Consider the following 114,183-nt stretch of genomic DNA (forward strand, 5'->3'; position numbering starts at 1 on the left):
GTGCGGGTACAGGAACAGCGCCAGCGCCGACCCGAGCGCGAGCGTCGCGTACTGGAGCTGGTTGTTGCCGTTGAGCAGGATGCCGTCGCCGGGCGCCGGGGTGGCCCTGAACTTCTCGTCGGCCGCGCCGAAGACCTCGCCCCAGCCGCCGAGCTTGATCGGCAGGTAGACCACCGCGACGATGATCACCACGTAGACCAGGATGTCCTTGACGAACGCGATCAGCGCGGGCGCGCGCAGGCCGGACTGGTAGGTGTAGACGGCCAGGATCACGAACGCGATCAGCAGCGGCAGGTGCCCGACGATGCCGGTGCCGTTGAGGCCGAGCGTGCGCAGCACCGCCTCCAGCCCGACGAGCTGCAACGCGATGTAGGGCATGGTGGCGACGATGCCGGTGATCGCGATGAGCAGCGCGAGCGTCGGCGACCCGTAGCGGCCGCGCACGAAGTCGGCCGGGGTGACGTACCCGTGCGCCCGCGACACCGACCACAGGCGCAGCAGCGGCAGGAACACGATCGGGTACAGGATCACGGTGTAGGGCAGCGCGAAGAAGCCAGCCGCTCCCGCGCTGAACATCAGCGCCGGGACCGCGACGAAGGTGTAGGCGGTGTAGACGTCGCCGCCGATGAGGAACCAGGTGATCCACGAGCCGAACTTGCGCCCGCCGAGGCCCCATTCGTCCAGATGCTCCAGGGTGCTGCCCGCCCGCCAGCGCGCCGCGACGAACCCCAGGACGGTCACCACGCCGAACAGCAGCGTGAACACGACCAGCTCGGTCCACTTCATCGTCCGGCCCCCTCGTCCAGGTCGTCCACGTCGAGTTCGGCGCGCGGGGGCGTTGTCGTCGGCTCGTCCCGGGTCTTGACGAACACGATCGTCGTGGCGGCCACGCCGACGGCGACGCCGAAGAACTGGAACCAGTAGAAGAACGGCATGCCGAGCAGCGCGGGCCCGGTCCGGTTGAAGATCGGGGTGATCAGCATGAACAGGGGAACCAATAACAGCAGGTTCCACGGGCTCCAGCGGATGCCGGAGGCCGACTTCCCGGGGGATGCCATCGGTGCCTCGCTCAGGTAGCGGGAGTGTTGCCGGGAAACACTAAAGCCCCGCGCCCGTCACGTCACGAGTCGACCAGGTCTGATCCTGTCCGGCGATTCGGCAACCAAGTGATCGCCTTCCACAGGCTGTGCACAACCCTGCCCACAACCTGTGGATAACTTGTGGACGCGCTGACCAGCGGAAAAGCGGTGAACTGGCCCGCACACCGCGACTTACGCACAGGCTCGCGCGAACTAGTCCACAGGGGGAGCGCCCGCGAGCTCGGCGAGCCGGTCGCCGACGATCAGCAGGCACGACAGGCACCGGGCGCCCGTGTGCGTGCGGACGACCCGGCCGAACGGGACGGTGTGCGCGCAGACCGCCTCCACGAAGCTCGCTGGCCGCTCACCGGCCGGGAACGCGTGCACCCGGTCGTCGTACCCCGACAGCCGCCAGTTCCAGCCATGCCCTGCGCGCATCGGACCAAACCTCCCGGGGTGAGCGTCCACTCCTGCCCGCACAACGCCGAAGGCCACCGTGCGCGGAGCACGGTGGCCTTCGCTGGCGCTGGCTACTGGCAAGTATGTCCAGCCGAGAGACTAGTCAAAGTCAGCCGAGTCGCTGCTTCAAAGCTTCGAGTTCGTCGCGAAGCGGCGTGGGCAGCTTGTCGCCGATCTTGTCGAACCACTCCTCGATCAGCGGGATCTCCGCGCGCCACTCGTCCACGTCGACCTTGAGCGCCGCCTCGATGTCGGCGCGGTCGCCGTCGATGCCGGACAGGTCGAGCTCGTCGGCGGTGGGCACCCACCCGATCGGGGTCTCGGTCGCGGCGGCCTTGCCCTCGATGCGCTCGATCGCCCACTTGAGGATGCGGCTGTTCTCGCCGAACCCGGGCCACAGGAAGCGCTTGTCATCGCCCCGACGGAACCAGTTGACGTAGAAGATCTTCGGCAGCTTGGCCGCGTCGGCGCGCTTGCCGGTCTCGATCCAGTGGTTGAAGTAGTCACCGGCGTTGTAGCCGATGAACGGCAGCATCGCCATCGGGTCGCGGCGCACGACGCCGACCGCGCCGACCGCGGCGGCGGTGGTCTCGCTGGACAGCGTGGCGCCCATGAAGGTGCCGTGCTGCCAGTCGCGGGACTCGGTCACCAGCGGGATCGTGGTGGCCCGGCGGCCGCCGAAGAAGATCGCCGAGATCGGCACGCCGTTGGGGTCGTCCCACTCGGGCGCCTTGGTGTCGCACTGCTCGATCGGGGTGCAGTAGCGCGAGTTCGGGTGCGCGGCCTTCTCTTCGGACTCCGGGGTCCAGTCGTTCTTCTTCCAAGAGGTCAGGTGGGCCGGGGGCTCGCCCATGCCCTCCCACCAGATGTCGCCGTCGTCGGTCAGCGCGACGTTGGTGAACAGCGAGTTGCCCTTGGCGATGGTGCGCATCGCGTTCGGGTTGGTGTGGAAGTCGGTGCCCGGCGCGACGCCGAAGAAGCCGTTCTCCGGGTTGACCGCGTACAGGCGACCGTCCGCGCCGAACCGCATCCACGCGATGTCGTCGCCAATGGTCTCGACCTTCCACCCCGGGATGGTCGGCTCCAGCATCGCGAGGTTGGTCTTGCCGCAGGCGCTGGGGAACGCGGCCGCGACGTAGTAGACCTTGTCCTCGGGCGAGGTCAGCTTGAGGATCAGCATGTGCTCGGCGAGCCAGCCCTCGTCCCGGCCGATCACCGAGGCGATGCGCAGCGAGTAGCACTTCTTGCCCAGCAGGGCGTTGCCGCCGTACCCGGAGCCGTAGCTCCAGATGAGACGCTCCTCCGGGAAGTGCACGATGTACTTCGTGTCGCTGCACGGCCACGGCGCGTCGGCCTGGCCCGGCTCAAGCGGCGCGCCGAGGGAGTGCAGCGCGGGGACGAAGTCGCGCTCGGTCCCGTCCGGGGCGATGAACTTGTCCAGCGCCTTGGTTCCCATGCGGGTCATGATGCGCATGGAGACGACCACGTACTCCGAGTCGGTGATCTCCACGCCGAGCATGGGCTTGTCCGCGTCGAGCGGTCCCATGCAGAACGGGATCACGTACATCGTGCGCCCGCGCATCGAGCCCCGGTAGAGCTCGGTCATGATGGCCTTCATCTCGGCCGGGTCCATCCAGTTGTTGGTGGGGCCCGCGTCCGACTCGTCGGTCGAACAGATGAAGGTGCGCTCCTCCACCCGCGCCACGTCGTTGGGGTCCGACGCCGCGTAGAAGGAGTTCGGCTTCTTGGCCAGCCGCGTGAACGTCCCCGCGTCGACCAGCTTGTCGGTCAGCCGGGTCCACTCCTCTTCGGAGCCGTCGACCCAGACCACCTGATCCGGAGCGGTCAGTTCGGCCACCTCGCGCACCCACGCCAGGAGTCGCTTGTGCGTCGTCGGTGCCTGGTCAACGCCAGGGATTGTCACTGCCGTCATCTCGCCTCGTCTCCTGACTGAACGCCGAAATGCCGATCAGGACGCCATGTTCCTGACCGGGACAGCGGCGTCCTAACCGAATGGCTGAGCCCCCGCCCGGAGGATCAAGCGGGTGCGTGCCGTGAAGGAATGGTTTGAGGCTAGCGAAGTGACCGCCAGGTAACCGAGACCTTGCCTGTCGGTTCTCTCACAAGAACGATAAGGGGATCGATTCAGTACCCGGATGCGGACGGTCGGATTCGGCCAGACGAGTGCCCCCCTCACTGGCTGGGCGGGCGGCAAGTGAATCTCCCCACGACCGGGCTTCCGACAAGAAAGATCCCGGCACGCGCGGGGCGTGCCGGGATCTCTTCCTGACTCAAGGGGGACTGCGGACAGTGATCAGCAGACCTGGATCAGCGGTCGATCAGCCCTGCCAGGCGGCGTCGGAGTCGGCGCCCGCACCGGTGCCCTCGGACTCGTAGGTGCCGTCAGAGTTGATGTGGCCGGTCTCGACGGTGGTCCACTCGTCCTCGCCGGTGTGCTCGGCGACGGTGACGTCACCGTCCGCCTCGATCACGACGGCCTGGTCGGCCTCGCCGTCGCCATCGGCGTCGGTGAAGGCGTAGGTGTTGCCCTCCTCGTCGGTGACGACCGCGGTGTCGTTGGTGCCGTCGCCGTCGGCGTCGTACTCGGCCTCGCCCGCGGTCACCTCGCCGTCCTTGGTGTCGACGGTGATGGTCTCGCCGCCCGTGCCCGAGGTGGTGTCGTCGCCCTCGTCCGTGCCCGCGGTCGTCGTGGTGTCGTCGGCGGAGCCAGAGTCGTCGGAGCCGGTGGACGCGGTGCCGGAGTCGGCGCCGTCGCCAGAGGGGTTCTCCACCGAGGTGGGGTCGGCCTCGGTCCACTCGCCGGACGCCTCGTCGTACTCGGCGGCTGCGGTGACGTTGCCCTCTTCGTCCAGCTCGACCATGGTGTCGGCGGTGCCGTCGCCATCGGTGTCGGTGAAGGCCATGTAGCCGTCTTCGGTCTGCACGACCGCCGAGTCGTTCTGGCCGTCCTGGTCGTAGTCGTAGTTCTCCTCGACCTCGTACTCCTCGCCGCCGACCTCGACGGTGAGCTCGTCGTGGCCCGCGTCGTCGGCGGTGGTGTCGGTGGTGTCGTCGGCGCCGGTCTCGTCCACGTACACGGGTGCCCCCTTACTGATCCCTCGCGGGATTTCGCACTTGCTTGTTGGCAGTACTTGCTTGTTATCGGTATGACTGACTGTGCGCCGATGTGGTTCCCGCTGCCGTGACGTTAGTTCTTGTCCCGAACAGACCGGATGCTGGCAAGCAGCTTCTCCGCGCGGTCCCGCCCGGCGACGACGTCGGTCAGGCGCTTGTTTACCACGGTGACCCGCTTCTGGCGCTCGCTCACGTCAAGTCGTAATGCCTTGTCGACCTCGCGGAGTTGTTCCTCGATGCCCGCGATCCGCTTGCCAAGCGCCTCGTCCAGCGCCAGCGAGAGCTGGGACTCGGCGTCGATGAGCTGTTCGGAGACCAGCTGATCCAAAGTGGACCGGGAGTCGGCGATCGAGTCGTTGAGCCAGAGCTTCATGTGCTGTTTGTCCGCGGTGTGCTTGCGGGTGCGCGCGATCCACCAGCCAGCGCCGAGGCCGATGACGATCGTGGGCACCAGCAGGATCGGCGCGGCGACCGCGCCCGCCAGCGGCAGCACGGCGAGCTTGCCCGCGCCGATGCCGCCGGAGACGCCCATGAACACCAGCAGCTTGTCCTCCGCGGTCGGCATCCGCTTCTCCGCGGCGCGGAGGATGACCTGCGCCTGCCCGGAGCGGGCGAACTGGGAACGGATGACGGCGAGTTCTTCCGCGGTGAACAGTTCGCTGAGCACGGTGTCGGCGACCTGGTTGAGCCGCACGCTGACCGAGTTGCTGACCCGCCCAGTGACCATCTGCAGCGCGGCGTCGACCTGGCCGGGCAGCTCCTTGAGCTTGTCCCGGTCCGCGGTGTCGATGGCCTGACGGAACCAGGATTGCAGGTCGCGCATCTCGCGGCTGACCTCGTGCGCGTTCTCCAGCCGGGCGCGCTGGATCTCGCTGCGCAGCTTCACCTGCCAGCTCCGGGTGGACGAGCGGCGCTCGGCGGTCAACTCGTCCTTGCGCGCGCGCAGCGCCTCGGCCTCGGCCTCGCCGGTGGTCAGCGCGCGGCGCTCGTTGTCGAGGGTGACTTTGAGTTCGCTGAGCGCGGAGGAAAGGGCACGCAGCGTGTTGGCTTCGGCGAGCATCGCCGCGCGGCCCACCAGCAGCGACTGCAACGCCTCGCGGAGCTGCGGGACCCCTGAGCGCTCCTTGAGCATGTCGGCGGCCTCGGGGTTGGGCGCCTTTGCGGCCATCTCGTGCATCCGCGAGGACACCGGGTGGAACACCGCGCCTGCGAACCGGGGGGCGTGCTCGGCGAGCAGCGCCTGGTTGGCCTCCATGACCTGCCGCCAGCCCCGGAACTGGTCCACTTTGGACAGCGCGAACACCACCGTCTCGACCCGGTCTCCCACGGTGGCGAGGAAGTTCAACTCGCCCAGGGTGAACGGCGCGGAGGCGTCGACAACGAACAGCAGCGCGGTGGCCGACGCGGCGGCCTCGATCGCCAGCTCCCCGTGCACAGAGTCGAGCCCGCCGACCCCCGGGGTGTCGACAACGGTGAGCTTCTCCAGCATTGGCACCGGCCCGTCGACCTCGACGTAGCGCGGCGGCAGCTCCCCGTCCGGCAACTCGTGCGCCGCGGACACCCAGTTGACCAGCTTGCCCAGGTCGACCGGCACCGGCGCGAGCTGCCCCGGGTAGCAGGCCCGCGCCTCCCAGTCCGGCGCGTGCCCGAAAATCAGGTAGGTGGCCGTCGCGACCTCAGCGTCCACAGGGGACAGTCCGGGCGACTCGATGAGAGCGTTGACCAACGAGCTCTTACCCCGGTTGGTCTCCCCGACCACCACCACTGACGGCTTCTTCTTGCGCCGCGCCCGGATTTCCTCCACCCACGCGGCGGCTTCCGGCGCGGCCTCGGACAGCAGCGCGAGCAGCTTCTCCCGGGCCTGCGCGACCTGCTTGGGCAGCGACAGCGGCTGCGCCTGGGTCATGCCTGCCCCGCCTTGCCGGTGTACACGGTGACGATCGGCGGGCGCAGCACCTGCCCGCGGTCGCTGAACCCGACCACCTCGGTCTCCGCGACCGTGCCGTCCAGCGACTCGTCGTCGGTCCCGACCGTGCCCCCCGCCTCGTGGAACGCCGGGTCGAACTTGTCCCCATCCGGCCGCAGCGCGGTGACCCCCACCGCCGCCAGCCCTTCCTCGATCCGCTCCGCGACCCCCGAGCTCCGCGCCCGGTCGTGGGCGTAGAGGCACAGCGCCACCAGCGCCCGCCGCTCATCGACGGCCTGGTCGTACACCTCCGGCGCGATGCTCACCAGCGCGGGCTCCACCCGGAAGTCGTCCACCAGCTCCACCTCGCCCGCCGGTTCACCGGCCTGCTCGCCCGCCCGCACCGCGTCCGCGATCACCTGCGCCCGCACCTCGATGGTGGACTCCTCCACGTCCCCGTCCTTGGGCTTGCCCTTGAACCAGGAAGCCACGCGCCTCACCCGGCCTTAAGTACGCCAACCACGATTGGCCTTGTTTGTCGCCCGCTCCACACCGGACCGCATCAGCCCCGGAGAGTACAGGCAGCACCCCCACGAGATCCGGCGTTCCAGCGATGCGGACCGGGCCAGGTTCACTGGGCGCGGAGTTGTTGCCAGATCAGGAAGTACGCCCGGTGCACGACGTGGGCCACGCGGCTTTGCGCCGGGGTCGCGCCGAAGGAGGCGAAGGAGCGCCACCAGCCCGCGCGTTCCAGCGCGTAGGCGGACAACTCGTTGTGCGGGCGGCCCTTCATGCCCAGCTGTTCCCCGATTTCCGCGCTGCTGCCGACCCTGAGGACTTCTTCGGCCAGGTCGTCCGGCATGGCCACGGCGCCGGAGGTGACCAGGGTGAGGGCTTCCAGCAGGCGCAGTTGGTGGGCTTCGGGCTTGGCCAGCAGGACTTCGATGGCGTCGTGGACCCGCTGCCGTTCGCCGGGGTCGCCGGAAGCGTGGGCGAGGGCGGTGACGGAGGCGAGGGCTGCGGCGGCCTTGATGCCGTCGGCGCGGGCGCGGAAGACGGCGTCGAGCCTGCTGCGGACCCCGGCGAGGCCGGAGGCGTCGAGGAGTTTGCGGCGCAGGGCGCCCGCGGTGAGGTCGGGGTCGGCTTTGAGGGCGTCGACGGCGCAGCGGATGCCGTAGAGGTCCAGTTTCTCCAGCAGGCGGGCGCGGGTGCCGGTGGCGACGTCGCAGTCCCAGGTGGTGAAGATGTCCGCGGAGATCAGCATCGTCTCCCAGGTGCCCTCGTCCAGTTGGGCGAGGGACCGGAGGGCGTCGGCGTCGGCGGAGGTGAACCCGCCCGACTCGGCGGATTCGGCGAGCAGGCCGATCACCGGGATCACGTCGGCGACGCGCGGTTTGAGGGTCGCGGCCTGCTTCTCGGCCAGGATTGTGGCGGCTTTCCAGACGTCGCCATCGCTGCCCGCGACCGATTCGGGGGTGATGGTGTCGGCCTTGTTGAGGACGGCGATCGCGTTGACCGGCCCGGCTTCGCGGCTTGCGGTGGCCGCGGTGAACGCGGCCAGCGCCTGCTGGTCGTCGGCCCGCACGCCCTGGGTCACCACGTACAGGACCGCTTCCGCGCCCGCGACGGCGTTGCGGGAAGTGTCATCGAGGTCGTCACTTTCCTCGTCCGCCTCGGGTTCGCCCTCGTCCTCGCCGGGCTTGCGGTGCTTGGCCGCGCCGAGAAGCTGCTCGGTGCGCTTGACCGAGGCCAGGTCGAGGGAGCCGAGGCCGGGGGTGTCGATGACGGTGAGGTCGCGCAGGACGGCGTTGGTCAGGTACGCCTCAAGGTGCGACACCTTGTCGAAGTCGACCTCAAGGTCGTTGGGGATCATGCCGCCCACGTCGAAGGGCAGCACCTGCTTGCGCCCGTCGAAGAACACCAGCTCGACCCGGTCGACCGTGCCGTACTGGAACCGGGTGACCAGCCGCGTGCACTCGCCCACGTCGGTCGGCGCGACGCGCCTGCCGATGAGCGCGTTGACCAGCGTCGACTTCCCCGACTTGATCCGCCCCGCCACCGCGACCTGCAACGGCGCGGACAGTCTGCGCAGCACCTCCCGGAATCCGGCCGCGGTCCGCGCGGACACCTGCGGTTGCAGGCGCTGGCACAGATTCGCCACCGCCGCGGACAGCGGGCCTGCGAGATGCTGCTGCTCGCTAGCGGATGTCAAGCCGATCCTCCCCTGGGGTTACGCCCCCGAATCGTGCCATGGCGGCCTGGGGCGCGGGTCCACTTGGTCGGAGATAGCCGTCCCGACCGAGGGGGAGCCCGGCCGCGCGTCGGCGACTTCGCGACGGAAGTGTCCGACCTCTTACTTTCCGTAGCGCGGGAACCAGATATTGTCAGCGGCCTCCGAAATCCTGGGGGCCGCTTGTCACGTCGGGCAGGGACTGCCAATCGGCGGGGCTTCGCGGCCTGGGCGAACTCTCCCGTGGGGGTTGTGGTGCGTCAGTCGTGGCCGAACCAGAACAGTGGGTCTTCGCCGTCCCGGAGGCCCACGGCCCACCCCAGGCACGCGGGCGCCCGCCGTGACCGGCGCGGGACCGGTCACGGCGGGCGGCGCTCGGATCAGCCCGACCGTTCGTCGGGGTTCGGCTGGCTTTCGCCGCCAGCAACAGGCTCCGATTCCAACGTCGTCGGGGTTCCGCCGGGCTGGCGCAACAGCAGTCGCAGCACCTCGATCGCGCTGGCGCGGCGCTGCGGGTCACGGGCGAACACCGCCGCGGCGACTAGGACACCGATCAGCGTGAATGTGCACGCGATGGCTAGCCCCGAAGTGGGGATGAACGGCATGCTCTCGTGGTCCTTCCTGGTGGAGGGGCGAGGGAGCGCCGGGCCGGTCTGCTGCAACCCAGCGGCCCGGCGCTCCCGACGGGTCGCCGACGTCGATCGGCGACCGGGATCAGCCGATCACGCGCCGGGGTTGTCCCGGAAACCGGACAACGCTGTGAGCTGCGCGGATAGACAATCTTGGGATTGTCCCGACCCGTGGTCGGGTTATGCGGGTTGTCACCGGCCGCGGAGGCGGACCGCGCGTGCCCGATAGCGACCACCCCACCGATTCCCCGCCCCGGGGCGACCAGCGGAACCGCCGCACGCCTGGCCGCAAGCTGCCCAGGCGCGTCGAGGACATCAACAGCACCAAAGTCACCCTGGACACCAAGCACCTGATCATCGCGCTGCTGGACCTGGTCAGCCACCGGTTCGGCACGGTGAGCGCGATGATCCGGCACGCGATGACCCACGCCGACCGGCCGTGGTGGGCGACGGGAACGCCGGACAACAACAAGCACCTGCGCGCGGCGAAGACCGCGGTGGGCAAGTTCCTCGGCTCGTCGGCGGAGAAGCCGCCCGCCTGGGAGTGCGTTGTCTGGATTGTCACCGCCTGCTGCGAGCCCGACGACCACGCCGCCGTGCTGGCGCGGATGGCGGGCCGCTGGTGCGCGGCCACCGGGGCATCTTGGCCGCCCGGGTACGCCGGTGTCGTGGTCAACGGTGACGACAACGCCCGGGAACTTGACCCAGCGCAGCTCCCCGACGACGCCACCCGCGCCGAGTACTACAAGCGCCAGTGGGAAGCCGCGCAGGCGGAACTGGCCCAGGAGCGCGCCGCCCGGCAAGAGCAGGCCGTCCAGTTGGCCACCAACGCGACCGCGTTGGCCCTGTTCGCCAAAGCCGCGCACGCCGCAGAAGTCACCATCAGGCAAGAACGCGCCCGGCTCGTGACCGCAGAGACCTCCCGCACCGAGGAAAACGACCGGCACACGCGGGAACTGTGGGCGGAACGGGAGCGCACCGGCAAACAGGCCCGCGCCGCCCACGAGCGGGCGAGCAAGCAGCTCCGCGAGGTTAAGGAGCGCGTCGAGGACGTTTGCCACCACCTCGCCGTCGTTGTCGCCCATGTGGTGACAACCAGCCCGAGCGGCACGCCGGTCGACTCCGCGGCCGTGCTACCCGTGCTCGGTCTCGCGCTCGACGCGGAGCTGCTGGAGCTGCTCGATCCCCCCGCGCGCAACACGCGGACCCCGATCGGCCGCTGGCTCGCGGTCTATCTGCGGACCATGGTGTTGCTCGCGCACGGCTCGCGCGTGGAGACGACCTTCATCCCGAGCCTGGCCGAGGGCATCCGCCGCGTTGTCACCCATGGCCACCTGCCCACCCAGGCGACTTTGCGGGCGCTGCTGAACGCCCACCCGATTCTGCGCGCCTACACACCGGCTCTGCTGCGCACGGCATATCTCGAACGCAGCGGCACCCAGGCGACGCTTGTCCCGGTGGACCTGCGCAGTCCCACCGTCCAGTGGCGGCAAGACCGCGCCACGTTCCCCGCTCTCCCGACACTGCACGACGACGGCGCCGTGCACCGGAGCAAGCAGGACAAACCCGGGCAGGTCACCGTCGCCGAGCTGATCGAGCGGGTGACATCCGAGCCCAACCGCCCCGCTCCGCGCCGCCACCGCCGGGCCGATCCGCAGGCCGACACCAGTGCCTGACCGCCTCACCCTGCGGGTGGACGGGCAATGCGACGACGGGAGGACGCGCCTGGCCGTCCACGCTGCCTAGGCTCGTCGGCGTGCGGCGGCTGAGCTTGTGGATGAGGGCGCACCCGATGGCGGGTGACTGCCTCATCGCGGTCGTGCTCGCCGGGTTGGAGTTGCTGGCGCTGCTCGACCCGCCCAAAGGCGTGCACCCGATCGCGTTCTGGCTGGTCGGAATCGGGTTGCTCGGCCCGCTCGTGGTCCGCCGCCGCGATCCGCTGCTGTCGGCGTATCTCATCCTCATCGCGGGTTTCGCGCAGTTGTTCACCCACGGCCCGTCGCCGACTGGCGGGGCCGACGCGCGGATTCGGCTTGCCGACGTGGCGTTGGGGATCGCGCTGTACACGGTGGTGGCCTACGTCGGCAGGCGGCAGGGCGCGCTGTACGTGCTGTGGCTGGCCATCGGCACGACGGTGTGGGCGTGGTGGCGGCTCGGGCCCGCCGAGGCGATCCTGCCGACGCTGATCATCGTGGTGATCTTCGCGTTGTGCTGGGTGCTGGGGGAGTTCGCTGGCGCGCGGCGGGCGTACCACGCGGAGGTCGAGCGGCGGCTGGACCTGTTGGAGACCGAGCGCGACCAGCAGGCCACGATCGCCGTGGGCGCGGAGCGGGCGCGGATCGCACGCGAGTTGCACGATGTTGTCGCGCACGCGGTAAGCGTGATCGTGGTGCAGGCCGATGGGGCGGCGTACGCGGTGCGGTCGCAGCCGGAGGTGGCGGAGAAGGCCATCAACACGATCTCCACGACCGGCCGGGAGGCGCTGACCGAGTTGCGCAGGCTCCTTGGTGTGCTGCGCAGCGACGACACCGAGTTGGACCGGGCGCCGCAGCCGGGCGCGCAGTCCATCGCCGACTTGGCCGAGCGGGTGCGGGCGATCGGGGTGCCGGTGCGGCTGGATTTGGCAGGTGATCTGGATGACCTGCCCGCGGGCGTCAGCCTGGGCATCTACCGGATAGTGCAAGAGGCGCTGACCAACACCATCAAGCACGCGGGTCCCGGCGCGTCCGCGTCGGTCCGGGTGGCGCGCGTGGGCGAGCGGGTGGAGTTGGACATCGCCGACCGGGGACCGGGCCGCCCGCACGGCATCACCGCCGAGGGCGGTGGGAACGGCCTGATCGGGATGCGGGAGCGGGCGAACGTGTTCGGCGGCACGCTGCAAGCGGGCCCGTCCGACGAGGGCGGGTGGCGCGTGCGGGCGGTGCTGCCCGTGTCCACGGCCTAGGCAGGACAGGGAGACTACGTTGGGCCAGGTGATCAGGGTTGTGCTGGTCGACGACCAGGAGCTGATGCGGGTCGGGTTCCGGATGGTGCTCGGCGCGCAGGAGGACATGGAGGTCGTGGGGGAGGCCGGGGACGGCCGCGCCGCCATCGAACTCGCCGAGAGGCTGCGGCCGGACGTGGTGCTGATGGACGTCCGGATGCCCGTCCTCGACGGCGTCGAGGCGACGAAGGTGATCACCGAGCGCGGCACGTCCAAGGTCTTGGTGATGACGACGTTCGACTTGGACGAGTACGCCCTCTCGGCGCTGCGCTGCGGCGCGAGCGGGTTCCTGCTCAAGGACACCCCGCCGAGTCACCTGGTCTCGGCGCTGCGGTCGGTGGCCAGCGGCGACGCGGTGGTCTCGCCCAGCGTCACCCGCAGGCTCTTGGACCGTTTCTTGGGCCCCGGTGGCGGTGAGCTTCGGGACGCGTCGGTCTTGGAGGTCCTGACCGAACGGGAGCGGGAAGTCTTAGTGCTGATGGCGCAGGGACTGTCCAACACGGAGATAGCGCGCAAACTGTTCCTTTCCGAGGCGACGGTAAAAACGCACGTTGGTCGTGTCTTGTCCAAGTTGGAGTTAAGAGACCGCGTGCAAGCTGTCGTCCTGGCTTACGAAACCGGTCTAGTCCGCCCCGGCGACGTCTGAACTGTCCACGATGGCTGAACTGTCCAGGATGGCGCAGTCACCGAGTTCCCGGACCAGGTTCGCGGCCAGTGTCCAGGGAATGTCCGGGTGGCCGAAGGTCAGCACCACATGGTCCATCGCCCGGGGAAACGGCTTTCCCGGCACGTAGTGCGCCCCGGCGATCCCGACGATCGGGCAATGCCGCGCCCTGATGACCGCGTGCCCTTTCCGCAGCGCCGGACAGGCGCGCACGGCTATGCGTAGACAGGTAAGACAGATCGGTGGTTCGGTGACGCCCATGCCGTTGGGCCACCCCGGCCAGTCCCCTCGGTGGTCCTTGAGGACCCAGAGCACACCGTCGTCGTCCTGGTCGGCTGGCCCGCCGCACACCTGACAGAGCAGCCTGCGCATGGCCCGCCGCTGCCGCAGGGAATTGACCTTGCCGAACTCGGCCTTACCGCGACCAGGACAAGATGGATTCCTAATCCAAAGAATCCCATCGCCGTCGCGGTCGCCCATGGTTTCGTCGGCGTACCCGATCCCCCGACCATCTTTTCGCGCAACCACCCGATTGGGCGGCATATTCTCCCCACTCCAAGCGGTGATATAAGGAACAATGACACCACCAACCTTGCGGCGTCCGTATTCGTCGGGGTTGACCATCCCGCCTGCTTGTGCAGAGTGCACGCCGATGCCTCCTTGCCAGCCTGATACCGTCCGCCTTTGCCACCTCGCAAAGTGTTGACGAAACCTGACAAGACGAACAACGGACTTGCGCTAGGCGCAACGGGTGAACCCTGTGGCATTCCGGTTAACGCTATGCTGTTACCGGCCGACAAAAATGGAGATCCCATGGCTCGAACCCCGAAGGCACGAGCACTCGGCGCGGCCCTGCGTGAGGCCCGCGAGAAGAAAGGCCTGGTCATGCGCGAGGTCGCGGCGGCCATCAACCGCGACATCGCGGTGCTCTCCCGCTGGGAGACAGGCGACCGGACTCCCCAGCCCGAGCAGGTCGCGCGGATTCTCACCAAGCTTGGTGTCAGCGGTGAGGACTACGACCAGATCATGACTCTCGCCTATGGCACGGACGAGTCGCAGTGGGTGGCGACCACCCTGCCGGAGCAGCGGCAGCAGATGGCCGCGTACGTCGACTGGGAGCAGAACGCCACCAGGATCGTCGAGGTGGCCCCGTTGCTGATCCCCGGCCTCCTGCAAACCAACGACTACATCCACGCGATCATGACCGCTGGTGGCGTGCCAGCGGGCGAGATCGCGTCGAGGATCACGTACCGGATCGGCCGCCGGGAGGCGATCACCAAGCACCGCCCCGCCAACCTCTTGGTGCTGCTAGGACAGAGCGCTCTCAACCAAGAGATCGGCGGTAAGCAGGCGATGATCGAGCAACTGCAACACCTGCTGGAGATGGCGAAACGCCCCAACATCGAGTTGCGCATCGTCCCCGACCAGCGTGGTTGGCACCCCGGCTTGGAAGGCGCGTTCGCACTCATCGAGTCAAACCACATCACGAAGAAAACGAGCACGTCCATCGTGTTCATGGAGACTCGCCGCTCGGTGCTCATGATGCACGAGGACTACGACGTGAACGCCTACCGACAAGCCATCGAGAAGATCATGGAAGTCTCCCTGGACCCCGCCGCGTCCGCCAAGTTCATCAAGGGTTTCCACAGTAGAATGGAGAAAAGTCAGTGACAACTGAGCACACCTGGCGCAAAGCGCGACGCAGCCAAAACGGCCCAAACTGCGTCGAACTACGCAACACCCTCGACCAGGTACGCGACTCCAAAAACACCACCGGCCCCACCCTGGCCGGCAACATCCCCGCCCTAGTCCAGGCCATCAAGGCAAACCGTCTCATCCCCTGACTGCCCCGGTGCCCCCTGCGCTGCGCGCAGGGGGCACCCCCTCACTTCGGCTGCACAGCGTCGTAAATCTGTTTCGCGGCCTCCCGCGCACCATCCCGACACCGCTCGCTTTTCGGGTCCTCGTCCTGAAAGCTCGTAACCATAAAAGCGTTATCGTCGATGACTTCCAACGTGCACATGTCGGCTCTTACCGAAGGCCTCCAGCGGGCTTCCGAACCGATGCGCACTGTGGTTTCTATTTCCGTTCCGGCAAAGACATCGCTTGTGTGCCTATATTCACTCACTTGACCGATGAAAGTGATAAACTGGTTATCGCCGTCCACCACGCCACCAAAAGTGCAATCTAGAAGTAGTCCCATTCGATCCGGGACCCCCTTCCTTTGCACCGGCGGCGGCAGGCCAGGCGCCTTCCGTTGAAGACCTGGGCAACCCGTGAAGGTGTCCAACGGATATTTGAATGACTCCCGAAATGTGGGCGTCGGATAATACTGGGGACCGGGAATGCCACAGCCACCGCCGAACATCACCACCGCGACCGCCATACCGGCGACCGGCCGTTTCCAGGTGCGCTGGGGATTTGCACTCATGACCATCCTCGTAATCTCAGACAACGACCGCCTGCGGCCATTTCCCCGTGTCGAACGCGGAGTCGGTCATCATGGCCTGGAGATCCCGCACCTTGCTGAGCGCTTCCGCGCACCTCTTCGCAATGCCCACCAGGTTATCCAGCGACTGGTGACGAGGTTCCCAACGGCTCCCGCGAGATCACTGACCGCAAAAGGAATGCCGATTACCGTCGCCGTTTCGGACCGCAGCAGTGGCGACTCAACATTGTGCGGCGAAATCCGAAACAGAGTAGCGTGCGCGGCTCAGCGGTATTTCGCCGCGTCCACCGTCGACGGATCGAGACCGGGCCGGACAACCTCGGCCGCCCACCGCCCCCAGTCCGGCTGGGTGCCGTCGACGTCGGTGAACCCGTACTCGCGCATGAGGGTCCAACTGGCCAGCGTGCGGCCCGCGAACCGGGACACGTCCGGGTCCGCGGCCAGGGCGGCGACCGCGCGGCCGAGGTAGCGCGGGGTCTCCGACATGACGTAGTTGGGGTCTTCCGCTTCGCGCCAGTTTTCTTCGGTGACCTTGAAGTGCTCCAGCATCATCTCCGACCGCAGAAACCCCGGTGTCACCGTCAACCCGGTTGCCCCGTGTTCTGCCAGGTCCTTGCCCAGCACCCGCCCGATCGCCCGAATGCCTGACTTGACCAGGAAATAGGGGATTCCCACTCCGTACTGGTACTCGTCGTCATCCCCGTCGGTCACCTCGATGACCAGCCCACCCGGCTTCGCCACCACCAACGGCAAGAGCCGGTGCAGCGCCAGCAGATGCGTCTCAAGCCCGTTGCGCACAACCCCAAGAGCCTTGTCCAAATCAGACTCCCAGAACGGCTTCTCGAACTCCACGAACTGATCGCCACCCCAGACATCATCGACCAGCACGTCGATCCGCCCATGCTCGCCAGCAACCTGATCCCGTAGCGAGTCCACATCGGACAGACTCATGAAGTCACACCGAACCGGAATCCCCGTCCCACCCGCCGCGTCAACCAACTCGGCGGTCTCCTCAATGGTCTCCTTCCGATTCATCGGAGACTTCCCCGCCCGCGTAGTGCGCCCGGTGACATACACCGTCGCCCCCGCCGCCCCCAACTCGACCGAGATCCCCCGCCCACAGCCCCGAGTCGCCCCCGTAACCACAGCCACCTTGCCCGCCAACGCCCCTGCCATGTCACTCCTTACGGTCCCAAGAACTCCACACAACCGCGTGCTCATCGCAGTGTGGCGGGTCGGGGTGACACTTGAACCGGAAGCCATGGCGCCGGAGGATCACTCCACCGCTAGACGCGCCTCCACAGGCTTGGATCAGGGAAGCTGGGCGGCCACGGCCTCGGCAACCTGGGTGCTGATCGGGCATCCCTGTTCGTGGCCGCTGTTGGCGATGGTGATCACGTCGACGCGGGCGGTGTCGGTGACCGAGACAGCGATGACACAAGCGTCGCCGCGTGCGCGCTGGAGCTTGGCGGGTCGGCTGCCGATGGTGGTGTCGGTAGCGGCGCCGAGTGAGGTGTCGAACTCACTGACGCCCTGGGTGTTCCGAATGGTGATGCCCACGCTGTAATCGGATTCGGCATGGCTCCATAGACAACCCCGCGCGCTGCTGGTGTCATCGTTTCGTTCTTTGACGAGTTTGAGTTGGGTCTTGAGCGTGTCAGGGATCAAGGTGCAGGGGTCGGTGTCGGTCAGGGGGCTGTCCGGCTTCGCCGGCTTGCTGGTGGTCCGGGGGCTGGTCCGGGCTGTGCTGCTGGTGGCCTGGGTGGTGGTGTCCTCGGGCAGGGGTGTGCCGGGGGTGTCGCTGGAGCACGCGGCCAGGGTGGCGGCGAGGGCGACGGTCACCGGTAGGGCGAGCAGCAGGCGGGGGGCCGGGGTGGGCAACGGTGTCCCTTTCTGGCGATGGCTGGTCAGGTGGTGAACTTGCCCTGGGCATCGTCGTCGGCGTTGCGGTAGTTCGCCATAGCGATCTTGATGCTCTCCTCGGCCTCGGTCAGAACGTCGTTGAACTTTTCCAGTTGGGTGAGGAAGCCCTGGTCGTCGGTGGCGACCTGCACCAGGTACGGCGCCATGATCTTGGCGTTGTTGCTGCTGCCCAGCTTGGGCTCCTGAGCAAGCTGATTGAGCTTGTGGGCAGAAGCTTGGTACCAGTCTTGCATCTCGCGGATGGCGGCCAGGATGGCGTCGCCGCCGTGTTGGTTGACGGTGAACTCGCCTGCTCTGGCGCTGGCGGAGAACTTGCTCATGTTCTTGGCCAGGCCGTCCATGTCTGCCCACTCCATCGTCGTGTCCCCCTGGTGGAATCCGTTGGTGCGGAATCCGATGGTAGCGACGGGGTGCGACAGCGGTGGGCGGTTTGCGTGGAGCCGGGTGCGGCACGTGTGGGTTGTGCTCGGGCTCACGAGGGTCGGCGTGGGGGACATGGGCCAGGGTGACCCTGGAGTTGGTCAAGCCGCTGGTCAGGGCTGGTCTCAGGGCAGGCCACCCGCTTGCCGTCCCCGACGGGACGGCGTCCCGGATCAGGGTCTTCCTCAGGGTGGTCACGGATTCCCCCACCCCGTCGGCTGATGGAGGCTACGTCTGCAAGGTGACCCGGGTAGCGACCACAGGACGACGCGCGACGGCGGCGTGGCGGAACAGGATGGCCGGGTCATGAGGGGAAGGCGCATGGGCGCGCGAAGACGATGAACTGGGAGCAACCATGATCGAGGCAGTCGGCCTCACCAAGCGATACGGGAAGACGCTCGCCGTCGACAACCTGTCGTTCACTGTCCCGGCCGGGCGGGTGACCGGCTTCCTCGGTCCCAACGGCGCCGGGAAGTCCACCACTATGCGGATGATTCTTGGCCTCGACGCGCCCAGCGGGGGTTCGGCGTTGATCGACGGTAAGCACTACCGCGACTTGCACCACCCTCTGCGGACGGTGGGCGCTCTGTTGGACGCGAAGTGGGTGCACCCGAACCGTTCGGCGCGGGCTCATTTGCAGTGGATGGCGAAGTCCAACAAGCTCCCGGCCAAGCGCGTGGACGAGGTGCTGGAGATCGTGGGGCTTACCAGTGTCGCGGGTAAGCGCGCGGGTGGGTTCTCTCTTGGTATGTCGCAGCGGTTGGGGATCGCGGCGGCGTTGCTGGGTGACCCGCAGGTCTTGCTGTTCGACGAGCCGGTGAACGGCTTGGACCCGGAGGGCATCCTCTGGATTCGCAAGTTCATGCACCGGCTGGCCGAAGAGGGCCGCACGGTCTTCGTGTCCAGCCACCTGCTTTCCGAGATGGCGTTGACCGCGCAGGAACTGGTGGTCATCGGCCGCGGCAAGCTGATCTCGCAGAGCACCACCGAGGACTTCGTCGCCCAGGCCACCGAGAACACCGTGCGTGTGCGCAGCCCGCAGCTCGCCGCGTTGCGCACCGCGCTCGGCCGCGCCGGAGTGTCCATTCGGGACGAAGGTGAGAGCCTGATCGTGTCCGGGATGGACTGCGCGGAGGTCGGTGAGCTGGCGGCGTCGACCGGTGCGGTGCTGCATGAGCTGAGCCCGCAGCGCGGGTCGCTTGAGGAGGCTTTCATGCAGCTCACCGGTGACTCCGTCGAGTACCACACCGAGATCGCCGACGGCCAGGTTCCGGCGACCCTTGTCCCGGCGGGGAAGTGACGACATGACTCTGCTCGCAGTCGAACGCATGAAGCTGTTCACCACCCGCTCGCCGTGGTGGTGCGCCGTGCTAGCCCTGGCGGTGACGGTCGGGTTCGCCGCGCTGATGGCGGGCACGGCCAACGCCGAGTCGCCGATCAACATCGCGGCCACCCAGTTCGGGTATGGCTTCGGCCTGATGGTGATCATGGTGATGGCCGCGCTGGCGATCACCACCGAATACCGCTTCTCCACCATCCGCGCCACCTTCCAGGCGATCCCCAATCGAACCGCCGCGCTGCTCGCCAAGACCACCGTGGTCGCGCTGCTCGCCGCGGTCATCGGTGAGATCGCCGCCTTCGGGTCGTGGGCGATCGCGACGGTGATCGAGCCGACCGCCGACCTGGCGATCAACACGCCGTTCGAGTGGCGGGCGATCGCGGGCATCGGCCTGGTCTACGGGCTCGCCGCGGTCATCGCGGTGTCCGTGGGGGTGCTGGTGCGGCACTCGGCTGGCGCGATCTCGGTGCTGCTGATCTGGACCTCGCTCCTGGAGAACCTGATCATGCTCATCCCCCGGGTCGGGCGCGACATCCACCAGTGGCTGCCGTTCAACGTCGCCCACCAGTTCGTGACCGGCGACCCGGACCCGAGCGAGCGGGCGATCCAGGACGGCCCCGGCCTGTCCGACGCGGTGCTGAGCCCGTGGCCCGCGCTGGCCTACTTCGCGGGTTTCGCGGCGGTGCTGCTGGTCATCGCGCTGGCCGTGGCGAACAAGCGGGACGCATGATGACCCTGCTCGCCACCGAACGCATCAAGCTGTTCACGACCCGGTCGCCGTGGTGGTCGACGGTGCTCGCGCTCGGCGTCACCGTCGGGCTCGCGGCGATGGTCGGCCTGTCCCACGACGGCCCCCGGCCGCTCACGCTGACCCAGACCCAGTTCGGCACGCAGTTCGGGCTGATGGTGATCCTGGTGATGGCCGCGCTGGCGATCACCACCGAGTACCGCTTCTCCACCATCCGCGCCACGTTCCAGGCGATCCCCAACCGGACCGCCGCGCTGCTGGCCAAGACCACCGTGGTCGCGCTCTTGGCCACGGTGCTCGGCGAGATCGCCGCGTTCGGCTCGTGCGCCGCCGCGAAGATCACCGCGACCAACACCGACCTGGCGCTGACCACGGCGGACGACTGGCGGCGGGTCGCGGGCGCCGGCCTGGTCTACGGCATCGCCGCCGTGCTGGCCGTCGCGGTCGGCATCCTCGTGCGGCAGTCGGCTGGCGCGATCTCCGTGCTGCTGATCTGGGTGATGCTGGTCGAGAACCTCGTCGGCCTCATCCCGCGGGTCGGCGCCGACATCCAGGAGTGGCTGCCGTTCATCGCCGTGCAGCGCTTCCTGGGCAACCCCGGCCCGGACCCGGTGCTGGGGCCATGGGCCTCGCTGGCCTATTTCGCAGGCGTCACCGCGGTCCTGCTCGTCGTCGCGTTGGGGAGCGCGGCGAAGCGGGACGCGTAGCCTGCCGGTCCCGCCCGCCTCGGGGGAGAGGGCGGGACCATCTCGGGGACGGGAACCCGGGCCACCAATCGGGGGATGGCCCGGGTTCCCGCACGTCCGGCAGGGTCCGGGCGGGCGTGCCAAGATCGGTCCCATGTTGGGGATCGGGGAATCGGCATGATCGAGGCCACCGGGCTGACCAAGCACTACGGCCGCACCGTCGCGGTCGACCACCTGTCGTTCACCGTCGAGGCCGGGCGGGTGACGGGCTTCCTCGGGCCGAACGGGGCCGGGAAGTCCACCACCATGCGGATGATCCTGGGGCTCGACCGGCCCACCTCGGGTGACGTCCGCATCGACGGCAAGCACTACCGCGACTTGAAGCTGCCTCTTACGACTGTCGGGGCGCTCTTGGACGCCAAGTGGGTCCATCCGAACCGGTCGGCGCGGGCGCACCTGCGCTGGCTGGCGAAGGCGACCAAGCTGCCCCGCACACGGGTGAACGAGGTCCTCGACCTGGTCGGGCTCGGCTCGGTGGCGAACAAGAACGCGGGCGGGTTCTCCCTGGGCATGTCGCAGCGCCTGGGCATCGCGGCGGCGCTGCTGGGCGATCCGAAGGTGCTGCTGTTCGACGAGCCGGTCAACGGGCTCGACCCGGAGGGCATCCTCTGGATTCGCCGGTTCATGCACCGCCTGGCCGCTGAGGGGCGCACGGTGTTCGTCTCCAGCCACCTGCTGTCCGAGATGGCGCAGACAGCGCAAGACCTCGTGGTGATCGGCCGCGGCAAGCTGATTTACCAGGGCACGGTAAGCGACTTCGTGGAGAACGCCACGGAGAACACCGTCCTGGTCCGCAGCCCCGAGCTGACCCGGCTCGCCGACCTGCTGCGCGCCGACGGCGTCCAGGTCGTGGAGGACGGCGACTCGATCCGCGTCACCAACCTCGCCAGCTCCGAGATCGGCGAACTGGCCGCGGCGCACCGGATCGTGCTGCACGAGCTGAACCCGCAACTCGGCTCGCTGGAAGAGGCGTTCATCCAGCTCACCGGCGAGTCCGTCGAGTACCACGCGCACGACAAGGAGCCCACGGCATGAGTCTTGTCGCCGCGGAGCGGATCAAGCTGTTCAGCACCCGCTCGCCGTGGTGGTGCGCGCTGGTGGCGATCGCGCTGCCCATCGGGTTCGCCGCGCTGCTGGCCAGCCAGGGCGGCGACGAGGTGCCGCTGACGGTCGGCACCACGCAGGCGGCCAACGGCCTCGGCCGGGCGGTGATCATGGTGATGGCCGCGCTGGCGATCACCACCGAGTACCGGTTCGGCACGATCCGCAGCACCTTCCAGGCCACGCCGAACCGGGTGTCGGCGCTGCTGGCGAAGACGGCCGTGGTGACGGCGCTGGCCGCGGTCATCGGCGAGTTGGTGGCGTTCGGGTCGTGGGCGGTGTGCCGGTGGATCAAGCCGGAGGCCGACCTCGCGCTCGACACCGCGGACGACTGGCGCTCGGTCGCCGGCGTCGGCCTGGTCTTCGCGTTGACCGCGGTGTTGGCGCTGGGCGTGGGCATCCTCGTGCGGCAGACCGCGGGCGCGGTGGCGCTGCTGCTGGTCTACTCACAGCTCGTCGAGGGGCTGGTCACGCTGATTCCGCGGATCGGCGACGACATCCACCAGTGGCTGCCGTTCTTCGCCGCGGACCAGTTCATCGGCAACGACGCGAGCGGCCAGCCGCCGCGCGATCTCCCGCTCGGCCCGTGGGGCTATCTGGCGTACTTCGCCGTGATCGCGATCGCCGTGCTCGCCGTAGCGATCATCACAGCCAACCGGCGGGACGCATGAGGTCTTCCGACTCTTGCGCCAAGAGGCGGAGTTTCCTACAACAAGCACAAGGATTAAGACCACGTTAAGAAGCTGTGAGGACCCCCACAGCTTACGGACGCGGCTTACCGTCCCGGGGTCAGATGGACACACGGACCCGTCTCGGAGCCCTTGGAGGTGGACCTTGACGGTGCTTGATTCCAGCGCGTCGAAGAAGCAGGCCCCGCCCGCGCAGCGCGGTCGGAACCGTGGCCTGCACGTGGAGCCAATGATCGGCCTCGAATGGTCGGAGGCTCTCGAACAACCCAATGGCACCCCAGCGGGGTCGCCAGCCGAAGCCCGCAGAGCCTGGGTGCACCGCGCGCCCGAGGCTCAGGTCCTCGCCCTCTACCGCGCGGCCTCGACCGCCGAACCCGAACTGCCCGCGCCCTGGTGGCTGCGCGCGGTCGCGTCCGGCGGCCTCGGCTCCCGCCGGGAGGGGTTCCTGATCGAGGACCGGGTCGCCAAGCTCCTCGACGCCCGGCCAGGGTGGGTTTTCGTGCCCTGGGGCGTCGATGGCGACTCCGGGTACTGGGAGTACATGCCCTCGGAACGCATGCTGGCCGAGCCGGGCATGCCGACCACCCTGGCGCACACGGACCGGCACGGCGGCTGGATCGACGTGGTGCGGGTGCACGCCGGTCCCGCGCCAGCGCCGATCGCCGTGGGCGGGCTGGCCGACCTGCGGTCCAACCTGTCGCGCCTGGAGTCCCTGAGACCCTGACGACGGCGGGGTGGCAGGCTGTCGCCGTGACACCCACCGACCAGGAGCCGCGCAAACGCAGTGTCGTGAGCTTCGTGCACCGCGGCGGCCGGATGACCGTCGGCCAGGCGAAGGCTTGGGAACGGCACTGGCCCGAGTTGGGCAGGCAGGTGCATGACCTGCCGGACGGCCCGCTCGACGCGGACTCCTGGTTCGGCCGGTCCGCGCCGCTGCTGCTGGAGATCGGGTCCGGCATGGGCGAGACCACCGCGCGGCTGGCCGAGGCCGCGCCGGAGGTCAACTACCTGGCCGTCGAGGTCTACCAGCCGGGGCTGGCGCAGCTGATGCTGCGCGCGGAGGCCCTGGGGCTGACCAACCTGCGGCTGCTGCGCGGTGACGCGGTCGTGCTCCTCACCGAGCACATCGCGCCCGGCTCGCTGTCCGCGGTGCGGATCTACTTCCCCGACCCGTGGCCGAAGAAGAAGCACCACAAGCGGCGGCTCGTGCAGCCGGAGTTCATCGCGCTCGTCGCGTCCCGGCTGGCCCCCGGCGGCACCGTGCACCTCGCCACGGACTGGGAGAACTACGCCGAGCAGATGCTCGACGTGCTCTCCGGGGAGCCGCTGCTGCGCAACCGGCACGCGGACTGGGCGCCGCGGCCGGACTGGCGCCCGGTGACGAAATTCGAGTCGCGGGCCCGCGAAGAGGGCCGCATCAGCCGAGACTTGATCTTCGAGCGGGTGTCGGGCTGACGTTGTGTGACGTTTAACGCGCGAGAAACACACGACCGAGTAGTCGAGTTCGGGATCTTCTGAACCGATACCCCTGATGTGACTGCTCTGCGCGATGACCTGATCACCCAGCCCGCGGGGCGGTCCGACCGCGACTCGCCGCACGGCTTGATCCACGCCGCGGAGCAGTTCCTGCGGATGTTCCACAACGCCCGGCCCAACGCGGGCTACATCAACAGCAGGCTCGCCAAGGTGCGCGCCGAGATCGCGGCCACCGGCACCTACCGGCACACCCCCGCGGAACTCGCCTTCGGCGCGCGCGTCGCGCTGCGCGAGAGCGGCTGGTGCCCGGAGGACGTGCCGTGGCGCGGCCTGCTGGTGCGCGACCTGCGCTCGGTCCGCGACGCGGCCGAGGTCGCCGACGAATGCGCCCGGCACCTGCGGATGGCCGGTGGCGACGGGGCGGTGCGGCCGATGGTGAGCGTCTTCGCACCCGACTCGCCCTGGCGGCCGGGGCCGCGCATCCGCAACGACCAACTCGTCCGCTACGCGGGCTACCGCGAGCCGGGAGACCAGGCCCGCGTCGTCGGCGACCGCCGCTACGTCGACTTCACCACCGGTGTGTGCAGGCTCGGTTGGCGCCCGCCCGCCGGGCGCGGCGCGTTCGACCGGCTCCCGCTCGTCGTGGAGACCGGCCACGAGGGCGTCTCGCTGCACACGATCCCGCGCGAGGTGGTGCTGGAGGTGCCGCTGGCGCACCCGGACCTGCCGTGGTTCGCCGAGCTGGGGCTGCGCTGGCACGCGGTGCCGGTCATCAGCAACATGCGCCTGCACATCGGCGGCATCGACTACCCGGCCGCGCCCTACAACGGGGTCTACATCTGCCGCGCCATCGGCGAGGACGTGCTGGCCGCGGACGACGCGTACGGCCTCGGCCCGGTGATCGCGGAGAAGCTGGGGCTGGACACGACCTCCGAGCGCACCCTGTGGCGCGACCGGGTCGCGGTGGAGCTGAACCGGGCCGTGCTGCACTCGTTCGACGCGGCCGGGGTCACCATCGAGCACTCCGCCGAGGTGTACGTGCCCGCGATGGAGGCCAACGGGCACCCGGCGTTCCTGCGGCAGGTCCCGGTGCGCGCTCACTGAGCACAGCGGCAGTGGCAGGATCGGGGTCATGAGCCTGCGCCTGCGCGCCCCCGTGGTGCTGCCCTGCGACCCGACCTGCTCGGTGCTGCGCGACGCCGTGGTGGACATCGACGACACCGGCCGAATCGTCCACTGTGGACCCTTCGCCGATGCCCCCGCGTTCGACGGCCCGGTCCGCGCGCTGACCGGAATCCTGCTGCCGGGCCTGGTCAACGCGCACGCGCACAGCCCCATGACGGTGCTGCGCGGCATGGGCGGCGACCTGCCGCTGATGCGCTGGCTCACCGAGGTCATCTGGCCCGCCGAGGCCCGGCTGACCCCGGAGGACATCCACGCGGGCATGGTCCTCGGCTCCGTCGAGATGCTCCGCGCGGGTGTCACCACCAGTGCCGAGATGTACTTCCACGGCGAGGAACTGGCCCGCGCCGTCCTCGACACCGGCGCCCGCATGGTGCTGGCCCCGGCGATCATCGACGCCCCCGGCTGGGACTGGCGGGCGCTGCTGGCCCAGGCCAGCGCCTGGATCGACGCCGACGGCCTGCGCTTCGGCCCCGGCGACCGCGTCGAGATCGGCTACGGCCCGCACTCGGCCTACACGCTGCCCCCGGAAGCCCTCGCCGAAGTCGGCGCCGCCGCCCGCGAGCGGGGCGCGCTCATCCAGATCCACGTCGCCGAGTCACTGGGCGAGGACACTGCCCAGCGGGAGCGCCACGGTTCCGTCCCCGCCCTGCTGGACGAGGTGAACCTCCTCGGCGGCCGAGTGCTCGCCGCGCACGCCGTGCACCTGTCCGACACCGACATCGCCCTGCTGGCCCACCACGGCACAGGCGTGGCCCACTGCCCGGCCTCGAACGGCAAACTGGCCTCCGGCATAGCCCGCGTCCCCGCCCTACGCGCAGCGGGCGTCCCGATCGGCCTCGGCACCGACGGCCCAGCCAGCAACGACGACCTGGACCTATGGGAGGAGCTACGCCTAGCCGCCATGCTCGCCCGACTGTCCACACTAGACTCAACGGCACTGAGCGCAGCCGACGTCCTTCTGATGTCCACCCGAGGCGGCGCCAAGTCCCTACACCGCGACGACATCGGCACCCTCACCCCCGGCACCTGGGCCGACCTCACCCACATCGACCCCGACCACCCAGCCTTCTCAGCGGGCTTGGACGTCCCCGACCCCCAACTCCTGTCAAACCTAGTCTGGGCAGCAGGCTCCCGAACCGTACGCGACGTATGGGTAGCCGGAGAACAGGTCCTCTCAGACGGCGAACCAACCCGCGTGGACCGAGCAGAGGCGCAAACGCTGGCAGGCAAGGTAACCAGCAGACTCCTGTCAGCCTGACCCCCCAACCTGCCCTGCTCTGAACCGCCGAAAACAGAACAACAAACACACGCTCCTGCCAACCGGCACCAACGCCCGCCAGGTGCTCGATGGGGTGGAGTGGTTTCTTCGGGGGAGAAGGAAGATCGCTAAGCTGGCTCCGCACGTGTGAGGCCGAAGGCATCCCACCCGTCTTTCACACGGCGATCTTCCTTCGTAGGGGCCCCGAAGAAACCACTCCACCCCATCGAGCAACCCCCCGAAGACGCCAACCATGGACTAAGACGTCCTTGCTCAAGCTCCCCTGCTTCACCTCGATGCGGGCGGTGACGCGGAAGATTAGCGGTTGGGCCGGGAGCGGATGACCAGTTCGGTGAGATGGGCGTCGTCAGCCGCGGTGACCGCCGTGTGAATGGCGGCGGCGACGCTCTCCGGGCGCAGATACTTGTCCGGCTCGTACTCGCCACCCTCGTCCGCACGGACGCCGCGCTGCATCGCGGTGTCGGTGCGCCCGGGAAAGACCGAGGTGACCCGAACACCGAAGGTTTCCTCTTCCGCGCGCAGGACGTCGGCGTACGCGCGCAGGGCGAATTTGCTCGCCGCGTATGGTCCCCAGCCCGCGTTGGCGGCTTGGCCCGCACCGGAGTTCACCAGCACGACCCGCCCGCGGGCGGCGCGGAGCGCGGGCAGCAGCAACCGGGTCAACTCGGCGACGGCGACCACGTTCACCTCGTAGGTCGACCGCCACAACTCCGCCGTCGCCTCGGTCAGCGGTCCGACGCGGGCGACGCCCGCGGAGTGCACCAGCACGTCAAGCCGGGACAGCCCCGCTGTCGCGGCCCGCAACGCGGTCGGGTCGGTCAACTCGACCGGCCACGGCCGCGCGTCCGGCAACTCCTCCGCCAACGACCGCAACGCCACCACGTCGCGCCCGCCCAACAACAGCGAATGCGTCTCGCCCAGCGCTCTGGCCACCGCAGCCCCGATACCGCGGGACGCACCGGTGATCAACGCCTGGGGCCGCTCGCTCATGGCGCCCAATCTAGGGCATCGCAACCGGCGCTACGCGCACGACAACCACGGGCGCCGATTCGCGACGAAACCCGTCTGCCGCCCCGGAACCGTCCGGGGCGGCAGACGGGTGGCAGGTCACTCGCCGATCTTGCAGCCGGGCTTCCAGATCACCGCGACGGCGGGGCGGGGCTGGGCGGAGCCACCCTCGGGCCAGTGGGCCAGCGGGTTGTCCGCGCTGGCGCCGTCGAGTTCGCCCGGGTGCTGGACCGAGACCAGGACGAACTTGTCCTCGATGACCGGGCCGCAGGTTTCCGCGCCGATCGGGACGGTGAGGAACTGCTTGACGTGGCCGCGTTCCGGGCCCTCGGTGGCCACCGCGAACAGGCCGTCGTTGGAGCCGAGCGCGTTGCCGTCGGTGGAGATCCACAGGTTGCCGTGCCGGTCGAACGCCAGGTTGTCCGGGCAGGAGATCGGGCTGACCTGCGACTTGTCGTAGCCACCGAAGTACGTGTCGGTCGCGGCCGGGTCGCCGCAGACCAGCAGCAGCCGCCAGGTGAAGGTGAGCGCGGTGTGGTCGCCGCCCTGCTCCTCCCACTCCAGCACGTGCCCGTGCCGGTTGCCGTTGCGCGGGTTGATCTCGGTGGGGCCTTCCTTGCCCGGCTTGCCGCGGTCGGTGTTGTTGGTCAACGCGGCGTACACGCGACCGGTGACCGGGTTGGGCTCCACGTCCTCGGGACGGTCCATCTTGGTCGCGCCGACCTTGTCCGCGGCGAGGCGGGTGAAGACGTAGACCTCTTCCGCGGTAAAGCCGTCCACATAGGACTTGTCGCCGGACGCCAGGGGAATCCACTCGCCGGCGCCGTCGAACGCGCCGTCGCTGGGCGGGGTCTGCGTGCCGATTTCCGCCGCCGGGCTGTCGCCGGTGAACCGCGCGACGTACAGGGTGCCCTCGGAGAGCAGCTTCTTGTTGTGCGCGCGGGCCCACCGGCTCTGGCCGGGGCGCATCCGCTCCTTGGAGACGAACTTGTAGATGTAGTCGAAGCGCTCGTCGTCGCCGAGGTACGCCACGACGCGGCCGTCGCGGGCGACCTGGATGTTCGCGCCCTCGTGCTTGAAACGGCCCAGCGCGGTGTGCTTGACCGGGGCCGACTCGGGCTCAAGCGGGTCGAGTTCGACAACCCAGCCGAACCGGTTGACCTCGTTGGGCTCCTTGGCCACGTCGAACCGCTCGTCGAAGCGCTCCCACTTGCGGGTGGTCGCGCCGCCGGAGAGGCCGTAGCGGGCCAGGCGGGCCTTGGTCACCGGGTCGGTGACCTGGTTGGCGTTGCCGAAGTACTGGTTGAAGTTCTCCTCGCCGGACAGGATCGTGCCCCACGGCGTGACGCCGCCCGCGCAGTTGTTCATCGTGCCCAGCACCGTGCGCCCGCTCGGGTCGGCCTTGGTGCGCAGCAGCGCGCTGCCCGCTGCCGGTCCGTCCACCTCGAACTCCGAGGTCATGGTGATCCGGCGGTTGTACTTGCGGTCGATCTTGGGCAGCAGCTTGCCGCTGCGCCCGTCGCGCTCGACCGCGACGACCGACAGCCCGTGCGCGGCCCAGCCGATCCGCACCTGCTCCTCGGTCGGGTTGGCCGGGTCGAACCCCTTGAACATGAAGGATTCGCTGGTGTACTCGTGGTTCGACACCATCAGGTAGCGGTCGCGCCACAGCGGGACCAGGCCGCAGAAGTCGTTGTTGAAGCCGAACTGCTTCGCCTGCGCCGCCGCGGTCTGCTTGTCGAAGTCGAACGCGGGCGCCCCCGGCAGCACCGGGTCGCCCCACTTGATCACGACCGCCGACTCGTACCCCTCGGCCGTGACGATCCGGTCCTCGGTGTTCGGCGCGACCGGCGCGAAGTCCAGTCCCCTCGTGGGCCGACGCCCGTCCTGCTCCTGCCCGTCCACGGGCGCGGCGGCGGCGGACCCGCCGACCACAGCGGCCCCCGCCCCGGCGACGGCGAGCACGGCGCCCGCCTTGAGCATCCCTCGTCTGCTGACGATCGAGCGGACAACGTCACCGAAGTACGCGTTGTCCGAGGTGTTGGGCGCCTCATGGGAACAGGCGTTGCCGCAGCGGTACTCACATGTCACCGCGGCCCGGCCGAGCGGGTGGGTCGATGGCAGCAGCGGCAGGGGAATCCGGCCGTCGGTGGTGGACACGGGAGCCTCCTCCGGTCCGCCCGGTGGCGCGGGCCGACCATGGTCAGTGGGAACTGAGCGCGACCGTAGGAGCCGCAAGCCAGGGCCAGCGGACATCGAAGTGAACGGCGAGCGAACAGATAACCGTCCGCCCAGCTCATAGCCCTCAGCGATCACGCCGACACGGCAAGTCAATCTTCGAGCAGGACCGCGGGGTCGAAACTCACCGGAAACGGAACCTGAGTCTCGAACTGGTGCCCACCCCACGCCTTGGCATGCAAGGCGTACGCGTCACCTTCCAACTCGAACAGCTCCGCGACGGCCGTGCAGTTCCGAACCTTCACCCGCATGAAGTACGGAATGCCCGCCGCCGCGCACAGTTTGGGCTTGTCGACCCGATCCCTGCGTCTACTCCACGGACCAGCCGCGTACGCCGTGGCTGTGTCCCCGCAAGGACTCATGGTGAGGTAGCCGTCCAAACACTCGTAGGACGTCCCCTCAGGAACCCACGGAATCGGGAGGTAGCGCTCAGCGAGTTCCGCGGTCCAGTTGCCGTAGAACTCCACCAGCGGATCGAACTCGTTCGCGGCCGTTTCGGTCAGCATCAATCACCCCTTTGTCGAACGTGTGTTCGATTGTGCTCCCGCTACGGCACGGAGGCCACCACCGGGCTGATGATTCCCCCGATAGTGGCCTCCGCGATGCGTGGGTCAGCGCTCGACGTCGCCTCGGATGAAGGCTTCGACTGCCTCGTAGGCGTCGTCGTCGGAGTACTGCTCGGGCGGGGACTTCATGAAGTAGCTCGACGCGGAGAGGATGGGGCCGCCGATGCCGCGGTCGAGGGCGATCTTGGCGGCGCGGACGGCGTCGATGATGACGCCAGCGGAGTTGGGGGAGTCCCAGACCTCCAGCTTGTACTCCAGGTTCAGCGGGGTGTCGCCGAAGGAGCGGCCCTCCAGGCGCACGTAGGCCCACTTGCGGTCGTCCAGCCACGGCACGTGGTCCGACGGGCCGATGTGGACGTCGGCCTTGGCCATCTCGTGCGGGATCTGGGAGGTGACCGACTGGGTCTTGGAGATCTTCTTCGACTGCAGGCGCTTGCGCTCCAGCATGTTCATGAAGTCCATGTTGCCGCCGAAGTTGAGCTGGTAGGTCCGCTGCAACTCCACGCCGCGGTCCTCGAACAGCTTCGCCATCACCCGGTGCGTGATGGTGGCGCCCACCTGGGACTTGATGTCGTCACCGACGATCGGGACGCCCGCCTCGGTGAACTTGGCCGCCCACTCGGGGTCGGAGGCGATGAAGACCGGCAGGGCGTTGACGAAGGCGACCCCGGCGTCGATGGCGCACTGGGCGTAGAAGCGGTCGGCGTCCTCCGAGCCGACCGGCAGGTACGACACCAGCACGTCGACCTTGGCCGCGCGCAGCGCCGAGACCACGTCGACCGGGTCCTCGTCGGACTCGGAGATGATCTCCCGGTAGTACTCGCCGAGGCCGTCGTAGGTGTGGCCGCGCTGCACCGGGACGTCCAGCGGCGGGACGTCGCAGATCTTGATCGTGTTGTTCTCGCTGGCGACGATGGCCTCGGACAGGTCGCGGCCGACCTTCTTCGCGTCGACGTCGAACGCGGCGACGAACTCGATGTCGCGCACGTGGTAGTCGCCGAACTGGACGTGCATCAGACCGGGCACCCGGGAGGCTGGGTCGGCGTCGCGGTAGTAGTGCACCCCCTGCACCAGCGACGCCGCGCAGTTGCCGACGCCGACGATGGCCACCCGCACGCTCTGGCGGTTCTCGCCCATGCCGGTTCTCCTTCTCGTTCTAGCCGCGCCTGGCGCGGTCCTCGTCACAGGCGCGTCGCCTGCCTGGCGGTCAATTCGTGGTGCCGCGCTGCTCGCGCTGCTCGTGCGCGATCAACTCGTTCAACCAGCGCACCTCGCGCTCGCTGGTTTCCAGTCCCAACCGGTGCAACTCCCGGGTGTAGCGGTCGATCTGCTCCCCGGCCCGCGCCATCGAGCTGCGCAGACCCTCCCGGCGCTCCTCGACCCGCCGCCGCCTGCCCTCCAGGATTCGCATCCTGACCTCGGCCGGTGTCCGGGAGAAGAACGCCATGTGGACGCCGAATCCCTCGTCGTCCCAGGTCTGCGGGCCAGCGTCGGCCAGCAGCTCCGCGAAACGTTCCTTACCCTCGGCGGTGAGCTTGTACACGCGCTTGCCGCGCCTGCCCCACGACCTGGGCTCCGGGTCCGGCGCCTCCTCGACGATCCACCCGGACCGCAGCAGCCGACGCAGGGTCGGATAGAGCGAGCCGTAGGAGAACGCGCGGAGCGTGCCGAGCAGATCGTGCAGCCGCTTACGCAGCTCGTAGCCGTGCATCGGCGCCTCGTGGAGCAGCCCGAGGATCGCGAATTCGAGCACGGGCACCTCCTGACGACAAGGCACGATACGAGTTGACCTAGTGGGCGACTATATCGTGCCGATACATCACGAGGGTGTCCAACTCGCGGGCGTGTGTCAATCGCCACGTAAACACCGCAGGTGAGGGAGTGTGTCCGCGCGGCGAACGCATCGTTGCCGGTCACCAGCGCCTAGATCACAAATGTGACGCACGGTGCATGTTCGTGACGCCGATCGGCCCACCGCCGTGGTAACAGCGCCGCGTAGGCTGTCCTCGTGCGAACGCAGCGACAGGTGGTCGACTACGCGTTGCAGCGTCGGTCGCTGCTCGCGGAGGTCTACTCGGGTCGGGTCGGCACCCATGAGGTGTGCGACGCGAACCCGTACCTGCTGCGCGCGGCGAAGTTCCATGGCCAGTCGACCGAGGTGACCTGCCCGGTCTGCCGCAAGGAACATCTGACGCACGTGAACTGGGTCTACGGCGACGAACTCAAGCACGCCTCCGGCTCGGCTCGCGCGCCGGAGGAGCTGGCGCGGATGGCGGCGATGTTCGAGGAGTTCACCGTTTATACGGTGGAGGTCTGCCGGACTTGCTCATGGAACCACCTGGTCCAGTCATACGTCCTGGGGACGGGGGGCGTTCGCACGCCCAAAACCCGCAGGAGGACGGCAGCGGAGTGAGGAGCTTGCGAGTGACCCAGTGCCATCGCAGGCTGATCGCCGTGCCCGCCGCGCTTGACCACCGAACGACGCCCCGTGCCGGGGCCTCGGTCTGGGAGGCTGTTTCGTGAACGACCACAGTGACCAGCGACGACGCGGGGAGCCCCAGTGGCCCACCGGAGAGGACCCGGACACCGGCGGCGCGCCAGCCGAGCAGTCGGTGGAAAGCACGGGCTTCTGGAGCCCGCTGTGGGATGACGACGACGCCGACCCCGACCAGGGCGGCGGCGGAAGCGGCGGCCCGGCGGACGGCCGAGGCGCGCAACCGACCCGGCGCGGCCCGGACGGCATCCCCGGCGGCAGGCCGGTCGCGGGTGTCCCGGGTGGGCGCGGCTCGGCTCCTGGCGGCGTCGGGGGTCGCGGCGTGGGCGGACCGGGCGCCGCGGGAGCGGTGGCGGCAGGCGCGGGACTCGGTCCCGGCGGTGGACGGGCAGGCGGGCCGGGTGGTCCGGGTGGTCCGGGTGGTCTCGGTGGTCTCGGTGGCGGTGGACGCGGCAACGGCGGGCCCCGACCGGGCGGCCCCGGCGAGCCAGGCGGACCCAGCGGATCAGGCGGACTGAACGGACCTGGCGGAGTCGCCGGGCCGGGCGGCCCCAACGGACATGGTGGGCCCGGCGGCCCCAACGGTCCTGGTGCGCCGAGCGGGCCTGGTGGCCTCGGCGGATCAGGCGGGGTTGGCGGACCGGGTGGTCGCGGCGGACTGGGCGGTCTTGACGGACCGAACGGACCTGGCGGCCTCAGCGGACCAGGCGGAGCCGGCGGGCCAGGTGGACGAGGCGGACCGAGTGGTCCTGACGGACCGAACGGGCCTGGCGGTCTCAACGGACCAGGCGGAGCCGCCGGGCCAGGTGGACGAGGCGGACCGGGTAGTCCTGACGGACTGAACGGACCTGGCGGCCTCGGCGGAGCTGGCGGACCGGGCGGTCGCGGCGGACCGGGCGGTCCTGACGGACCGAATGGGCCTGGCGGCCTCGGCGGACCAGGCGGAGCCGCCGGGCCGGGTGGACGCAGGTTAGGTGGGCCGGACGGCCCGGCCGGGCGCGGCGGGCCCAACGGGCTCGGTGGACCAGGCGGACCGGGTGGCCCCAACGGGCCAGGCGAACCCGACGGGTTCGGCGGACCCGGCAGGTCCCGTGGCCCCAACGGGCCTGGGCGTGGCGGGCCAGGTGGCCCCACTGGGCCAGAGGGTCCCGGAGGTCTCAACGGACCTGCTGGGGCCGGTGGGCCCGGTGGACTCAATCGGCCCGGCGCCCATGGGCCTGCCGGGCCGAACGGCCGCACCGGGGCAGGCGGCCCGATCGGGGCCGCGGGCGCGGCAGGGCTCGGAGCCGCTGGGGGGCCTGACGGGCCTCGTGGCCTTGGCGGGCCTAACGGACCCGGCGGTCCTGGCGGACCTAACGGGCCTGGTGGACCTAGCGGGTCTGGCGGTCCTAACGGGTCTGGTGGACCTGGCGGATCTGGTGGGCCCGGTGGGCCGGGGGGACCCGGTGGGCTCACTGGCCCCGATGGTTCGGCGGGGCCCGGTGGGCCTGGCGCGACCAGGGCTATTCCCGGGGCGGGCCGGACCCGGGGCGGGCCGACGACGCCGCCGCCTGGGTTGCGGAAGTTGAGTGGGCCGCCAGTGTCGGACGCGACCGTCGCGCTGGGCGCGTTCGGCCGTCCGGGGGACGACGCCGATCAGACCGTCTTCATGCGCAAGACGCCGGGGCAGTCGCGGTCGGAGCCGGAGTTGCTCACGCACCGGGAGCCGGAGCCCGATTACGGCGACCACGACGACTATGACGACTACGACGACGAGCCGGACGCCGCCGCGGCGGACGGCCCGCTGACCGATGAGCAGCGAGCGATGCGCCGGAAGAAGGTCTGGCGCCGGGTGCGCCGCACGATGTACGTCGGCACCGCGCTGATGATCGTCATTCCGATCCTCGCGTTCTTCATCACCTACCAGCTGGTCGAGGTCAAAAGCCCCAAGGACGTCGCCGCGGAGCAAAACAAGGTCGTCACGCTCTACTACGCCGACGGCAAGACCGAGATGACCAAGATCGCCGAGTCCGGCGCCAACCGGATCATGCTTGAGCACCACCAGATTCCCGAGCACGTGCTGAACGCCGTCTTCGCGGCCGAGGACGCCACGTTCCGGACGAACGCCGGGTTCGACCTGACCGGCATCATGCGCGCGGTCTGGAACAACGTGACCGGCGGCGGCGGTGGTGGCTCCACCATTTCCCAGCAGTACATCAAGAAGTCCAGCGGCCAAGAGGACAAGACGCTGTCGCGCAAGTGGGTCGAGCTCGTCAAGTCCTACAAGATGAACGAGACCTACAACAAAGACGACATCATCACCGCGTACCTGAACACCATCTACTTCGGCCGGGGCGCGTACGGGATCGCGGCGGCGGCGAAGGCGCACTTCGGCGTCGACATCGGCCAGGTCACCAAGCAGCAGGCCGCGTTCCTGGCGGGCATGATCCAGACGCCGTCGCGGTGGAAGGACGTGGATTACCAGCACCAGCGGTGGAACTACGTGGCCGACAAGATGGTCGAGAACAACTGGATGACCAGGCAGGAGCGCGCTGAGCCGTTCCCGACTCCGCTGCCGCCGTCGGAAACCGGCTCCACCCTGCCCGGGCCGCGCAGGGGCATTCCGGAACTGGTCACCGAGGAACTCAGAGACCTGAACATCAGCGAAGAGACCATGAAGCGCAACGGGTACAAGATCACCACGACGATCGACCCGGTGGCGCAGGACTTGGCTGAGAAGGCCGTGGCCGAGGTGATGGCGGGGCAGCCCGCCAACCTGCACCCGGGGCTGGTGGCGATCGACCCGAAGACCGGCAACATCGTCGCCTACTACCCGGGCTCCAACGGCACGGAGCTGGACTACGCCAAGGTCAAGCAGGAACCGGGGTCGGCGTTCAAGCCGTTCGACCTGGTCGGGCTGCTCAAGATGGACAAGGGGCTCGGCGAGGTCTACGACAGCTCGCCGAAGTCGTTCGGCGACAACAACAAGAAGGTGCGCAACGCGTCGACCCCGTCGTGTGGGCAGTGCACGGTGGCGCAGGCGATGAAGGAGTCGCTGAACGTGGTGTTCAGCGACATGGTCTACAACGACGTGAAGCCCAGGGGCGTCGTCGAGGCCGCCAAGGAGGCGGGGGTCCGCTCGCCGCTGGACCAGGCGGCCGGTGACATCAACATCGCGATCGGCGGTGGCGCCACCCAGGTGACCACCGTCGACATGGCCTCCGCCTACGCGACGTTCGCCGCTGACGGCATCTACCGCAAGCCGCGGCTGGTGTCCCGCGTCGAGTTCCCCGACGGCGGGGTCGTGTTCAACGCCGCGACGCACCAGGACTTCCAGGAGCGGCCCGCGTTCGACCAGGGCAACCCGGAGCGCAACCAGAAGATCGCCCGCAATGTCACCGAGTCGCTGCTGCCGGTGCCGAAGTTCTCGCGCATCGAGTGCGCCAACGACCGGCCGTGCGCGGGCAAGACCGGCACGCACCAGTACCTCGACACCAGGGACAACTCCAAGGCGTGGATGGTGGGCTATACGCCGCAGCTTTCCACGGCGGTGTCGCTGAGCGGCGACAAGAATCAGGCCCAGCTCAGAGACGCTGAGGGCGACATCATCTTCGGCAGCGGAGTGCCGGGCAAGATCTGGAAGAAGTTCATGGACAGCTACCACGCGGCGAAGAACCTGCCGAAGGAGCAGTTCAGCAAGTTCGTCCCGATCGGCAAGGCCGAGCCGGTCGCGCCGCCGCCAACGCACCACTCGACCAGTGCCGCGGCGCCGCCGTCGACCGAGGCCCCGGTGACCACGACGACCACTCCGACGACCACGGAGACCACCCCGACGACCACGACGTCGCCGACGCGCACCCGGCCGACCCGCCCGAGCGACACCGGTGGCATCTCGATTCCGGGGATGGGCGGCGGCGAGGAAGAGGAGAACGACCGCTGGGGCTCGGGGTAGCCCGGTAGCCGACAGATGACGGCCGGGTGAGTCCGCATGGGACTCGCCCGGCCGTCGGTGTGTTTCGCCTCGGCTGACCACGTTCGCACATCGCAGGCCGTAGCATCGCCGCGTGCCAGGCGACCGAGGTCAAGCCGACGAGATCGGTTCCCCCAGCGGGTCCAGGGCGGACGAGGTGAGCGACACCGCCACCCTCGGGCCGCGCGAGCGGGTGCGTCCGACGTGGACCGAGTCGCTGGCCGCGCATGCCAGCGGGCCGTTCGGCGGGCCGCTGGGCAGACACGCCGTGGTGGGCAGGCACTGGTTTTGGACGCCGCTGCGGGTGGCGCTGCTGCTGGCCGTGGTCGCGTTGGCGCTGGGGTGGTTCGGCAAGGCGGCGTGCGCGCAGCAATATGACGCGGGCGGCGGGAAGCTGGAGCTGGACTGGCGCTCGAACCGGCCGTTCACGGCCATGTGCTACTCCGACATCATCCCGCTGTACTCCGCCGAGCGCCTCGACCAGCCGGACACCTTCCCGTACCGGACGAGTTGGTACGACGACGAGGGCGAGCCGACCCAGCAGACCCGCTACATGGAGTACCCGGTGATCACCGGCATGTTCCAGTGGGTGAACGCGAAGCTGGCGCAGGGCTGGGTCACGCTCGCCGAGGACGGGTGGCTGCCGAGTGCGCTGCCGGTGGTCCTGTACTTCGACATCAGCGCGTTCTGGCTGGCGCTGGCCTGGCTGGTGACGATCTGGGCGACGGCGCTGGTGGCGAAGCGCAGGCCGTGGGACGCGGCGTTCATCGCGTTGTCGCCGCTGGTCGTGGTGCACGCGTTCACCAACTTCGACACGCTCGCCACCGCGTGCGCCGCGGCGGCGCTGCTGGCCTGGTCGCGCAGGCATCCGACGTTGGCGGGGGCGCTGCTCGGGCTCGGCGCCGCGGCGAAACTGTACCCGCTGTTCCTGCTGGGGCCGTTGCTGATCCTGTGTCTGCGGTCGGGGCAGACGCGAGCGTGGTGGCGCACGGCTGGCGCGGCGGCGGGGGTGTGGATCGCGTGCAACGCCCCGCTGTTCCTGTTCGCCTCGACGCGGCCGGGGTGGTGGGAGTTCTTCCGGCGCAACTCGGAGCGGGGCGCCGATCCGGACTCGCTCTACAACGTGGTCATGCAGTTCACCGGCTGGGCGGGCTTCGACGGTCAGGTGCCCTTCGGCGAGTCGCCGGTCTGGTTGAACCTGGTCAGCGCGCTGCTGTTCCTGCTGTTGTGCGCGGGGATCTCGTTCGTCGGGCTGCACGCGCCGCGGCGGCCTCGGGTGGCGCAGCTGTGCTTCCTGGTGGTGGCGGCGTTCCTGCTGACGAACAAGGTGTGGAGCCCGCAGTACTCGCTGTGGCTGGTGCCGCTGGCGGTGCTGGCGATGCCGCGCTGGAAGCTCCTGCTGGCCTGGATGACCGTCGACGCCCTGGTCTGGGTGCCGCGGATGGCCTTCTACCTGGGCGAGAACAACCGGGGGCTGCCTGAGGAGTGGTTCCTGGGGTTCGTGGTCGCCCGTGACCTGTTCGTCGTGGTCCTGTGCGCGATGGTGATCTACGAGATCTACCACCCGGCCCGGGACCTGGTGCGCCGGTTCGGCGAGGACGACCCGGTGGCCGGGGTGCTCGCCGACGCCCCGGACAGGGTCGTGGTGAAGCCACGCGCGGTCGAGCAGGCCGAGCGGGAGCGGGTGCCCACCGGCTGAGCACGAAAGGCGGTCGATTCCGCGCTGTCCGGGTGACACACTCACCCCCGGTACCAGTGATGGGATGATCGGGGGCTCGGTGGCCAGTCAGCGGCTCGGGTTGTGGCTCGGCTTCACCGCCTACCTGCTCTGGGGGTTCTTCCCGCTCTACTGGCCGCTGCTCGAACCGGCCGGGTCGGTCGAGGTCCTGGCCCACCGGATCGTCTGGTCCCTGCTCGCGGTGGCCGCGCTGATCGCGGTCGGCCACCGCTGGTCGCACCTGCGCGCGGTGGTCGCCGACCGGCGCAGGCTCGGCTACATCGCGGTCGGCGCGGTGGCGGTGGGCATGAACTGGGGCATGTACATCTACGGCGTCAACAGCAACCAGGTTGTCGAGACGTCCCTCGGCTACTTCATCAACCCGCTGGTCACGATCCTGCTGGGCGTCCTGGTGCTCGGGGAGCGGCTGCGCCCGACGCAGTGGATCGGCCTGGCCATCGCGTTCGCCGCGGTGGTGGAACTGACCTTCGACTACGGCAGGCTGCCGTGGATCGCGCTGACCCTCGCGTTCTCCTTCGGCACCTACGGGCTGATGAAGAAGAAGGCCGACGTCGGCACGACCGAGGGGCTGGCGCTGGAGACGGTCGTGCTCACCCCGGTCGCCCTGGCTTACCTGCTGGTGCTCCACGCCGGGGGGCGGTGGGACGTTCGGGCACGCGGGCTGGCTCAACGCGGTCCTGCTGATCGGCACCGGCGTGATCACCGCCGTCCCGCTGCTGTGCTTCGGCGCGGCGGCCACCCGGGTTTCGATGACCACGCTGGGGCTGGTGCAGTACGTCGCGCCGATCATCCAGTTCGGCGTCGGCGTGCTGGTGTTCGGCGAGGACATGACCACCGCCAGGTGGGTCGGCTTCGGCCTGGTGTGGCTGGCCCTGCTGGTCATCACCACTGAATCGCTGCTGCACCGCCGCTCGGCCGCCCGGCCCGCGCCTGCCGACGCTCAGCCCGAACTGGTGGTCTGACTCTCCACGCGGTCGGTCTCGGCGTCCACGTCATCCACTGTGGACCTCGCGGCCAGGAACGCGACGAACAGCCCGACCAGCAGGGCGGCCCGCCCCCACACCCCGATCATGACCGCCTGCGCGGAGAAGCTCTCGTAGATGCCCGACGGCTTGCCCGCCGCGATCTCCGCGAACCACAGGAAAATGCCGATTCCCATCGCCAGATCGGCGACCAGGTAGGCCACGATCCAGCCCCAGCGGATCTTCATCAGCACGAACATCGGCACCAGCCACAGCGTGTACTGCGGCGAGTGCACCTTGTGCAGCAGCAGGAACCCGCACAGCATCGCCGCGGACACCGCGACCCACGGGTAGGTGCCCTCGCGCTGATACCGGACCCAGCCGACCACGCACGCCACGGCGAAGGACGCGAAGACCAGCATCGGGGACACGACGCCGATCATCTGGTGCACGGCCTCGTTCTCCGGGTCGGAGTCGGGCCGGAAGCCCCAGAACCAGATCGAGTTGGCCGTGATGTCGGCCTTGCGCTGCCCCTGGAACACGAACGACGCCAGCCAGCCGTCGAACCCGGCCAGCGCGAACGGGATGTTGACCCCGATCGCGGTGCCCATGGCGATCAGCGCGACCTTGACCATGCCGCCCACATCGCGCGCCTTGCCTTCGGGCAGCTCACGGCCGCGGCGACCGCCGGTGAGCACGTACAGCATCAGCGGCAGCACGAAGATCGCCGGGTACAGCTTGAACGCGAACCCCAGCCCCAGCAGCACCGCGCTCGCCGACGCCCGCTGGATCAGCGGTCGGTCCGCCCCTCGGCTGCCCCACCCCCGGTGCACGACATAGACCGCGGCGACCGCGCACGCCACCACCGGCAGTTCCCAGTTGTGGAACGCGTAGAGCACCAGCGGCGGCGACAGCGCCCACAGCAGCGCCCGCCACCGCGACAGCCGACCCAGCAGCCAGGCCGTGACCAGGCCGAACGGGGCCATCAGCAACGCGGACGCGAGCAGGAACCCGGCGTCGTTGTGCGCGAACAGCGCGCCAGCCCAGATCAGCAGGCCGGTGAGCACCGGATATTCGACCGTGCCGCCGCTGAGTTCGCCGTTCGGGGTGATGCCGCCCTCGACGTAGGGGAAGACGTGCCGGTCGATGTCGCGGCCGATCCAGAGGAACTGGATGTCGGAGTAGCAGACGTCGGCGTACTTGCGCTCGGCGAAGTCCGGCTGGCTGCGGCCCCACTGGTCGAACTCCGGGCCCGTGCAGCGGTCCTTGTTGGCGAACCCGAGCAGCAGCGTGATCCCGCACAGCAGAACCAGGGCCGCCAGCGCCGTCCGGCCCAGCCGACCGGCCGACCAGCGGCTGTCCTGGGGCGCGTCGAGCACTGCGCTGTCCGCCTTCCCGGTTGCCGTGACGCCTGCGGGCACGGTGCTCACCGGCCGAGCGCCTCGCGGAGGAACGCGATATCCGCCGCCTGCCCCTCGGCGGGTGTCTCCACGACCACCGGCGCCCCGGCCGCGGCGACGACCGCGACGAGCTGGTCGGCATCGATCGTTCCAGTGCCGATGTTGTCGTGCCGGTCGCGGGCCGAGCCGAACTCGTCGCGGGAGCTGTTGAGGTGGACCAGGTCGATGCGACCGGTGATCGCCTTCACCCGGTCGACGATGCCGACCAGGTCCTCACCCGCGGCGAACGCGTGGCAGGTGTCCAGGCAGAACCCGGCGTCGAACTCGCCCACCGCGTCCCACAGCCGGGCCAGCATGTCGAAGCGGCGGGCCATGGCGTTGTCGCCGCCCGCGGTGTTCTCGATCAGGATCGGCACCCCGAACCCGCCCTCGGCGTGCTGGCGCTCGAAGAACTTGCGCCAGTTGTCGACGCCGACCTGCGGGTCTTCGCCCTTGGTCACGTGGCCGCCGTGCACGACCAGGCCCTTGGCGCCGACCTTCGCCGCGGCCTCGGCATGCTGGGTGACGAGCTTGCGGGAGGGGATGCGGATGCGGTTGTTGGTCGAGGCCAGGTTCACCACATAGGGGGAGTGCACGAACACCGTGACGTCGCTGGCGAGCAGGTCGTCGGTGCGCGGGTGCGGCTTGGGCGCCTTCCACCCCTGCGGGTCGGCGAGGAAGAACTGCACCACCTCGGCTTCGCGGTCGCGCGCGGCGGCGAGCGGGTCGTCATCGCGGACGTGGGCGCCGATGCTCATGCTCTGGGAGGGTAGTCGCCGGAGCCGACGGGGAGCCCTCTCGGTGGGTCCCCGACGGCGGACGGTGCTCCATCCGGACGATCGTGCCCCACTTTCGGGGAGTCGCTGCCGTGGAACGTCACCAGCTCGGGTTACAGTCGTTCCTACGGGTGACGACTACTGGCCGGTACTGGAGGATCTTCATGCGACGGCGCGTCACAACCTTCGCCGCTGGGCTCACGCTCGTCATCGGCGGAGCGACGGCCGGCCTGCTGGCGTCTTCCGCCACGGCCACCGCGGCGTCCCCGATCGTCGTCGGCGACTGCTCCACCAGCGTCAAGGGCGCGCCCGGCACCCCGATCTCGCTGAGTTCCAGCGCGGTGCTCGACCCGGTGCTCACCGTGGTCAAGGCGGTCCCGCTGCTCGGCGGCACCCTGTCCGGCAGTGTGCGCGGCGCGGTGTCGGCCATGCCCGCCATCCCGCTCGGCGTCGTCCCGTCGGCCGACTCCAGGATTTCCGGCGCCGCGATCGCCGACGCCGCCGCCCCCCGGATCAAGGACGCCATCTCCGGCGTCGCGCTCATCGGCCCGGTCCTCAACACCATCACCGCTGACGTGCACGGCGCGCTGGCCAAGACCTGCGGCATCGCCGTGACCGTGGTCAACACCGCCGCCGCCCCGGTGCAGGAGGCCGCGGCGGCCGTCGAGCGGGGCGCGGCGGCACTGCCGCTCCAGCCCGGCGGCGGTGACGACACCCCGGACACGCCCGCCCCCGACCAGCAGCCGGGCGCCAACCCGGGGACCAACCCCGGCGCCGAGGCGCCCGCGACCGGCCCGAACGCCGTGGTGCGCCCGGACGGCCCGGCCGCCCAGGCGCTGCCCAAGGCCACCAACCCGGTCGTCGGCGACGGCCTGCCCGCGGGTAGCAACCTCTCCCTCTACCGGTCGGACCTGAACCTCGGCCGCGCGCCGCTGGCCGACTACTCCGCCATCCCGTTCGCCCAGGCCGGGCTGTTCTCGCCCGCGGAGGGCCTGCGCTACGACGGCGCGACCTCCGGCTACACGCCCCAGTTCGGCATCCTCGGCGGCCGTGACGCCAACGGCGTCCTGGCCGCGGGACACGCCGAAGCGCTCGACCCGGTGCGCGGCGGCAAGATCGCCCTCCCGATGCTGCTCGCCGTGCTCGCCTTGTCCGGTGTCGCCGCCGCCCTGGTGCGCACCTGGGTGCTTCGCCGCACAGCCGCCTGAGATCCGTCTATCGTTCACCCCGGAGAGCGGGTGACCGGTCGGTGAAGGGATCTCGGCGTGCGAAGGCTGCTCTGCTCAGCGCTGTCCGCTCTGGTCTCGGGGGCGCTCGGCGCGGCCCCGGCCGCGGCTGAACCGGCGACATACCTCGCGGTCGACTGCGCGCAGGAGGTGTCCGCGTTCGCCGGGCAGTCGGTCGCCCTCGCCCGCGTCGCCGTCGCCGACCTGGTCGTCCAGGCCGTCCGGGAGACGCCCGGCCTGGGCCAGGCGCGCGCGAGCGCGGTCGGCCTGACCTTCCCGCTCGGCCCGGCCCTGGTGGTGGGCACGGTGCCCGAGTGGCGCGGCGAGATCCCCGGCGAGCACATCGCCGACGTGGTGGCCGACGCGGTGCGCGCCATGGCCGAGGTCGAACCCGCCGCCGACGCCGCCGCGGCTCGGGTCCGCGAGTTGGTCGCGGCGCGCTGCGGCCTCGCCATGCGCCCGGTGAACCCGAAGCCCGCCCCCACTCAGCCCAGCCGCACCGACCCGCCCGCGCCGCCCCCGGCGACCGTGGCCGCGCCGCCGCCCGCTGCGCCCGCCGCACCGCCGCTCGGCCTGTTCGACCCCGCCGACCGCGCCGCCCCGCGCGAGTCCGCCGCACCCTCGTCCAGCACGCCGCCCCCCACCCGGGCGCCGGACCCGACCGAGGCCGACCCCGGCCCGGTGTCCAACCTCCTGCGCGACGGCCGAGGCGCCGCGTTCCACGCCACCGGCGCCGCCCAGTCCGTGCCCGACACCCCGATCCCCGGCCTCAGCGTGCCTGTCATGCTGGCCGTCCTCGCGCTGTCGGTGGCCAGTGGTGCACTAGCGCGGGCCTGGGTGCTGCGAAAAGGCTGAGCGGCCTGCTGTTACGCTCACTTCGCAGACCCTCCTGCCACGGAACGTCCGTGGCCGCCGAGTCCACAGGAGGTGAGTGGTCTTCATGCGTCATTACGAGGTCATGGTCATCCTCGACCCCACACTCGACGAGCGCACCGTCGCACCGTCGCTCGACACGTTCCTCAACGTGATCCGCACGTCGGGCGGGAACGTCGAGAAGGTCGACATCTGGGGCAAGCGTCGCCTCTCCTTCGAGATCAAGAAGCACAGCGAGGGCATCTACGCCGTGCTCGACGTCAACGCCGAGCCCGCCGCGGTCAAGGAACTCGACCGCCAGCTCTCCCTGCAGGAGTCCGTGCTGCGGACGAAGGTCATGCGCCGCGAGACGGCCTGATCATGGCGGGCGACACGATTATCACGGTGGTCGGGAACCTGACCGCCGACCCGGAACTGCGCTTCACCCCGTCGGGCGCGGCCGTGGCGAGCTTCACCGTCGCGTCCACCCCCCGCACCTTCGATCGCCAGACGAACGAATGGAAAGACGGCGAAGCGCTGTTCCTGCGGTGCAACATCTGGCGGCAGGCCGCGGAGAACGTGGCCGAGTCGCTGACCCGAGGCGCCCGCGTGATCGTCAGCGGCAGGCTCAAGCAGCGGTCCTTCGAGACCCGTGAGGGCGAGAAGCGCACCGTCATGGAGCTGGAGGTCGACGAGGTCGGCCCGTCGCTGAAGTACGCGACCGCGAAGGTCAACAAGGTCAGCCGCGGTTCCGGCGGCGGTGGCGGCTACGGCGGCGGGTCCGGCCCGTCCGCGCCGCCCGCCGACGACCCGTGGGGCTCCGCTCCGCCCGCAGGGGGCGGCGGCGGTGGCTTCAACGACGAACCGCCGTTCTGATCTCCGCCGGGTGAGCCGCACCCACCCCCAGACGCATTTCCCCAGATAGCACTCAGGAGCACCCCGTGGCGAAGCCACCGATTCGCAAGCCGAAGAAGAAAGTCTGCGTGTTCTGCAAGGACGTCAAGAAAGACCGTCCGGTGAACATCGACTACAAGGACACCACGCTGCTGCGGAAGTACATCTCCGACCGCGGCAAGATCCGCGCGCGCCGGGTCACCGGCAACTGCAGCCAGCACCAGCGGGACGTCGCCATCGCGGTCAAGAACGCCCGCGAGGTCGCCCTGCTCCCGTACACCTCGACCGCCCGCTGATCAGGAGGGGACGCTAATCATGAAGCTCATCCTCACCGCTGATGTGGACGGCCTCGGCGGCCCCGGCGACATCGTCGAGGTCAAGGACGGCTACGGCCGCAACTACCTGCTGCCGCGCAGCCTCGCCATCGTGGCGACCAAGGGCGCGGAGAAGCAGGTCCAGGTCATCCGCCGGGCGCAGGAGGCCAGCCGCATCCGCGGTCTGGACCACGCCAAGGAGATCAAGGCCGCGCTGACCGCCCTGGGCGCCGTGCCGCTCAAGGCCAAGGCCGCCGCCGGGTCGGGCAAGCTGTTCGGCTCGATCACCACCGCCGACATCGTCGCCGCCGTCAAGGCGGCCGGTGGCCCGGCGCTGGACAAGCGCTCGGTCGAGGTCAGCGGTCACATCAAGACGCTGGGCAAGCACTCGGTCAGCGTGCGCCTGCACCCTGAGGTGACGGCCGCGTTCACCGTCGACGTCGCGTCGGCAGGCTGATTCGGTAACACTCCGGAACCGCCCCTCTCGGTCACCGCCGGGAGGGGCGGTTTCAGTGTGCGGGAGTTTGTCCACAGGCAGGTGGCGCCACCCCCCGACCCGACCCGCCGCGACACGCCGAGAAGCCCGCTTTTCGCGACACGCCGAGGATCACCCGGGGTATTTTCTCCACACCTTGTCCACAGCCCCTGACCTGCGGTTTCTCACCCAAGTCGGCTGGTTGTCCCCAAGTTGTCCACAGGCTCGCGCTGGGCTGTGCTCAGCTGTGCGCAACCATCCCCAGGTTGTCCACAGGTGTATCCCCAAGCTCGCTTGCAAGCGGCCATTCGGGCGTTCTAGCGTCGTCTCCACGACAGACCACCGGGCGGGGGGAACCACCCGAATGTCGTATCCGGCACGTATCGTCTCCGACGATCAGGCGTGCCAAGGCAACCGAGGAGGGGCGGACCCGTGGCGCTAACCGACGACCGTTCCATGCCGCCGATGCCCAGCGGGCCCGACCACGGCCTCGACCGGCAGCCGCCGCAGGATCTGGCCGCGGAGCAGAGCGTGCTGGGCGGCATGATGCTGTCCAAGGACGCCATCGCCGACGTGATCGAGGCGCTGCGCCCCGGCGACTTCTACCGCCCGGCGCACCAGATCATCTACGACTGCATCCTCGACCTCTACGGCCGAGGCGAGCCCGCCGACCCGATCACCGTCTCCGCCGAGCTCGAACGCCGCAACGAACTGCGCCGCGTCGGCGGAGCCCCGTACCTGCACACCCTGATCGCCACGGTGCCCACGGCGGCCAACGCGGGCTATTACGCCGAGATCGTCGCCGAGAAGGCCATCCTGCGCAGGCTGGTCGAGGCGGGCACCCGCATCGTGCAGCTCGGCTACCAGGGCGCCGAGGGCGCGGACGTCACCGAGATCGTGGACCGCGCCCAGGCCTCCATCTACGAGGTCACCGAACGCAGCATGAGCGAGGACTACGTCGCCCTCGAAGAGCTGCTGCAGCCCACCATGGACGAGATCGACGCCATCGCCTCCCGCGGCGGCAACTCCCTGGGCATCCCCACCGGCTTCGCCGACCTGGACGAGGTCACCAACGGCCTGCACCCCGGCCAGATGATCATCGTCGCCGCCCGCCCCGGCGTCGGCAAAGCGCTTGCGCTCGACACGCCACTGCCGACCCCCACCGGCTGGACGACGATGGGCCAGGTCGCGGTCGGCGATCAGCTGATCGGCTCCGACGGCCGAGCGGTGCGGGTGGTGGCCGCGACCGACGTGCTCTTCGGACGCCCCTGCTACGAGGTCGAGTTCAGCGACGGCTCCGTCATCGTCGCCGACGCCGAGCACCAGTGGCAGACCAGCACGCGGGCCGAGCGCCGCGCGGCGCAGGGCCCGTCCTGTGGCATCCGCACGACCGCCGAGATCAAATCGACCCTCCGCACGGCTTCCTCGCTGGCGAATCACGCGGTCGCGATCAGCTCGCCGCTCTCCGGTGCCGAAGCCGACCTTCCCCTCCCGCCGTACGTGCTGGGAGCATGGCTGGGCGACGGTGATTCCACCGGTGCGCGGTTCACCACCGACGACACCGACATCATCTGCCACATCGAAGCCGAAGAGTGGGACCACGAATCCCTACCAGCCATGCTGCGGAAGATCGGCGTACTGGGCGACAAGCACGTCCCCGCCGAGTATCAGCGCGCATCGGAAGCTCAACGGCGGTCGTTGCTCGCCGGTCTGCTGGACACCGACGGAACTGTCACAGCTAGCGGCGCCGCGCGGATCACAGTCACTTGTCGACGGCTAGCCCTGGATATTCATGAGCTGATCGTCGGATTGGGATACCGCTGTCGCCTGCGCACCGGGCACGACGAGGCCCGGTCGACGGCTTACACGATGACCTTCACGACACAGGACCGGGTGTTCCGGCTCGAACGGAAACACCTGCTGCACAAGGACCGGATGGCCAACCGTCCCGCCCGTCCCGCCCTTCGATACATCGTGGATGTGCGCCCCATCCCGAGCGTGCCGGTGCGGTGCGTCGAGGTCAGCGGCGACGACCATCTTTATCTTGCGGGCCGGTCGATGATTCCGACGCACAATTCGACCCTGGGTCTGGATTTCGCCCGGTCGTGCTCCATCAAGCACGGCATGACCAGCGTCATCTTCTCCCTGGAGATGAGCCGCACCGAGATCGTCATGCGGATGCTGTCCGCGGAGGCCCGCATCCGCCTCGGCGACATGCGCGGCGGCCGAATGAGCGACGACGACTGGACCCGCCTGGCCCGCCGGATGAGCGAGATCAGCGAGGCCCCCATGTTCGTGGACGACTCGCCGAACATGACCATGATGGAGATCCGCGCGAAGGCCCGCCGCCTCAAGCAGCGCCACGACCTCAAGCTGGTGGTCGTGGACTACCTCCAGCTGATGACCTCCGGCAAGCGCGTCGAGTCCCGTCAGCAGGAGGTCTCGGAGTTCTCCCGCCAGCTCAAGCTGCTGGCCAAGGAGATCGAAGTCCCCGTCATCGCCATCAGCCAGCTCAACCGCGGCCCCGAACAGCGCACCGACAAACGCCCCATGCTGTCCGACCTCCGCGAATCCGGCAGCCTAGAGCAGGACGCCGACATGGTCCTGCTGATCAACCGCCCCGACGCCTGGGAACGCGACGATCCGCGCGCCGGTGAGGCCGACCTGATCCTGGCCAAGCACCGCGCGGGCCCCACCGCCACCGTGGTCGTCGCCCACCAACTCCACTACAGCCGCTTCGCCGACCTCGCCCAAGCCTGACGAAGCCGCCGGGTTGTCCTTCGATCGGGGGATGGCCGCCGCCTGTGGCCGGGAGAAGGATCACCTGTCGACGCATGAACGCGAGGCAGGAGCACGGTGATGACCAGTACGCGGCTTGATCCGGCGACGACGGCTGTGGTGCTGATCGAGTACCAGAACGACTTCACCAGCGAGGGTGGTGCGCTGCACGGCGCGGTCGCCGGGGTGATGGGGGAGACCGACATGCTGGCCAACACCAAGGCGGTGGCGGCGGCGGCCCGCCAGGCTGGGGCGACCGTGATGCACGCCCCGATCACGTTCGTGCAGGGCTACCGGGAGATTTCCGCGCACCCGTACGGGATCCTCAAGGGCGTGGTGGACGGCAACGCCTTTGTCAAGGGGAGTTGGGGTGCGGCCATTGTGGACGACCTCGCCCCGCAGGAGGGCGACATCGTGGTGGAGGGCAAGCGGGGCCTCGACACCTTCGCCAGCACGAATCTCGACTTCATTCTGCGCAGCAAGGGCATCAAGACGATCGTCCTGGGCGGTTTCCTGACTAACTGCTGTGTGGAGTCCACCATGCGCACCGGCTACGAGAACGGCTACCAGGTGATCACGCTGACCGACTGTGTCGCGGCCACGTCGCAGGCCGAGCACGACAACGCGATCAGCTACGACTACCCGATGTTCTCGACTCCGCTGACCGCGGCCGAGGTGATTTCCGCGTTCGGCCAGTAGCGCTCAGGCGGTGACGGTCGCGCGGACGAGGTTGTGGTCCGAGAGGCCGTTGGAGTCCTCGACCGCTGTGCTGTCCACGGCCATGCCGCGCGCGACCACGTGGTCGATGCGCTGCGGCCGCGCCCCGGAAAGGCTGGGCCGGGTCGGCAAGGCGCCTGCCGGGAGGTCGGCCGCGGTGAAGTCCGCGCCCAGGCCGGACAGCACGGTGGCGCGGTCGGTGTTGAAGTCGCCGAGCAGCACCGCCGTGGGGTTCGACGCGGCGAGGTCCGCCAGGCGGGTGAGTTGGCGCAGGCTGCGCCGGTCCGTGCTCAGGTGAGTGGCCACGACCAGGGTCCCGGCGACGTCGACGGCGAGCGCGCCTTTGCCCCCGTCGTCCGGGAAGGGCTCGGCGGCGATCTCCCGGCTCGGTCCGTCGACCAGGAGGACGAGGTGCTCGTGGAGGTCACGCAGCGGGCAGTCTCCGCGCGAGGGCGTCGGGACGCGGGGGTACCGCAGCGCGTGGACGGTCCGGTCGGGTAACGCGCGGCGCAGGTCGGCGAGTTGGTCGCCGCTGACCTCTTGCAGGGCGATCACCCGCGCGGCGAGGCCCGCCACCCGGGCGGTCACCGCCGCGATCCGGGCCGACTCGTCCGGCCACCGCCGCACCACATCCTCGCCCCAGTTCTCGGCGTGCACGCGGTGCAGGACGTTCCAGGTCGCCACGGTGATCACATGGGGCGATGGTAGTCGCCCGAAGATCGTCCACAGTGGCCGTGGGAGCTTGCGCTGTCCGGCTCCCACGGCCCGGCGTGGAAACGTCTCAGGCGGCGGGCATCTTGTCGATGAAGCCGTACACGCCCTTGAGCTTGCCCTGCTCGGCGACGACCACGTCGAAGCCTTCGACAACGGACTCGCCGCCGCCGACCGGGACCAGTTCCCAGCGGAAGCGGGCGGTGTTGTGGTGGGCGTCGACCGCGCCCAGGAGCTTGATCTCGTGACCGGCGAACTGGGTGAGGGCGGCCCCGATGCCCGCGTTGACCCCGGCGTGGCCCTCGACCTCCATGAGCGGGTCGACGTAGACGCCGTCCTCGGTCCACACCTCGGCGATGGCCGCGAGGCGGGCGTCGGCGTCGGCGGTGTTCCACACGGCGATGTAGCGGTCCACGAGTTCGTTCAGGTCGCTCATGGCGAGATTCCCCTTCGATTGCACTGGTTTCCGGTCCGTCGCGGCCGCAACACCGATCACCCTGCCAGGGCGCGCGCGGCCCGTCGATTACCTGTCAGGTAGCCGTCAGCCTTCCGTCAGCGCGACACCGGGTGAGGCCGAAGTTCACCGGTCCGGGTGGTGCGCTGCGCTTGAACTTCACGCTGTGGGCGGGAAGGCTCGGCGCAACTCACACGAGAGAGGTTCCGCGGGGTCATGCGGCTGATTGAGTCCGGTTGGGACGAACACCTCGCCGCCCTGCCCTTCGGTGTGGTGCTGCACGGCGCGCGGGGGGCCGTGCTCGCCGCCAACGCCAGCGCGGCGACGCTGCTCGGCCTGACCGCCGAGCACCTGCGCACTGGGTCCCGCCCGCCGCAGTGGCGGCTGCGCGACGACACCGGCGCCGCCGTGCCCGCCATGGCCGACCTCAGCGCCCAGCTCACCCGCGCGGGCTCCGGCATGACGATGCCGCTGGTGGTCACGGTGCGGGGCGCGGCGATCCGGCGGCTGTGGGCCGACCTGGTGCCCGACCGCGACCGGCTGCTGCTGATCCTGCGCCCGGTGTCGGCCGAGCCCGCGCGCGCCGCCGGGCTGCTCGACCCGGTGACCGGCCTGCCGCATCGGGCGCTGCTGTTCGACCGGATAGAGCAGAGCCTGACCCGGGCCCGCGTGCACGGCGGCCGGACGACTCTGGTCCTGGCCGATGTGCGAGGGCTTCGGGCGGTCAACCAGGCCCACGGCTTCAAGTGCGGCGACCAGTTGCTGGCCGCGCTGGGTGCCCGGCTGCGCGGCGGGATGCGCGCCGACCACACCGTGGCCCGCTACACCGGCGGCACGTTCGCGGTGGTGGCCGAGCATCCGAGGGAGACCGGCGCGGCGTTCGCGGAGTCGGTGCGGGACGCCGCCCAGGGCCGGTTCCTGGTCGGCGGCGGCGTGCTGCGCCCTCGGCTGCGGATCGGCTGGGCCAGCGGCGGCGGCGACGCCACGGTGCACCAGATGGTCCGCGCGGCGGAAGACCGGTTGACGCACTGACAACGCCGAACGGGCCCGGGAGCAGCGCTCCCGGGCCCGTTCGGTGATCGGTGGTCAGCCGATCGGGAACTGACCGAACAAGCCGGCCAGCTTCGACTGCGTGTCGGTGAGGGAGGGGGCACCGGGCACATCAGTCGGCAGCGCCACCAGGGTGTCCAGACCCGAGAGCGCGGGGGTCTGGACCGGCAGCCTGTCCCGGGCGGGGGCCTGGAACAGATCGCCCGAGAACACGCCGTGCACCGCTTCCCGGACGGGCATGACCGGGGAGCCGAGGCGCGGCGGGGCGTACGCGGGCGAAGCGGGGAGGGAGCGCGGGCGGGCCGGGATGGTGGGCCTGCTCTGGGTCGCGCGCTTGATCGGCAGGCCGTTGATCGGCAGGCCGTCGAGAATCTGGTTGTAGATCCTGGCGACGGGCACGTCGCGCAGCGCGCCCCGCTTGGGCAGGCTGGCGCGGATGTCCCGGCCCACCGACCGGATCGGCAGCAGGTCGGACACCTGGCCCGCGGACACCGGGCCCGCGGGTCCCTGGCCGCCCAGCGGCAGCGCGGGCAGGACGTCGGTCCCCTCGGTCGCCGACACCGGACCGGCCGGTCCCTGCGGCCCCATGGGCACGGCGGGCAGGACGGCGGTGACGTCGGTGGCGGTCACGCTGTCGGCCAGCGCCTGCACGCGCTGTCCGCCCGCCACCGCTCCGAGGGGCAGGTTGCCGGGCGCGCCCGCGATCACGTTCTGCTGGCGCAGTTCCTCGACCACCTGGCCGACCGGCAGGTGCCGCACCTGCTGGCGCAGCTGGCCGACCGGCATCGAGCGCACCTGGTCGACGACCTGGCCGACGGGCACGCTGCGGATCACCTTGGGCGCGTCCACGCTGTCGAGCAGCGAGCCGACGGTGTTGCCGCCCGCGACTTCCTGCCTGCGCACGCCGTCCATCACGTTGCGGTCGGTCAGGGTCTCGACGGGGACACGGGCGACCTGGTTGCGGCCGCGCCACTGGCCGGTCATGTCGCCGCCGGGCACGCGGTGCACCAGGCCGCGGACGCTGGCGCTGTCCGACACCGAGTCGAGGTCGGTGGCGAGGTCATCGGTGACCGTGTCGACGGGCAGGTCGCGGGCGGCCAGCGGACCCGGTCCGCCGACCGGCGCGCCGCGCACCAAACCGCGGATGCCCGCGGCGTCGGTCACCGAGTCGACCGGCACGCCGGAGGTCAGGTCGTCGGCCGAGCTGTCGGTGACCGAGTGCACCGGCAGGTCGCGGGCGGCCTTCTTGCCGCCGAGGCCGCTGACCGGCAGCGTGCCGATCGGCAGCTTCCCGATCGGCAGGGAGCCGGTGGGCAGCGAACCGGTGGGCAGCGCGCTGCCCAGGCCCTTGGACAGCCCCTTGGACAGGCTGTCGGTCAGGCCCCGCTTGCCGGTGAGGCCCTTGACCACGGCGGCGAGCGGGTCGACCGAGCGCACCCGGGCCTGCTCCTGGCGGCCGAGCAGGCCGCGCAGCTGCGCCGGGTACGGCAGCTTCGGCAGGGCGGTCGCGGGCAGCGCGCCGGAGGGGAGCGGCTTGAGCTGGGGCTCCTCCTCGCCCACGGTGATGTCGCTGGTGTGGCTGGCGTGCGTCATCGCTTCGGCGATGACCTCGTTCGGGACGTTGTAGAGCGGCGCGTCGGTGCCGAACGGGATGCTGTGGCCCAGGCCGGAGAGCTGGCCGGGGTCGCCCTCGGTCACCGCCGTGCCGCCGGACGAGCCCTCGGTGACGTTGGTCGAGGTGCCCGAGGACTGGCTGGCCAGCGCGCCCACCGCGTCGCCGTGCGGCTGCACGACGGTGGCGGTGGGGACGTCGAACAGGTTGCCCGCCAGATAGCCCCACTTGCCGTCGGTGACGATGTCGCCGCCCGCGGAGCCGTCGGTGATGCTGGTCCCGCTGGCGGTGTTGTCGCCCACCAGCCCGGAGGCGCCGAGCCCGGCCGCCTGCGCGATGGGCAGCGCCTGCGGGCTGACCACGTTGCCCGCGAGGTCCCCGGACTGGCCGCTGGTGGTGGTGCCGCCACCGGCTGCGGTGTCGATGTCGTTGGTCGCGGTCGCCCGGTTCGCGCCGAACACCGCGGCCGAGTCGCCGAAAAGCTGACCCGCGCCCGCGACCGGGGCGGTCAGGACGTTGCCGGTCCCTCGGCCGTTGGCGCCATCGGTGACGGCGGCGCCGCCCGCGGTCGCCTGGGTGGTTCCGGTGGCGTTCTCCGCGCCGTGGCCCAGCGCGCTGGCTCCGGCGCCGAAGCCCTGGAGCGGGGTGGCGGCCGGGGTCTGCGCGATGTTGCCCGACAGCGTGCCGCCGGTGCCCGACGCTGTGGAGTGCCCGCCCGCGACGACCCGGTTGGCTCCTGCCGCGTCGGTGGCGGTGTTGGCCACCGCGCCGCCGCCGTTGCCGAAGACCTGGGCCGGTGCGGCGACCGGCGTCTGGAACAGGTTCGCGGCGAGGACGGCGTCGTCGTCGGCGGTGCTGTTGTCGCCGCCCGCGACGGTCTCCTTGTGCTCGGTCGCGGTGAAGCCCGCGTCGCCGAGCGCGGCGCCGCCGTTGGTGGCGCCGTCGACGGGCAGGGCGACCGGGGTGATCACGCCGTTGCCGCCGACGATCGAGTCGTGCCCGGTGGTGCCGGTGTCGCCGCCCGCGGTGGTGCGCACGGTGGTGTCGCAGGCGACCTCGGCCTGCCCGACGACGCCGGTGCCGTTGGCGCACATGTCCGTGGGGCCCGCGGCGGGCGTGCTGAGCACGGTGCCGGACAGGACGCCGTCGTGGCCGCGGGTGCGGGTGTGCCCGCCCGCCACGGTGTCGGCGGCGGTGGCCTGGGCGGAGGCCGCGTTGCCGAGCACGCCGCCCGCGGTGGCCGTGGCCTGGGTGGGCAGGGCGACTGGGGTGTGTCCCGCGCTGCCGGACAGCACCGAGTTCGCGCCGCTGGTGCGGTTGCCGCCGCCCGCGGTGGCGGTGGTGCCGGACTCGCAGCGCACGCCCGCGGTGCCCACGCCGGTCGCGGCGGCGCAGTCGCCCGCGACCGGACCGGCCAGGGCGGGCTGCGCGATGTTGCCGGACAGGGTGGCGTCCTCGCCCGCGGTGTGCAGGTAGGTCGGGTTGCCGTTGAAGTCGGGTCGCTGCGCGCCCGCCCTCGGCGTGGTGGAGTTCGCGCCGATGGCGTCGGCGTTGCCCGCGAGGCTGAACGCGTGCCCGTTGGCGCGGAACGGGACGGCCACTGGGGCGCCGCCCGCGTTGCCCGACAGCGTGCCGTCCTGGCCGGAGGTGGTGACGACTCCGCCCGCGGTGCTCTGGGACGTGGTGGTCGAGTGGCTGGTGGCGTTGCCCGCGCTCGCGATGGCGTTGCCGTTGAGCTGGGCGGGGGTGGCCCCGTGGCCCGCGAGGACGTTGCCCGCGAGCGCGCCGCGCCTGCCGTCGACGCTGACGTCGCCGTCGGAGGTGGCGCGCTGGGTGGCGTGGTTGACGCTTTCGGCGTCAGCGCCCGCGGCCACCGCGTTGCCGGTGATCTGCACCGGGGAGGTGTAGTCGAGGTCGACGGCGTTGTTCGAGAGGGTGCGATGCGGGCTCACGCTGCTCACCGGCTTCGAATGCCCCGCGTTCTGGTGCGAGGTGTTGGACACCGCGGCGTCGCCACCCGCGGCGACCGCGTTACCGGACATGTCGACCGGCAGGACGACGTCGCCGGTCGCTTGGTTGCCGCGCGCGGCGTCCTGCTCGCTCGCGCGGGCCGCGGCCTTGGTCAGCGCCCGGGCGACAATGGCGGGCACCCGCTCCCTCGGCACGGCGTCGGCCAGCGCGCGCGGACCGACTTCGGCCTCATGGCGCAGTTCGGGGAGGTCGCGCTGCCCGGCCGGGGTGCCGAGCGCGTTGTTGTCGATCTTGACGGGAACCGCGACGGACCCGTCCAGCGCGGAGGCGGGCCGGTCGGGGTTCACATCCTCGTCGGCGGAAGCGATGCCGGTGCCCAGCATCAGCAAACCACCGGTGACCAGCGCGGACTGGAGGCCGCGCTTCGCCCAGGTCTGCATTGTGGTGTTCTCCTTGTAGTGGATTCCCTTGCGGGAGGGGCGCGGGAGACCGGGCGCGCCGAGGCGCGTCGGGGTGGACGGTCACCCGCTTCGGGGGCGTGCGGGACAGATGCGGTCCCGCGGCTGGGGCACGGCCTGGGCATGCCGGAGTGCGCGCATGACCCGGTGGAGCGGAAACCGCTCCACGGCCGCGCGGAAATCAGTCGGGAGTGACGCCGGGCTGCGCGTCGACGGGGGCGGGCGCGAAGACCTGGGCGGTGCGCAGGGCACGGGCCGAGGTCAGGTGGGCGCCGCCCGGAACCGTGGACAGCAGGCCGGAGTTCAGCGCGTCGGCGCCGCTTCCGGTGTGGCCGGGGTTGGCCGGACCGGGGGTGCTGTGCGGCGCCAGCGGGCTGGGGCCGGACGGGGTGGGGCTCTGTTCGGGAGCGGCGGGCGAACCGCGTCCGCTCTCGTTGTCGCGGTCGGCGCGCTGCTTGGCGCCGGTCACGACCTGCTCGACGGCGGGCGCCTCGACCGGAGCCGCGGCGACCGGGACCGTCTCGGCAACTGTGTCGCCCGAGGACGCGGCGACGGGCAGCCGCTGCGCGGTGCCCTGCTCGGTGGACCGGTCGTCGTCTTCGCGGGTGGGCGTCAGGTCGGGAATGTCGACCTCGACCAACTCGGCGACCTGCTTGACCGGCTCGCTGGGCGTGATCTGCCCGGTCAGCCGGGTCCCGACGTGCTCGACGGCGTTCGCCGCCTGGTCGCCGAGCGCCGGTTCGACCGGCTTGACGAGCAGGTCGAGGCCGGACACCAGGTCTTGCCCGGTGACCGGCAGGTCGGGCTTGTCCGGCGCGTCGAGCACGGGCGCCGAGGCGACCACGGAACGCAGGTCGTCCTGGATTCCGGGGAGGTCGTCCGCGGCGGCGGTGGCGGTGGAGATGGCCCATGCGGCCGCGGTGGTGGCGATGGTGCCGCCGAGGACCATCAGGGAACGCGAGAGCACGCGCCGCAGCGCGGTCGTCTCCTGCTTCGCCTGAGCCACGGTGGGGTACCAGTCGCTTTCCGTTCCGGGGTCGCACGGTGATCGCCGTGCACCGCAGAGACTGTCACCGGAGGGCGTCGTTACGCACGCGTGACCGAACAGCGCCACCTGATCGTGTGGCGAACACAGAGTGTTTCCACAGATCACTATAAGTCACTACGCCAGGTGGTCGCGGATTTCCGCCCCGAGTTGTCCACACCTGTGGATCGCTGGGATCAGGTGCGCTTGAGGACGCGCGTCGCGCCTGCGGCGGCCGTGGTGGCGAGAATCCAGCCCACGGCGATCAGCGCCCCGGAGATCCACTGCGACGGCCCGACCATCCGCCACATGTTGTCCTGGCCCAGGTCGATGATGGGCAGCAGCAGGTCCGTGGCCAGCAGCGGCGGATTCCACACCGGGTTCAGGTCGCTGTCCAGCTTCTCCATCGGGTGCCCGGCGAACCAGATCAGGCCGAGCAGCCAGAACATCGCCAGCCACACCATCGCCAGCCACGGCCGGTAGCCGTAGCCGACGGTCACGTCCTGCAGCCCGCCCCACAGCCGCCCGGCGACGTGCAGTTCCGCGTACCGCCTGCGCTGCCGTTCAAGCTGCACCTGCTGGGCGAGTTCCTCTTGGCCGCTCTCGGAGTAGACCGCGGCCAGCCGCTCGTACGGGCCGGGCGCGAAGTCCGGCTGCACCGTGCGCAGCCACCGCAGCCGGGTGCGCACCGGCACCTCGGGCACGGCTCCGAGCGCTTGGAAGGTGAAGTCCTCCAGGTCGACGCCGCCGGTGGCCGCCCACAGGGCGGGCCCGTCGATGACCGAGACGACCGACGCGCGGGTGAGGATGACCGCGCCGCTCGGCGGCCGGTGCTCGGGGAACACCAGCACAAGCTCTTGCGCGGAGAGCCCGTACGCCGAGAGGGCCTTGTCGGCGATCCGGTGGCCGGGTCCGCCGCGGCCGCCGAGCCGCGCGCCCGCGAAGGTGGCCATCTTGCCCACTTCGACCAGCCGCATCCGCACGCCGCCCACGGCGCGGAAGCCGTAGCTGCACAGCAGGTCCTTGCCGATGGTGGCGACGCGGGCGTCCAGCGAGGGCTTGAGCGTGCCGTCCGGGCGCAGGCGCGGCTTGGTGAGCTGGGCGCCGGAGCAGTCCAGGCTGGAGCCGATGTGCGCGTTCTGCAGTCGCACGGAGCCGCTGGCGCGGACCTTGCGCAAGAACAGCGTGCCGCCTACCCGGAGCCGGTCCGCGAAGAGGACGTCTATCGCCGGACCGCGTAACCGGGCGCGGGAGAGGCTGGCGCTGCCGTGGATGTAGGCGTCGACCAGGCGGACCTGACCGTAGGAATGGAAAGCGGTGCGCGGGTCGCCGTCCGATTCGGCCTTGCCGCCTCGCGTGCCGCGGGCCTCGACGTCGCCGCCCACCTCCACGCCGTCCGCGACCAGCGCGACCGGGACCCGGGTGACGGCCCGGCCTTCGGCAAACGCTTTCGCCAACTCGGCCACGGCCGCCCGGTGGCCGATCGACGAGCCGGAAAGCAGCAGGTGGCCGCCGATGTGGGCGCTGCGGAGGCCGACCGTGCCCGCGGCCATGAAACCCGCGTCGAGCTTGACGTCGCCGTCGACCCGCAGGCGGTCGGCGTCGAGCACGTAGTGATCTTCCGCGGCCCCGCGCGGCAGGACCATGACCTGCCCGTCGCCGCCGCGCGCGTCGTGCAGCTTCGCGCCGGAGAACACCGCGTCGCCGCCTATGCGGGCGCCGGAAAGCACGACGCTGCCCGACACGTCGAACCGGCCGCCGCCGGTGTCGCAGAACAGGTTGCCCTCGACCGCGAGGCCGGTGGCCTCCAGCGCGACCCCGGACGGGTGCCTCAGCTGGGCCGCGGTCAGGTGGACGCTGCCGCCCACGTTCGCCCCGCGCAGCCGAAGCTCGCCGAACACCCGCAGCGCCACGGCCTGGATCGACCCGGCGATCCGCAGCCGGGCGCCCAGCAGCGCCGCGGCGGCCGGGTTGCGCAGGATCGCGCCCGCCAGCCGCAGCGTGCCCTCTACCGTCGCGTCGGTCAGGTCGAGCACACCGTCGCAGGTGAACCCGGCTTCCAGCAGCAGGTCGCTACCGACCCGCAGGTTCCGCGCGCGCATACCGGGCATCCGACAGCCGCGCATGCTCAACGCGACCAGCCGGGCCATCCGCAGGATCGGCGCCCGCTCGAACTCGCACCGCCGCAGGGTGATGACGTGGTCGACCACCCGGCCCTCGACGTCGAACCGCCCGGTCACCTGGGCGTGGTCGAGCCGCAGCGCGGGCATCGACCCCACGCCCAGCGGATACGCCTCGGTCAGCAGCGCGGCGAGCACCGGCCCCCGCACCCTGCGGTCGGCCCGGCCCGCCAGGTCCAGGTGCGCGCCCCTGCCGAAGGCTTCCCGGACCGCCATCTCGGTCTCGGTCAGCTCGGCCAGCGGCACGTATCCGGTCACGGCGCAATAAGATCAGACCGAATAGTCCCAAGAGGTCGGTTCTACCGATACGGTGAGCTACCTCGCTTACCGCCGTCCGGTCAGCCGGACGCCGGTCACATGCGGCCGAATCCGTCGCCTGCGCGCGGCCTGACCTATACGGTGAGCTGCGATGACCAAGAACATAGTCGCGGGCCTCAAGCACCGCGCCACGCCGCTGAGCAACGACGTCACGCCGCTGGTGCCCAAGGGGCTGCGGGTCAGCGCGGCGCTGGCGTGGCGCTTCCTGGTGATCATCGGGGCGCTCTACGTCATCATCTGGCTGCTGGGCTACTTCGCCCACGTCGTGATCCCGATAGCGATCGCGCTGCTGCTCGCCGCGCTGATGGCCCCCGGGGTGGGCAAGCTGGTCGAGTGGCGGGTGCCGCGTTCGCTGGCCACCGCGATCGTGCTGATCGGCGGGCTGGCCGTGGTGGGCGGCGTGCTGACGTTCGTGATCACCGAGTTCACCAACGGCCTGCCGCAGTTGCAGAGCCAGGTGAACGACAGCCTCGACACCATCCGCGGCTGGCTGGCGACCGGGCCGCTGCACCTGCGCCAGGACCAGATCCAGTCGTTCCTGGACAACGCCATCGAGGCGATCAAGACGAACCAGGCCGCGATCACCTCGGGCGCGATCACGACCGCGACCACGATCGGCGAGGTCCTGACCGGGCTGCTGCTGACCCTGTTCATCCTCATCTTCTTCCTCTTCGACGGCCCCGGCATGTGGCGGTTCGTGGTGCGCGGGGTGCCCGGCCCGGTGCGCGACCGGGTGGACGTCGCCGGGCGCCGCGGGTTCTCCTCGCTGGTCAGCTACGTGCGGGCGACCGCGGCGGTGGCGGTGTTCGACGCGGTCGGCATCGGCATCGGCCTGTGGATCGTGGGGGTGCCGCTGGTGGTGCCGCTGGCCGCGCTGGTCTTCCTGACCGCGTTCATCCCGATCATCGGCGCGCTCGTCGCGGGCACGGTGGCGGTGCTGGTGGCGCTGGTCGCGAACAGCTTCGTCGCGGCGCTGGTGGTGCTGGCCGTGGTCATCGGCGTCATGCAGATCGAGAGCCACGTGTTGCAGCCGTGGCTGCTGGGCCGCGCGGTGAAGCTGCACCCGCTCGCGGTCGTGCTCGCCCTCGGTGTCGGCCTCATCGCCGCCGGGATCGCGGGCGCGCTGCTGGCCGTGCCGCTGCTCGCGGTGCTCAACGCCGGCATCCGGTCGCTGCTCAGCGACACCGAGACCGAGCCGGACGAGGTCGCGGTTCTCGAAGACGAGGGTTCTCGGCCCAACGCCGAGAAAGAAGACCCAGAGACCGCCGCCGAGGAAGAAGCGGAGTCCCCCCGGCCATGACGCGGGCGGTTCGGCTGCCCGGCGAACGCCTCAATGGTCCCGCGCCGAAGGACCCGACCGTGCCGTTGTGGCGGGCGGCGGTGCTGCTGCGGGTGATCACGCTGCTGTTCGCCGCTGGCGTGGTGTTCAACCACCGCGGCGAGTACGCGAGCACGACGCTGGCGTGGGTGACCATCGGCGCGATGGCGGTGTGGACCGCGGTCACGTCCTGGTACTACCTGGCCGAGGGACGGGCCCGGTGGTTCATCGGGGCCGACCTGGCCGTGTGCTGCGCGTTGATGTGCATGTCCCGGCTGGTGCTGACCCCGGCGCAGCTCACCGAGCACATGGTCCCGCTGGTGCCGACGGTGTGGGTCACCGGTGTCGTGGCGATCGGCCTGCTGCGCGCGGGGGCGGTCGGCGGGGCGGTTTTCGGCGCGGTGATCTCCGTGTTCAACTTCGGGGTCCGCGGCTTCGTCAACACCGACCTGACCCGGGACATGGTGCTGCTGGTCGGCGTCGGCGTCGCCCTGGGCCTGGCCGCCACCAGCTCCCGGGAGTCCGCGGAGCGGCTGGCGAAGGCGATGCGCGCGGAAGCGGCCACCGCCGAGCGGGAACGGCTGGCCCGCTCGATCCACGACAGTGTGTTGCAGGTCCTGGCCCGGGTCCGCAAACGGGGGCGGGAACTCGGCGGGGAGGCCGCCGAGCTGGCCGAGCTCGCGGGCCGCCAGGAGGTGGCGCTGCGCGCGCTGGTGGCCGCGGCCCCGCTGGAGTCCACCGAGGGCGGGGAGGCCGACCTGCGGCCGCGGTTGCAGGTGCTGGCCACCGACCGCCGCCAGGTGTCGGTCCCGGCGACCCCGGTCATGGTCGCCGAGTCCGCCGCGACCGAGCTGGCCTACCTGGTGCGTGAGGCGCTGGAGAACGTCGACCGGCACGCCGGGCCGGACGCGCGGGCCTGGGTCCTGCTCGAAGACCTGGGCTGCGAGGTCGTGGTCAGCGTCCGCGACGACGGTGTCGGCATCCCCGCGGGCCGGATCGACGCCGCCGAGCGGGAGGGACGATTGGGCATCGCTCGCTCTATCCGGGGACGGGTAAGCGAGTTGGGTGGAACCATCACCCTCGACACCGGCCCCGGCGCCGGGACCGAGTGGGAAGTGCGGATTCCCCGCACCCCCGCCAAGAAGGCGACGAGGGGACAGCGGTGACGGAGCAACCGATCACGGTCATGGTCGTCGACGACCACCCCATCTGGCGCGACGGCGTGGCCCGCGACCTCTCCGAACGCGGCTTCGACGTCCGCGCGACAGCGGCCGACGCGTCCTCCGCGGTCCGGATCGCGCGCGCGGTCCGCCCCGACGTGGTGCTGATGGATCTCAACCTCGGCGCCGAATCCGGCGTGGACGCCACCCGGCAAATCACCGGAGAGCTGGCGGCGACCCGCGTCCTTGTGCTGTCGGCGAGTGGAGAACACAACGACGTGTTGGAAGCCGTGAAAGCGGGCGCGTCCGGGTACTTGGTGAAATCCGCGTCCGCGGAGGAGTTGGTCGCCGCCGTCCGCCGCACCTCCGCTGGTGACGCGGTGTTCACCGCGGGCCTAGCGGGCCTGGTCCTGGGCGAATACCGCCGGATGGCCTCGGCCCCGGAGGATGGCGCCGCCCCCCGCCTCACCGACCGGGAGACGGAGGTGCTGCGCCTGGTCGCCAAGGGCCTCACCGCCCGCCAGATCGCCGACCGGCTCGTGCTGTCCCACCGCACCGTCGAAAACCACGTCCAGTCGACCCTGCGCAAACTCCAACTCCACAACCGCGTCGAACTGGCCCGCTACGCCATCGAACACGGCCTCGACGTCGATCCGGAGCAGTAGCCTGGGCTGGTGACCGCTGACCAGCCGATCAACCCCCGCGACCTGCGGGTGTCCGACGCCGAGCGTGAGCACGTGGTTTCCGTTCTGCGCAAGGCCACCGGCCACGGGATGCTCACGCTGGACGAGTTCACCGTCCGCACGGACGCCGCGTTGGCCGCGAAGACCAGGGCCGAGTTGAACACGGTGCTGGTGGACCTTCCCGCCGTCGTCAACCGGGAGTCGGGCGGTCCGGCCATGGGGCAGCCGGTGGAGTTGGCGGCGGTGATGTCGTCGGTCAAGCGCGAGGGCCGCTGGGACGTGCCGCGTGAACTGCTGCTCCGCAACCGCATGTCGGCCACCGAACTGGACTTCACCGAGGCCGTCATCCCACACCGCGAAGTCACGATCGACGTCGACCTCGCGGGCGGCTCGATCGACCTGCTGCTGCCCGACACCGCCTCCTGCCAGACCGCTGTCGACGTGAAGGCGGGTTCGGTCAACGACAAGGTCGGCAACGCCCCGCGCGGCCACGGCCCGCATTTCGTCATCACCGGCACGGTTCGGGCGGGGTCGCTCACCATCCGCCGCCCGACGTACGTGCGGCTTGGCGCGTTGACGATTCGCAAGCCGTGGAAGCTGAGCTGGGAAAGCTGAAATCCGCAGGTGTGATCTATAACACTGGACGCTGGCGCGGGTGAGAGAAAGGCCCGCCGCCTCGGTTCTCTTGGCCGGAGTGCAGGGCGACGGGGCCTTCCATCAGCGGGAAGTGGTTCCCGCACGCGGAACGCGTCGAATCACCTAACAACTTCTTGGCCGGAGTGCAGACCGGCGCGGGCCGATGGACGGGAGACCAACTGGGGTCTCTCATCAGCGAAAGTGGATGCCCATGCCGAAGTTCGACCCCGGCCCACGCCGGTCCGCCGCCTTACCGGAAGCCCAGGAAGTGCGGCTGCTCCCGATCCCGGGGTGGACCGCGACTCTGCCGCTGCCGGAGGAGTTGCTGTCCCAGGCGCCGTGGATCTTCGTGGTCTACCTCGCCTTCGAGAGTGGTTGGACGCCGTGGCAGGTTCTCGCCTTGGTTGTCGTCCTGCTGCCGGTCGCTCTCATCACAAGCCGTAGGCCCAGGGCGTAAGCCATGACCGTCGCGAGCCTTGTGCGCGCGGAGAGTGGGGCCAGCCGTGTCGACGGCGGGCCCCACTCTGTGGCGCGCGATTTCCCCGATCTCTTCCTGGCGCACCGGGCGGATGTCGTCCGCTTCCTGAGGTCGACTTTTCCCCTGCACCACGACGACGTCGAAGACGCCGTGCAGGAAGCCTTCATCGCCGGGTGGCAGGGCTATGCGTCCCTGGAATCCGAGGACCGGGCGAAGGCTCGGGCACGGCTGTCACCGGTGGTGCGGGACGTGCGAACGCCGGTGAAGCAGGCCGCGCCCGCCCGGCGACCGTCGGAGAACGTCCACCTGCCTGTGCAGACCTGGTCCTGGCTGCCTGCGCCCCAACCCGACTCCCCGATCGAGAACGCGATTCGGCGGCTCACCCAACGTAGGCGAGAAGTGTTGCGCAGGCACGTCTACCGGGGGCTCAAGCCCACTGAGATCGCCATCGAGCTTGGCATCACGCCGAACTGCGCGCGGGTCACCCTGAACCAGGCGTACACGCAGCTTGCCGAGTGCCTGAATCTCTCGCGGGACGCGCTCAAGGTGGCTCTGCACCGAGAGGCGGGTGTGCAGCGGAACTGACAAAGCTGTGCGGAAAGTGCCGATGGACCGCACGATGGAGGGGCGCGAGACTCCGCGAGAGGGGACGGGTTGACCGTCCGGTTCATCGGAGGAAGTCGTGAAGGCTCTGGTCAAGGTCGCCCCGGGCCCCGGTGTGGAACTCATCGACGTGCCGGAGCCGACGCCTGGTCCTGGGGATGTGCTGTTGCGGGTGCTGCGGACCGGCATCTGCGGCACCGACCTGCATATCGACTCGTGGGACGAGTGGGCGGCGCGGACGATCCGGGTGCCGCTGGTGCTGGGGCATGAGTTCGTCGGTGAGGTTGTGGCGGTGGGGGCCGCCGTGACCAAGGTGGCGGTTGGGGACCTGGTCAGCGGTGAGGGGCACCTGGTGTGCGGCACGTGCCGCAACTGCCGGGCGGGTCGGCGGCACCTGTGCGCGCACACCATCGGGCTCGGGGTGCACACGGCGGGTGCGTTCGCTGAGTTCGCGGTGTTACCGGAGGCGAACGCGTGGGTGCACCGGCACCAGGTGGACCTGGACGTCGCGGCGATTTTCGATCCGTTCGGCAATGCGGTGCACACGGCGTTGACGTTTCCGGTGTTGGGGGAGGACGTGCTGATCACCGGAGCCGGGCCGATCGGGTTGATGGCCGCGGCGGTGGCCAGGCACGCGGGGGCGCGGCATGTGGTGATCACCGATGTGAGTGAGCCGCGGTTGGAGTTGGCGCGCAAGATCGGGGTGAGCCTGGCGTTGGACGTGTCGTCGGCCGCGGTGTCGGACGTGTACGGCGAGTTGGCGATGAGCGAGGGCTTCGACGTGGGCATGGAGATGTCCGGGCAGCCGTCGGCGCTGCGGGAGATGATCGCGAACATGACCCACGGCGGCCGGATCGCGCTGTTGGGGTTGCCCGCGCGGGAGATCGCGGTCGACTGGAGCGCCGTGGTGCTCAAGATGCTCACCATCAAGGGCATCTACGGCCGGGAGATGTTCGAGACCTGGTACGCGATGTCGGTCCTGCTGCAAGCGGGGCTCGATCTGTCGCCGGTGATCACGCACCGGTTCCACCACACCGAGTTCGCCGAGGCCTTCGCCACCGCGCGTGGGGGCCGGTGCGGCAAGGTCGTCATGGATTGGGAGAGTTGATGTACGGCGCGATACGCGAAGACCTGCGGGCGGTGCTGGCCGAGATCCGGGCGGCGGGGCTGTTCAAGGCTGAGCGGGTGCTCACGTCCCCGCAGAAGGCCGAGGTCCGGGTGAACGGGTCGGCGGCGGTGGTGAACTTCTGCGCGAACAACTATCTCGGTCTCGCCGACCATCCCGCGTTGGTGGCCGCGGCGAAGAAAGCCCTGGACGAGTGGGGTTTCGGGATGGCGTCGGTGCGGTTCATCTGTGGGACGCAGGCCCCGCACAAGGAGTTGGAGGCGCGGCTGTCGCGGTTCCTCGGCACCGAGGACACGATCCTCTACAGCTCCTGTTTCGACGCCAACGGCGGCCTGTTCGAGACACTGCTGACCGATCGGGACGTGGTGATCTCCGACGAGCTGAACCACGCGTCGATCATCGACGGCATCCGCCTGTGCAAGGCGGGCCGGAGCCGCTACCGCAACCGCGACATGGCCGACCTGGAGGCACGCCTCAAGGAGGCGGCGGGCGCCCGGTACCGGCTCATCGCCACCGATGGGGTCTTCTCCATGGACGGTTACCTGGCCCCGCTTGACGAGATTTGCGCTCTCGCGGAGAAGTACGACGCCCTGGTCATGGTGGACGACTCGCACGCGGTCGGGTTCATGGGCGCCACCGGCCGCGGGACCCCGGAGCACTTCGGCGTCGGCGACCAGGTCGACATCTACACCGGCACTCTCGGCAAGGCGCTCGGCGGCGCGAGCGGTGGTTACGTCTCCGGCCGCGCGGAGATCGTGGCGATGCTGCGGCAGCGGTCGCGGCCGTACCTGTTCTCCAACTCGCTCGCCCCGTCGATCACCGCCGCCACCATGACCGCGCTCGACCTGCTGGATTCCTCCGCCGACCTGCTTACCCGCCTGCGGGAAAACAGCGCCCTGTTCCGGTCGCGGATGACCGAGGCGGGGTTCGACCTGCTCCCCGGCGAGCACCCGATCATCCCGGTCATGATCGGCGACGCCGCCGAGGCGGCCCGGATGGCGGACCTGCTGCTGGACCAGGGCGTGTACGTCATCGGCTTCTCCTACCCGGTCGTCCCGCACGGCAGGGCCCGCATCCGCACGCAGATGTCGGCCGCCCACTCGACCGACGACGTCAACCGCGCGGTGGACGCGTTCGTCGCGGCGCGAGCGAAGATGGGCTGATCGGCGGACGCCGGGCTATCTCTATATAGATAGAGTTGGGGGCATGGCTGGCCAACCGTTCCGTGTCACCGGGGCGACGCTGGATGTCCTGGAGGCCCTGCTCGGGCCGGACGACGAGCTGTACGGCCTCAAGATCGCCCAGAACGCCGGGCGCAAGCCGGGCAGTGTCTACCCGATCCTCGCGCGGCTGGAGGAGGCGGGCTGGGTGGTCAGCTTCTGGGAGCGGGACGAGCCGAGCGCGCGCGGTCCTCGGCGGCGCTTTTACCGGCTCAGCCCGGACGGACTCGCGGGAGCCCGGGAGTTGCTGACGCTGCGGCGCGGCGCGGTTCGGCAGCGGACCGCGTCGGTGTTTCGCGGCTTCGCGCCTGAGCCAGCGCCGGAGTGGAGGGGATGGGCATGAGTGTGATCGTCGTCTTCGTCCTGGTCGCACTGCTGGCGCTGGTGGCCGTCAACGAAAGCACCGAGGTGGCGCCGTGGGCGGCCAAGGGGTTGCTGCGCTGGGGCGCGCGCAGGCTGCGGTCGGCGGAGAAGGCCGCCCGGTACAGCGAGGAGTGGCTGGCCGACCTGGAAGAGGTGTCAGGCAAGGCCACGAAGCTGTGCTGGGCGATCGGGGTCGTCACCGGCGGGGTGGTCCGGCTGCGGGAGTCGAAGCGGGCGCTGGACTGGGCGCCGCTGCCCGTGACGCTGCCGTTCGCGACGGACTCCGTGTTCGGGCCGGGCAACCCGGCGGCGGTGGCGCCCGCCCGGACGTTCCGGGTGCCGGTGGACAGGCCCGCGCCCCTGCCGCCAGAGCCCGCGCGGGTCCGCACGCACGAGATGGTCCCGTACGGGCTTGGGTCGATGCGCCTGCACCGGGAGCGGATGTACGGGTCGCAGAAGGGCTTCACGGGGGAGCGGGGCCATTCGGGGCAGCGGTTCTTCCAGCGCTACTACGACAACTGGGGCGAGGCCAACCACCGGCGCAAATACCCCTATGCGGCTGAAGACCCGTTCGCGATCGATCGGAAAGCCGCTCCGCCGGTCATCGGACTGTGAGCTGGTCGGGCACGATGGCAGGGTGATCGACCCTCGGCGGTTGCGGGTGCTGCGGGCGCTCGCCGACCACGGCACGGTCACCGCGGCGGGGCGGGCGCTGCATTTGACGCCGTCCGCGGTGTCGCAGCAGCTTGCGGCACTGGAGTCGGAGGTGGGGCAGGAGTTGCTGCGCCGCAGGGGGCGGCGGGTGTTCCTGACGGGGGCGGGGGAGTTGCTGGTCGAGCACGCGGACGCGGTGCTGGCCGAGTTGGACCGCGCGGAGGCCCGATTAGCCGCGCACGCGGCGGGGACCGGTGGGCGGGTGGCGGTCGCGGCGTTCGCGTCGGCGATCACGCAGGTGGTGGCGCCCGCGATCACGGCGTTGCGGGTGAGCGCACCGGGGGTGACGGTGCTGGTGCGCGACGCCGAGGGGCAGCGGAGTCTGCCGCTGCTGCTGGACGGGGAGATCGACATCGCGGTCGCCATGCGGCGGCGGGGCGACGAGCAGGAGCGGCGGATCGTGCGGGACCCGCTGTACGCCGAGCCGTTCGACGCCGTGCTCCCGCCCGGGCACCCGCTGATCGGGCGGGCGGAGGTCGCGCTGGCCGACCTCGCCGACGACGAGTGGGTGGTGCCGCTGCCGGGCAACCCGTGCCGGGATGTGCTGGTCATGGCGTGCGAGGGCGCCGGGTTCACCCCGAAGGTCACGCACGTGTCCGACGATTTCGCCGCCGAGGCCGCGCTGGTCGCGGCCGGGGTGGGGGTGGCGCTGATCCCGCGCACGGCGCTGCGCGGTGTCGACCTGGCCCGGGTCGTGCCGGTGGCGGGGGAGCCGCCGATGCGCCGGGTGTTCGCCGCGATACGGCGTGGCCGCGAGGCACATCCGCTGGTCGCGGCCGTGCGGGCGGCCTTGGGCGCGGCGGCGGCGAAAGTCGCGGGCTAGTTTTACTCGTGCGTGTTAATCTTTACTCATGCAGGTAAATCAGCGGACCGTCACCGAAGCCGCCCGGCGCGCGCAGATCATCGACGCGGCCATCGAGGTCATCGCCGACCTCGGGTACGGGCAGGCGTCCTTCGCGCGGATCGTCAAGCGCGCGGGCCTGAGCAGCACGCGGATGATCTCCTACCACTTCCAGGGCAAGGACGACCTGATGATGGCCGTCCTCATCGCCGCCATGGGTGTCGTGGACGAGCGCATGAACGAGCGGCTCGCGGGCGTCACCGACCGGGTGGAAATGCTGCGCGGCTACATCGAGTCGCAGGTGGACCTGCTGCGCACGCATCCCCGGCACGTGCGGGCCATCACCGAGATCGCCCGCAACGCCCGCGACGAGAACGGGGTCGCCCAGTACGCGCCGCTGCTGCGCGACCTGCGGGTTGGCAGGCTGGAGCGGCAGTTGGCCCAGGGCCAGCGCGAAGGCGTCTACGGCGAGTTCGACATCGCCGTGATGGCCCAGACCATCAGCCAGGCCATCGACGGCGCCGCCGCCCGCCGGGAGACCGACCCGGACGTCGACCTCGCCGCCTACGCCCGCGAGTTGGCCGACCTGTTCACCCGCGCGACCAGGAACGCGGTCCACGCCTCCTGCGCGAAGCCAAGCTGACCCGTTTCCGGGCTCTTGGAGTCCCGCACCCCCACCGTCTCGGCGAAGGCGATCTCGACGCAGTTGCCGTTGTCACCGCTGAAGCTGCTCTTACGCCAATTCACCTCCACACAGTTGCCGTTGTTGCCGCTGAAGCTGCTCTTACGCCAGTGGACTTCGACGCAGTTGCCGTTGCTGCCGCTGTAGGTGCTCTTACGCCAACCCGTCCCGGAGGTCATGGCCACTCGCTTCCGCTCGGTCGTACTCGCTCGCCACCTGGGCGAGCACCGACCGTGATTCTTCCACACTCAGCGCGACGTCAGCGAGCGCGCCGAGGAGCAGCCGGTAGGTCGCGATATCGGTCGCGCTCTCCAAGAACAAGCTGTGGTTCTGGGTTTCCACACTGACGAGTGGGCTGTGCTCGGTGTACTGCATCAGCCGGAACGGACCGCTCATTCCCGGATACGCACCCACAGCCGAGGGAATGATCCGGATCTTGCATTGCGACTTCGCGCTCATGAACAGCAGGTGGAGCATCTGCTCGTGCATGACCGCAGGACCGCCGACAGGCAACCGAAGGGCCTGCTCGTGCATATAGAAGATGCACTGCGGCGGGTCGTCCCCGCGGAACAGCTTTTGGCGCTCCATTCTGACACGTACCCGGGACTCGATGACCGTATCGAGAAGCACCCGTCCCGCCTGCATCAGCGCTCGCGCGTAGCTCTCGGTTTGGAGCAGGCCGGGGACACGATTGAGTTCAAGTTCGTAGATCACCGAGGCGGTGTTCTCGTGCAACACCAGGGTGCGGAGTTGATCGGGCAGCCCGCCGTTCTCCTGGAGCCAGGATTCGCCCTGGTCCTTGGCGCACAGAGTGAGAATCTCGTTCACCTCGGCCACCGGCAGCCGACAATAGGACAGGAAGATCGCCGCCTCGATCTCGGTGCACGACAGCTTCCCGTTCTCGATCCGCGACATCTTCGACGGCGACCAGCCCAACTGGCGGCACAGCGCGGACAGGGACAGCCCGGCGGCCTTGCGGACCCGGCGGAGTTCATCTCCCAGTTCACGGCGGCGGGCCGTGGGCTTCAACTCACTCATACAGCCACGCTAGCGACTGCGGACCCCCAAAACCCGGATGCACACAAGTAATCAACCGAAAGCAGCATTGTAGGCACTAATTTTGCTCCAGGTGCAACGCTTGCACCTCCCGTGGGGTTAGGTCCTAGCGTCGTCGGCATGAGCGGGAACGAACGTCGGTGGAGCGTCGGCGAGCTGGCCAGGGCGACCGGGCTGACCGTGCGGACACTGCACCACTACGACGAGATCGGCCTGGTCAAGCCAGGCGAGCGCACCTCATCCGGGCACCGCCGCTACACCGACGCCGACGTGCGGCGGCTGTACCGGGTCCGGGCGCTGCGCTCCCTCGGGCTCGGTCTCGACGCCATCGCCGAGTCCCTGGCCGCCCCGGACACCCGGGACGCGCTGCGGCAGGTGCTGGCCAGCCAACTCGACCACCTCGACCGCGAGGCGCGCCGGACGCGCGACCTCCGCGTCCAGGTGCGGTCCCTGCTCGAACGAGTGACCTCGGCGGAGGGGATCGAGGTCATGAGCCTATTGGAGACAATGCAGATGATCGAGGACTACTACACGCCCGAACAGTTGGATTACCTCGCCAAACGGCGCGAGGAACTCGGGGAGGACGCCATCAAGGAGGTGGAGCGGGCCTGGCCGGAAGTGATCGCCGCGATGACCGCCCACCAACAGGCGGACACCCCAGTGGATGACCCGCAGGTGCAGGCGGTGACGCGCCGCTGGATCGAACTGAGCGAGGCGTTCACCGGCGGCGACCCCGGAATCCGCGACGCGGTGACCAGGATGTGGACCGAACAGGGCGACAAGCTCAACCAGCGGCACGACATGTGCATGTCGCCGGAGCTGTTCGAGTATGTCAACCGCGCCATGGCCGCCGTCAACGAAGGCCGATCTCCTCAGTGAGGTCGGCCAGCATCGCCTCGAACAGCGGCGCGGCGTCGGCGACGGGCATCGGCAACTGGCCGAACACCTCCAGCGCCACCTGCCCGTAGAGCCGCACCCAGAACCGCAACATCGCGAACGCGGTGCCGACACCGAGCCGGTTCTCCGGCACGTCCAGCCCGTTGCGGGCCATGTTGGCGAGCAGGTCGAGCCGGAACGCGGCCAGGTCGGCGCGCAGGGCCTCGGGGACAGCCGAATCCGGCTGCGTCGCCCACGGGCCGCTGGCCAACACGCGCCCGGCGACGGTCAGGAAGATCCGGCCGAACGAGCCGCGGGCGAGATGCTGGTTGCTGGCGTGCCCGGACGGCGAGGCGAAAACCAGGGTGAACTCCTGCGGGTGCGCCAGCGCCCACCGGCGGAACCCGCGGCAGACGGCGAGCACCTGGCCGAGGTGGTCGGACTCGGGCACCTCGGCCAGGCCGTCCGCGAGATACACGGCCAAATCGACGCACACATCGGCGCGCAAGTGCTCGACCAGGTCTTCCCGGGAGGCGTAATAGCGGTAAAGCGCGGGCGCAGTGATCCCCAACTCCCTGGCGATCGCCCGCAACGTCACCGCCTGCGGACCGTCGCTCACGAGCAGTGCCCGCGCCTGCCGACGAATCTCCCGATCGGTGTCCGTACGGCCACGTTCGCGTCGAATGGCCTGACCCATGTGGCGCTCCGTGCTCGTGGTGACCCGACGACCGTAGCCGCCCGTCACCGGACCGCGCCACCGACGCCGATCGCTCGGGGGGCTACACGACCGGCGCCGGTGACACGGAAAACCGGCCGAAGCCGGCACCCGACGCGGACCTACGGCCCCCGCCGGGGGTTCAACCCGCGCCCAGATCACAGACGCGTGACAACAACACTGACGCACAGTGTCGCACTCCGGATCCACACAACTACCCATTTGTTCACACATGCGCACGTTCGCAATCGGCAACGCCCCCTGACTAGGGTCAATCCCGTGACACTGCTCGTGCTCGGCTCCGCCAACGCGGACCTCGTGATCGAAGTCGCCCGACGACCACTCGCAGGAGAAACCGTCCTCGGCTCGGACACCCGCATCCTCCCCGGCGGCAAAGGAGCGAACACCGCCGTCGCCGCCGCTCGCCTCGGCGCGGCCGTGTCGTTCCTCGGCGCGGTGGGGCAGGATGGGTACGGGGACCTGCTGCTGGACTCCCTGCGGTCGGCGGGGGTGTCGGTGGACCGGGTGCGGCGGGTTGATCGGCCTACTGGGCTTGCTTATATCGCGGTGACACCGGACGGGGAAAACTCGATCGTGGTGTCGCCTGGGGCTAATGCGGCGTTGGTGCCTTCGGATGTGGTTTTGGGGGACGCGTCGGTGTTGGTGGCGTCGCTGGAAGTGCCGCTGCCGGTTGTGGAACACGCGGTCGCGGAGGCCGAACGCGCCGGAGTGCGGGTGGTGCTGAACCTGTCACCGGTCGCGGACCTGTCACCCGCGACCATGGCCGCACTGGACCCCTTGGTAGTCAACGAACACGAGGCCGCCGCCTTGGGAGACGCACTGCTGAGCGCCCGCAGCACAGTGATCACCCTGGGAGCACGCGGCGCCCTGGTGACCACCCCAGACGGCTCGACAGAGGTCCCCGCCCCTCACGTCACCCCCGTCGACACAACCGGCGCAGGCGACGCCTTCACCGGAGCCCTAGCAGCAGGTTTGGCGGAAGGCGCCGACCTGGTGACAGCAGCCCAGCGCGCAGTCCAAGTCGCCGCATTCTCCGTAACCCGCCCCGGCGCACAGCCGTCCTACCCCACCTTGGCCGACCTACCCCCGAAACCGTGACCCACACTGCTCGCACCCCGCCGCACGCACACCGCCCGCCCACCGGCCAACCCCAAGAAGCCCCCGCTTCCTCGCCCCAACCGCGAAACTGAGCGACCACGCCTCACTCACGCGCGCGACAACAAACCCCACCCATCCCGGGGGGCCGCCCCGCTCCAGTCTATCGGCCATGGGGGCAATTGGAAGGGGCGGCGAAAACCTGTGGATAACTCAGGGGAATGTGGATAACTGTCTGCGAAAGTCGCAGCATTCCGTGTATGGGGCTCTGATGTGCCCGAAGGTTGCCTCCGCGACGTGCGCTGCATTAGGGGCGGTCAGACAGCTTCGAGAACCCCGAGCAGTAACGGCGAACAGAACAGCCCCGCGCGCGGGGAAGACACCCACACAGTGTCCGTTGCCCCCGGCGGCATGGGAACAGCCCCGCGTGCGCGGGGAAGACCGGCCCCGGGCACCGTTTCCCGTGCGCGGGGCGGGAACAGCCCCGCGTGCGCGGGGAAGACACTTATTGACCTGCGGGTTCGTGAACCGGAACGGTGTTTTGAATTCACTTTAGTCGAGCTTGGAGCTTGCGGGCGGTCGGTCGATGCTCGCCAGGTGTGAGGTCGGTGGGTTCCCGCTGGCTGCGGGGTCGTGGCGGCAGGTGCGGGGTGCCGACGTGCCGAAGGCGGCCTTCGGGACAGAGACTGTTTCGAAAGCCGCCTTCGCACGGGGGTCACAAGACGATGTTGACCAGCCGGCCGGGGACCACGATGATCTTCTTCGGGGTGCCGTCGCCAACCAGCGCGGCCACCTTTTCCTCAGCCAGGGCCGCTGCCTTGACCTCGTCCTGACCGGCCGCCGCGGGCACGGTGATTCGGCCGCGGACCTTGCCGTTGACCTGGATCGGGTACTCCACCGAGTCCTCGACCAGGTAGCGCTCGTCGGCCTTCGGGAAGGGGCCGTGGGCCAGGGACTCCGCGCCGCCCAGTTTCGACCACAGTTCCTCGGCGATGTGCGGGCACAGGGGGGCCAGCATCTGGACCATGGCCTCGGCGACCACCCTCGGGGCGCCGCCGGGGAAGGTCTTGGTGACGTGGTTGTTCAGTTCGATCAGCTTCGCGCCCGCCGTGTTGTAGCGCAGGTTCGCGTAGTCCTCGTGGACACCGGCGATGGCCTTGTGCAGCGCGCGCAGAGTCGCCTCGTCCGGGGTGGTGTCGGTTACTCGGGGGTCGCCGGTTTCCTCGTCGATCAGGTTGCGCCACAGGCGTTGCAGGAAACGCTGGGCTCCGACGACGTCCTTGGTGGCCCAGGGGCGGGAGACGTCCATGGGGCCCATCGACATCTCATACAGGCGGAAGGTGTCGGCGCCGTAGGCCGCGCACATCTCGTCGGGGGTGACGACGTTGCGCAGGCTCTTGCCCATCTTCCCGTACTCCTGCTTGACCTGGCGGTCGCCGTGGAAGTACTTGCCGTCGCGCTCGACCACCTCGGACGCCTCGACGTAGACGCCGCGTTCGTCGGTGTAGGCGTACGCCTGGATCATGCCCTGGTTGTACAGCCGCCGGTACGGCTCCTCGGCGGTCACGTCGCCCAGGTCGAACAGGACCTTCTGCCAGAACCGGGCATACAGCAGGTGCAGGACCGCATGCTCGACGCCGCCGATGTACAGGTCGACGCCGCCGGGGTCGCCGGGGGACTGGGGGCCCAGCCAGTAGCGCTCGTTCTCCGGCTCGCAGAAGCGCTGGTCGTCGGTGGGGTCGACGTAGCGCATCTGGTACCAGCAGGAACCCGCCCAGTTGGGCATGGTGTTGGTGTCACGACGGTAGGTCTTGCGGCCCTGGCCCAGGTCCAGTTCGACCTCCACCCAGTCCGTCGCCCGGGACAGCGGCGGCGACGGCTCGGTGTCGGCGGCCTCCGGGTCGTAGGTCTTGGGGGAGTAGTCGTCCACGTCGGGCAGCTCGACCGGCAGCATGGACTCCGGCAGCGCGACGGGGGTGCCGTCCTCGTCGTAGACGATGGGGAACGGCTCGCCCCAGTAGCGCTGGCGGGAGAACAGCCAGTCACGCAGCTTGTACTGGATGGTGCCGTGGCCGTGGCCGTTCTCCTCCAGCCAGGCGATCATCGTCTTCTTGGCCTCGTCCACCCCCAGGCCGTCCAGGAGACCCGAGTTGACCGCCGGGCCGTCGCCGGTGAACGCCTCGCCGTCGAAACCCTCGGGGGGCGCGACCGTGCGGATGATCGGCAGGCCAAAGGCGGTGGCGAAATCCCAGTCGCGCTGGTCCTGGCCGGGGACGGCCATGATCGCGCCGGTGCCGTAGCCCATCAGCACGTAGTCGGCGACGAAAACCGGGATGCTCGCGCCGTTGACCGGGTTCGTCGCGTAGGCGCCGGTGAAGACGCCGGTCTTCTCCTTGTTCTCCTGGCGGTCCAGGTCGGACTTCATCGACGCGGCCCGCCGGTACGCGGCGATCGCCGCGCCGGGGGTCTCCGCGCCCGTCGTCCACCGGGCGTCAACGCCTGCGGGCCACTCGGCGGCGGCGATGGCGTCGACCAGCGGGTGCTCCGGGGCCAGCACCATGTACGTCGCGCCGAACAGCGTGTCCGGGCGGGTGGTGAAGACCTCGATAGCGCTGTCGGCGACCGGGAAACTCACCCGCGCGCCGTGCGAACGGCCGATCCAGTTGCGCTGCATCGCCTTGACCTTGTCCGGCCACTCCAGCCGGTCCAGGTCATCAATCAGGCGGTCGGCGTAGGCGGTGATGCGCATCATCCACTGGCGCAGATTCCGCCGGAACACCGGGAAGTTGCCGCGCTCACTGCGGCCGTCGGCGGTGACCTCTTCGTTGGACACGACCGTGCCCAGCCCGGGAACCCAGTTCACCGGCGCGTCGGACAGGTACACCAGCCGGTAGTCGTTCAGCACCGCCTGCTGCTCGGCGTGGGTCAGCTCGCACCAGCCGCGGCCGTCCGGGGTGGCGCGCTTGCCCTGGGCGAACTCGGCCTCCAGCTCCGCGATCGGGCGCGCCTTGCCCGCCTTCTCGTCGTACCAGGAGTGGAAGATGCGCAGGAAAATCCACTGCGTCCACCGGTAGTACGCCGGGTCCATGGTGGCGATGCGGCGGCGCTCGTCGTGGCCCAGGCCCAGCCTGCGGATCTGCCGCAGGTAGGTCTGGATGTTGTCCTCGGTGGTCTTGCGCGGGTGCTGCCCGGTCTGCACGGCGTACTGCTCGGCGGGCAGGCCGAACGCGTCGAAGCCCATCGTGTGCAGGACGTTGCGGCCGTTCATGCGGTGGTAGCGGGCGAACACGTCGGTGCCGATGAACCCCAGCGGGTGCCCCACGTGCAGCCCCGCCCCGGACGGGTACGGGAACATGTCCTGCACGAACAGCTTGTCCTCGGGCACCGCGCCCGCCAGCGGCCCCACCGGGTTCGGCGCGTGGTAGGTGCCGGTGCTGTCCCAGTGCTCCTGCCAGCGCTGCTCGATCCGCCCGGCCAGCTCAGCGGTGTAGCGGTAGCTCGGCGCCGACTCGGCGGTGGCGTCGCTCATCGGGGGTTCCTTCCACGCATAAGTCCTGCTCCCGGTGGGGAAAAACGAAAACCCCCCAGCCCGAGGGCATGGAGGGTTGCCGCGCTTACCGATCTGCCGGCTAGCGCGGCCGACCAAGGAGCAGGCGGGCCGTGCTCATGCCCAAGAGGATAGCGCACGCCTTCCACCCCGTTTCGGCCGTGCTGGGCAGGCGCGTCGCCCACTATCCTGACGGGCATGGCCTCACCTGCCGTTCCGCTGCCGCCGGACCGCACCCCGGTCCCGCAGGCCGACCCCGTGGCGATCCGCGCGTGCCTGACACCCACGCTGCGCGCGGAGTTCGACGCGGAATGGGACCTGGTGATGGATCAGGCCAGGCGCGACCGGGACCTCGGGCCGGTGACGTCGCTGCTGCGGAAGTGGCGGCACATCGCCCACCGGGAGATGGCCGACCCCGGGTCGCACTTCCGGCTGCTGGCGAAGGCCGAAGCCATCCAGCGCACGGGGGCGAACCCGGACGCGGTTCCCGTCGAGGACATGCACGCCCTCATCCGCCAACGCCTGGGACGGTAGATGTACCGCGTTGTCCCCGACAGCGCGACGATGCACCAGGTGGCCGCCCTGCCCGACGAAGCCCTTCAGGGCTACGCGGACGTGCTGGCGGCGCTGGAGATCGCGCCCTGGAACGGCCACCCTCAGCACCCGGCGAACCCGGACGGCGCGGTGCGGCACTGGCTTTTCGGCCCCGGCGGCGCGGGCCAGGTCGTCTACCTCATCCTCGATGAGCAGCGCGAGGTGCACATTCTGCTCGTCCAGTGGCTCTAGAGGCGCACGGCCAGGGCGATGAGTTGGGTCACCTGGCTCGCGGCGAAGTTGTCGTCGCTGATCAGCAGGAGGGTGCGGGGGTGGCCGGGGCGGGAGGGGGCCCAGGTCATGCCCTCGATGTTGTCGACGGTGGACAGGCCGAGGTCGGCCAGGTCGGCGATCAAGCGTTTGCGGACCGGCTTGACCTGCGACGACAGGTCGCGGTCGGCGATGTTGGTCGCGCCTGCGGTGTCGATCTCGAAGAGGCGCACCTTGTTGCCGACGCCGGTCACGAAGGAGCGCTCGACCACCAGGTACTTGGTGCCGCGCACGGCCAGGATCGCGGTGACGCCGGTCGAGGCGAAGGCGCCCGGGGGCACGGCGGCGGCGAACAGCGGCTCCTGCGGGTAGGCGTACTGCGCGACCTGGGTTCCGGTGCGGGTCTGGACGCTGATCCGGGACAGCGCGCCGTGCTCGGTGGTGGGCTCGGGACCGTCCTGGAGCAGGGGGCCTTCGACGGCGGTGACGACTAGGGCGCCACCTGCGGCGTAGGTCAGGCCCTCCAGGGCGAGGTTCTGGCGCGGTCCCCGCTCGGGGGTCATCCGCAGGTTCTCCGGCAGCGGCAGCTCCCCGGCGAACGTGCCGTCGCGGTGGGCGGTGCGCACGGACGGGTCGAGCAGCACCGGTGGGCGGCGTTCGCCCTCCTGGCTCCACGTGTAGTCGCCGGTCCACGGGTCGACGCGGATGTCTTCCGGGTCGACGGTTCCGCGCGGGTAGGTGGCGCCGTCCGGGGTGCGCAGCGGGTGGGTGGCGGTGAACTCGACGGGGCCGAGGCTGTCGCTGGTGACGGGGATGCGCGCGGTGTAGAACCGGGCGGGCTGGCGGTCGGAGCGGTCGTCGCTGATCAGGACGTACTCGCCGGTCCGGGGGTCCCGGTCGATGCCGGACAGGCCGCCGACGGTCGTGCCGTCGAAGGTCAACCCGCGCGGCACGATCTGCTCGCCGATCAGCCGGACCTTCGGCGCGGCGGTGGCGGGGGGCGCCAGCAGGCCGGTAGTGACGGCGGCGGCGCACAGGGCGGCTAAGACTCGTCCGGACATGACGGTGAGCACACCGTAAGAGGGTGTCCGCCGAGTGACAGTTGAGCGACCTCTTACCATCGACTCGTGAACCTCGTGCCGCTCGCGCCCCTGGTGGCGGGACTTCCGCTGCTCGTCATCGGTTTCCTCGGCCTGACCGAGCGGCTGCCGCGCAACCGGTTCGGCGGTGTCCGCACGGCGGCGACACTGCGCAGCGACGAGGCGTTTCGGGTGGGCAACAAGGTCGCCGGGCTGCCGACCGCGGTCGCGGGCCTGGTCGGGGTGCTCGGCGCGGTCGCCGGATTCCTGGTGACCGGCACCGCGGGCGTGCTGACCGTGTCGGTGATCGCCCTGCTGGGCCTGCTCGGCATCACCCTGGCCGCGGGCGTCCTGGGCGACCGGGCCGCACGCGCCGTCCCGGAACCCGCCCCCGAACTCCCCGCGGGCTGCGCGGGCTGCCAGTGCGGCGCGGGCGGCTGCGGAGCCCTCACCAAAACCGCTTAGGCCGGGGTCGTCTCCACGCTGGTCAGAGCGCGACAGTCACCCGTCTTCGTTGAGCCGCTCGCCGGAAGTCGCGCTTCCAAGCCACACCAGTGGCGCGTGTGCGTTGCGGCTCGTTTGCCAGAGTCTCAGTAGCCGCTGTCCCGATCGAAAGAAGACGAACCAGGCTAAGTCGGCTAGTCTGGAGCTTGCATGAATGCAAGTCTCACTCATGGATGGGAGGCAGAATGACCACTCAAGCGATCGAGGACGAAGTCCGCGAGGTTCGCAAGACGGTGGATCCCCTCCTGCCCGCACGTGACTTCACGAAGCCGGGTCCGCGCCCCATGTCGCTGGCGGACGCCATGAACAAGATCAACGTTGAGTACAGCGAAGCGATCGAACTGCTTGGCAAGCTCTGATCAGTCCGCCGGATAGGCTCTTCCGGTGTCCGACTGGGTCTATCTCACAGCAGATGAGCTGATCACTGCGTCACGTCCACACGGTGTTGGCCCAGTTCGGGACCGGGGCGGGCTGGAGGCGTGTGCAGCCTCACCCGCACAGGCGTTCGGCGGAAACGATCTGTATCCCGAAATCTCGGACAAAGCCGCGATAGTCGCCTTCAACCTTGCCAAGACGTACCACCCTTTCGTTGACGGCAACAAACGGGCGGCAGCCATTGCGTTGTTGGCTACCTGCTACCTCAACAGCTTCGTCCCGATGCTCACCCCGCCCGAGGTTGTCGCTGTGATCATGCTCGTAGCCGAGGGCGACATGAGCAACCATGACTTGGCTGCTTATCTGCGCGTACGGATGACATAGACGTGTAGCGGCATGGCCGCGCCCCATGTCGCGCGGCGTCTCCTGTGCTCGGTGGCCGGGCTAGTTCTGCTTGACGTCGCCCGGGTGGGTGGCCAGCAGGGCCAGTGGCATCCCCTGGCGCCGGAGGACTCGGCCCCACAGGTCTTCCTCGGCTGGGGCCAGCACGTCGCTGGGGAGGGCGGGGACCACGATCCAGTCGCCGCGGTCGATTTCGCCCGCTAGTTGGCCGGTGTCCCAGCCCGCGTAGCCCGCGAAGACGCGCATGCCGCGGAACTTGGGGGCCAGGGCGTCGGGGTCGGCGTCGAGGTCGACCAGGGCTACTGGGCCGCGGACCGCGACTAGGCCTCGAACACCGTCCACCTCGACGCCGGTGCGCATGGCGGCGAGGCACAGCGCCGTCTTCTGTTCGACCGGGCCGCCGACGAAGACTGAGCCCGGTTGGGTGACGTGTGGGCCCCAGTTCGGTAAGACGTCGTCCACTGGGACGTCGCTGGGGCGGTTGAGGACGACCCCGAGCGTGCCTTCGCCGCGGTGGTCGATCACGTAGACCACCGTGCGGCGGAAGTTGTTGTCGAGCAGGCTGGGCGCCGCTACCAGCAGCGTCCCGGGCTCGACGGCTACGTCGGACGGCACACCGCACATGATCCCATCCGGACCGTCCGCGCTGGGATCCAACCGGGTGAGTTGGGGAACAACGGGCATGCCTCGCTCGTTGGACCGTGCGGTTGGCGCCACTGTGTCCCCCGGGCTCAACTAGAACCGCCTTCGTGGAATACCGCTCGGCTGGAGCCACGTCGCGCAACCCGCCGTGAGGCGACCGGGCGCCTGCCAGGATGGGCGGCCCCTTCGGGGGCCGCTCATTCCTTTTGCCGCGCCGCCGTAGGCTGACCAGTCGTGAGCACGGCCGGCACGGCTAGCAGGAACAGCGAGCACGAAGCGCACCACGCGCGGATCGGCGCCCGGGCGCTGCTGGCGATCCCCGGTTTCCGCCGACTCCTGTTCAGCCGGTTCGCCGCGCAGTGGGGCGACGGCCTCTTCCAGGCTGGTCTCGCGGGCGCGGTGCTGTTCAACCCCGAGCGGGAGGCCGATCCGCTGGCCATCGCCGCCGGGTTCACGGCGCTGCTGCTGCCGTACTCGATCGTCGGGCCGTTCGCCGGGGCGTTGTTGGACCGGTGGGACCGGCGGCGGGTGCTGGTGGCCGCCAATTTGCTGCGCGGTGCGCTGGTGGCCGTCGCCGCTGTCGCCGTGGTGTTGGGCGCGGCGGGGCCGACGCTGTTCACGCTGGCGCTGGTGGTGATCGGGATCAGCCGATTCGTCGGGTCGGGGCTCTCGGCCGCGCTGCCGCATGTGGTGCCCACCCGCAACCTCGTGGAGGCGAACGCGCTGGCCACGACGCTGGGCTCGGTCGTGGCCGTGCTCGGCGCCGGGTGCGCGATGGGGCTGCGATCGGTGTTCGGCGACCACGACCTCGGCTCCGGCCTGACCACCTCGTTCGCCGTGCTCGGCTCGGTCGGCGCGGCGTGGCTGGCGGTGCGGTTCGCCCGTGGGGCGCTGGGCCCGGACGAGGTGGACGAGCCGAGCCAGACCGTGGTGGCCATCGCCCTCGGCCTGGTCGACGGCGGGCGGGCGGCGGTGCGCACGCCGACGGTGTTGGCCGGGTTCGTGGCGCTGCTGGCGCACCGGGCCGCGTTCGGGGTGGCGCTGCTGCTGGCGGTGCTGCTGATGCGCTTCCGGTTCGACGCCGGGCTGGCCGGGCTGGGCGAGGTCGCCGGGATGTTCGGGATCGGGACGCTGGTCGCCGGGGTGGCGACGGCCCGGATCGTGGCTCGCTTCGGCAGGCGGCGCACGGTCGGCGCGGCGCTGGCGCTGGGCGGGGTCGCGATCGTGGGCGGCGGGCTGCCGCTGACCATGCCGACGATCCTGGCCGCGGCGCTGCTGATCTCGTTCGCCGGGCAGGTCGTGAAGCTGTGCGTGGACGCCGCCGTGCAGCGCGACATCGGCGACGAGGTCCGCGGCCGGGTGTTCGCCCTCTACGACACGCTGTTCAACGTGACCCAGGTGGTGTCGGTGGCGCTGGCGGCGCTGGTCGTCGCGCCGGACGGGGCGTCACGCGGTCTGGTCGTCGCCGCCGGGCTCAGCTACGTCGTCGGCCTCGGCGGGTTCGCCCTGGTCACCCGCCGGAACCCCTAGGCCCTGCTCCCGCGCCCACTCGTGCAGCGCGGCGACGGCCTCGTCGTGCTCCAGCGGGCCGCGGTCGAGCCGCAGTTCCTTGAGGAACGCCCACGCCTTGCCGACCAGCGGGCCCGGCGGCAGGCCGAGCAGCCGCATGATCTCGTTGCCGTCGAGGTCGGGCCGCACCTTGGCCAGGTCCTCCTCGGCGGCGATGCGGGCGATGCGCTCTTCGAGGCCGTCGTAGGTGCGTTGCAGCGCGTTGGCCTTGCGCCGGTTGCGGGTGGTGCAGTCGGCGCGGACCAGTTTGTGCAGCCGGGGCAGCAGGTCGCCCGCGTCGGTCACGTAGCGGCGGACGGCCGAGTCGGTCCACTCGCCCTTGCCGTAGCCGTGGAAGCGCAGGTGCAGGAACACCAGCTTGGCGACGTCCTCGGTGATCTCCTTCGAGTACCGCAGCGCCCGCAAGCGCTTGCGGGCCATTTTGGCTCCCACGACTTCGTGGTGGTGGAAGCTCACCCCGCCGCCGGGGATGTGCCTGCGGGTGTCCGGCTTGCCGATGTCGTGCAGCAGCGCGGCCAGCCGCAGCACCAGGTCCGGCTCCGCGCCGTCCTCCAGGGCGATCGCCTGGTCGAGCACGACCAGCGAGTGCTCGTAGACGTCCTTGTGCTGGTGGTGCTCGTCGATCTCCAGGCGCATCGCGGGCAGCTCGGGCAGCACGTGCGCGGCCAGGCCGCTGTCGACCAGCAGCTCGACGCCCCGGCGCGCGTGCGCCCCGCAGACCAGCTTGCTCAGCTCGGCCTGCACCCGCTCCGGAGTGATCCGGGTGATCTCGGCGCTCATCTCGGCCAGCGCGTCGAGCACGCGCGGCGCGGCGGTGAAGCCGAGCTGGCTGACGAACCGGGCGGCGCGCAGCATCCGCAGCGGGTCGTCGGCGAAGGACTCCTGCGGGGTGGCCGGGGTGTCGAGCCGCTTCTCGGCCAGCGCGCCCAGGCCGTCGTGCGGGTCGATGAAGACCTTTGTCGACAAGTCGATGGCCATCGCGTTGACCGTGAAGTCGCGGCGGACCAGGTCTTCCTCGATCGAGTCGCCGAAGCGCACCTCGGGATTGCGGCTGACCCGGTCGTAGGCGTCGGAGCGGAACGTGGTGATCTCGCAGGTGTTGCCCTGCTTGGTCGCGCCGACCGTGCCGAAGGCGATCCCGGTGTCCCAGACGGCTTCCGCCCAGCCGGTCACGAGCTTCATGACCTGCTCGGGGCGGGCGTCGGTGGTGAAGTCGAGATCGTTGCCGAGCCTGCCCAGCATGGCGTCGCGGACGCTGCCGCCGACGAGGTAGAGCCGGTGACCGGCGCGGGCGAACCGGCCTGCCAGGTCATCGGCGACGGGGGACATCCGCAGCAGTTCCACCACCGCGTTCTGGGCTGCCGACGTTCGAGACACGATGGACGAGCGTATCTGGCCGCTTTCGGGGTAAGTCGCACGCCCGCCCCTACTGGGCCGATCGCACTACCATCGCGGACATGCCGTCGTCGTCCGGAAGGTCAAGAGGCGCCCGCACCGGGCGCCGCTTCCGGCGACGGGGCCGCAAGCTCACCACGGTTGACGAGACCTCGGCCGGTGGGGTCGTGGTCGACCCGGAGAACGCCACCGTCGCCCTGATCGGCAGGCTCGACCGGCGCGGGCGGCTGCTGTGGTCGCTGCCCAAGGGGCACATCGAGCCGGGGGAGACCCCGGAGCAGACCGCCGTGCGCGAGGTCGCCGAGGAGACCGGCATCGACGGCGAGGTGATCCGCCCGCTGGGCACCATCGACTACTGGTTCATCGCGGAGGGCACGCGGCGCATCCACAAGACCGTCCACCACTTCCTGTTGCTCGCTCACTCGTTCGAGTTGTCCGACGAAGACCTTGAGGTGACCGAGGTGGCCTGGGTCGCGCTGGACGAGCTGGACGACCGGCTGGCCTATGCCGACGAGCGCCGTCTGGTCCGCAAGGCGCGCCAACTACTCTCCGAGCATCCGCTCTCACCCGATCCGGTCGAGCGGGACCTACCCGAAGTCGGACGGGCCTGACCCGATGGCTGGAGAGAAGCCGTGATCACTCGACTGCGCCGCGCCGGATTCGCGGGATTGGCCGCGGTGTTCGTCATCCTGGGCATGCCCGTCGCAGCAGCACACGCCGCAGCAGCACACGCCGCAGCAGCACACACCGCAGCAGCACACACCGCCGCGGCACACGCCGCCGAAGCGGGCCGCCTGCGGGTCGACCTGGACGAGCTGTCCCCCCGGGTGGTCGATGCGGCCACCCAGACGGTCACCGTCACCGGGAAGATCACCAACACCGGCGACCGCAGAGTCGAGCGGATCGACGTGCGGCTCCAGCGCGGCGACGTCATCGGCGCCGAGACCGACCTGCGCAAGGCCCTGGGCGACCCGCAGGGGACCGACGCGGTGAACCGGCCCGAGGTCAGCTCGGCGTTCCAGCCGGTGACCGAAGTGCTGGAGCCAAACCAGAGCGCCGGGTTCAGCATCACCGTCCCGCTCAACGCGGACAAGGGCGCGCTGCGGCTGGACAAGCCGGGCATCTACCCGCTGGTCGTCAACTTCAACGGCGTGCCCGACTTCGGCCGCACCGAGCGGGTCGGCGCGCTGAGCACGCTGCTGCCGGTGCTGTCGGCCCCCGGCGGCGGCGCGATCACCCCGCCCGCGGAGCCGACCCGGCTGAGCGTGCTGTGGCCGCTGATCGATGAGCGCCCGCGCCGGGTGCAGACCCCGATCGACGGCAGCCCCACGGTCTTCACCGACGACGGGCTCGCCGCGTCGCTGTCCAACGGCCGGTTGTTCGGCCTGGTCGACGCCGTGCGGACGGCGGCGGCGGCGAACGTGACGATGCTGCGGTCGCTGTGCTTCGTGGTCGACCCCGACCTGCTCGACAGCGTGCGGGCCATGACCCAGGGCTACGTGGTGCGCGGGGTCGACGGCACGGTCAGCGAGGGCAGGGGCGGGCGCACCGCGCAGCTGTGGCTCGACCGGGTGCAGGAGCTGACCCGCGGCCAGTGCGTGATCGCGCTGCCCTACGCCGACGCCGACCTGGCCGCGCTGTCCCGCGCCGGGCTCACCGACCTGCAGAACCTGGCGCTGGCCTCGGCCGAGACCGTCGAGGAGACGCTGGGCGCGAAGCCGCTCGCTGGCGCGGTCTGGCCCGATGGCGGCTCGCTCGACGGCGGCACCCTCGCCGATCTCGCTGGCGCCCGCCCGACAACCGTCATCGCCGACGCCACCCGGGTCCGCGGGGTGCAGGGCAACGCGCCCTACAAGCTGGGCGACAACCTGCGCGTGCTGCCGTACGACCAGCTCGTCGCGTCCTCGCTGGCGCCGCGGGTGGCGGTGGACGACGCCGGGGTGAAGACGTCGTCGTTGCAGAACGGGCTCGCCACCCTGGTCTTCCGGGGCGGCTTCCAGTCTGTTCCCGGCCAGTCCGTGCTGGTCGCCCCGCCGCGCCGGTGGCACGCCTCCGCGCACGACCTGGCCGTGTTCCTGCGGACCGTGCAGTCGCTGGAGACCTCCGGCTTCATCCGGCCGCTGGGGTTGCAGGGGCTCGCCGACGGCTCGGAGCAGGGCACCGCGACCGGCCTGGACTACGGCGCGCAGGACAGCGCGGCCGAGATCCCGGCCCCGGTCACCGGCGAGGTGGCCCGCGTCGACGCCGTGCAGCGGGAGCTGGTCGACAGCGTGCTGTTCGAGGACGCCACCCGCAAGATCACCCCCACGGCGCTGATCGAGCCGTACCGCTACGGCTTGGTCCGGGCCGCGTCGACGGCCTGGCGCGGGCAGCCGGACAAGGCCGAGCGCGCCGCGCTGGAGGTGTCCCGGCAGCTCACCGACCTGCTGTCGCAGGTGTCGGTCAACGACCCGGGCCTGCCGCTGTCGCTGGCGTCGAAGGACAGCCCGCTGCCGGTGTTCATCACCAACAACCTGCCGGTGACGGTCCGGGCGAAGATCAACGTCGGCAACACCCCCGGACTGCGGCCAGACGAGATCGCCCTGGTCCGCATCCCGGCCAAGTCCGCGGTCCCGCGCTACCTGCCCGCCGAGGTCACCCGGTCCGGCCGGTTCACCGTGAGCGTGTGGCTCAGCACCGACAACGGCACCCCGCTGGGCAGGACCTCCCGGATGGAACTCAACTCCACCTCTTACGGCACCATCACCATCGCGGTCACCAGCACGGCGGCTGGCGCGTTGGTGCTTTTGGTGGGGTTGCGACTGTTCCGCAGGATCCGCGCGGCCCGGCGCAAGAGCGCCGCCGCGGCGGGCGACCTCTGACCCGCGAAAGCGCTTGCGGAATGAGCACACCGACATGACCACACCGAGGACGGCCACCGTGGAGCAGGGCGCACCCAAACGAGAGGTGCCCTCGTTGGCCCGCGCGAGCGGATCGATGGCGGTCGCCACGCTGGTCAGCCGGATCTCCGGGTTCGGCTGGAAGGTGATGCTGGCCTGGCTGGTCGGCATCAACGTGGTCAGCGACTCGTTCACCCTGGCCAACACCCTCCCGAACATCATCTTCGAGCTGCTGCTCGGCGGGGTGCTCGCCAGCATCGTCGTCCCGCTGCTGGTCCGCTCGCAGAGCGACGAAGACGGCGGCGCGGAGTACACGAACCGGCTGCTCACCGTCGGCATGACGGGCCTGGCCGTCGGCACGGTCGTCGCGATCGCCGCCGCCCCGCTGTTCACCACCCTCTACGTGGACGACTCGACCGGCCAGGCCAACCCGGCGCTGGTCACCGCCTTCGCCTATCTGCTGCTGCCGGAGATCCTCTTCTACGGCCTGTTCGCCCTGCTCTCGGCGATCCTGCAAGCCCGGCACGTGTTCGGGCCGACAGCGTGGGCGCCGGTGGTGAACAACCTGGTCATCATGGCGACCCTGGTGGTCTACGCCCTGGTCCCCGGCGACATCTCGCTCGACCCGGTGCGGATGGGCGACGCGAAGCTGCTGGTGCTCGGCATCGGCACCACCCTGGGCATCGTGGTGCAGTCGGCGATGCTGGTGCCCGCGCTGCGCGGCATCGACTTCACGTTCCGCTGGACCTGGGGCATCGACGCGCGGCTGCGCGAGTTCGGCGGCCTGGCGCTGTGGATCCTCGGCTACGTCCTGATCAGCCAGATCGGCATGGTGATCACCCAGCGGGTCCTCACCGCGGCGGCCAACGGCGGCGTGTCCATCTACAGCAACGCGTGGCTGCTGTTCCAGCTCCCGTACGGGGTGATCGGCGTCTCGCTGCTGACCGCGATCATGCCGAGGATGAGCAAGGCCGCCGCGGACGGCGACAACAAGGGCCTCATCGACAACCTGTCGACCGGCAGCAGGCTCACCGCGGTGATGCTGGTGCCGATCAGCGCGGTGCTGACCATCGCGGGCCCGGCGATCGGCCTTGCGCTGTTCAACGCGGGCGAGACCGGCCCCGCCGAAGCGCAGCGGCTGGGCACCGCGCTGGCGTTCTCCGCGTTCGGCCTGCTGCCCTACGCGCTGGTGATGCTCCAGCTCCGGGTGTTCTACGCGATGAAGGACTCGCGCACCCCGACGCTGATCATGGTCGTGATGACCGCCGTGAAGATCCCGCTGATGTACATGTGCGGCGCGGTGGTGCGCCCCGATCAGGTGGTCGTCGGCGTGATGTTGGTCAATTCGCTGACCTTCGTCGTCGGCGCGGTCCTCGGCCAGATGTGGCTGTGGGTCCGGCTGGGCAACCTGCGCAGCAAGAAGATCGTCAAGGTGATCGCCATGAGCGTGGTCGCTGGCGCGGCGGGAGTGCTCGCGGCCTGGCTGGTCACCCGCCTTGTGCTGCCAGAAGGCGCGCATTCGCGGGGCACGGGCTGGGTCGCGCTGATCGTGCAGACCGTCGTCGCCGGGGTGGTCTCCTTCGGTGTCCTCGCCGCGCTGCGGGTGCCCGAGCTCAAGCCCGCGACGAGCCGAATCACCCGTCTGGTGCGCCGAGGCTGAGTTCGTTCATCAGCGATCCACGCCGGTTCTCACGTACGCTCGTCGCGAGGCGTCAGGCGGGAGAGAGACCGGGTGACCACACGGCGGACCGAGTACCCCATCGGCGAGGAAGCGGCTGGCATCCGGGCCAGAAACGGCTTCCTCGTCCCCGGTGGCGTGGTCGGCGACGGCCGCTACCGGCTGCTGGCCCAGGCCGGTGTCGTCGGCCGCCGGGGCAACGCCCGGCTGTGGCGGGCCCAGGACGGCCAGCTCCGCCGCGAGGTCGCCCTCACCCTGCTGACCGGCTCGCCGGGTGACGCCCGCGACGTCGAAGGCGTGCGCCGCACCCTGGAGCGCGCGACGCACGCCGCGCAGATCGTGCACCCCGGCAACAGCCGCGTCCTCGACGTGCTCAGCCTCGGCAGCGGCATCGCCCCCGAAGAGGGCCTGCTCGGCATGGTCGTGGCCGACTGGGCCTCGGGCAGCGACATCATCGACGTGATCGCCGAGCACCCGCTGCCGCCCGCGACGGCGGCCCGGCTGCTGCTGCCGCTGGCCTCCGCGGTGGAGTCGGCGCACCAGATCGGCCTCGTCCTCGGCGTCGACCACCCGCAGCGGGCCCGGATCACCACCGACGGCAGGCTCCAGATGGCCTTCCCCGGGCCGCAGCCGGACGCGACGCTGCAAGACGACGTGCGCGGGCTCGGCGCGATCCTGTACCTGCTGCTCACCGGGCGCTGGCCGCTGGCCCCGGTCGAGGGCATCCCGGCGGCGCCGATCGGCCCGGACGGCGTGGTCGTCGCGCCCCGCGCGCTGTTCCCCTACATCCCGCACGAGCTGTCCGCCGCCGCGGTCCACAGCCTCTCCGAGCACCCGACCGGCGGCATCCGCACCAGCTCCGCCCTGGTCCAGGCGCTGGAGCGGGTCGACGTGGACGAGGACGTGACCCAGCGCATCGACGCGGTCATGGACTCCGACGAAGAAGACGACGGCCTGGTGTGGACGACGCGGCGGCCAAGCAACGACGCGGCGAAGCGGCGCAAGCTCGCCATCGGCGTGACCACGCTGGCCGTGGCGACCGTCGCCGTGCTGGCCTGGCTGGGGATGCAGTTGATCAGCTTCTTCGGCGACCCGCCGCCCGGGGTCGGCCCGACCGCGGTGGCGACCGCGCCGGGCAACGCCGGGAGCACCAACCAGAACACCCCGCCGCCCCAGCCCGGCGTCCCGATCAAGCCCGCGGGCGTGCAGGTCTACAACATCAAGGGCACCGCGGACAACCCGCGCCGGGCCAACCGCGCCTTCGACGACAACCCGCAGACGACGTGGAAGACCGACAAGTACGAGCGGCCGTTCCCGGCGCTCAAGCCGGGCGTGGGGATCATGGCCTCGTTCGCCGAGCCGGTCGTGTTCCTCGACGTGCTGATCGACTCGCCGTCCGAGGGCACCGTGGTCGAGATCCGCACCGCGCCGTCGGAGAAGCCCGGCCTGGACGAGACCAAGGTCATCGGCAAGGCCACGCTGGCGGCTGGCCAGACCCGGCTCCAGCTCGACCACGCCGAGCCAAGCCAGCACATGCTGATCTGGGTGACGACCCTCGGCGAGGGCAACGTCTCCGAGATCGGCGAGATCGGCTTCGTCCGCGCGAGGTAGTAGATATGTGCTGGTCCGAGGGGGGTACGGCGGCTAGGAGAGGACCGCTACCCTGTCCGGGTGACCGCCGCTGCCAGTTCGGACGCCGCCCTCATCGCGGCGCACGCCGCGGGAGACCCGCGCGCCTTCGCCGAGCTCGTGCGCAGGCATCGGGACCGGATGTGGGCGGTGGCGCTGCGCACTCTCCGTGACCCCGAAGAGGCCTCGGACGCGCTGCAAGAGGCCTTCATCTCGGCGTTCCGCGCGGCGGGCTCGTTCCGCGCGGAGTCGCAGGTGACCACGTGGCTGCACCGGATCGTGGTGAACGCCTGCCTCGACCGGGTGCGCCGCCGCCAGGCCCGGCCGACCGTGCCGCTGCCCGAGGCAGGCCCAGGCGAGCCGGTCACGCCGCGTGACGCCATGTCCGACCGGGAGACCAGGTTGGTGGTGCAGACCGCGCTGAACGAACTGTCCGAAGAGCAGCGCGTCCCGATCGTGCTGGTCGACGTCGAAGGCTATTCGGTGGCCGAGACCGCCAAGCTGCTCGGCATCGCCGAAGGCACGGTGAAAAGCCGGTGCGCGCGAGGCCGGGCCAAACTCGCGAAAGTTCTCGGACATCTGCGGAACCCCGATGCAGATGCGAACGTCCCAGGTGGCGCTGTTGCAGAAGGAAACGCGGCACTGAGAAACGCGCCACTGGGGCGTCACCGGGAGGGACGATGACAGACGAGGTTCGCGGCGGTGGGCCAAGTGGGCCCCCGTGGTCTGTCGACCTGCTCGCCGACCTGCACGCGGGCGTCCTCGACCCGGAGCGGAGCGCGCGGCTGTGGGCCCAGGTCGACGCCGACCCCGACGCCAGGGCGGTCGTCGACGCGTTGGAATCGGTGCGAGTCGGCCTCGGCGACCTCCGGGAGGCGCCCGCGCCGCCGATGCCCGCCCGGTTCGCCGCGAGCCTGGACGCCGCGCTCGACGCCGAGGCCCGGCGCGCGTTCGGCGGCGGCGTCGCCGTCCAGCAGCACTCAGGACCCCCGGCGCAACCCGCCCCGCAAACGTTTGCCGCCCCGGTTGTCGACCTGGCCGAGGCCCGACGCAAGCGCGGCAAGCGCGCCGCGTGGGGCGTCGGCCTGCTGACCGCCGCTGCCGCGGCCGTCGCGGTGACCGTCGCGGTCGTCCCGGGCCCCCAGCAGACCACCGGCGGCGTCGCCGCCCCCGTTCCCTCAGCCTCCGCGCCGGGCGCCGCCGCCGACCAGGCACCGCTCGCGGTCACCCGCGACGGCGTCAGCGCCGCGGCCAAAGCGATCGGCGACAGCAAGGACTACGGCCCGCTGGGCGACGAGGCCGGGCTGGACAAGTGCGTCGCGGCCAACGGGTACGACGTGGCGAAGTCGCAGACGGTCGGCGTGCGGCCGGTCACCCTCGACGGCAAGCCCGGCGTGATGGCCCTGCTGTTCACCGGTGTCGCGGGCCAACTGCGCGTCCTGGTCGTCGCCCCGGACTGCACCCAGCTGTTCACCGACACCATCGGCCGCTGACCCCATTCGGCGCACAGCGGGGCCCGCCGTTCGGCCGGTCCCGCCCACGCGTTTTCGCCGGGTGCTGGCCATCACCGCGAACAGCAGGAACAACCGCCGCCTACGATCGCGTTGACACTCACGTGACCGGGCCCCGCGAGCGCTCGGCGAAGGTCGATGGAGGGGCAATGCCTGCGGAAGCGGACCACATCCGAAACGTGATCATCATCGGTTCGGGACCGGCGGGGTACACCGCAGCCGTCTACGCCGCGCGCGCCCAGCTCGACCCGCTGGTGTTCGAGGGCTCCCAGTTCGGCGGCGCGCTGATGACCACGACCGAGGTCGAGAACTTCCCCGGCTTCCGCGACGGCATCATGGGCCCCGACCTGATGGAGCAGATGCGCGCCCAGGCCGAGCGCTTCGGCGCCGAGCTCCGCCCGGAGGACGTCGAGTCCGTCGAGCTGACCGGCCCGGTGAAGTACGTGCACGCCAACGGCGTCCGGTACGCGGCCAAGGCCGTGATCCTCGCGATGGGCGCGGCGGCCCGCTACCTCAACGTGCCCGGCGAGCAGGAGCTGCTCGGCCGAGGCGTGTCCGCCTGCGCGACCTGCGACGGCTTCTTCTTCCGCGACCAGGACATCGCCGTCCTCGGCGGCGGCGACTCGGCGATGGAGGAAGCCACCTTCCTCACCCGCTTCGCCCGGTCGGTCACGATCATCCACCGCCGCGAGGAGTTCCGGGCGTCGAAGATCATGCTGGAGCGGGCGCGGGCCAACGAGAAGATCCGCTGGCAGCTCAACTCCGAAGTCACCGAAGTCTTGGGCGACACCACGGTCACCGGCCTGAAGCTGCGGGACACGGTCACCGGCGACACCTCGGTCCTCGACGTCACCGGCTTCTTCGTCGCCATCGGCCACGACCCGCGCAGCGCGCTCGTCACCGGCCAGGTTGACGTGGACGACGAAGGCTACGTAGTCACCCGCGGCCAGAGCACCTACACCAACATCGACGGCGTGTTCGCCGCCGGTGACCTGGTCGACCACACCTACCGGCAGGCCATCACCGCTGCGGGCTCCGGCTGCGCGGCGGCGATCGACGCCGAGCGCTGGCTCGCCGAGCACGGCGAGTCGACCGAAGCCGAGATCGCCCCCGAACTCGTCGGCGGCGGCTACGGCGCCGTCAACTGATCCGCACCATCCCGACGCCACAGGAGAGAAGATGGCAGGCAACACCGTCACCGTCACCGACAGCTCGTTCGCGGACGACGTTCTGACCAGCGACAAGCCCGTGATCGTGGACTTCTGGGCGACCTGGTGCGGGCCGTGCCGGATGGTCGCCCCGGTGCTGGAGGAGATCGCGGGCGCGCACAAAGACAAGATCACCGTCGCGAAGGTCGACATCGACAAGAACCCGGGCGTCGCCCGCGACTACCAGATCCTGTCCATCCCGACGATGGTCGTCTTCAAGGGCGGCAAGCCGGTGAAGACCATCGTCGGCGCCAAGCCGAAGGCCACCCTCCTCAAGGATCTTGAGGACTACCTGGCCTGAGCCCGCCCGAGCGGGCAACCCGCACCCGGGGTCTTCGCGTCTCATTGACGACGCGAGGGCCCCGGTTTGCGTATGCGTGACGCAGCAGCCACCCTGCGATTGTTGGGAAGTCCGACAGGGCACAATGGTGAGCTGTCAGGATCCGCATCGGTGGAAACCGGTGCACGAGTCGAGAGCGAGGGTGCATGCGGGTACTCCGCCGCGGCGATGGGGGGCCTGCCGTAGCCGAGGTTCGGTCCACGCTCACCGCGTTGGGCCTGATGCCTCCGGCACAGGGCGTCCTTGAGTCCGGTCAGTTCGACCAGGGCATGGAGAACGCCGTGCGCACCTTCCAGCAGCAACGCGGGCTGATCACCGACGGCCTCATCGGCCCGGCGACCTACCGCGCGCTGCGGGACGCCACCCACCAACTCGGCGGCAGGCCGCTGGCGTACATGGTGTCCGCGCCGATCACCGGCGACGACGTCGTCACGCTGCAAGAGCGCCTGCTCGAACTCGGCTACGATGCGGGCCGCCCCAACGGCGTGTTCGGCGCGCAGACCGAGGCCGCGCTACGCAACTTCCAGCGCGACTACGGGCTGACCATCGACGGCATCTGCGGCCCGGAAACCGTCCGCGCCCTGCGCCAACTGTCCCCCCGCGCCCGCGGCGGCCGACCGGTGCTGCTGCGCGAACAGGAACGCGTGCGCCGCTCCGGCCCCCGCCTGCGCGGCAAGCGCATCGTCATCGACCCCGGCCACGGCGGCTCCGACCTCGGTGTCTCGGTGCGCGGCGTCAACGAGTCCGACCTGATGTGGGACCTGGCGAGCAGGCTCGAAGGCCGAATGGTCGCCACCGGCATGGAAGCCCTGCTCTCCCGCGGCCGCGACCAGTGCCCCGACGAGGCCGACCGCGCCCAGTTCGCCAACGAAGCGGGCGCCGACCTGGTGCTGTCCCTGCACTGCGACGCCAACCGCTCCCCCTACGCCCAGGGCGTGGCCAGCTTCCACTTCGGCACCGGCAACGGCGCCTGGTCCACCCTCGGCGAAGCGATGGCAGGCCTGATCCAGCGCGAACTGGCCATGCGCACCGGCCTGCGGGACTGCGGCGCACACCCCAAGACCTGGGAGATGCTGCGCCTGACCCGCTGCACCGCGGTCCGCATCGAGATCGGCTACCTGACCAACGACGACGACCGCCGACGCCTGTCCGACCCCGCGTTCCGGGACATCGTCGCGGAGGGCATCGTCGTCGCCGTGAAACGCCTCTACCTACTCGGCGAGAACGACCAGCCGACTGGGAGTTTCACCTTCGCCGATGTGCTCGCGCACGAGCTCGCTAAGGCTGAGTGAGCGCTCGCTGGGTTGTGGGGTTGCTCGATGGGGTGGAGTGGTTTCTTTGGGGCCCCTACGAAGGAAGATCCCGTCGTGGGAAAGACGGGTGGGGAGCCTTCGGCCCCACGACCACGGCAAGTTTAGGGACCTTCCTTCACCCCCAAAGAAACCACTCCACCCCATCGAGCACTGGGCGAGCGTAGGTGCGGCTTCGTGGGGGGCAGGTTCGCTTGTGCTCCTTGGCCCATCGAGCACTGGGCGAGCCTGCGCGCGGGGGGCGGGTTCGCTGCTCGGGTCCGCACCACCGAGCACCTGGCAGGCTCGGTTCGGCCTGGCAGAGGGCTCGGGTGTGCTGTTCCGCTCCCACCGGGCACCTGGCAGGGAGAGTACGGCTGGCAGGAACGTGGGTCCGCTGGTCCGTTCTCACCGGGCACCTGCAACTTTGGGTGCGGTCGGTAGGAACGTGGGTCCACCGTCCCACGCCCACGGGCACCTGACCGATCAGGCTTTGGCTGGGTAGGCGCGCCGTTCCGCTCCCACCAGCACCGGCAGGTCGGGCACAGCCCGGCACACAAGCGGTCGCCGCTCCACCACCACAAGCATTCGGCGGGTTCGGGTTCGGGTTCGGCTTGGTTGGCAGGCGCACAAGCCACCACCCACGCCCTCAACCGATCTTCATTCGCCGCCCCACCCCCACACAACAAACCCCACCCACCCTGGGGGCCGGGCCCTGCTCCATCCTATCGCCGCAGGTCAGCGCGGTAAAGAGGGTGCGGTTTGCCTGTGGATAACTCGCGATCATGAACGGCCCGGGGGAGCTCAGGCAGCACTTGGTGGGGCTGTGGCTCGGTTGGCTGGTGGGTGGTCAGCGCTGGAGAACCGGGCTTGCGGTGCTGACCGAGACCGTGCCTAGCAGGCGTTCCAAGGCAGCCTCGACGTCTTCCTTCCAGGTGATGCCGGTGCGCAGTTCTAGGCGCAGGCGGGGCCACCTGGGGTGGGGGCGGACGGTTTTGAAGCCGACGCTGGTCAGGAAGTCGGCGGGGACGACGCAGGAGCGGTCCTCGTCGGGTTTGGCGTCGCCAAAGGCTTCGATGGCCTTGACGCCGCGTCGGGTTAGGTCCTTGGCGACCGCTTGCACCAGCATGCGGCCCAGGCCGCCTTCGCGGAACTCGGGGAGGACGTGGAAACCGGTGAGCACGACCGCGTCGGCGCTGACCGGGGACGTTGGGAACGCCGACGCGCGGGGGACGGCGTTCGGTGGGGCGTAGAGGACGAACCCGACGGGAAGTTTGTCGCTGTAGACCACCCGGCCGCAGGAGCCCCAGTCCAGCAGCACGCTGGAAACCCACGCTTCCTTTTCCAGCTCGGTGGTGCCGAACTCCTCCGCCTGCTCCTTCAGATGCGGCGCCAACTCCCAGTACACGCATCCGCGGCAGTGCTTCGGAAGGTGTTCCAGGTTGTCCAGCGTAACGCCGACAACGCGTCGCGACACCCAACCTCCCGTGCCTCGCGGGCCTGTCGCGCGCCCGCAGGGGAGGACGGCGAGTTACGCAACCCAGAATAGGACGATGTGACGTGCGTCGGAACCGTAGGGCCGAATATCAGGGCTAAGTCACTCATCCGGTTACACTCGACTGATCTGTCAGGACCCACGGAGCGATCATGACCAGCACTGGACAGCCGCCCGAAAGACAGGGCGCCCGCAGTCTCGACCCGCATCTGCGGCGCTACGCGGCGCGCGCGGAGGGCATGACGGCGTCCGAGGTGCGGGCACTGTTCGCGGTGGCCAGCAGGCCCGAAGTGGTGTCGCTGGCGGGCGGGATGCCCAACCTGGCCGCCCTGCCGTTGGACTCGTTGTCCGACCAGATCGCCTCGATCATCGCCGAGGACGGGCTCACCGCCCTGCAATACGGCTCCGCGCATGGCGTGCCACTGCTGCGTGAGCAGATTTGCGAGGTCATGGCGCTCGAAGGCGTGCACGGCCACCCCGACGACCTGGTGGTCACCGTCGGCTCGCAGATGGCCTTGGACCTTGTTACCCGCATCTTCTGCGACCCGGGCGACATCATCCTCGCCGAAGGCCCCTCCTACGTGGGCGCGCTGGGCACCTTCGCCTCCTACCAGGCCGACGTCCGGCACGTCGCCATGGACGACGAGGGCCTGATCCCCGACGCGCTCCGGGCCGCTTTGGCCGCGGCCGAACGGGCGGGTAGGCGCGTCAAGTTCCTGTACACGATTCCGAACTTCAACAACCCGGCCGGGGTGACGCTCGCGGTGGCGCGGCGGGCCGAGGTGATCGAGATCTGCGCCCGGCACGACGTGCTGATCATCGAGGACAACCCGTACGGGCTGCTCGGCTTCGACGGTCAGATCTACCCGGCGCTGCGTTCGATGGACGCCGACAACGTCATCTACCTTGGCTCGTTCTCCAAGACCTTCGCCTCTGGGCTGCGGGTGGGCTGGGCGCTCGCGCCGCACGCCGTGCGCGAGAAGCTGGTCCTGGCCGCCGAGTCGGCCGCGCTGTGCGCGCCAACGCTCAACCAGATGGTCGTCTCCCGCTACCTGGCCACGCACGACTGGAAAGGCCAGATCAAGTCGTTCCAGACGATGTACCGGGAGCGCCGCGACGCGCTGCTCACCGGCCTGGAACAGCACATGCCCGCAGGCTGCACATGGACCAAGCCCGACGGCGGGTTCTTCGTGTGGATGACCGTGCCCGAGGGCGTCGACACCAAGGCCATGCAGCCCCGCGCGGTGACGGCGCGGGTCGCGTACGTGCCGGGCACCGGGTTCTACGCCGACGGGTTCGGCAGCAGGCAGATGCGGCTGTCGTTCTGCTATCCGCCGCCGGAGCGGATCTCCGAGGGCGTGCGCAGGCTCGCGGGCGTGCTGGCCCAGGAGATCGAGCTGCTCAACACCTTCGGCCCGACGACGAGCCGTTCCCTGACCGGTCCGCAGACGCCCACGCCGGACACCGCCTGATCGTCGGCGGTGTAGCGTCAGGACCCGCTTTCAGCTCCACTGTGGACTCACCTGAGGAGACACCTGTGTCCGACCGCTGCGTCGCCGTGCTCGCCGGAGGTCTCTCGCACGAGCGGGACGTCTCGCTGCGGTCCGGGCGGCGGCTGTCCGCTGCCCTGCGCTCGGTCGGGGTCACCGTCGAGGAGTGGGACGCCGACGCGAGCCTGCTGCCCCGGTTGCGCGAGCAGCGGCCGGACGCGGTGGTCATCGCGCTGCACGGCGGCGAGGGTGAGAACGGCTCCATCCAGACGATCCTCGAACTGCTCGGCATCCCGTACGTCGGCGCGGACGCCGACGCGTGCCGCCGGGCGTGGGACAAGCCGAGCGCGAAGGCCGAGTTGGCGCGGGCGGGCCTGCTCACGCCGGACTGGGTCGTCCTGCCGCACCGGACGTTCCGCGAACTCGGCGCGCGCCCGGTGCTCGACGCCATGGTCGAGCGGCTGGGGCTGCCGCTGATGCTCAAGCCGGACCAGGGCGGCTCCGCGCTCGGCGCGCAGGTCGTGCGCGCCGCGGCCGACCTGCCGACCGCGATGGTCGGCTGCCTCGCCTACAGCGACACGGTGCTGGCCGAGCGGTTCGTCGACGGCATCGAGGTTGCGGTCACTGTCATCGAGGGCCCTGATGGTCCGGCGGCGCTGCCCGCGGTGGAGATCGCCGCCGAGACCGGCGTCTACGACTACACCGCCCGCTACACCGCCGGGCTCACCACGTTCCACACGCCCGCCCGGCTCGACGCGGAGACCGCCGCGAAGGTGGCCGATGTCGCGGTGTCGGCGCACTGGCTGCTCGGGCTGCGCGATGTTTCGCGCACCGACGCGATCGTGGGCGCCGACGGCGAGGTTCACTTCCTGGAGGTGAACTTGTCGCCGGGGCTGACCGAGACCTCGCTCGTGCCGATGGCGATCGAGGCGGCCGGTCGGTCGTTGGGCGCGATCTACGCGGGGCTGGTCGACCGGGCGATTGCCCGCGCCAAGCCCGCACTCTGAGTGAGTTTGAGTCGACGCAGAGCCATCGTCACCGTGACGTAAGTAGCCGGTATGGTTCCATGCGGAAATCTCATGTCCGATTTGTCCCGTTGTCGGACATCATCTCGACAATGCGCTCCAGGTCGTCCACCGACCCGAACTCGACCACGATCCGGCCTTTCCGCTTGCCGAGTTCGACCTTCACCCGGGTGTCGAACTTGTCCGACAGCCGCTCGGCCACCCCTTGCAGCCCCGGCGCCTGCATCGGCTTGCGCGGCGCGGCCTTCGGCTTGGCCGGGGGAGCGCCCTTGGCGAGCGTGACCGCTTCCTCGGTCGCCCGCACCGACAACCCCTCGGCGACGATCCGGGTCGCCAACTCCTCCTGCGCGCCCGGGTCGTCCAACCCCAGCAGCGCCCGCGCGTGCCCAGCGGACAGCACCCCGGCCGCGACCCGGCGCTGCACCGGCAGCGGCAGCCGAAGCAGCCGGATGGTGTTGGTGATGACCGGCCGACTCCGCCCGATCCGGCCCGCCAGCTCCTCGTGCGTCACCGAGAACTCGTCCAGCAACTGCTGATACGCCGCCGCCTCTTCCAGCGGGTTGAGCTGGACCCGGTGGATGTTCTCCAGCAGCGCGTCGCGCAGCATCGCGTCGTCGGCGGTCTGCCGGACGATGGCCGGGATACGGTCCAGGCCCGCGCGCTGCGACGCCCGCAGCCGCCGCTCGCCCATGACCAACTCGTAAGTCTCCGGCCCCAGCTCGCGCACCACGATCGGCTGCATGAGCCCGAACTCGCGGATCGAGTGCTCCAGCTCGGTCAGCGCGTCCTCGTCGAACACCTGCCGCGGCTGCTTCGGGTTCGCCGTGATCGACGCGGTCGGGACCTCGCGGTAGACCGCGCCCGCGACCGTGCCCGAGTGCTCGGCTTCGGGCGCGGGCTTGCTGTCCCCGTTGCGCGCCGCCGGGGGAGCGGGCAGGGTCAGCCCGCCCGCCGGGGCGCCGGTCGCCGGTCCCTGGGGGATGAGGGCGGCGAGCCCCCGGCCCAGTCCGCCCTTGCGTCCAGCCGGTCCTGTGGCACTCATCGCGGCGCCTCCGCTCCTCGCTCGGCAACTTCACGGGCGGCGTCCAGGTAGCTCATGGCGCCGCGGGAACCCGGGTCGTACGCGAGCACGGTCTGTCCGTAGCCGGGGGCCTCGGACACCTTGACGCTGCGCGGGATGACGGTCGTGAGCACGGTCTGGCCGAAGTGGTGGCGCACCTCGTTGGTGACCTGGTCGGCCAGCTTGGTGCGGCCGTCGTACATGGTCAGCAGAATCGTGGACACGACCAGCGAGCGATTCAGGTGGCCCTGCACCAACTCGATGTTGCGCAGGAGCTGGCTCAGCCCCTCCAGCGCGTAGTACTCGCACTGGATCGGGATCAGCACCTCCTGCGCGGCGACCATCGCGTTGACCGTGAGCAGGCCGAGCGAGGGCGGGCAGTCGATGAAAACGTAGTCCGGGTTCAGCTCGTCCAGCGCCTGGTCGGACAGCGCCTCCTTGAGCCGCGACTCCCGCGACGCCATCGACACGAGTTCGATCTCGGCGCCCGCGAGGTCGATGGTGGCGGGCACGCAGTACAGGTTGCCGGACTGGTCGCTGACCTGAGCCGCGTCCGCGACGGTCACCTCACCCAGCAGCACCTCGTACACCGAGGGCGTCCCAGAGCGGTGGTCAACGCCGAGCGCGGTGCTGGCGTTGCCCTGCGGGTCGAGGTCGATGACCAGCACGCGCAGGCCGTGCATCGCCAACCCGGCGGCGAGGTTGACCGTGGAGGTTGTCTTGCCGACGCCGCCCTTCTGGTTGGCAACGGTGATCACGCGGCGGCGAACGGGACGGGGGAACATGCGGTCCGGGTGCTTGAGCCGGGTAGCCCGAGCGGCTTCCTCGGCGATCGGCGTCCAACCGGAGACGGCGGCGGGAGAGGGCTGGTTCACCGGTCCGCGCACCTGCCCGTCCCGGTCCAGTCGGCCACGAAAGCCGTCGGTTTCACGTGGAACATCCTCGCTCCGTTCTCAGCCTCGATGTGCATCCTGATCCTTCCTTGTCCGCGCGGACCGGTCACGCCCGCCAGCGGACTTCACACGTTCAACCACCACAACCGTCGTCGGAACCCCCAGGACGGCGTCCCCGCAGCTTTCAACCCGCGGCGCGCCCCCGCCCAACCGGCCAATCGCCTGCCGGTCCCGTTCGATCTCCTCAGCGGCACTGGCCCCCTTGAGCGCGACCAGCACACCGCCCGTCCGCAACAGCGGCAGACACCAGCCACACAACTTCGCCAGGGGAGCGACCGCCCGGGCGGTGACCACATCGGCACCGGCCACCCGCGACCGAACAGACGGTTCTTCGGCCCGCCCCCGCAGGACCGTGACCGACGACAGAGCAAGAGTCTCCACGACCTCGTCCAACCACGCCACCCGCCGAGCCATCGGCTCGACCAACGTGATGGAAAGGTCCGGCCGCGCGATCGCCAACGGTATCCCCGGCAGCCCGGCCCCCGACCCCACATCGATCACCCGAACCCCGTCGCCCACCCGCTCACCGATAACGGCGGAGTTCAACACATGCCGCTCCCACAGCCGGTCGACCTCCCGAGGCCCAATCAACCCCCGCTCCACCCCATGCTCGGCCAGCATCCGAACGAACTCCTCAGCCTGACCCACCCGCTCCCCAAAGACGGCGCGCGCCGCCGAGGACAGATCAGCCCGATCAACGTTGGTCATACCGCCCGAACCCCATCCGATGTTCCACGTGAAACCGTGCGGGAGTGATTGTCGCTGATCCCCACCCGGGACCCGCTCACCCCATCACCGACACGCACAGACGTCACCCGCCCGACACCCAGCACCGGCTCCACTCGGGAAGAGGGTCGGGAACGGCGACCGGGGAGACGGGCACCGGAGCCGGGGTGTCGGAAGGCGGGTACCGGAAGGCAGGCAGGCCCCGAGGCAGCGGCGGCGGGGAATCGGAGGATGAGCCGGTGGGCGCGGGAAAGGCGGTGGGCACGGAGCAAGGGCGGGGGCTCGACGCGACCGAGTTCAGCCCGGTCGCGGGCGACGCGCGGCTGCAGTGACTGCCGGGTGCGGGGGAACGGGCGGGGCGCCGGGCCGGGGCGGGGCGGGGCGGGGCAGCCAGTCGGCTTGGCGGCTGGCGGCTGGCGAGGCAGGTGGCAAGCCAGCCGCCGAATCGCGGGCACGAGCCGCCTGCCGCCGAGAGGCGGAAGGCCGGGTGGTCCGAGAGCAGGTGGTAGGCCAGAAGGCGGTGGTCAGCAAAGCAGTAGGCCGCCAGGTAATGAGCAGCGGTGCGGAGTGCTGGGTGTGGGTCGCCCGGTGAGGCGGGCGACCCACACCCAGCCAGCTGAGTGGCGCTCGGCTGGCGTGGCCAGCCAGCCGAGCCGCTGGGATGCAGGCGACCGGGACGGCGGCGGCCGGGCGACCCGGAAGCCCGGGCGGCAGGGTGGCCGAAGGCCGGGAGGCCAGGAGGCCGGAAGCACGGGTGACCGGGCGGCCTGAGTGGGCCCGGTTGGCTGGCGGACGCATGGCGGGCGGGGGCGGGGGCGACGGGTGCCAGAGGCTGGCGGAGCCAGCCAGCCCGGTGGCTGGGATGCGGGCAACGGGGTTGGGACGGCCGGACCACGCGGGAAGCCCGGGTGGTCGGGAGGCCAAGCGGCCGGATACCCGGTGATCGGACGACCCGAGCGGACCCGGGTGGCTGGTGGCCACGCGGCGGGCGGGGGGGCGCGCGCCGCACGGCAGAGGCTGGCGTAGCCAGCCAGCCGGGTGGCTGGGATGCGGGCGACCAGGACGGTGGACGACCAAGCGACCCGGAAGCCCGGGTGGCCGGGCGGCCGGGCGGCCGGGTGACCCGAGCGGACCCGCATGGCTGGCGGCCACGCGGCCGGGCGGGGGCGCCGCGCGCCGCACGGCGCGCGGCAGAGGTTGGCGTAGCCAGCCAGCCGGGGAGCTGGGAGGCAGGCGACCAGGACGGTGGACGACCAAGCGACCCGGGGAGCCCGGGTGGCCGGGTGACCCGAGCGGACCCAGGTGGCTGGCGGCCACCCGGCGGGCGGCCGGGAGGCAGGCCGCCGGGTGGCAGAGGCTGGCGTAGCCAGCCAGCCAGGAAGCTGGGATGCGGGCGCCCAAGACGGCGGGCGCCCCGGGCGCCCCGGGAAGCCCGGGCGGCCGGGTGACCCGAGCGGGCCCGGGTGGCTGGCGGCCACCCGGCCACGCTGCCGCCCGGCAGGCGGCAGGGGCTGGCGTAGCCAGCCAGCCGGGGAGCTGGGATGCGTGCGACCGGGACAGCGGGCCGCCCGGGTGATCGGGCGGCGGGAGGCCACGCGGCCGGGCAGGCCGTCAGGCTGCGGGCGAGTGGTGGACCGTCAGGCGGAGGTCGACGGCCAGCCGCCAGCGGCCGGTGGTCGGTGGCCAGCGGTCGGTGTCCGGGAGGGCGAGCGACTGGGATGGCCGGGTGGCGACCGCGGGGGCTTGGCGGTCGGGTGATGGCCGCCAGGTAGCGGGGGCGAGGTGGCGGGGGCGGGTGCCGCCTTGCGGGGGCGAGCCTGGTGGGCCTTGCGAGTTCGGGTCTAGGTGGCCGGGGTGGTTTCTTGGCGGGCCGGGCACCTGAGGGTGGGAGCTGAGTCTTCTCTGTCCGAGCTCTGGCTGGCAGGGGATCTGGTCGCGGGGCGCGAGTGAATCGCATCGGTGCTGAGGCGTGGGGGAGTAGTGCGCGGCTTGGGGTGGGGCTTGGCGAGCTGTCGGGGCGGCTGGGGGGTGGCGGTGTTTCACGTGAAACGGGCGCATAAGAAGAGGCGCGGTCCGTTGCCTCCTGCGGACCGCGCCTCTTGTTGTTCTGGTGTTACTGGGGGAAGACCACCACGCGCCTGCGGGGGTCCTCGCCCTCGCTTTCGCTGTGGACGCCCTTGACCGCGGCGACGGCGTCGTGCACCACCTTGCGCTCGAAGGGGGTCATGGGCTGGAGGCGGATGCGCTCGCCGCTGGAGAGGACCTTCTGCGCGGTGGCGCGGCCGAGGTCGCGCAGCTCTTCCCTGCGGTCGGCGCGCCAGCCCGCGATGTCGAGCATCAGTCTGCTGCGGGTGCCGGTCTCCTGTTGGACCGCCAGGCGGGTCAGCTCCTGCAGCGCCTCCAGCACCGTGCCGCGCGGACCGACGAGCTTCTCCAGGTCCTCGCCGCCGTCGATGCTGACCACCGCGCGGCTGGCTTCGACGTCGAGGTCGATGTCGCCGTCGTAGTCGAGGATGTCGAGCAGCCGCTCCAGGTAGTCCCCGGCGATGTCGCCTTCCTGGACCAGCAGTTCCTCGGTCGAGCTCGGTGAACGCTCACCGTCCTCGGCCCGCGCGTCCTCGCTTTGCGCGTCGGTGGCCTTCTCGGACGCCTGCACCGTCTCCGGCACGGTATCTCCTCTCCAGGTCGAGCCACGCCTCAGCGGTTCTTGCGACCTGACTTCTTGCTACGGGATCGGTCTGAGATCAGACCGGGAATCTCGGTGCCCGATGTGCCGTTGGCCGCGGGCTTCTGCGGAGTGTCCTGCTTGGGCTCTGCCGTGGCGCCCGCGGCGGTGTCGCCGTCGGTCGGCTTGGCGGGCTGCGGACGCTTCTTGGACTGCGTCGGCCGCTGGCCCGGCTTGGGCGCGGTGGCGGTGCGCTTCTCGATGGCGGCGGCCTTCTGCGCGGCTTCCTCGGCGTCGATGCGCTTGTACACGAAGTGCTGCTGCCAGAGGGTCCAGCCGTTGTTGCTGAGCCAGTACACGATCAGGCCGATGGGGAAGAAGAAGCCACCGACGAGCACGCCGAGCGGGAACACGTACAGCGTCAGCTTGTTCATCATCGCGGTCTGCGGGGTGGCCGACGCCGGGTTCTGGCGGGCCACCGAGTGCCGCGCGGTGAGGTGCGTCAGCGCGCTCGCCGCGATCATCAGCGGCACCGCGACGGCGATGACCGAGCCGCGGGAGACGTCGAAGTTGGCGAGTTCGACCGCGGGCTGGGTGATCCAGTTGCCCAGGCGGGCGCCGAAGAGGTTGGCCGCGTTGTAGGAGGAGACGCCGCTCTCGTCGAAGAAGTAGTTCTCGGTCTTGCCCGGCTTGAACTCGCGCAGCACGTGGAACAGACCGATGAACACCGGGATCTGCAGGAGCATCGGCAGGCAGCCGCCCAGCGGGCTGACGCCGTGCTGCGCCTGGAGCTTCTGCATCTCCTGGGCGAGCTTCTGCTTGTCGTTGGCGTACTTCTTCTGCAGCTTCTTGATCTCCGGCGCGAACTCCTGCATCTTCCGCATGGAGCGCACCTGCTTGACCATGGGCTTGAACATGATCGCGCGCAGCGTGAAGACCAGGAACACGATGCCAAGCGCCCACGAGATCGCGCTGGTCTCGCCGAACACGTGGCCGAAGACCCAGTGCCAACACCACAGGATGAAGGACACCGGGTAGTAGATGAAATCGAGCACTGACTACTCCTCGGCAGCTGTCGGGTCAGCCGGGCTGGTCGTCCCGGACGCGTTCTCGGTTTTCCTGCGCGGCACGGGATCGAGCCCGCCAGGATGCCAGGGGCCGCAGCGGAGCAGGCGGCGCAGTGCGAGCCAGGAGCCGCGCAGCGCGCCGTGCACCGTGAGTGCCTCGACCGCGTACGCGCTACAACTGGGGTAGAACCGGCAGGCTGGCGGGAGCGCTGGCGAGATCCACCGGCGGTAGACCCGCACGGGGATCAGCAGGACACGCGCGATCGGCCCGGGGCGCGCCTGGTCAGCCGCGCGGTCTCGCACCGCGGTTGCCTTGGTCACGCTTCACCGCCACTGTCATCCGCTTCGGCGACCAGGCGCAGCCTGCGGATCGCGGAGTCGAAGTCCTGGCCGAGTTCGGCGCTGGTCGCCGTGGCTGCCCTCGGCAGCGCCCGCACGACCAACGCGCTGCCCGGCGGCAGAGTTCCGAGCCGGTCGGCCGCGATGTGCCGCAGCCGCCGGGCGACGCGGTGCCGGACGACCGCGTTGCCCACTGCCTTACTCACGACGAAACCGACCCTCGGCGTGGCGCGGGTCCGCACCGCCGACGGGTCGGCTTCGGAAGGCGCCGCCTCGGTCCCCGCCGTCACGGCGTGCACCACCAGCCTCGGGCGACCGGCGCGGCGACCGCTCCTGGTCACCATCCGGAAGTCCGCGCTGCTGGTCAGCCGGGCGGCCGCGGGGAGCACGGCGGCTGGCTGGGGTCAGGCCGACAGCTTGTCGCGGCCCCGGCGGCGGCGCGCGGCGACGATCGCGCGACCGGCGCGGGTGCGCATCCGCAGACGGAAGCCGTGGGTCTTGGCCCGGCGACGATTGTTCGGCTGGAAGGTGCGCTTGCTCACGGCTTCGTTCTCCCGGTACTTGAGGTCGAGCAGGTCTGGCGCTCCCTGCCGGACAGCGGCCAAGGCGGCTTCCGCGCGACAGCCATCGAGGAAACCTTGATGGGCACGCGGAACACGCCTTCCGCAAGCGGGAGACCTTATGAGGGTACGCACCTGCTCGGCCGGGTTCAAAACGGGGGTCGGCGGGGCCGCCTACCAGCGCGTCTTGTGAGTTGCCGGGGACCATTGTTACCGTGCGGCTCTTGGTTGGCCGCCCCGGGGAATGGGAGCCCTGCCGCGCCGACGTCGCCGAGCCACTGAGTACCTTGAACCCCCCGGACGGGTTTCGCTGCGGTTCGCCGTACCTTCGTGCACAGTTGTGGACAACCCTGTGGATGCCTGTGTGGACGGCACCCGCGAGCCGGGACAGCTTTACCGAGAACGAGGGGAGGGGAACGCGGCCGATGTCCGAGCACCAGATGAATCTCGGTGTGGTCTGGGAGCAGGTCGTTCGGGAGCTCTCAGCCGGGACCCTGTCCCCGTCCCAGCGCGCGTGGATGCGGATGACCAGGCCCATCGGCCTGCTCGACGGCACCGCGCTGCTGTCCGCCCCAAGCGACTTCGCCAAAGAGGCCATCGAGCGCGCGCTGCGTGAGCCGATCACCGCGGCGCTGTCCCGCAGGCTCGGCCGGGTCGTGTCCCTCGCGGTCAAGGTCGACGCCGCGCCCACCCCGGCGCCGAAGGCCCCGCCGATCGTGGCGCCGCCAGCCGCCGCCGCGGACGGCGACACGTTGACCATCCCGGCGATGGAGATCCAGGCCGCCATGGAGCTGCCCGCCCACCCCGCGTCGGGCCAGCCGCCGGTGCTGCCCGAAGCGCCCGGCCAGTACGTGGGCGACACCGAGGACGACGGCGAAGAGGTGGACGAGGAAGGCGACGCGCTCGCCACCGTCCACGAGATCTGGCCGACCTTCACCGGGCAGCCGCAGACGAGCGGGCAGCCGTTCACCGCGCCCGCCCAGCCGCAGACCTCCAAGACCCGGCTGAACGAGAAGTACACGTTCGACACCTTCGTCATCGGCGCGTCCAACCGGTTCGCCCACGCCGCGTCGGTCGCCGTGGCCGAGGCGCCCGCGCGGGCGTACAACCCGCTGTTCATCTGGGGCGAGTCCGGTCTGGGCAAGACGCACCTGCTCCACGCGGTCGGCCACTACGCGCAGCGCCTGTTTCCGGGGATGCGCGTGCGGTACGTCTCGACCGAGGAGTTCACCAACGACTTCATCAACTCGCTGCGCGACGACCGGAAGGTGGCGTTTCAGCGCCGCTACCGCGACATCGACGTGCTGCTGGTCGACGACATCCAGTTCTTGGAGGGCAAGGAAGGCACCCAGGAGGAGTTCTTCCACACCTTCAACACGCTGCACAACGCGAACAAGCAGATCGTGGTGTCCTCCGACCGGCCGCCCAAGCGGCTGGAGACGCTGGAGGACCGGCTGCGGACCCGGTTCGAGTGGGGTCTGATCACCGACATCCAGCCGCCCGAGCTGGAGACGCGCATCGCGATCCTGCGCAAGAAGGCCGCGCAGGATCGGCTGGCCGCGCCCGCGGAGGTGCTGGAGTTCATCGCCGCGCGGGTCGAGGCGAACATCCGGGAGCTGGAGGGCGCGCTCATCCGCGTCACGGCGTTCGCCTCGCTCAACCGCCAGCCGGTTGACGTGAGCCTCGCCGAGATCGTTTTACGCGATCTCATCCCGGACTCGCACGCCCCGGAGATCAGCGTGGCGACGATCATGGCCGTCACCGCTGAGTTCTTCGGCGTCTCGATCGATGACCTGTGTGGCCCCGGCAAGACGAAAGCGCTTGCCCAGGCGCGGCAGATCTCGATGTACCTCTGCCGGGAGCTGACCGACCTGTCGCTGCCGAAGATCGGCCAGACCTTCGGCGGCCGCGACCACACCACGGTCATGCACGCGGACAAGAAGATCCGCAAGGAGATGGCCGAGCGCAGGCGCATCTACGACCAGGTGCAGGAGCTGACCTCCCGCATCAAGCAGCGCGCCCGCGCCTGACCCACCGCGATCGGCCCCCGGGGCACAGCCATGCCCGGTGATGGTCGGCGCACCTTCTTATTGCGGCCGTGGACGGCCGTCCCCACCCCCAGAAAACTCGCGCGCGCCCGCGTTCCGGTGACCGGTCGCCCGCGGGCCTGGCGCTGTGCCAGCAGCGCGCCCGCGCCGAGCGGCCACCGCTAGTCATCGGGCCGGCGCGCAGCGCCAAGGACTGACACACTGCTCCCGACGGCCCGCGCGCCCGCGTGTTCTCACCCCGCCGCCCTGGCCGAGTCGCACCTTTTATTGCCGCCGTGGACAGCGCTCCCCAGCCGCAGAAAAGTTCCGGCCCCCGCGTGCCCGGCCGATCTCCCCGCACCGGCCCTCCGCGCGGCCGCCGCCGGGCCGCCCGAGTCCCGCCCGCGCCCGCCGATCGCACCTTTTTCCGGGCTGTGGACGGCCGCTCCACACCCGGAAAAACCTTGCTGGGGCAGGAATCCTGGTGGTCTGCGTCACCGATACGGGGGACTTCGCCTGTGCACAACCCTGTGGGCGGCGGTCGCCGCGCCTGTGGGCGAACCGGCCCACATCTGGGGATGGGGCTGTGGACAACTTGGGCCGTCTGTGGACACCGCACCTGTGGGCAAATGTTGTCCACATTTGGCAAACTCTGTCCACCGGTGTTGTCCCAAGGGAGTCCACAGGCTTAAGACCAGGTTGACCTGCGCAAACAACGGTTATCCACACTATCCACAGGACTTACTATCACTACTGTCTTTTTCTCTCTTCGAGAGAAATAAAAAATCTAGAAATAAGCGATTCCGGAATCTGGGGACAGCTCGGTCGAGGCCCCCGGCGAGCGCCGCCCGGGATGACGGCGGGCTGGCACACGCTCTACGGTTGGGCCCTACAGCGTGGACAGCTCGACGGATCCACCTCGCACGATCGGTGCGGGTGGCCGGTCGAGCCTGAAAGGACTCCCATGAAGATCCGCGTCGAGCGCGACGGCCTCGCCGACGCCGTCGCCTGGGTCGCGCGCAGCCTCCCGTCCCGGCCTCCTGTCCCCGTCCTCGGCGGGGTTCTCCTCGACGCCGGGTCAGCAGACGGCTCGGACGGGCTGACCGTCTCCGGTTTCGACTACGAGGTGTCGGCCACGGTCGGGGTCCCGGCCACGGTCGCCGACGGCGGTCGGACCCTGGTCTCGGGCAGGCTGCTCGCCGACATCACCAAGTCGCTGCCCGCCCAGCCCGTGGAGATCTCCGTCGACGGCTCCCGGGTGGCGATCGCCTGTGGCAACGCGAAGTTCAGCCTGCCGACCATGCCGGTGGACGACTACCCGGCGCTGCCCGCGATGCCGCAGCACGCCGGTGAGCTCGCTGGCGAGGTCTTCGGCTTGGCCGTCAGCCAGGTCGCGGTCGCCGCGGGCAAGGACGACACCCTGCCCATGCTGACCGGTGTCCGGGTCGAGATCGCGGGCGACAAGCTGACCCTCGTGGCCACCGACCGCTTCCGGCTCGCCATGCGCGAGTTCGAGTGGAAGCCGTCCGGCGACGTGGACGACGCCGCGGTCCTGGTCCCGGCCCGCACCCTCGCCGAGGCGGCGAAGGCGCTGGGCAGCTCCGGGCGCACGGTCGAGCTCGCGCTCTCACCCGGCGACGGACTGCTGGGCCTGTCCGGCTCCGGGCGGCGCACCACCAGCCGGTTGCTCGACGCGGAGTTCCCGCGCTACCGCCAGCTGCTGCCCTCCGAGCAGACCTCCAGCGCGGTCATCGGCGTCGGCCCGCTGGTCGAGGCGATCAAGCGCGTGTCCCTGGTCGCCGAGCGGGGTACCCAGGTGCGGCTGGAGTTCGCCGATGGCGGCCTGCGGCTGTCCGCGGGCGGCGACGACGAGGGGAGCGCGGAGGAGGAGCTGCCGGTCGAGTTCACCGGCGACCCGGTGACCATCGCGTTCAACCCGGGCTACCTGCAGGACGGGTTGGCCGCGCTGCACTGCGACCGCGCCGAGCTGTCGTTCACCACGCCCAACCGCCCCGCGCTGATCAAGCCGGTCGGCGAGGACGGCGAGGTCACCCCCGGCTACCTCTACCTGCTCATGCCGGTCCGCCTCCCCGGCTGACCGACACACCCGACGGAGAGGAAAACCAACAGTGCAGCTCGGACTCGTCGGCCTGGGCAAGATGGGCTTCAACATGCGCGAGCGGTTGCGCGCAGCGGGCCTCGAAGTGGTCGGCTACGACCGCAACCCCGAGGTCAGCGACAGCGCCTCGCTCGCCGACCTGGTCGACAAACTCGACGCGCCGCGGATCGTCTGGGTGATGGTCCCCGCGGGCGAGGCGACGCTGAACACCGTCGCCGACCTCGCGGGCCTGCTCGCCGAGGGCGACCTGGTCATCGACGGCGGCAACTCCCGCTACACCGACGACAAAATCAACTCGGAGCTGCTCGCCCGGACCGGCGTCGGCTACCTCGACTGCGGCGTGTCCGGCGGCGTGTGGGGCCGGGAGAACGGCTACGGCCTGATGGTCGGCGGCGACGCCGAGCTGGTCGAGCGCGCCATGCCGGTCTTCGACGCGCTGCGGCCGGAAGGCCCGCGCGAAGAAGGGTTCGCGCACGCGGGCAAGGTCGGCGCGGGCCACTACGCGAAAATGGTCCACAACGGCATCGAGTACGGCCTGATGCAGGCCTACGCCGAGGGCTACGAGCTGCTCGACGCCGCGGACGAGGTCACCGACGTGCCCGCCGTGCTCAAGGCGTGGACCCGCGGCACCGTCGTGCGGTCCTGGCTGCTCGACCTGCTGGTCAAGGCGCTGGACGAGGACCCCGGCCTGGCCGAGCTGAGCGGCTACGTCGAGGACTCCGGCGAGGGCAGGTGGACCGTCGAGGAGGCGATCCGGCACTCGGTGCCCGCGCCGGTGATCTCCGCGGCGCTGTTCGCCCGGTTCGCCTCCCGGCAGGAGGACTCGCCCGCGATGAAGGCCGTGGCGGCGCTGCGCAACCAGTTCGGCGGGCACGCGGTGCACAAGGCTGGCCCCACCTCCGGGTCCGGCGAAGTGAAGTAGTGCGCGTTCGGCACTTACAGGTGGCCGACTTCCGCTCGTGGGAGCAGGCCGACCTGGAGCTGGAACCTGGCCCGTCGGTGCTGGTGGGCGCCAACGGCCAGGGCAAGACGAACCTGGTCGAGGCGATCGGGTACGTGGCGACTCTCGGGTCGCACCGGGTCGCCTCCGACCAGCCGCTGGTGCGGCACGGGTGCGCGCGCGCGATCATCCGGACGGCCGTGGTCAACGACGACCGCGAGCTGACCGTCGAACTGGAGATCACCCCGGGCAAGGCGAACCGGGCCAGGATCAACCGCGGTCCGGCGCCTCGGACGCGGGACGTGCTGGGGATCTTGCGCACGGTGCTGTTCGCACCGGAGGACTTGGCCCTCGTGCGAGGCGACCCCGGCGAGCGGCGGCGGTTCCTGGACGACCTGCTGGTGCTGCGCGCCCCCCGGTACGCCGGGGTGCGCGCCGACTACGACCGGGTGCTGCGGCAGCGGAACGCGCTGCTCAAAAGCTCGGCGGCGAACCGGCGGGCGCGCCGCGTCGACGCGGACGCGCTGGCCACCCTGGACGTGTGGGACGGGCACCTCGCCGCGCATGGAGCCGAACTGCTCGCCGCGCGGCTGGACCTGGTGGCCGACCTCGCGCCCCGGGTCGCCGCCGCCTACGCCGGGGTGGCCCCGGAGTCGCGGCCCGCGCGGGTGGCGTACCGGTCGAAGATCGAGGACACGCTGCCCGACGGCTACGGCCAACCGGGCGGCGAGCGCGCGGACAAGGAAGTGGTCGCCGACGCGCTGCTCGCGCAGATGGCGCTGCGGCGCACCGCGGAGCTCGACCGCGGGGTCAGCCTGGTCGGGCCGCAGCGCGACGAGCTCGACCTGGTGCTCGGTGATGCCCCCGCGAAGGGGTACGCCAGCCACGGCGAGTCGTGGTCGTTCGCGCTGGCGCTGCGGCTGGCCTCCTACGATCTGCTCAAGGACGAGGGCAGCGAGCCGGTGCTGATCCTCGATGACGTGTTCGCCGAGTTGGACCGGCGCAGGCGGGAGCGGCTCGCCGAGGTCGCGCTCGGCGCCGAGCAGGTGCTGGTGACCGCGGCGGTGGCCGAAGACGTGCCCGGCGAGCTGGCCGGGGTCCGTTACACCGTGTCGGACGGGGAGGTGCGACGTGTCGGATGACGACCTGTTCGGGGGTGCGTTGGCGCCCGACAGCCAACGACAGAGCGTGACTGACAGCGCTGTGATTCGCTCCACATCTGGGGATAACCCTGTGGATAGTGTGGATAACCCGGTCACTGGGCGGCCGTCAGCGCCCCTCGAACCGGGGATAACCGGTATTCAGTCCACACCCCAGGGTGGAAAACCCGAAGATCCGTTTTCGGCCGCGACCGAGAGTGACGACTCCGCGCGGCAGGCCCCCCGGGGCTCAGATCTTGCCAGAGCCGCTTTGGCGGCCGCGAGGCAGGCTGCCAAGAGCAAGCAGAAGGGCCGGTCTGTTCCACGTGGAACAGACCCCGGAGCCCGGCGGCGGCGCCGGTGGTCGGGCGCGGGGGCCGACGACCGCGACCCGCAGCCGCTGGGCAGGCTCGCCTCCCGCATCGCGGTCGAGCGGGGCTGGCAGGACCAGCTCGCGGGCGGCCAGGTCTTCGCCCGCTGGGCCGCGCTGGTCGGCGCGGAACTGGCCCTGCACGCCAAGCCGGTCGCCCTCTCCGACGGCGAGCTCACCGTCTCGGCCGAGTCCACCGCGTGGGCGACCCAGCTTCGCCTGCTCCAGCGCGAACTCCTGATCAAGATCGCCCGGGGCGTCGGCCCCGACGTGGTCCGGAAACTGAAAATCCACGGCCCCTCCACGCCCAGCTGGCGCTACGGCCCGCGGCACATCCCAGGCCGAGGACCACGGGACACCTACGGCTGACCCTCCCGGCTTGAGATCCCCGCACCGGAGTCCCGACCCGCGCCCCTTCGCAACCGACGCTCTGTGAGCGAACCAGGGGTGTCCTTGACCCGGTTCTGGCGGACCGCACCAGTACTATGTGGGGAGGTGTGTGTCCGGGCCTGCCCGCTGGGTGCCCGCACACCGCCGTCGCAGTCGATCCGACGCACGAGGAGACACCGGGCACGTGGTAGCTGACAAGCAGGAGAACGCGTACGGCGCCGGTTCCATCGGGGTTCTCAAGGGCCTTGAGGCGGTGCGGCTCCGTCCGGGCATGTACATCGGCTCCACCGGTGAACGCGGCCTGCACCACCTGATCTGGGAGGTGGTCGACAACTCCGTCGACGAGGCGATGGCGGGTCACGCGACCAAGGTCGAGGTCACGCTCCTGGCCGACGGCGGCGTCCGCGTCGTGGACGATGGCCGCGGCATCCCGGTCGAAGAGCACCCGGAGGAGAAGCGGTCCGCGCTGGAGGTCGTCATGACCGTCCTGCACGCGGGCGGCAAGTTCGACAGCGACAGCTACGCGGTCTCCGGCGGTCTGCACGGCGTCGGCATCTCGGTCGTCAACGCGCTGTCCACGGCGCTGGAAGCCGAGGTCAAGCGCGACGGCTACGTGTGGAACCAGCGCTACGAGGACTCCAAGCCGGTCACTCCGGTCCAGCGCGGCGCGGCGACCCGCGAAATGGGCACGTCCATCACCTTCTGGGCCGACCCGAGCATCTTCGAGACGACCACCTACAACGCCGAGACGGTCGCCCGCCGCCTGCAGGAGATGGCGTTCCTCAACAAGGGCCTGACGATCGTGCTGCGCGACGAGCGCGTCTCCGAGGAGGAGAGCGAGGCCGACGTCAGCGGCCAGGCGGCCCGGGTCAAGGAGCGCACCTACCACTACCCGGGCGGGCTTGAGGACTTCGTCAAGCACATCAACCACACCCGCGAGCCCATCCACCGCAAGGTCATCGCCTTCGAGGCCAAGGGCAAGGGCATCGAGGTCGAGGTCGCGATGCAGTGGAACACCGGCTACAGCGAGTCGGTCTACACCTTCGCCAACACGATCAACACCCCCGAGGGCGGCACCCACGAAGAGGGCTTCCGCGCCGCGCTGACCCGGGTGGTCAACGTCTACGCGCGCGACAAGAAGCTGCTCAAGGAGAAGGACGCGAACCTCAGCGGCGACGACGTCCGCGAGGGCCTCGCCGCGATCGTGTCCATCAAGCTCGCCGAGCCGCAGTTCGAGGGCCAGACCAAGCAGAAGCTCGGCAACACCGAGGCCAAGACGTTCGTGCAGACCACCTGCAACGAGTGGCTGGCCGACTGGTTCGAGCGCAACCCGGCCGACGCGAAGACGATCGTCACCAAGGCGGTCGGCTCGGCGCAGGCGCGGCTGGCCGCCCGCAAGGCGCGCGAACTGGTCCGGCGCAAGGGCGCCCTCGACATCGGCGGCCTGCCCGGCAAGCTCAAGGACTGCCGCTCGACCAACCCCGAGGAGTGCGAGCTCTACATCGTGGAGGGCGACTCGGCGGGCGGCTCGGCCAAGGAAGGCCGCGAGTCCCGCTTCCAGGCGATCCTCCCGATCCGCGGCAAAATCATCAACGTGGAGAAGGCCCGGATCGACCGGGTGCTCAAGAACACCGAGGTCCAGAGCCTGATCACGGCGCTGGGCACCGGCATCCAGGAAGACTTCGACGTCACCAAGCTGCGCTACCACAAGCTCGTCCTGATGGCCGACGCCGACGTCGACGGCAAGCACATCACGACGCTGCTGCTCACCCTGCTGTTCCGCTTCATGCGCGGCCTGATCGAGCAGGGCCACGTCTACCTCGCCCAGCCCCCCCTCTACAAGATCAAGTGGCAGCGCGCCGACCCGGAGTACGCCTACTCCGACCGCGAACGCGACGGCATGCTCGAAGCGGGCATCGCGGCGGGCAAGAAGGTCAACAAAGAGGACGGCATCCAGCGCTACAAGGGCCTCGGCGAGATGAACGCCGACGAGCTCTGGGAGACCACCATGGACCCGGCCAACCGCGTCCTGCGCCAGGTCACCCTCGACGACGCCGCCCAGGCCGACGAACTGTTCAGCGTCCTGATGGGCGAGGACGTCGAAGCCCGCCGCTCCTTCATCATCCGCAACGCCAAGGACGTCCGGTTCCTCGACGTCTGATCGGCCCCGCGCGCCCACTGTTTGGAAGGAACATCCGGTCGTGACCGAAACCCTGCCGCCCGGCGACCGCATCGAACCCGCTGACATTCAGCAGGAGATGCAGAACTCCTACATCGACTACGCGATGAGCGTGATCGTCAGCCGCGCGCTCCCCGACGTCCGCGACGGCCTCAAGCCCGTCCACCGCCGGGTCCTGTACTCGATGTTCGACACCGGCCTGCGCCCCGACCGCAGCTACGTCAAGTGCTCCCGCGTCGTCGGCGACGTCATGGGCAACTACCACCCCCACGGCGACAGCTCCATCTACGACACCCTCGTGCGCCTCGCCCAGCCGTGGTCCATGCGCTACCCCCTGGTCGACGGCCAGGGCAACTTCGGCTCCCCGGGCAACGATCCGGCAGCCGCGATGCGTTACACCGAGGCCCGGCTGATGCCGCTGGCCATGGAGATGCTGCGCGACATCAACGAAGACACCGTCGACTTCGTCCCGAACTACGACGGGAAGACGGAGGAACCGCGCGTTCTTCCAACGCGGATTCCGAACCTGCTGGTCAACGGTGGTAGCGGTATCGCGG

At 70.3% G+C, this 114,183-nt stretch carries 109 protein-coding genes and 1 pseudogene (2 of these 110 only partly in view); 68 read left to right on the forward strand and 42 right to left on the reverse strand.

From position 1 onward, the window contains the following. From mctP to ACZ6SD_RS02010, 9 genes are all read right to left on the reverse strand, one after another. Positions 1–786, reverse strand: partial view of a monocarboxylate uptake permease MctP gene (gene mctP, locus ACZ6SD_RS01970; RefSeq protein WP_465315008.1) — the 5' end (the start) only. It extends 849 nt beyond the left edge of the window; only the first 786 of its 1,635 coding nucleotides appear in the window; the start codon lies at positions 784–786; the stop codon falls past the left edge of the window. Beyond that, entirely contained in the window at positions 783–1,058 is a 276-nt protein-coding gene (locus tag ACZ6SD_RS01975; protein ID WP_465315009.1) for a DUF3311 domain-containing protein, read from the reverse strand. Before ACZ6SD_RS01975 ends, mctP begins: the two co-directional genes overlap by 4 nt. Positions 1,059–1,292: 234 nt before the next feature. Beyond that, positions 1,293–1,517, reverse strand: coding sequence for a hypothetical protein (locus ACZ6SD_RS01980; RefSeq protein ID WP_465315010.1), 225 nt, complete (start codon positions 1,515–1,517; stop codon positions 1,293–1,295). Between the two features lie 130 nt (positions 1,518–1,647). Continuing rightward, positions 1,648–3,471: a phosphoenolpyruvate carboxykinase (GTP) gene (locus tag ACZ6SD_RS01985; RefSeq protein WP_465315011.1), complete on the reverse strand. Its 1,824-nt coding sequence runs from the start codon at positions 3,469–3,471 to the stop codon at positions 1,648–1,650. Positions 3,472–3,877: 406 nt separating this feature from the next. Then, positions 3,878–4,636 carry a DUF6802 family protein gene (locus tag ACZ6SD_RS01990; RefSeq protein ID WP_465315012.1) on the reverse strand — a complete coding sequence of 253 codons (759 nt, stop codon included), beginning with the start codon at positions 4,634–4,636 and terminating at the stop codon, positions 3,878–3,880. A 110-nt stretch (positions 4,637–4,746) separates the two neighbouring features. Further along, complete coding sequence (locus ACZ6SD_RS01995) at positions 4,747–6,579, reverse strand: dynamin family protein (protein WP_465315013.1); 1,833 nt, start codon at positions 6,577–6,579, stop codon at positions 4,747–4,749. Further along, a complete protein-coding gene (gene grpE, locus ACZ6SD_RS02000; protein WP_465315014.1) occupies positions 6,576–7,070 on the reverse strand; it encodes a nucleotide exchange factor GrpE in 495 nt (164 codons plus the stop codon). Before grpE ends, ACZ6SD_RS01995 begins: the two co-directional genes overlap by 4 nt. Before the next feature lie 140 nt (positions 7,071–7,210). Beyond that, positions 7,211–8,791: a dynamin family protein gene (locus ACZ6SD_RS02005; RefSeq protein ID WP_465315015.1), complete on the reverse strand. Its 1,581-nt coding sequence runs from the start codon at positions 8,789–8,791 to the stop codon at positions 7,211–7,213. 398 nt (positions 8,792–9,189) lie between these two features. Beyond that, the gene (locus ACZ6SD_RS02010; protein ID WP_465315016.1) at positions 9,190–9,414 is read right to left on the reverse strand and encodes a hypothetical protein; all 225 of its coding nucleotides are present in this window, start codon (positions 9,412–9,414) and stop codon (positions 9,190–9,192) included. A 242-nt stretch (positions 9,415–9,656) separates the two neighbouring features. Between ACZ6SD_RS02010 and ACZ6SD_RS02015 the strand changes: the two genes are divergently transcribed. The 3 genes from ACZ6SD_RS02015 to ACZ6SD_RS02025 all read left to right on the forward strand — a co-directional run bounded on the left by ACZ6SD_RS02015 (position 9,657) and on the right by ACZ6SD_RS02025 (position 13,067). Further along, positions 9,657–11,114: a hypothetical protein gene (locus ACZ6SD_RS02015; protein WP_465315017.1), complete on the forward strand. Its 1,458-nt coding sequence runs from the start codon at positions 9,657–9,659 to the stop codon at positions 11,112–11,114. Positions 11,115–11,230: 116 nt separating this feature from the next. Then, on the forward strand, positions 11,231–12,382 hold the full coding sequence (locus ACZ6SD_RS02020; RefSeq protein WP_465315018.1) for a sensor histidine kinase: 1,152 nt from the start codon (positions 11,231–11,233) through the stop codon (positions 12,380–12,382). A 28-nt stretch (positions 12,383–12,410) separates the two neighbouring features. Continuing rightward, a complete protein-coding gene (locus tag ACZ6SD_RS02025; protein WP_465315019.1) occupies positions 12,411–13,067 on the forward strand; it encodes a response regulator in 657 nt (218 codons plus the stop codon). Here ACZ6SD_RS02025 and ACZ6SD_RS02030 read toward each other — a convergent pair. Beyond that, entirely contained in the window at positions 13,044–13,565 is a 522-nt protein-coding gene (locus ACZ6SD_RS02030) for a hypothetical protein (protein ID WP_465315020.1), read from the reverse strand. The two genes, ACZ6SD_RS02025 and ACZ6SD_RS02030, sit on opposite strands and share 24 nt — an antisense overlap. 333 nt (positions 13,566–13,898) lie before the next feature. On the opposite strand from ACZ6SD_RS02030, the gene ACZ6SD_RS02035 reads away from it, so the two are divergent. Further along, entirely contained in the window at positions 13,899–14,756 is an 858-nt protein-coding gene (locus ACZ6SD_RS02035; RefSeq protein ID WP_465315021.1) for a helix-turn-helix domain-containing protein, read from the forward strand. Beyond that, positions 14,753–14,929 (forward strand): DUF397 domain-containing protein, encoded by a 177-nt coding sequence (locus ACZ6SD_RS02040; RefSeq protein ID WP_465315022.1) that lies wholly within the window; start codon positions 14,753–14,755, stop codon positions 14,927–14,929. Before ACZ6SD_RS02035 ends, ACZ6SD_RS02040 begins: the two co-directional genes overlap by 4 nt. 41 nt (positions 14,930–14,970) lie before the next feature. Here ACZ6SD_RS02040 and ACZ6SD_RS02045 read toward each other — a convergent pair whose 3' ends face one another. The 4 genes from ACZ6SD_RS02045 to ACZ6SD_RS02060 all read right to left on the reverse strand — a co-directional run bounded on the left by ACZ6SD_RS02045 (position 14,971) and on the right by ACZ6SD_RS02060 (position 17,798). Next, on the reverse strand, positions 14,971–15,516 hold the full coding sequence (locus ACZ6SD_RS02045; RefSeq protein ID WP_465315023.1) for a hypothetical protein: 546 nt from the start codon (positions 15,514–15,516) through the stop codon (positions 14,971–14,973). A gap of 282 nt (positions 15,517–15,798) precedes the next feature. Continuing rightward, the gene (locus tag ACZ6SD_RS02050) at positions 15,799–16,710 is read right to left on the reverse strand and encodes an SDR family oxidoreductase (RefSeq protein ID WP_465315024.1); all 912 of its coding nucleotides are present in this window, start codon (positions 16,708–16,710) and stop codon (positions 15,799–15,801) included. 135 nt (positions 16,711–16,845) lie between these two features. Then, a complete protein-coding gene (locus ACZ6SD_RS02055; RefSeq protein WP_465315025.1) occupies positions 16,846–17,376 on the reverse strand; it encodes a DUF3558 domain-containing protein in 531 nt (176 codons plus the stop codon). A gap of 65 nt (positions 17,377–17,441) precedes the next feature. Continuing rightward, complete coding sequence (locus ACZ6SD_RS02060; protein WP_465315026.1) at positions 17,442–17,798, reverse strand: hypothetical protein; 357 nt, start codon at positions 17,796–17,798, stop codon at positions 17,442–17,444. Between the two features lie 434 nt (positions 17,799–18,232). On the opposite strand from ACZ6SD_RS02060, the gene ACZ6SD_RS02065 reads away from it, so the two are divergent. The 9 genes from ACZ6SD_RS02065 (at position 18,233) to ACZ6SD_RS02105 (ending at position 26,419) form a co-directional block, all read left to right on the forward strand. Beyond that, positions 18,233–19,177, forward strand: coding sequence for an ABC transporter ATP-binding protein (locus ACZ6SD_RS02065; protein ID WP_465315027.1), 945 nt, complete (start codon positions 18,233–18,235; stop codon positions 19,175–19,177). Between the two features lie 4 nt (positions 19,178–19,181). Then, a complete protein-coding gene (locus ACZ6SD_RS02070; RefSeq protein ID WP_465315028.1) occupies positions 19,182–19,946 on the forward strand; it encodes a hypothetical protein in 765 nt (254 codons plus the stop codon). After that, on the forward strand, positions 19,946–20,671 hold the full coding sequence (locus ACZ6SD_RS02075) for a hypothetical protein (protein WP_465315029.1): 726 nt from the start codon (positions 19,946–19,948) through the stop codon (positions 20,669–20,671). The genes ACZ6SD_RS02070 and ACZ6SD_RS02075 overlap by 1 nt, the downstream gene beginning before the upstream one ends. A gap of 156 nt (positions 20,672–20,827) precedes the next feature. Beyond that, entirely contained in the window at positions 20,828–21,745 is a 918-nt protein-coding gene (locus ACZ6SD_RS02080) for an ABC transporter ATP-binding protein (RefSeq protein ID WP_465315030.1), read from the forward strand. Next, positions 21,742–22,482, forward strand: coding sequence for a hypothetical protein (locus tag ACZ6SD_RS02085; protein WP_465315031.1), 741 nt, complete (start codon positions 21,742–21,744; stop codon positions 22,480–22,482). Before ACZ6SD_RS02080 ends, ACZ6SD_RS02085 begins: the two co-directional genes overlap by 4 nt. Positions 22,483–22,729: 247 nt before the next feature. Then, a complete protein-coding gene (locus tag ACZ6SD_RS02090) occupies positions 22,730–23,224 on the forward strand; it encodes a hypothetical protein (RefSeq protein WP_465315239.1) in 495 nt (164 codons plus the stop codon). A 92-nt stretch (positions 23,225–23,316) separates the two neighbouring features. Then, a complete protein-coding gene (gene trmB, locus ACZ6SD_RS02095; RefSeq protein WP_465315240.1) occupies positions 23,317–23,955 on the forward strand; it encodes a tRNA (guanosine(46)-N7)-methyltransferase TrmB in 639 nt (212 codons plus the stop codon). 78 nt (positions 23,956–24,033) lie between these two features. Next, positions 24,034–25,080 (forward strand): nitric oxide synthase oxygenase, encoded by a 1,047-nt coding sequence (locus ACZ6SD_RS02100; RefSeq protein ID WP_465315032.1) that lies wholly within the window; start codon positions 24,034–24,036, stop codon positions 25,078–25,080. A 28-nt stretch (positions 25,081–25,108) separates the two neighbouring features. Next, entirely contained in the window at positions 25,109–26,419 is a 1,311-nt protein-coding gene (locus ACZ6SD_RS02105; protein WP_465315033.1) for an amidohydrolase family protein, read from the forward strand. Between the two features lie 318 nt (positions 26,420–26,737). Here the strand turns inward: ACZ6SD_RS02105 and ACZ6SD_RS02110 are convergent, their stop codons facing one another. The 5 genes from ACZ6SD_RS02110 to ACZ6SD_RS02130 form a co-directional block, all read right to left on the reverse strand. Continuing rightward, positions 26,738–27,430 (reverse strand): SDR family oxidoreductase, encoded by a 693-nt coding sequence (locus ACZ6SD_RS02110; protein ID WP_465315034.1) that lies wholly within the window; start codon positions 27,428–27,430, stop codon positions 26,738–26,740. A gap of 117 nt (positions 27,431–27,547) precedes the next feature. Then, a complete protein-coding gene (locus tag ACZ6SD_RS02115; RefSeq protein ID WP_465315035.1) occupies positions 27,548–29,608 on the reverse strand; it encodes a PhoX family protein in 2,061 nt (686 codons plus the stop codon). A gap of 170 nt (positions 29,609–29,778) precedes the next feature. Next, a complete protein-coding gene (locus ACZ6SD_RS02120; protein ID WP_465315036.1) occupies positions 29,779–30,192 on the reverse strand; it encodes a hypothetical protein in 414 nt (137 codons plus the stop codon). 105 nt (positions 30,193–30,297) lie between these two features. Next, complete coding sequence (locus ACZ6SD_RS02125) at positions 30,298–31,389, reverse strand: inositol-3-phosphate synthase (protein WP_465315037.1); 1,092 nt, start codon at positions 31,387–31,389, stop codon at positions 30,298–30,300. A 70-nt stretch (positions 31,390–31,459) separates the two neighbouring features. Then, entirely contained in the window at positions 31,460–32,005 is a 546-nt protein-coding gene (locus ACZ6SD_RS02130) for a PadR family transcriptional regulator (RefSeq protein ID WP_091450017.1), read from the reverse strand. Between the two features lie 255 nt (positions 32,006–32,260). Here ACZ6SD_RS02130 and ACZ6SD_RS02135 point away from each other — a divergent pair, with 255 nt between their 5' ends. The 7 genes and pseudogenes from ACZ6SD_RS02135 to ACZ6SD_RS02165 all read left to right on the forward strand — a co-directional run bounded on the left by ACZ6SD_RS02135 (position 32,261) and on the right by ACZ6SD_RS02165 (position 39,395). Next, the gene (locus ACZ6SD_RS02135; RefSeq protein ID WP_465315038.1) at positions 32,261–32,665 is read left to right on the forward strand and encodes a DUF5318 domain-containing protein; all 405 of its coding nucleotides are present in this window, start codon (positions 32,261–32,263) and stop codon (positions 32,663–32,665) included. A 233-nt stretch (positions 32,666–32,898) separates the two neighbouring features. Next, positions 32,899–33,264, forward strand: a complete 366-nt coding sequence (locus tag ACZ6SD_RS02140) for a hypothetical protein (protein ID WP_465315039.1) — start codon at positions 32,899–32,901, stop codon at positions 33,262–33,264. 42 nt (positions 33,265–33,306) lie between these two features. Next, positions 33,307–33,588 carry a hypothetical protein gene (locus tag ACZ6SD_RS02145; protein ID WP_465315040.1) on the forward strand — a complete coding sequence of 94 codons (282 nt, stop codon included), beginning with the start codon at positions 33,307–33,309 and terminating at the stop codon, positions 33,586–33,588. 737 nt (positions 33,589–34,325) lie between these two features. After that, entirely contained in the window at positions 34,326–36,677 is a 2,352-nt protein-coding gene (locus tag ACZ6SD_RS02150) for a transglycosylase domain-containing protein (RefSeq protein WP_465315041.1), read from the forward strand. A gap of 142 nt (positions 36,678–36,819) precedes the next feature. After that, entirely contained in the window at positions 36,820–38,394 is a 1,575-nt protein-coding gene (locus ACZ6SD_RS02155) for a glycosyltransferase family 87 protein (RefSeq protein ID WP_465315241.1), read from the forward strand. A 64-nt stretch (positions 38,395–38,458) separates the two neighbouring features. Continuing rightward, positions 38,459–38,998 (forward strand): annotated as a pseudogene (gene rarD / locus ACZ6SD_RS02160) (EamA family transporter RarD); the annotation flags it as partial. 130 nt (positions 38,999–39,128) lie between these two features. Continuing rightward, complete coding sequence (locus ACZ6SD_RS02165; protein WP_465315042.1) at positions 39,129–39,395, forward strand: hypothetical protein; 267 nt, start codon at positions 39,129–39,131, stop codon at positions 39,393–39,395. On the opposite strand, the gene ACZ6SD_RS02170 is transcribed toward ACZ6SD_RS02165, so the two are convergent. Both ACZ6SD_RS02170 and ACZ6SD_RS02175 read right to left on the reverse strand, forming a co-directional pair. Further along, the gene (locus ACZ6SD_RS02170; RefSeq protein ID WP_465315043.1) at positions 39,374–40,825 is read right to left on the reverse strand and encodes a glycosyltransferase family 87 protein; all 1,452 of its coding nucleotides are present in this window, start codon (positions 40,823–40,825) and stop codon (positions 39,374–39,376) included. The two genes, ACZ6SD_RS02165 and ACZ6SD_RS02170, sit on opposite strands and share 22 nt — an antisense overlap. Then, the gene (locus tag ACZ6SD_RS02175) at positions 40,822–41,592 is read right to left on the reverse strand and encodes a deoxyribonuclease IV (RefSeq protein WP_465315044.1); all 771 of its coding nucleotides are present in this window, start codon (positions 41,590–41,592) and stop codon (positions 40,822–40,824) included. The genes ACZ6SD_RS02170 and ACZ6SD_RS02175 overlap by 4 nt, the downstream gene beginning before the upstream one ends. A 182-nt stretch (positions 41,593–41,774) precedes the next feature. On the opposite strand from ACZ6SD_RS02175, the gene ACZ6SD_RS02180 reads away from it, so the two are divergent. From ACZ6SD_RS02180 to ACZ6SD_RS02215, 8 genes are all read left to right on the forward strand, one after another. Then, a complete protein-coding gene (locus ACZ6SD_RS02180) occupies positions 41,775–42,818 on the forward strand; it encodes a hypothetical protein (RefSeq protein WP_465315045.1) in 1,044 nt (347 codons plus the stop codon). A gap of 57 nt (positions 42,819–42,875) precedes the next feature. Continuing rightward, on the forward strand, positions 42,876–43,691 hold the full coding sequence (locus ACZ6SD_RS02185; protein WP_465315046.1) for a hypothetical protein: 816 nt from the start codon (positions 42,876–42,878) through the stop codon (positions 43,689–43,691). An 85-nt stretch (positions 43,692–43,776) separates the two neighbouring features. Then, on the forward strand, positions 43,777–44,067 hold the full coding sequence (gene rpsF, locus ACZ6SD_RS02190) for a 30S ribosomal protein S6 (RefSeq protein WP_026421757.1): 291 nt from the start codon (positions 43,777–43,779) through the stop codon (positions 44,065–44,067). 2 nt (positions 44,068–44,069) lie between these two features. Continuing rightward, complete coding sequence (locus tag ACZ6SD_RS02195) at positions 44,070–44,564, forward strand: single-stranded DNA-binding protein (RefSeq protein ID WP_091450008.1); 495 nt, start codon at positions 44,070–44,072, stop codon at positions 44,562–44,564. A gap of 65 nt (positions 44,565–44,629) precedes the next feature. Further along, positions 44,630–44,878 (forward strand): 30S ribosomal protein S18, encoded by a 249-nt coding sequence (gene rpsR, locus ACZ6SD_RS02200; protein ID WP_054053205.1) that lies wholly within the window; start codon positions 44,630–44,632, stop codon positions 44,876–44,878. A 19-nt stretch (positions 44,879–44,897) separates the two neighbouring features. After that, positions 44,898–45,353: a 50S ribosomal protein L9 gene (rplI, locus tag ACZ6SD_RS02205; RefSeq protein WP_465315047.1), complete on the forward strand. Its 456-nt coding sequence runs from the start codon at positions 44,898–44,900 to the stop codon at positions 45,351–45,353. 450 nt (positions 45,354–45,803) lie between these two features. Further along, the gene (dnaB, locus tag ACZ6SD_RS02210) at positions 45,804–48,131 is read left to right on the forward strand and encodes a replicative DNA helicase (RefSeq protein WP_465315048.1); all 2,328 of its coding nucleotides are present in this window, start codon (positions 45,804–45,806) and stop codon (positions 48,129–48,131) included. Positions 48,132–48,230: 99 nt separating this feature from the next. Beyond that, entirely contained in the window at positions 48,231–48,848 is a 618-nt protein-coding gene (locus ACZ6SD_RS02215) for a cysteine hydrolase family protein (protein WP_465315049.1), read from the forward strand. A 3-nt stretch (positions 48,849–48,851) separates the two neighbouring features. Here the strand turns inward: ACZ6SD_RS02215 and ACZ6SD_RS02220 are convergent, their stop codons facing one another. Further along, positions 48,852–49,559 (reverse strand): endonuclease/exonuclease/phosphatase family protein, encoded by a 708-nt coding sequence (locus tag ACZ6SD_RS02220; RefSeq protein ID WP_465315050.1) that lies wholly within the window; start codon positions 49,557–49,559, stop codon positions 48,852–48,854. An 88-nt stretch (positions 49,560–49,647) separates the two neighbouring features. Next, positions 49,648–50,013 carry a nuclear transport factor 2 family protein gene (locus ACZ6SD_RS02225; RefSeq protein ID WP_465315051.1) on the reverse strand — a complete coding sequence of 122 codons (366 nt, stop codon included), beginning with the start codon at positions 50,011–50,013 and terminating at the stop codon, positions 49,648–49,650. Between the two features lie 234 nt (positions 50,014–50,247). Here ACZ6SD_RS02225 and ACZ6SD_RS02230 point away from each other — a divergent pair, with 234 nt between their 5' ends. Then, a complete protein-coding gene (locus tag ACZ6SD_RS02230) occupies positions 50,248–51,063 on the forward strand; it encodes a GGDEF domain-containing protein (RefSeq protein ID WP_465315052.1) in 816 nt (271 codons plus the stop codon). Positions 51,064–51,117: 54 nt separating this feature from the next. On the opposite strand, the gene ACZ6SD_RS02235 is transcribed toward ACZ6SD_RS02230, so the two are convergent. The 3 genes from ACZ6SD_RS02235 to ACZ6SD_RS02245 all read right to left on the reverse strand — a co-directional run bounded on the left by ACZ6SD_RS02235 (position 51,118) and on the right by ACZ6SD_RS02245 (position 58,584). Continuing rightward, positions 51,118–55,104 (reverse strand): hypothetical protein, encoded by a 3,987-nt coding sequence (locus ACZ6SD_RS02235; protein ID WP_465315053.1) that lies wholly within the window; start codon positions 55,102–55,104, stop codon positions 51,118–51,120. Between the two features lie 199 nt (positions 55,105–55,303). Then, positions 55,304–56,128: a hypothetical protein gene (locus tag ACZ6SD_RS02240; RefSeq protein WP_465315054.1), complete on the reverse strand. Its 825-nt coding sequence runs from the start codon at positions 56,126–56,128 to the stop codon at positions 55,304–55,306. 215 nt (positions 56,129–56,343) lie between these two features. After that, on the reverse strand, positions 56,344–58,584 hold the full coding sequence (locus ACZ6SD_RS02245; RefSeq protein ID WP_465315055.1) for a hypothetical protein: 2,241 nt from the start codon (positions 58,582–58,584) through the stop codon (positions 56,344–56,346). Positions 58,585–58,735: 151 nt separating this feature from the next. Between ACZ6SD_RS02245 and ACZ6SD_RS02250 the strand changes: the two genes are divergently transcribed. From ACZ6SD_RS02250 to ACZ6SD_RS02305, 12 genes are all read left to right on the forward strand, one after another. Next, positions 58,736–59,944 (forward strand): AI-2E family transporter, encoded by a 1,209-nt coding sequence (locus tag ACZ6SD_RS02250; protein WP_465315056.1) that lies wholly within the window; start codon positions 58,736–58,738, stop codon positions 59,942–59,944. Beyond that, the gene (gene macS, locus ACZ6SD_RS02255) at positions 59,941–61,128 is read left to right on the forward strand and encodes a MacS family sensor histidine kinase (protein ID WP_465315057.1); all 1,188 of its coding nucleotides are present in this window, start codon (positions 59,941–59,943) and stop codon (positions 61,126–61,128) included. Before ACZ6SD_RS02250 ends, macS begins: the two co-directional genes overlap by 4 nt. Positions 61,129–61,148: 20 nt before the next feature. Further along, a complete protein-coding gene (locus tag ACZ6SD_RS02260) occupies positions 61,149–61,787 on the forward strand; it encodes a response regulator (RefSeq protein ID WP_091450078.1) in 639 nt (212 codons plus the stop codon). A 9-nt stretch (positions 61,788–61,796) separates the two neighbouring features. After that, the gene (locus ACZ6SD_RS02265; RefSeq protein WP_465315058.1) at positions 61,797–62,420 is read left to right on the forward strand and encodes a DUF1707 SHOCT-like domain-containing protein; all 624 of its coding nucleotides are present in this window, start codon (positions 61,797–61,799) and stop codon (positions 62,418–62,420) included. Positions 62,421–62,652: 232 nt separating this feature from the next. Further along, positions 62,653–62,898 (forward strand): hypothetical protein, encoded by a 246-nt coding sequence (locus ACZ6SD_RS02270; protein ID WP_465315059.1) that lies wholly within the window; start codon positions 62,653–62,655, stop codon positions 62,896–62,898. A 3-nt stretch (positions 62,899–62,901) separates the two neighbouring features. Next, complete coding sequence (locus ACZ6SD_RS02275; RefSeq protein WP_465315060.1) at positions 62,902–63,504, forward strand: sigma-70 family RNA polymerase sigma factor; 603 nt, start codon at positions 62,902–62,904, stop codon at positions 63,502–63,504. Between the two features lie 97 nt (positions 63,505–63,601). Further along, positions 63,602–64,630: an L-threonine 3-dehydrogenase gene (gene tdh, locus ACZ6SD_RS02280; RefSeq protein WP_465315061.1), complete on the forward strand. Its 1,029-nt coding sequence runs from the start codon at positions 63,602–63,604 to the stop codon at positions 64,628–64,630. After that, on the forward strand, positions 64,630–65,811 hold the full coding sequence (locus tag ACZ6SD_RS02285; RefSeq protein ID WP_465315062.1) for a glycine C-acetyltransferase: 1,182 nt from the start codon (positions 64,630–64,632) through the stop codon (positions 65,809–65,811). The genes tdh and ACZ6SD_RS02285 overlap by 1 nt, the downstream gene beginning before the upstream one ends. Before the next feature lie 43 nt (positions 65,812–65,854). Beyond that, the gene (locus ACZ6SD_RS02290; RefSeq protein WP_465315063.1) at positions 65,855–66,211 is read left to right on the forward strand and encodes a PadR family transcriptional regulator; all 357 of its coding nucleotides are present in this window, start codon (positions 65,855–65,857) and stop codon (positions 66,209–66,211) included. Next, the gene (locus ACZ6SD_RS02295) at positions 66,208–66,846 is read left to right on the forward strand and encodes a hypothetical protein (RefSeq protein ID WP_465315064.1); all 639 of its coding nucleotides are present in this window, start codon (positions 66,208–66,210) and stop codon (positions 66,844–66,846) included. The genes ACZ6SD_RS02290 and ACZ6SD_RS02295 overlap by 4 nt, the downstream gene beginning before the upstream one ends. A 22-nt stretch (positions 66,847–66,868) precedes the next feature. After that, positions 66,869–67,768, forward strand: a complete 900-nt coding sequence (locus ACZ6SD_RS02300; protein WP_465315065.1) for a LysR family transcriptional regulator — start codon at positions 66,869–66,871, stop codon at positions 67,766–67,768. A gap of 28 nt (positions 67,769–67,796) precedes the next feature. After that, positions 67,797–68,429: a TetR/AcrR family transcriptional regulator gene (locus ACZ6SD_RS02305; RefSeq protein ID WP_465315066.1), complete on the forward strand. Its 633-nt coding sequence runs from the start codon at positions 67,797–67,799 to the stop codon at positions 68,427–68,429. Here ACZ6SD_RS02305 and ACZ6SD_RS02310 read toward each other — a convergent pair. Together ACZ6SD_RS02310 and ACZ6SD_RS02315 are read right to left on the reverse strand one after the other, a co-directional pair. After that, positions 68,351–68,647: a DUF397 domain-containing protein gene (locus ACZ6SD_RS02310; protein WP_465315067.1), complete on the reverse strand. Its 297-nt coding sequence runs from the start codon at positions 68,645–68,647 to the stop codon at positions 68,351–68,353. The two genes, ACZ6SD_RS02305 and ACZ6SD_RS02310, sit on opposite strands and share 79 nt — an antisense overlap. Next, positions 68,622–69,506, reverse strand: coding sequence for a helix-turn-helix domain-containing protein (locus tag ACZ6SD_RS02315; protein WP_465315068.1), 885 nt, complete (start codon positions 69,504–69,506; stop codon positions 68,622–68,624). Before ACZ6SD_RS02315 ends, ACZ6SD_RS02310 begins: the two co-directional genes overlap by 26 nt. A 138-nt stretch (positions 69,507–69,644) precedes the next feature. On the opposite strand from ACZ6SD_RS02315, the gene ACZ6SD_RS02320 reads away from it, so the two are divergent. Further along, complete coding sequence (locus ACZ6SD_RS02320) at positions 69,645–70,403, forward strand: MerR family transcriptional regulator (RefSeq protein WP_465315069.1); 759 nt, start codon at positions 69,645–69,647, stop codon at positions 70,401–70,403. Here ACZ6SD_RS02320 and ACZ6SD_RS02325 read toward each other — a convergent pair. Further along, positions 70,378–71,097, reverse strand: coding sequence for a TetR/AcrR family transcriptional regulator (locus ACZ6SD_RS02325; RefSeq protein ID WP_465315070.1), 720 nt, complete (start codon positions 71,095–71,097; stop codon positions 70,378–70,380). The two genes, ACZ6SD_RS02320 and ACZ6SD_RS02325, sit on opposite strands and share 26 nt — an antisense overlap. A 303-nt stretch (positions 71,098–71,400) precedes the next feature. Here ACZ6SD_RS02325 and ACZ6SD_RS02330 point away from each other — a divergent pair, with 303 nt between their 5' ends. Further along, on the forward strand, positions 71,401–72,234 hold the full coding sequence (locus ACZ6SD_RS02330; protein ID WP_465315242.1) for a ribokinase: 834 nt from the start codon (positions 71,401–71,403) through the stop codon (positions 72,232–72,234). Positions 72,235–72,946: 712 nt separating this feature from the next. On the opposite strand, the gene leuS is transcribed toward ACZ6SD_RS02330, so the two are convergent. After that, positions 72,947–75,760, reverse strand: coding sequence for a leucine--tRNA ligase (gene leuS / locus ACZ6SD_RS02335; protein ID WP_465315071.1), 2,814 nt, complete (start codon positions 75,758–75,760; stop codon positions 72,947–72,949). Between the two features lie 216 nt (positions 75,761–75,976). Between leuS and ACZ6SD_RS02340 the strand changes: the two genes are divergently transcribed. Together ACZ6SD_RS02340 and ACZ6SD_RS02345 are read left to right on the forward strand one after the other, a co-directional pair. Further along, complete coding sequence (locus tag ACZ6SD_RS02340) at positions 75,977–76,312, forward strand: DUF6247 family protein (RefSeq protein WP_465315072.1); 336 nt, start codon at positions 75,977–75,979, stop codon at positions 76,310–76,312. After that, positions 76,313–76,564 carry a hypothetical protein gene (locus tag ACZ6SD_RS02345; RefSeq protein WP_465315073.1) on the forward strand — a complete coding sequence of 84 codons (252 nt, stop codon included), beginning with the start codon at positions 76,313–76,315 and terminating at the stop codon, positions 76,562–76,564. Here the strand turns inward: ACZ6SD_RS02345 and ACZ6SD_RS02350 are convergent. After that, positions 76,561–77,643, reverse strand: a complete 1,083-nt coding sequence (locus tag ACZ6SD_RS02350) for an esterase-like activity of phytase family protein (RefSeq protein ID WP_465315074.1) — start codon at positions 77,641–77,643, stop codon at positions 76,561–76,563. The genes ACZ6SD_RS02345 and ACZ6SD_RS02350 overlap by 4 nt on opposite strands. Positions 77,644–77,709: 66 nt before the next feature. Here ACZ6SD_RS02350 and ACZ6SD_RS02355 point away from each other — a divergent pair, with 66 nt between their 5' ends. The 3 genes from ACZ6SD_RS02355 (at position 77,710) to ACZ6SD_RS02365 (ending at position 78,924) form a co-directional block, all read left to right on the forward strand. Further along, entirely contained in the window at positions 77,710–78,126 is a 417-nt protein-coding gene (locus ACZ6SD_RS02355; RefSeq protein WP_465315075.1) for an SdpI family protein, read from the forward strand. 224 nt (positions 78,127–78,350) lie between these two features. After that, entirely contained in the window at positions 78,351–78,524 is a 174-nt protein-coding gene (locus tag ACZ6SD_RS02360) for a hypothetical protein (RefSeq protein WP_465315076.1), read from the forward strand. 25 nt (positions 78,525–78,549) lie between these two features. After that, positions 78,550–78,924, forward strand: coding sequence for a type II toxin-antitoxin system death-on-curing family toxin (locus ACZ6SD_RS02365; protein ID WP_465315077.1), 375 nt, complete (start codon positions 78,550–78,552; stop codon positions 78,922–78,924). Positions 78,925–78,984: 60 nt separating this feature from the next. On the opposite strand, the gene ACZ6SD_RS02370 is transcribed toward ACZ6SD_RS02365, so the two are convergent. Beyond that, entirely contained in the window at positions 78,985–79,566 is a 582-nt protein-coding gene (locus ACZ6SD_RS02370) for a YqgE/AlgH family protein (protein WP_465315243.1), read from the reverse strand. A 252-nt stretch (positions 79,567–79,818) separates the two neighbouring features. Here ACZ6SD_RS02370 and ACZ6SD_RS02375 point away from each other — a divergent pair, with 252 nt between their 5' ends. After that, the gene (locus ACZ6SD_RS02375; protein ID WP_465315078.1) at positions 79,819–81,114 is read left to right on the forward strand and encodes an MFS transporter; all 1,296 of its coding nucleotides are present in this window, start codon (positions 79,819–79,821) and stop codon (positions 81,112–81,114) included. Here ACZ6SD_RS02375 and ACZ6SD_RS02380 read toward each other — a convergent pair. Beyond that, complete coding sequence (locus ACZ6SD_RS02380; RefSeq protein ID WP_465315079.1) at positions 81,031–82,530, reverse strand: CCA tRNA nucleotidyltransferase; 1,500 nt, start codon at positions 82,528–82,530, stop codon at positions 81,031–81,033. The genes ACZ6SD_RS02375 and ACZ6SD_RS02380 overlap by 84 nt on opposite strands. Before the next feature lie 80 nt (positions 82,531–82,610). On the opposite strand from ACZ6SD_RS02380, the gene ACZ6SD_RS02385 reads away from it, so the two are divergent. From ACZ6SD_RS02385 to ACZ6SD_RS02425, 9 genes are all read left to right on the forward strand, one after another. After that, entirely contained in the window at positions 82,611–83,159 is a 549-nt protein-coding gene (locus ACZ6SD_RS02385; RefSeq protein WP_465315080.1) for an NUDIX hydrolase, read from the forward strand. A 21-nt stretch (positions 83,160–83,180) separates the two neighbouring features. Continuing rightward, positions 83,181–85,409, forward strand: coding sequence for a DUF6049 family protein (locus tag ACZ6SD_RS02390; RefSeq protein ID WP_465315081.1), 2,229 nt, complete (start codon positions 83,181–83,183; stop codon positions 85,407–85,409). A gap of 34 nt (positions 85,410–85,443) precedes the next feature. Then, positions 85,444–87,087 (forward strand): murein biosynthesis integral membrane protein MurJ, encoded by a 1,644-nt coding sequence (gene murJ, locus ACZ6SD_RS02395; protein ID WP_465315082.1) that lies wholly within the window; start codon positions 85,444–85,446, stop codon positions 87,085–87,087. A 72-nt stretch (positions 87,088–87,159) separates the two neighbouring features. Next, positions 87,160–88,716 carry a protein kinase family protein gene (locus ACZ6SD_RS02400; RefSeq protein WP_465315083.1) on the forward strand — a complete coding sequence of 519 codons (1,557 nt, stop codon included), beginning with the start codon at positions 87,160–87,162 and terminating at the stop codon, positions 88,714–88,716. Positions 88,717–88,776: 60 nt separating this feature from the next. Further along, positions 88,777–89,418, forward strand: a complete 642-nt coding sequence (gene sigM / locus ACZ6SD_RS02405; RefSeq protein WP_465315084.1) for an RNA polymerase sigma factor SigM — start codon at positions 88,777–88,779, stop codon at positions 89,416–89,418. After that, the gene (locus tag ACZ6SD_RS02410) at positions 89,415–90,227 is read left to right on the forward strand and encodes an anti-sigma factor (protein ID WP_465315085.1); all 813 of its coding nucleotides are present in this window, start codon (positions 89,415–89,417) and stop codon (positions 90,225–90,227) included. Before sigM ends, ACZ6SD_RS02410 begins: the two co-directional genes overlap by 4 nt. Before the next feature lie 167 nt (positions 90,228–90,394). Continuing rightward, complete coding sequence (gene trxB / locus ACZ6SD_RS02415) at positions 90,395–91,393, forward strand: thioredoxin-disulfide reductase (RefSeq protein ID WP_465315086.1); 999 nt, start codon at positions 90,395–90,397, stop codon at positions 91,391–91,393. A 31-nt stretch (positions 91,394–91,424) separates the two neighbouring features. Next, a complete protein-coding gene (gene trxA / locus ACZ6SD_RS02420; RefSeq protein WP_465315087.1) occupies positions 91,425–91,754 on the forward strand; it encodes a thioredoxin in 330 nt (109 codons plus the stop codon). A gap of 185 nt (positions 91,755–91,939) precedes the next feature. Next, the gene (locus tag ACZ6SD_RS02425) at positions 91,940–93,085 is read left to right on the forward strand and encodes an N-acetylmuramoyl-L-alanine amidase (RefSeq protein ID WP_465315088.1); all 1,146 of its coding nucleotides are present in this window, start codon (positions 91,940–91,942) and stop codon (positions 93,083–93,085) included. An 847-nt stretch (positions 93,086–93,932) separates the two neighbouring features. Here ACZ6SD_RS02425 and ACZ6SD_RS02430 read toward each other — a convergent pair. Then, entirely contained in the window at positions 93,933–94,559 is a 627-nt protein-coding gene (locus tag ACZ6SD_RS02430; protein ID WP_465315089.1) for a GNAT family N-acetyltransferase, read from the reverse strand. A gap of 170 nt (positions 94,560–94,729) precedes the next feature. Between ACZ6SD_RS02430 and ACZ6SD_RS02435 the strand changes: the two genes are divergently transcribed. Both ACZ6SD_RS02435 and ACZ6SD_RS02440 read left to right on the forward strand, forming a co-directional pair. Then, positions 94,730–96,049 carry an aminotransferase-like domain-containing protein gene (locus tag ACZ6SD_RS02435; RefSeq protein ID WP_465315090.1) on the forward strand — a complete coding sequence of 440 codons (1,320 nt, stop codon included), beginning with the start codon at positions 94,730–94,732 and terminating at the stop codon, positions 96,047–96,049. A gap of 65 nt (positions 96,050–96,114) precedes the next feature. Continuing rightward, positions 96,115–97,074: a D-alanine--D-alanine ligase family protein gene (locus ACZ6SD_RS02440; protein ID WP_465315091.1), complete on the forward strand. Its 960-nt coding sequence runs from the start codon at positions 96,115–96,117 to the stop codon at positions 97,072–97,074. Positions 97,075–97,144: 70 nt separating this feature from the next. Here the strand turns inward: ACZ6SD_RS02440 and ACZ6SD_RS02445 are convergent, their stop codons facing one another. From ACZ6SD_RS02445 to rpmH, 8 genes are all read right to left on the reverse strand, one after another. After that, on the reverse strand, positions 97,145–98,134 hold the full coding sequence (locus tag ACZ6SD_RS02445; RefSeq protein WP_465315092.1) for a ParB/RepB/Spo0J family partition protein: 990 nt from the start codon (positions 98,132–98,134) through the stop codon (positions 97,145–97,147). Next, the gene (locus ACZ6SD_RS02450; protein WP_465315093.1) at positions 98,131–99,027 is read right to left on the reverse strand and encodes a ParA family protein; all 897 of its coding nucleotides are present in this window, start codon (positions 99,025–99,027) and stop codon (positions 98,131–98,133) included. The genes ACZ6SD_RS02445 and ACZ6SD_RS02450 overlap by 4 nt, the downstream gene beginning before the upstream one ends. Positions 99,028–99,105: 78 nt before the next feature. Next, positions 99,106–99,813 carry a 16S rRNA (guanine(527)-N(7))-methyltransferase RsmG gene (rsmG, locus tag ACZ6SD_RS02455; RefSeq protein WP_465315094.1) on the reverse strand — a complete coding sequence of 236 codons (708 nt, stop codon included), beginning with the start codon at positions 99,811–99,813 and terminating at the stop codon, positions 99,106–99,108. A 2,131-nt stretch (positions 99,814–101,944) separates the two neighbouring features. Beyond that, positions 101,945–102,499 carry a Jag family protein gene (locus ACZ6SD_RS02460; protein WP_465315095.1) on the reverse strand — a complete coding sequence of 185 codons (555 nt, stop codon included), beginning with the start codon at positions 102,497–102,499 and terminating at the stop codon, positions 101,945–101,947. 29 nt (positions 102,500–102,528) lie between these two features. Then, entirely contained in the window at positions 102,529–103,551 is a 1,023-nt protein-coding gene (gene yidC, locus ACZ6SD_RS02465) for a membrane protein insertase YidC (protein ID WP_465315096.1), read from the reverse strand. A gap of 3 nt (positions 103,552–103,554) precedes the next feature. After that, entirely contained in the window at positions 103,555–103,866 is a 312-nt protein-coding gene (yidD, locus tag ACZ6SD_RS02470; protein WP_465315244.1) for a membrane protein insertion efficiency factor YidD, read from the reverse strand. Positions 103,867–103,880: 14 nt separating this feature from the next. Continuing rightward, a complete protein-coding gene (gene rnpA / locus ACZ6SD_RS02475) occupies positions 103,881–104,291 on the reverse strand; it encodes a ribonuclease P protein component (protein ID WP_465315097.1) in 411 nt (136 codons plus the stop codon). Positions 104,292–104,306: 15 nt separating this feature from the next. After that, positions 104,307–104,444 carry a 50S ribosomal protein L34 gene (gene rpmH, locus ACZ6SD_RS02480; RefSeq protein ID WP_035289814.1) on the reverse strand — a complete coding sequence of 46 codons (138 nt, stop codon included), beginning with the start codon at positions 104,442–104,444 and terminating at the stop codon, positions 104,307–104,309. 443 nt (positions 104,445–104,887) lie between these two features. Between rpmH and dnaA the strand changes: the two genes are divergently transcribed. From dnaA to gyrA, 7 genes are all read left to right on the forward strand, one after another. Further along, positions 104,888–106,492 (forward strand): chromosomal replication initiator protein DnaA, encoded by a 1,605-nt coding sequence (gene dnaA, locus ACZ6SD_RS02485; protein ID WP_465315098.1) that lies wholly within the window; start codon positions 104,888–104,890, stop codon positions 106,490–106,492. A gap of 961 nt (positions 106,493–107,453) precedes the next feature. Beyond that, the gene (gene dnaN, locus ACZ6SD_RS02490) at positions 107,454–108,587 is read left to right on the forward strand and encodes a DNA polymerase III subunit beta (RefSeq protein ID WP_465315099.1); all 1,134 of its coding nucleotides are present in this window, start codon (positions 107,454–107,456) and stop codon (positions 108,585–108,587) included. A gap of 31 nt (positions 108,588–108,618) precedes the next feature. Then, complete coding sequence (gene gnd / locus ACZ6SD_RS02495; protein WP_465315100.1) at positions 108,619–109,530, forward strand: phosphogluconate dehydrogenase (NAD(+)-dependent, decarboxylating); 912 nt, start codon at positions 108,619–108,621, stop codon at positions 109,528–109,530. Then, on the forward strand, positions 109,530–110,690 hold the full coding sequence (recF, locus tag ACZ6SD_RS02500; RefSeq protein ID WP_465315101.1) for a DNA replication/repair protein RecF: 1,161 nt from the start codon (positions 109,530–109,532) through the stop codon (positions 110,688–110,690). The genes gnd and recF overlap by 1 nt, the downstream gene beginning before the upstream one ends. A gap of 268 nt (positions 110,691–110,958) precedes the next feature. Beyond that, positions 110,959–111,426 (forward strand): DciA family protein, encoded by a 468-nt coding sequence (locus ACZ6SD_RS02505; RefSeq protein WP_465315102.1) that lies wholly within the window; start codon positions 110,959–110,961, stop codon positions 111,424–111,426. A gap of 205 nt (positions 111,427–111,631) precedes the next feature. Then, the gene (gene gyrB / locus ACZ6SD_RS02510; protein ID WP_465315103.1) at positions 111,632–113,608 is read left to right on the forward strand and encodes a DNA topoisomerase (ATP-hydrolyzing) subunit B; all 1,977 of its coding nucleotides are present in this window, start codon (positions 111,632–111,634) and stop codon (positions 113,606–113,608) included. A 40-nt stretch (positions 113,609–113,648) separates the two neighbouring features. Continuing rightward, positions 113,649–114,183, forward strand: partial view of a DNA gyrase subunit A gene (gene gyrA / locus ACZ6SD_RS02515; RefSeq protein ID WP_465315104.1) — the start only. The gene runs 1,988 nt beyond the window's last position; the window shows 535 of its 2,523 coding nt (coding positions 1–535); it begins with the start codon at positions 113,649–113,651; the stop codon falls past the right edge of the window.

Source organism: Actinokineospora sp. NPDC051303 (genome assembly GCF_055586285.1).

Excerpts from the sequence above, each read along its gene's own strand:
- ACZ6SD_RS01975 (WP_465315009.1), bottom strand. The coding sequence starts at position 1,058 with ATGGCATCCCCCGGGAAGTCGGCCTCCGGCATCCGCTGGAGCCCGTGG.
- ACZ6SD_RS01980 (WP_465315010.1), bottom strand. The coding sequence starts at position 1,517 with ATGCGCGCAGGGCATGGCTGGAACTGGCGGCTGTCGGGGTACGACGAC.
- ACZ6SD_RS01985 (WP_465315011.1), bottom strand. The coding sequence starts at position 3,471 with ATGACGGCAGTGACAATCCCTGGCGTTGACCAGGCACCGACGACGCAC.
- ACZ6SD_RS01995 (WP_465315013.1), bottom strand. The coding sequence starts at position 6,579 with ATGACCCAGGCGCAGCCGCTGTCGCTGCCCAAGCAGGTCGCGCAGGCC.
- ACZ6SD_RS02010 (WP_465315016.1), bottom strand. The coding sequence starts at position 9,414 with ATGCCGTTCATCCCCACTTCGGGGCTAGCCATCGCGTGCACATTCACG.
- ACZ6SD_RS02020 (WP_465315018.1), top strand. The coding sequence starts at position 11,231 with ATGGCGGGTGACTGCCTCATCGCGGTCGTGCTCGCCGGGTTGGAGTTG.
- ACZ6SD_RS02030 (WP_465315020.1), bottom strand. The coding sequence starts at position 13,565 with ATGGGCGACCGCGACGGCGATGGGATTCTTTGGATTAGGAATCCATCT.
- ACZ6SD_RS02035 (WP_465315021.1), top strand. The coding sequence starts at position 13,899 with ATGGCTCGAACCCCGAAGGCACGAGCACTCGGCGCGGCCCTGCGTGAG.
- ACZ6SD_RS02045 (WP_465315023.1), bottom strand. The coding sequence starts at position 15,516 with ATGAGTGCAAATCCCCAGCGCACCTGGAAACGGCCGGTCGCCGGTATG.
- ACZ6SD_RS02050 (WP_465315024.1), bottom strand. The coding sequence starts at position 16,710 with ATGGCAGGGGCGTTGGCGGGCAAGGTGGCTGTGGTTACGGGGGCGACT.
- ACZ6SD_RS02060 (WP_465315026.1), bottom strand. The coding sequence starts at position 17,798 with ATGGACGGCCTGGCCAAGAACATGAGCAAGTTCTCCGCCAGCGCCAGA.
- ACZ6SD_RS02065 (WP_465315027.1), top strand. The coding sequence starts at position 18,233 with ATGATCGAGGCAGTCGGCCTCACCAAGCGATACGGGAAGACGCTCGCC.
- ACZ6SD_RS02070 (WP_465315028.1), top strand. The coding sequence starts at position 19,182 with ATGACTCTGCTCGCAGTCGAACGCATGAAGCTGTTCACCACCCGCTCG.
- ACZ6SD_RS02075 (WP_465315029.1), top strand. The coding sequence starts at position 19,946 with ATGACCCTGCTCGCCACCGAACGCATCAAGCTGTTCACGACCCGGTCG.
- ACZ6SD_RS02080 (WP_465315030.1), top strand. The coding sequence starts at position 20,828 with ATGATCGAGGCCACCGGGCTGACCAAGCACTACGGCCGCACCGTCGCG.
- ACZ6SD_RS02085 (WP_465315031.1), top strand. The coding sequence starts at position 21,742 with ATGAGTCTTGTCGCCGCGGAGCGGATCAAGCTGTTCAGCACCCGCTCG.
- ACZ6SD_RS02090 (WP_465315239.1), top strand. The coding sequence starts at position 22,730 with ATGATCGGCCTCGAATGGTCGGAGGCTCTCGAACAACCCAATGGCACC.
- trmB (WP_465315240.1), top strand. The coding sequence starts at position 23,317 with ATGACCGTCGGCCAGGCGAAGGCTTGGGAACGGCACTGGCCCGAGTTG.
- ACZ6SD_RS02105 (WP_465315033.1), top strand. The coding sequence starts at position 25,109 with ATGAGCCTGCGCCTGCGCGCCCCCGTGGTGCTGCCCTGCGACCCGACC.
- ACZ6SD_RS02110 (WP_465315034.1), bottom strand. The coding sequence starts at position 27,430 with ATGAGCGAGCGGCCCCAGGCGTTGATCACCGGTGCGTCCCGCGGTATC.
- ACZ6SD_RS02120 (WP_465315036.1), bottom strand. The coding sequence starts at position 30,192 with ATGCTGACCGAAACGGCCGCGAACGAGTTCGATCCGCTGGTGGAGTTC.
- ACZ6SD_RS02125 (WP_465315037.1), bottom strand. The coding sequence starts at position 31,389 with ATGGGCGAGAACCGCCAGAGCGTGCGGGTGGCCATCGTCGGCGTCGGC.
- ACZ6SD_RS02140 (WP_465315039.1), top strand. The coding sequence starts at position 32,899 with ATGACGACGACGCCGACCCCGACCAGGGCGGCGGCGGAAGCGGCGGCC.
- ACZ6SD_RS02145 (WP_465315040.1), top strand. The coding sequence starts at position 33,307 with ATGGTGGGCCCGGCGGCCCCAACGGTCCTGGTGCGCCGAGCGGGCCTG.
- ACZ6SD_RS02175 (WP_465315044.1), bottom strand. The coding sequence starts at position 41,592 with ATGAGCATCGGCGCCCACGTCCGCGATGACGACCCGCTCGCCGCCGCG.
- ACZ6SD_RS02180 (WP_465315045.1), top strand. The coding sequence starts at position 41,775 with ATGCGACGGCGCGTCACAACCTTCGCCGCTGGGCTCACGCTCGTCATC.
- rpsF (WP_026421757.1), top strand. The coding sequence starts at position 43,777 with ATGCGTCATTACGAGGTCATGGTCATCCTCGACCCCACACTCGACGAG.
- ACZ6SD_RS02195 (WP_091450008.1), top strand. The coding sequence starts at position 44,070 with ATGGCGGGCGACACGATTATCACGGTGGTCGGGAACCTGACCGCCGAC.
- rplI (WP_465315047.1), top strand. The coding sequence starts at position 44,898 with ATGAAGCTCATCCTCACCGCTGATGTGGACGGCCTCGGCGGCCCCGGC.
- ACZ6SD_RS02215 (WP_465315049.1), top strand. The coding sequence starts at position 48,231 with ATGACCAGTACGCGGCTTGATCCGGCGACGACGGCTGTGGTGCTGATC.
- ACZ6SD_RS02225 (WP_465315051.1), bottom strand. The coding sequence starts at position 50,013 with ATGAGCGACCTGAACGAACTCGTGGACCGCTACATCGCCGTGTGGAAC.
- ACZ6SD_RS02230 (WP_465315052.1), top strand. The coding sequence starts at position 50,248 with ATGCGGCTGATTGAGTCCGGTTGGGACGAACACCTCGCCGCCCTGCCC.
- ACZ6SD_RS02235 (WP_465315053.1), bottom strand. The coding sequence starts at position 55,104 with ATGCAGACCTGGGCGAAGCGCGGCCTCCAGTCCGCGCTGGTCACCGGT.
- ACZ6SD_RS02250 (WP_465315056.1), top strand. The coding sequence starts at position 58,736 with ATGACCAAGAACATAGTCGCGGGCCTCAAGCACCGCGCCACGCCGCTG.
- macS (WP_465315057.1), top strand. The coding sequence starts at position 59,941 with ATGACGCGGGCGGTTCGGCTGCCCGGCGAACGCCTCAATGGTCCCGCG.
- ACZ6SD_RS02260 (WP_091450078.1), top strand. The coding sequence starts at position 61,149 with ATGGTCGTCGACGACCACCCCATCTGGCGCGACGGCGTGGCCCGCGAC.
- ACZ6SD_RS02270 (WP_465315059.1), top strand. The coding sequence starts at position 62,653 with ATGCCGAAGTTCGACCCCGGCCCACGCCGGTCCGCCGCCTTACCGGAA.
- ACZ6SD_RS02275 (WP_465315060.1), top strand. The coding sequence starts at position 62,902 with ATGACCGTCGCGAGCCTTGTGCGCGCGGAGAGTGGGGCCAGCCGTGTC.
- ACZ6SD_RS02285 (WP_465315062.1), top strand. The coding sequence starts at position 64,630 with ATGTACGGCGCGATACGCGAAGACCTGCGGGCGGTGCTGGCCGAGATC.
- ACZ6SD_RS02290 (WP_465315063.1), top strand. The coding sequence starts at position 65,855 with ATGGCTGGCCAACCGTTCCGTGTCACCGGGGCGACGCTGGATGTCCTG.
- ACZ6SD_RS02295 (WP_465315064.1), top strand. The coding sequence starts at position 66,208 with ATGAGTGTGATCGTCGTCTTCGTCCTGGTCGCACTGCTGGCGCTGGTG.
- ACZ6SD_RS02305 (WP_465315066.1), top strand. The coding sequence starts at position 67,797 with ATGCAGGTAAATCAGCGGACCGTCACCGAAGCCGCCCGGCGCGCGCAG.
- ACZ6SD_RS02310 (WP_465315067.1), bottom strand. The coding sequence starts at position 68,647 with ATGACCTCCGGGACGGGTTGGCGTAAGAGCACCTACAGCGGCAGCAAC.
- ACZ6SD_RS02315 (WP_465315068.1), bottom strand. The coding sequence starts at position 69,506 with ATGAGTGAGTTGAAGCCCACGGCCCGCCGCCGTGAACTGGGAGATGAA.
- ACZ6SD_RS02320 (WP_465315069.1), top strand. The coding sequence starts at position 69,645 with ATGAGCGGGAACGAACGTCGGTGGAGCGTCGGCGAGCTGGCCAGGGCG.
- ACZ6SD_RS02325 (WP_465315070.1), bottom strand. The coding sequence starts at position 71,097 with ATGGGTCAGGCCATTCGACGCGAACGTGGCCGTACGGACACCGATCGG.
- leuS (WP_465315071.1), bottom strand. The coding sequence starts at position 75,760 with ATGAGCGACGCCACCGCCGAGTCGGCGCCGAGCTACCGCTACACCGCT.
- ACZ6SD_RS02340 (WP_465315072.1), top strand. The coding sequence starts at position 75,977 with ATGGCCTCACCTGCCGTTCCGCTGCCGCCGGACCGCACCCCGGTCCCG.
- ACZ6SD_RS02345 (WP_465315073.1), top strand. The coding sequence starts at position 76,313 with ATGTACCGCGTTGTCCCCGACAGCGCGACGATGCACCAGGTGGCCGCC.
- ACZ6SD_RS02350 (WP_465315074.1), bottom strand. The coding sequence starts at position 77,643 with ATGTCCGGACGAGTCTTAGCCGCCCTGTGCGCCGCCGCCGTCACTACC.
- ACZ6SD_RS02360 (WP_465315076.1), top strand. The coding sequence starts at position 78,351 with ATGACCACTCAAGCGATCGAGGACGAAGTCCGCGAGGTTCGCAAGACG.
- ACZ6SD_RS02370 (WP_465315243.1), bottom strand. The coding sequence starts at position 79,566 with ATGTGCGGTGTGCCGTCCGACGTAGCCGTCGAGCCCGGGACGCTGCTG.
- ACZ6SD_RS02385 (WP_465315080.1), top strand. The coding sequence starts at position 82,611 with ATGCCGTCGTCGTCCGGAAGGTCAAGAGGCGCCCGCACCGGGCGCCGC.
- murJ (WP_465315082.1), top strand. The coding sequence starts at position 85,444 with ATGACCACACCGAGGACGGCCACCGTGGAGCAGGGCGCACCCAAACGA.
- ACZ6SD_RS02410 (WP_465315085.1), top strand. The coding sequence starts at position 89,415 with ATGACAGACGAGGTTCGCGGCGGTGGGCCAAGTGGGCCCCCGTGGTCT.
- trxB (WP_465315086.1), top strand. The coding sequence starts at position 90,395 with ATGCCTGCGGAAGCGGACCACATCCGAAACGTGATCATCATCGGTTCG.
- trxA (WP_465315087.1), top strand. The coding sequence starts at position 91,425 with ATGGCAGGCAACACCGTCACCGTCACCGACAGCTCGTTCGCGGACGAC.
- ACZ6SD_RS02425 (WP_465315088.1), top strand. The coding sequence starts at position 91,940 with ATGCGGGTACTCCGCCGCGGCGATGGGGGGCCTGCCGTAGCCGAGGTT.
- ACZ6SD_RS02435 (WP_465315090.1), top strand. The coding sequence starts at position 94,730 with ATGACCAGCACTGGACAGCCGCCCGAAAGACAGGGCGCCCGCAGTCTC.
- ACZ6SD_RS02445 (WP_465315092.1), bottom strand. The coding sequence starts at position 98,134 with ATGAGTGCCACAGGACCGGCTGGACGCAAGGGCGGACTGGGCCGGGGG.
- rsmG (WP_465315094.1), bottom strand. The coding sequence starts at position 99,813 with ATGACCAACGTTGATCGGGCTGATCTGTCCTCGGCGGCGCGCGCCGTC.
- dnaA (WP_465315098.1), top strand. The coding sequence starts at position 104,888 with ATGTCCGAGCACCAGATGAATCTCGGTGTGGTCTGGGAGCAGGTCGTT.
- dnaN (WP_465315099.1), top strand. The coding sequence starts at position 107,454 with ATGAAGATCCGCGTCGAGCGCGACGGCCTCGCCGACGCCGTCGCCTGG.